Here is a 107,612-nt window from a genome sequence, read left to right as displayed (position 1 = left end):
GGCAGCAGTCGTCAGGACCAGCGCGGCGGCGAGCAGCGGCGCGGCGGCCATGACCGCACGGCGGCGCAGGCGCGACCCGTTGTGTGCTGGACGCATTCTTTCCTCCAACCAGGAAGGGATGGTGGTGTTCAGTGAGGGACGTACGGCGGAACATCATCGGAGAGCGCTCTCCCATGCGAGAGCATCGTCCGGCACCCCCGTCCTGTCAAGCCCCGGTTGCCGCACTGTTACCAGTACACGCATCCTGCCTGCTCACCCGGCCCTCACCGGCCCCGCCGCAGCGTTGTCGATCATGAAGTTGTGGCCATGACACGCCGCCGAGCCGTGCCATAAGTTCATGATCAACGGGAAACGACGGGCCCGGGGGCCGTCAGGCGGAGGCGCGGAGGATGAGTTCGGGGTCGAAGATGACGCTGGTGGTGCGGTTGGCGCGCTGGTCGATGCGGGCCAGGAGGAGGCGGGCCATCTCGGCGGCCATGTCCTCGACGGGCTGGCGGACCGTGGTGAGCTGGGGTCGGCTGGCCAGGGCGGCGCTGCTGTCGTCGAAGCCGACCACGGCGACATCGTCCGGAACGGATTTCCCATGATCGCGTAGCACGGCCAGGGCGCCCTGGGCCATCACGTCGCTGGCGACGAAGACGCCGTCGGTCTCCGGGTGCTCGGCGAGCAGGCGTTCCATGGCGCGCTCGCCGCCCTCGTGGGTGAAGCCGCCGTCGTAGCTGGGCACGTACGCCACGCCCTGCTTGGCCATGGCCTCGCGGAAGCCGTGCAGCCGGTCGGCGCCGGCGGGCATGTCCACCGAGCCGGAGATGGTCGCCACGTGCTGGCAGCCCCGGGCCGCCAGGTGGTCGGCGGCCAGCTTGGCGCCGGTGTAGGTGGCGACGTCGACGTAGCTGATCGGCATCGGCGCGGCGGGGCGGCCGTACAGCACGGCGGGCACGGCGGCGTCGGCGAGCAGGCGCGGCAGCGTGTCGTGCGGGTGCAGCGAGAGCACCACGACGCCGTCGACCTGCCCCTGGCGTACGTCCGCCACGACCTTGGCGCAGGCGTCCTCGTCACCGGCCAGGGTCAGCGCGAGGTGCACGCCGGACGGGCGCAGCACGCTGAGCACGCCGCCGACCACCCGCCCGAAGAACGGGTCGGAGAAGAAGCGGCCCAGGAACGGGTCGTCGGCGGCCCGGTTCTCGGCCTCGGAGACGACCAGGGCGATGCTGCCGGTGCGGCCGGTGACCAGCGAGCGGGCGGCCCGGTTGGGCACGTATCCCGTCGTGCTGACCGCGTCCCAGACGATCTTGTGGAGCTGGGGGTCGACGTTGCGGATGTTGTTGATCACCCGCGAGACGGTGGCCCGGGAGACCCCGGCCACCTGCGCGACGTCCTCGAGCGTCGGCAACCGCTGCGCCGGCGTCTGGTCACTGGTCATGAGCGTCTTTATAGCACAAAGGGAGAGCGCTCTCCGCCCTCCACCAGCGCGAACTTCCGACGCGCGCTGGCACTCGCGCCGCCGTGCGGACATGATCACTCGACTTGCCTGGCACATGGGCGAATGGCGCTTCAAGATACGCCCAGGTGCCTGGCAAGTCGAGTGATCACGCAGGGGAGGCCGGAGTGGTGCGGCGGGCGGCTCGGCGGCTCCACCCGCCGCACCCGGCGAGACGTTCGGGGATCAGTTGGCGTAGACCCCGAACTCCCACAGTGAGTAGCCGTACGTGGTGGCCCGGTCCAGGCCGTTCATACGGACATAGCGGCCGGTCGCGGTGACCGGGATGATGTCGAACCCGCCGTTGCCGGCGGTGGTCGAGTAGACCGTGCTCCAGTTGGTGCCGTCGTTGGAGACCTGCACCTGGTAGGACTTGGCGTAAGCCGCCTCCCAGCCCAGCAGCACGTTGTTGAACGTGCGCACCGAACCCAGGTCCACCTGCAGCCAGGCGGTGGCGACCCACTCGCTCGCCCAGCGGGTGTCGTAGTTCGCGTCGACCGCGTACGACGGCAGCTGCGGCCCGTTGGTGCCGGTCGGCTGGTACGTCGAGGCGGTGGCCGGGCGGCCCTGGGCGATGTTCGTACCCGCGACCGTCGGCGGGATTACCCGGATCGACTTCTGCTCGATGCCCACGTTGCCGTGACCGTCGAAGGCGTACACGTAGATCTTCCAGACGCCCAGCTGCTGCGGCGCGGTCACCTGGAACTCGTTGCCGTTCTGGGTGAACCGGACGTTGTCGAAGCCGCGGTTGCCGTTGATGTGCTTGTTGCTGAGCATCAGGTTGTAGCGGATCAGGTCGCCCTGCGGGTCGCTCGCGCCGACGTACAGCGTGAACGTCTTGCCGGCCTGGATCGCGCCGGGGCTGCCGATCACCATGCTGATGATCTCCGGCGGGGTGTTGGCCGAGGCCGTGCCGGAGTACGCCTGCTTGAGCGCGTGCCAGCCGTGCCGGCGCCAGCCGCCGGTCAGCGTGTTCAGCCAGACGCCGCCGAAGTCGTTCTCCAGGCCGTAGTGGAACTCGGTCGCGCCGAGCGCCACGCCGGGGTGGCTGAGGATCGCGTTCCAGCTCGCCGTGTACTGCGCGCGCTTGGCGAGATCCGTGGGCTCGGTGGGCACGCCGTTGGCGTCGTTGGGGACCTCCCACTCGCCGTCGGGGCCACCTTCGGTGAGCACGTACGGCTTGGTGTAGCCGCCGTCGATCCACGCCTGCTTGAGGCCGCCGACCGCGCCGTAGGAGTTGATGCCGTAGATGTCCAGCGCGGGCGAGTGGTTCTTGTAGTACGGCCACGCGCCGACCCAGGCGTCGGTCGAGGTCACCGGGTGGTTCGGGTCGGCGGCGTGGATCGCCACCGCGACCTCGTTGACGAACGCGGCGTACGCGTTGCGCCGCGCCTCGACCTCGGCGGCCGGCAGGCCGAAGTCCTGCATCGTCAGCAGCACCTCGTTGCCGACGTCCCACATCAGCACGCCCTGGCGGTTCTTGAGCGTGTTGACCCGGGCCACGATCTCGGCCTTGACGCTGTTCTTGTACGCGGTGTCGTTGACGTAGTCGGCGCCCTGGTTGAGCCAGTGCCCGACGATCACCTTGATGCCGTGCCGGGCGGCGGTGTCCAGCAGCACCGGGGTCTGCGTGTCGTCCACGCCCCAGGTGCGGATGGTGTTGACGCCCATGTTCTTCAGGTCGCGCATGTAGCCGTCGGCCGCGCCCTGCGGCGGGCCGTAGGTCAGGCCCTTCACCAGGTACGGCGCGCCGTTGACCTGGAGCTGCCAGTTGCCTTGGCTGCCGGTGACCCGCACGACGCTCGGCCCGGCCGGGACCGCCGGGTCGGTCATCGCGGTGGGCGTGGTGCCGGTCTGCCGGGACACGGTGACCCGGTCCACGGCCATGACGCCGCCGGAGGTGGTCTCCGGCGTCGGCACCGTCTCCCCGGCGATCGCGTTGGCGTAGAGGCCGCCGATCGCGAGGTCGAGCCGCAGGTAGAAGCCGTGGTGCACGGCGGCCTGCCACGCGGCCACGCCGACCTGGCTCTCCCGCACCACCCAGGTCTGCACGCCGTCGAGGTAGAAGCGGATCTCCTCGTCGGTCTTGGTGCGGTCGATGACCTGCGCGTACTCGTGGAACCCGGTCTGGCAGCCGGTGCAGCTGGCCAGGCCCGAGGTGCGCCCGTTGTACTCGCCGCACGGCCCGTCGGGCGCCGTGCCGCAGTGCAGCGTCTGCGAGAGCTGGCTGCGGCCGTTGACGCCGCTCATGATGTCGGTCTCGCCGACACCCGGCCAGTTGTTGTAGTTGCCGCGGTACGCCGCGCCGGTGGACCGGAACGCGGGCCAGTAGCCCAGGCCGTTGGCCACGTTGGGCTGCTGGATGACCGCCGAGAAGCGGGTGAGCTGGCCGGGCTGCGGGGCGAAGTCGGTGCGCTGGGTCTCCAGCTTGCCGGAGGTCCAGTTGCCGGCGCCGTCCCGGATCGCCTTGATGTTGAGCTTGCCGTCGCCGGTCAGGTAGACGTTGGCGGTCGACGCGCTCGCGGTCTCGATCTCACCGGTGCCGAAGTTCGCCGCGCCGCCGGGGTACTGCGTACCCGTGCGCAGCAGCCAGTTCGCGGCGCTCGGCGAGGTGTTCGCCGCGCCGTCGAAGTTGTCCTCCCACACCGTGGTCCAGGGGCCGGACGGGCTGGGCGAGGTGCTCGGCGAGGTGCTCGGCGACGGCGGGGTGCCGCCCACGAAGACCTGCACCTCCCACAGCGAGTAGCCCCAGCCCGTGGCGCGGGCGGTGCCGTACACGCGCAGGTAGCGGCCGCTGCCGCCGACGGTCAGCGTCTGCGTGCCGCCGGTGCCGGTCGTGGTGCCGTAGAGATCCGTCCAGCCGCCGGTGCCGGTGGCCGAGGTCTGCACCTGGAACGCGGTGGCGTACGCGCCCTCCCACTGCAGCACGACCTTGCAGATGCTCTGCGTGCTGCCGAGGTCGATCTGGAGCCACTGCGGGTCGCTGGCCGCGCTGGACCAGCGGGTGCCGGCGTTGCCGTCGACCGCGGCGGAGGCGGGCGTGCCGCCGTTCTCGACCGACGAGGCCGTCGCGGTCTTGCCCTGCGCCACGTTCGTGGTGCCGCAGCTGCCGGGGTTGGTGCTCGGGCTCGGGGTCGGGCCGAACGAGCCGTAGACCTTGAACTCGAACAGCGAGTAGCCGTAGCCGCTGCTGCGCACCGTGCCGTGCATCCGCACGTAGCGGCCGCTGCCGGTGACGGCGAGGGTCTGCGTGCCGCCGGTGCCGGTGGTGGTCGTGTAGACCGGCGTCCAGTTGGCGTCGTCGTTGGAGGTCTGGATCTGGAAGGAGCGGCCGTAGGCGCCCTCCCACTCCAGCACGACCTGGCTGATGGAGGCGGTCGCGCCGAGGTCGACGCGGATCCACTGCGGGTCGCTCCACTGGCTGCCCCAGCGGGTGCCGGAGTTGCCGTCGACCGCGTACGCCGCGGCCAGGTCGGCACCCTGGACCGAGGAGGCGGTGACGGGCTTGCCCTGCGAGATCAGGGTGTCGGCGGCGCTGGCGGTGGTGAACGGGACCACCAGCGCGAGCGCGGAGATCGCGGTGGTGACCGCGACGGGTATCGCTATCCGCCAGCGGCGGGCGATGTGCCGCACGCCCGGGCGGTGTCTGACGGGGGTCATGGGGCTCCTGCCTGTTGTCACGGGGGAGTCCGGCCGGGGGGCCGGGATCGACATATGGAGAGCGCTCTCCGAGTGTTACGCCGTAGTTTCCGCGCTGTCAAGACAGCGACTCTCGGCGATGCCGAACTGTCCGCATGAGACTGGTTCGTCCGCGCGTCGCGCCGTCGGTGGTGGGTGGGTCTTGACATCGCAGGGGTACGCCGGGGAGCCTGAGACTCGTTCGGAGAGCGCTCTCCATTCCGTTTCCCGGACGCCGTCCCGCTTTGCCAGGGACGTTGTAGCCCGCGCCGCGCTCACCGAAGGGGAGCCCATGCCTGCCCAGACCGAGGCACCGACCGCAGCACAGACCGGGGAGCTGCGATTTCCCCCCGACTTCTGGTGGGGTGCGGCGACCGCCGCGTACCAGATCGAGGGCGCCGTGGCGGAGGACGGCCGCACTCCGTCCATCTGGGACACGTTCTGCGCCGAGCCCGGCCGGGTCGTCGACGGGCAGACCGGCGCCGTCGCCGCCGACCACTACCACCGCTACCGCGACGACGTCGCGCTGATGCGGGAGATCGGGCTCTCGGCGTACCGCTTCTCGGTGTCCTGGCCGCGCGTGCAGCCCGGCGGGCGCTCCGGGGCGAACCCGGCCGGCCTCGCCTTCTACGACCGGCTGGTGGACGAGCTGCTCGGGGCGGGCATCAAGCCCGCGGCCACGCTCTACCACTGGGACCTGCCGCAGGAGCTGGAGGACCGCGGGGGCTGGACCGCCCGCGACACCGCGCTGCGCTTCGCCGACTACGCGGCCGCCGTCGCCGACCGGCTCGGCGACCGGGTCAAACTGTGGTGCACCCTCAACGAGCCCTGGTGCACCGCATTCCTCGGGTACGGCCTCGGCGTGCACGCCCCCGGCCGGACCAGCCCCGGCGACGGCCTGCTCGCCACGCACCACCTGCTGCTCGCGCACGGCCTCGCGGCGCAGGCGCTGCGCGCGGCGGTCCCCTCCGCGCAGGTGTCGATCGCGCTCAACCAGGGCGCGGTGCGCCCGCTGACGGACTCCCCCGCCGACCGCGACGCCGCCCGGCGCATCGACGGCCTGCTCAACCGGATCTTCCTCGACCCGATCATGACGGGCGCCTACCCGGCCGACGTCATGGCCGACACCGCACCGGTCTGCGACTGGTCGCACGTGCGCGACGGCGACCTGGCCGTCATCGCCGCGCCGCTCGACGCGCTGGGCGTCAACTACTACGCGCCCGACCTGGTCAGCGCCGCCCCGAGCCCGGTCGAGGAGCCCTCGCCGTACCCGGCGAGCCAGGGCGTCGCGTTCCACCAGACGCCCGGACCGCGCACCGAGATGGGCTGGACCGTGGACCCGACCGGCCTGCGCGAGGTGCTGCTGCGCCTGCACGCGACCTACCCCGAGCTGCCGCTCTACGTCACCGAGAACGGCGCGGCCTACGACGATGCCGTCGACGCCGACGGCCGGGTCCGCGACGGCGACCGGATCGCCTACCTGCGCGACCATATGGCCGCCGCGCACGAGGCCATGCGCGCCGGGGCCGATCTGCGCGGCTACTTCGTGTGGTCGCTGCTGGACAACTTCGAGTGGGCGCTGGGCTACGGCAAGCGGTTCGGCCTGATCCGGGTGGACTACGACACCCAGCGCCGCACCCTCAAGGACAGCGCGCTGTGGTACCGCGACGTGATCAGGAGCGGGGGCGTCGCGGTCTGACACCGTCCACGCAGGATGGTGCCGGCCGGGCGGTGACGCCGGCCCCCTCCGCCGACGTCACCGCCCCTGTGCGAGCCCTATTCGGCCGCCATTCCGCGCGGTACGACACCCGCCGGAATGCGCCTATCCCCCCTTTTCCGCGCTTTCTCACAGCACCGAATGGCCTAGGGGCAATAACGCTTCCGTAACTCTGACCGAAGTCGTCGAGGCTCGCAGAAACGACCTTTAGGCTCTCCCTCATGTCGACTGAGGTGACCAACTGGGCCGGCAACGTCGTGTTCGGCGCGGCGCGGCTGCACCGTCCCACCACGGTGGACGAGCTGCGCGCCGCCGTCGCGGGCGCGCGCCGGGTGCGGGCCCTGGGCACCGGGCACTCCTTCAACCGCATCGCGGACACCCCGTACGACCTGGTCGCCACCACCCGCCTGCCACGCGTCATGGACCTGGACAGCGCCCGCGCGACCGTACGCGTCTCCGCCGGCACCCGCTACGGCGAGCTGGCCCCGCACCTGCACAAGCACGGTTTCGCGCTGCCCAACCTCGGCTCGCTGCCGCACATCTCCATCGCGGGCGCGGTCGCCACCGGGACCCACGGATCCGGTGACCGCAACGGCAACCTGGCCACGGCCGTGTCCGGCATCGAGCTGGTCACCGCCGACGGCGAGCTGACCACCATCGGCGGCGACGTGCTGCCCGGCAGCGTGGTGTCGCTGGGCGCGCTCGGCGTGGTCACCGCGCTGACCCTGGACCTGGTGCCCACCTTCGACATACGCCAGCGCGTCTACGAGGACCTGCCGCGCGCGTCGCTGGAGGAGCACTTCGAGGAGGTGTTCGGTGCGGCGTACAGCGTCAGCCTGTTCACCCGCTGGCGCGGGCCGGACGTCGAGCAGGTCTGGGTCAAGCAGCACGCCGACGAGCCCGCGCCGCCCGCGGAGCTGTTCGGGGCGCGCCCCGCGGACGGCCCGCGCCACCCGATCGTCACCATGTCGCCGGTGAACTGCACCGAGCAGCTGGGCGAGCCGGGGCCGTGGCACGAGCGGCTGCCCCACTTCCGGCTCGACTTCACCCCCAGCGCGGGCGACGAGCTGCAGTCGGAGTACTTCGTGCCGCGCGAGCGGGCGCTGGAGGCGTTCGCCGCGCTCGACGGGATCGCCGCGCGGATCGCGCCGGTGCTGCTGGTCTCCGAGATCCGCAGCATCGCCGCCGACCGGCTGTGGCTGAGCCCCGCCTACGGCCGCGACAGCATCGCGTTCCACTTCACCTGGATCGCCGACGACGCGGCGGTCGCACCGGTGGTCGCCGCGGTGGAGGACCGCCTGGTCCCGCTGGGCGCCCGCCCGCACTGGGGCAAGCTCTTCGGCGTCGACCCGGCCGCGGTACGCGCCCAGTACCCCCGCCTGCCCCACTTCACCGACCTCGCCACCCGCCTCGACCCCGACGGCCGCTTCCGCAACGCCTTCCTCGACCGCTACCTCCCCGCCTAACCCACCCCGCCCCGCCCGGCCCCGCCCCGTCCGCCGGCCCGGCCCGGCCGCTTGATCATCCGACTTGCCCGGCAAGTGGGCGAAAGCGCGCTCAAGATACGCCCGTTTGCCAGGCAAGTCGGACGATCTTGGCGGGGCGGGGCGGGGCCGGGCGGGGTGTCAGGCGAGGGATTCGGTGAGGCGGTGGCCGCCGAGGCGGTGGACGAGGTCGGGGAGGACCTGGCCGAGGGGGGCGTCGAGGGTGAGGGTGGCCTGGTCGTCGGAGCGGGTGACGCCGCGGTTGACGATCGCCACGGGGATGCCGAGCTTGACCGCGCGGATGACGAAGCGGCGGCCGGACATGACGGTCAGCGACGAGCCCAGCACCAGCAGCAGCTGCGAGCGCTCGACCAGGTCGAAGCACTCCTGCACGCGCGGGGCGGGCACGGTCTCGCCGAAGAAGACCACGTCTGGCTTGAGCATGCCGACCTGGCAGCCTGAGCAGTCGACGGTGGCGAACCCGGCCAGCTCGTCGTCGCCGAACTCGACGTCGCCGTCCGGGTGCACGGCGGTGATCCGGGCCGTGAAGTCCGGGTTTGCCGAGTGCAGTCGGCGGTGCAGCTCCTGCCGGCCGGTGACCGAGCCGCAGTCCAGGCAGACCACCCGGTCCAGGCTGCCGTGCAGCTCGACCACGCCGGTGGCGCCCGCGGCCTGGTGCAGGCCGTCGACGTTCTGGGTGATGATGCCGCCGAGCAGGCCCTGGCGCTGCAGCGCGGCGACGGCGGCGTGCCCCGCGTTCGGTGAGGCACGGGCGATGGTGCGCCAGCCGAGGTGGCTGCGCGCCCAGTAGCGCACCCGGGCGGCGGGTTCGCGGGTGAAGGCCTGGTACGTCATCGGGGCGGTGCGCCGCTGCACGCCGTCCGGGCCCCGGTAGTCGGGGATGCCCGATTCGGTGGACAGACCCGCGCCGCTGAGCACGGCGACATGGCCGCGCTCCATCAGGCGGGCGAGCTGTGCGACGCGCTCATTCATGCCATACACCCTGCCACGCGGCCTTCAGCGACTGCATGCCGAAGTTAATCATTGAAAGGTGTCTTTACTGATAGGTTTCTTTAATTTATGTTGGCGATTACATGACGCAGCCTGCTCATCCCCCAAGGTAGGTGGTATCTCATGCAACGCCCAGCTCAAAGCCTTCGCACCCGGATACTGGCGGCTTCGGCCGCCACCGTCGTCGCGATGGGCGTCTCCCTGGCCATTTCGACGTCCGCCTCGGCGGCCAACCTGATCGCCAACCCGGGCCTGGAAAGCGGCAGCCTCTCCCCGTGGAGCTGCAGCAGCGGGCTCGGCAGCGTCGTCACCACGCCGGTCCACGCCGGCACCCGGGCGCTGCAGGGCTCGCCCAACGGCTCGAACCACGCCCAGTGCAGCCAGACCGTCAGCGTCACACCGAACACGGCGTACGTGCTCAGCGCCTGGGTGCGCGGCGGCGGCGGTTACGTGTACCTCGGCTACACCGGAGGCACCGAGACCTGGAACCCGTCCGCCTCCGGCGGCTGGGTCAAGCTCAGCCTCAACCTCACCACCGGCGCGAGCCAGACCTCGCTGACCGTCAACGTGCACGGCTGGTACGGCCAGCCCGCGTACCAGGCGGACGACTTCGCGCTGGACGGGCCCGGCACCCCGCCGAGCAACCCGCCCACGCCGACCGTGGCGCCCAGCTCGCCCCGGCCGTCGCCGTCGGCGTCGAGCAGCCCGCCCCCGCCGCCGCCCAGCTCGCAGCCCCCGCCGCCGCCCGGTGGCAAGAAGCTGCTCGGCTACTTCGTCAACTGGGGCGTCTACCAGCGGGCGTACCACGTGAAGAACATCGTGACCAGCGGCTCGGCGGCGAAGCTGACGCACATCAACTACGCGTTCGGCAACGTCACCAACGGCCAGTGCGTGATCGGTGACGCGTACGCCGACTACGACCGCGCGTACACCGCGGCCGAGAGCGTCGACGGCGTCGCCGACACCTGGGACGCCGGGGCGCTGCGCGGCAGCTTCAACCAGCTGCGCAAGCTCAAGCGGGCGTACCCGAACATCAAGATCCTGTGGTCGTTCGGCGGCTGGACCTGGTCCGGCGGCTTCGGCCAGGCCGCGGCCAACCCGACCGCGTTCGCGAACTCCTGCTACAACCTGGTCGAGGACCCCCGCTGGGCCGACGTGTTCGACGGCATCGACATCGACTGGGAGTACCCGAACGCCTGCGGCCTGTCCTGCGACAGCAGCGGCCCGCTCGCCTTCCGGAACCTGATGCAGGCGCTGCGCACCCGGTTCGGCAGCAGCTACCTGGTCACCGCGGCGATCACGGCCGACGGCAGCAGCGGCGGCAAGATCGACGCCACCGACTACAACGCCGCCGCGCAGCACCTCAACTGGTACAACGTGATGACGTACGACTACTTCGGCGCCTTCAACGCGCAGGGCCCGACGGCGCCGCACTCGCCGCTGACGTCGTACACCGGCATCCCCACCGCCGGGTTCAACTCCGACGCCGCCATCCAGAAGCTCAAGGGCAAGGGTGTCCCGGCGTCGAAGCTGCTGCTCGGCATCGGCTTCTACGGCCGCGGCTGGACCGGGGTCACCCAGGCCACGCCGGGCGGCACGGCCACCGGGGCGGCACCGGGCACGTACGAGGCGGGCATCGAGGACTACAAGGTCCTCAAGAACAGCTGCCCGAGCACCGGCACCATCGCGGGCACCGCGTACGCCAAGTGCGGCAGCAACTGGTGGAGCTACGACACCCCGAGCACCATCGGCGGCAAGATGTCGTACTCCAACACGCAGGGTCTCGGCGGCGCCTTCTTCTGGGAGCTGACCGGCGACACCACCGGCGGCGAGCTGATCACGGCCATGAAGAACGGCCTCGGCTGACCTGACCCCTCACCACCGGCCGAGCGGCGGGCGTCTTTCCCACGGGACGCCCGCCGCTCTCCATCCAACTCGCTCGCCACCGGTGCACCGAGGTGCGAGGATGCGCCGGTGCAGCACTACCTGGAGACGGAGCGGCTGATCCTGCGCCGGTTCACCGCCGACGATCTCGACGCGCTCTACGAGCTCGACGCCGATCCGGAGGTCACCCGTTTCATCAACGGCGGGCGGCCCACTCCGCGCGAGGAGATCCGGGACGAGCTGCTGCCGAGGTTCATCGCGCAGTATGAGCAGTTCCCCGGCTACGGGCGCTGGGCGGCGGTCGAGAAGGCGGGCGGCGCGTTCCTCGGCTGGTTCGCGCTGACCGCCGACCCCGCCGAGCCGGGCACCGCCGAGCTGGGCTACCGCCTGCGCCGGTCCGCGTGGGGGCGGGGGTATGCCACCGAGGGCGCCCGCGCGCTGGTCGACAAGGGCTTCGCCGAGCTGGGCATGCGCCGGGTAACCGCGAACACGATGACCGTCAACACCGGCTCGCGGCGCGTGATGGAGAAGACCGGCCTGCGCTTCCTGCGCACGTTCTTCCTCGACTGGCCCGACCAGATCGAGGGCGGCGAGCACGGCGACGTCGAGTACGAACTCCTCCGTGAGGAGTGGTCCCCCACGTCATGATCGTCCGACTTGCCAGGCAGGTGGGCGTATCTTGCGCTCGCATACCCACAGGTGCCTGGCAAGTCGGACGATCAAGGGACCGGGCGGCGGAAGGTCTGGCGGTAGGTGTGCGGGGAGATGGAGGTGAAGCGGCGGAAGTGCTGGCGCATGTTGACGGCGGTGCCGAAGCCGGTGCGCCAGGCGATGCGCTCGATCGGCTCGTCGGTGGTCTCCAGCAGCTCCTGGGCCAGGCGGATGCGCTGCTCCAGGATCCACTGCAGCGGGCTGACCCCGAGGCCGTCCCGGAAGCGCCGGGCGAAGGTGCGCGGGCTCAGGTGCGCCTGGGCGGCCAGCTGCGCGACCGTCAGCGGCTGGCCGAGCCGCTCCCGGGCCCAGTCCAGCACCGGCGCGATGTCGTCGGCGCGGTGGTCGCCGCGGGCGAGGGGCTGGGCGAACTGGCTCTGCCCGCCCTCGCGGTGCGGCGGCACGACCATCCGCCGGGCGACCTCGTTGGCGACCGCCGCGCCGAAGTCGCAGCGCACCAGGTGCAGGCACAGGTCGATGGCGGAGCCGGTGCCGGCCGAGGTGAGCACGTCGCCCTCGTCGACGTAGAGCACCTCCCGGTCCACTTTCACCTCCGGGTAGCGGTGTGCGAAGTCGACCATGTTCATCCAGTGCGTGGTGGCGCGGCGGCCGTCCAGCAGCCCGGAGGCGGCCAGCACGTACGCCCCGCTGCAGATGGACGCGATACGGGCGCCGCGGGCGTGCGCCGCCCGCACGGCGTCGACCAGCGCGTCCGGCGGCCCGCACTGGGTCATCCGGCTGCAGGCCGGGACGAGCACGGTGTCGGCGTCGGCCAGGCCCTCCAGCCCGTACGGCGGCTGCACGGTCAGGCCGGAGCGCACCGACAGCGGGCCCGGCTCGGCGGCGCACAGGCGCAGCTCGTACCAGGGATCCACCAGATCGGACCGGTCGATGCCGAACACCTCGCAGGGCACGGCCAGCTCGAACACCGGGATGTCGTCGGTGAGGGCCAGTGCGACCACATGCCGCTTCATGGCAGGATCCTATCGCAGCACGGCATTCCTGCCACTGTTCCGCCGCCCAGCCGCAACGCAAGGTAGACCCATGACCGAGACGATCACCAGGCCGCAGGCGACCAGCCCGGCCACCCTCGCCACGGGCGCCCGGGGCCTCACCACGGCCCAGGGCGCGGCGCTCTACGTCGGCGCGGTGCTCGGCACCGGCGTCATCGCGCTGCCCGCGCTGGCCGCGCAGGCCGCCGGTCCCGCCTCGCTGATCGCCTGGCTGGGCCTGGTGCTGCTGTCCGTGCCACTGGCGATGACCTTCGCGGCGCTCGGCGCCCGGCACCCTGACGCGGGCGGCGTGTCCACGTACGTGCGGCTGGCCTTCGGTCCCCGTGCGGCGGCGGCGATCGGCTGGTGCTTCTACTTCGCCGTCCCGGCCGGGGCACCGGCGGCGGGCCTGTTCGCGGGGGCGTACGTCGAAGCCGCGGTCGGCGGCGGGCAGCGCACGGTGCTGCTCACCGCCGCCGCGCTCATGGTGGCGGTGACCGCCGTCAACACCTTCGGCGTCACCGTCTCCGGCCGGGTCCAGCTGGTCCTGGCCGTGGTGCTGGTCACGCTGCTGCTGGCGGCCGTGCTCAGCGCCGCGCCGCACGGGGACACCGCCAACCTGCGCCCGTTCGCGCCGCACGGCTGGCTCGCCATCGCACCGGCCGCCGCGCTGCTGGTCTGGAGCTTCGCCGGCTGGGAGGCGATCACCCACCTGGCCGCCGACTTCCGCCGCCCCGAGCGTGACCTGCCGCGGGCCGCAACCATCGCGGTGGTCGTGGTGGGCGTGCTCTACCTGTCCGTCGCCGCCGCGGGCATCCTGGTGCTCGGGCCGCAGGCCACCTCCGGCGCGCCGCTGGCCCGGCTGCTGGAGATCGGCCTCGGCGGACCGGCGAGCGCGCTGGCCGCGGCGGCGGCGGTGCTGATGACCTTCGGCACCATGAACGCCTACTACAGCAGCGCGGCCAAGCTCGGCGCGGCGCTGGGCCGGGACGGCGCCCTGCCGGGCTGGCTGGCCCGCGGCGCGAGCGCGGGCGACGTGCCGCGGCGCAGCCTCGCCGTGACGTCGGGCCTGGCCACCCTGGCGATGGTCGCGGTGGCCGTCACCGGCACCGGCGCGGAGCCCCTGGTGCTGCTCACCACCGGCATGTTCGTCGCGGTGTACGGGCTGGGCACCGCCGCCGCGCTGCGCCTGCTGCCCAAGGGCACGGCCGCCCGGCGGCACGCCATGGTCGCGCTGGTCGCGGTGGTCGGCCTGCTCGCCGCCACGGGGTGGTACCTGGTGTGGCCGCTGGTGATCACCGCGGGGGCGCTGCTCTACCACCGCCGCAGGCACCGGGCCGGTGCCGTCTGACCCGTCACACAGTCGAAGCTCCGTCCAGCCGGGGAGGCAGCATGGACGGAGCTTCGTCTGGCCGGGCGCACGCGGCCCGGGTCACTTGCCGAGCGACTCGCAGCCGGTCTCGTCGGGCAGCAGCGGGCGGATGCTGACCGTCCAGCTCTTGCCCCCGGACGTCCACGGGGTCAGCGAGGTCGCCTTGGCGGCCGCGCTCATCACCGCGTCGGCGTCCTTGCCCTCGGCCACGACACAGCCGAGGTTCAGGCCCTCGCCCTGCGACGCGCCCGGCAGCGCCGGACCCGGCCAGGCGATCTCGGGCCCGGCCGAGGTGCCGTCGCCCGGCGCCTGCCACGGGGTGGCGATGGCCGCGACCTTGACCGGCTTGTACGGCTCGGACGCGCTGACCGCCTTGGCGCCCAGTGTCGTCGGCAGGTCGGTGACGGCCTTCATCAGGTCGAGCAGCTTCTTACGCGCGTCGATCTGGGCCGGGGTCAGGCCCGCCGCCGGCTCCAGGTTGTCCATCAGCGCGTACACCTCGGTGCGCTGCACGCCGTCGGCGGTGGTCACCATGAAGCGGGCGTTGGGCAGGTCGGCGACCTGCGGGGTGCCGTAGTCGACGCCCTGCTTGCCGACCCCGGCCGCGACCGCGAGCTGCACCAGCTTCTGCACGTCGCCGGTGGAGATGCGCTGCACCTGGAGGTTGGGCAGGGCCGCCGGCGGGTAGATCATGGTCACCGGGCCCTGGGTGATCACCCGCCCGTCGGCGTAGACGCTGACGTCCGGCAACCGGGTGAGGTTGAAAGCCGGGGGGACGAAGCCGCCGGCGTGGTCGATGCGCAGCGCCACCGTGTCGCCACCGGGCAATGTCATCGGACCACCTTCGCCGTCCGCGGCGTCGATCGGACGCGCGCAGCCCGCGGCCACCAGCACGAGCGACGCGAGAGCCGCCCGAAGCACGAGAGTTCTTGCCTTCATGTCCACTGTGACCGCCCCGGTGGCGTTTCGGTTCCACCCCGTACCGAGATTTTCCGCGGCTTCACCCGGCCGGGTCAGCCGATCGCGGCGAACCGGTCCGCGGCCAGGCGTTCCAGCTCGTCCAGCGCCTCGCGGGCCCGCGCCGCCGCCGCCGGGTCGCGCTCGGTCAGGCCGCTGTCGAGGAACTCGTCCTCGTCCAGGCGCAGCGGCGTGCCGCCGTCGGCGGGCACCCACAGGTCGAGGTCCAGGTCCGCCACCTCCAGCGCACCCTCCCGGGCCACCGCCGGCCGCGCCACGTCGCAGTACCAGCCTTTCAGCGCCCCGGCCGCGTCGCGTACCTCCTTGACCGAGTACCACCGGTCGCGCCAGTAGTGCTCGGTGAAGACGTCGCCCTGCTCGAAGCGTACGAAGCCGAAGTCCCGGGCCGTCGTGCCCGCCCACGGCGCCCGGACCACGAGGTGGTCGCCGTCGTCGGCGACCACGTCCGCGAGGTAGCTGATCTTCTCGCGGTCCTCCTTGCGCAGCCGCACCTCGATCCGGTCCCCCGGCGCCCAGCTCATCGGCGTCTCCCCAGCTCCCGTCTCCACGGCCGCAGCCTACCGAGATCACCCGATGCTCCTGTACCCGTTTACGCCCCCGGCGGCCCTCGGGCGATTCCGCCCCGGAACGGCCCCCGTGTGCCTAACCTCAGGACATGAACCCGTTGCCCTTGCCGCGCGCCCTGCTGTGGGACCGGATGGTCGAGGTCGGCACCGACCTCTCCCTCGTCGACCTGCGTGAGGACCTCCTCGTCGCGCGCGGCCAGGTGGTCGCCGCGGAGCCCGTCGCACACGCCTGCCGCTACACCCTGAAGACCTCGGACGGCTTCGCCACCGACACCCTGACCGTCGAGTCCGAGGGCGCCGGCTGGCAGCGCGAGGTGCGGCTGGAGCGGTCCGGCAGCTCCTGGCGGGTGACCACCAGCGAGCAGGGCAAGTTCGGCTCGGTGCAGCTGCCCGGCATCGTGGACCCGGGCCGGCTGTCCGGGGTGCTCGACGTGGACCTGGAGGCGACCGCGCTGACCAACACGCTGCCGATCCGGCGGCTGGGCCTGCTGGGCGCCGCGCCCGGCACCACGCACACCGTCCCGATCGCCTGGGTACGGGTGCCGTCGTTGCAGGTCATCCCGGTGGAGCAGACGTACACCGTGATCGACGAGGACACGATCCGCTACTCCTCGGGCAGCTTCACCGCCGACCTGACCGTCGACAAGGACGGGTTCGTGGTCAACTACCCCGGCTACGCGAGCCTGGTCAGCTGACCCGGTTGCGGGCCTGCGCCATGCCCTGATTCGCCAGCGCGTCGGCACGCTCGTTGCCGGCGTCGCCGGCGTGCCCGCGTACCCACCGCCAGTCGACCTCGTGGCGGGCGCAGGCGGCCGACAGTCGCTGCCACAGGTCGGCGTTCTTCACCGGCTTGCGCTCCGACGTCAGCCACCCGTTGCGCTTCCAGCCGTGCATCCACTTCGTGATGCCGTCCCGCATGTAGGTGCTGTCGGTGTGCAGGTGCACCTTGACCGGCCGCTTGAGCGTCTCCAGCGCCTCGATGGCGGCGGTCAGCTCCATCCGGTTGTTGGTGGTAGGCCCCGGATCCCCGCCGCAGATCTCGCGCACGTGCTCGCCGTAGCGCAGCACCGCGCCCCACCCGCCGGGCCCCGGATTGCCGGAACAGGCCCCGTCGGTGTAGATCTCCACCGCCCCGCCGCTCGCCGTCACCCCCGCAAGCTACCAGCCCGGGGCGGTCACGGAATGTGGTCGGGGCCGCGGTGGTGGTGCGGCTCGCGGGCGCTGCGGGTGAACAGCCAGTGATCGAGGCTGTAGCGGCCGGCGCCGACGGCGGCGATCAGCAGCGCGCCCAGCCCGAGCGCGATGACCAGCTCGGCCCCGCCCTGCTGGATGAACAGGCCCTTGCCGATGTGGACGAACAGGTACGCCCCGAGCATGTCCAGGAACAGCAGCGTGCCCGCGATGGGCGTGAACAGGCCGACGACGAGCAGCATGCCGCCGAGGAACTCGATGAGCGCGGCGGCCCACGCCGCGACGCCGGGCAGCGGCAGGCCCATCTGCTTGAAGCCCGCGGTGGTGGCGGCCATGCCGTCGACGAACAGCTTCTGGCAGCCGTGCGCCGTGAAGACGACGCCGAACCCGATCCTGGCCAGCAGTTTCACCACGTCGGTGGCGTTCGGCGGGAAGGCGTACCTCATGGCGACTCCGGGCGGTTGGCGGTGCCGAATGGCATGAACATCACTTTTCCACAGGATGATGGCGGTCAGTGGTGTTATCAGCGATCACGCGAAGCTGCGACACGCGCGGTGACGTCGAATGAGTCGCCCCGGTGGCCGCGCTCACTCTCGGCATGGTGGGATGCGTGTTGCGCGCGAGTCGTCAGGATCGCGCCCGGTTCGCGGAGCCTGTTGGCATCGCTGCCGTTTCGGCTTACCCTGACGTGGCCGTATGAACATCAACCTGCGGAGAACGGAGGACCGGATGCCGTCCGACCGTCTGATCAACCGGCGATTCGTGTACAACGGCCACCAGTGCACGGTCGTCGACTACGACGGCGACAAGCGCCTCGCCATCGTGATGGACGACCAGCCGCACGAGGTGTACTCGGTGAACATCGACATCGGCGACGATCCGACCGTCGGCAGACAGCTGGACCTGTTCTACCTGCGCGGCGAGTTCTACGCCTGGCCAGCCGTCGGCCGCGGCAAGCCCCCCGCGCTGGCCAAGCACGACATCCCGGTCGAGCCGTCGACCGACCTGTGAACCCCCGCCCGGCCGTCAGACGTCGAGTTCGGCGAGCGCGGCGGGCAGGGCCTCGGTGAGCTTCTCCATGTCGGGCAGCGCGGCACCGTCGGCGTACAGGCCGATGTGGACCGCGTCGCGATAACGCGACAGCCCGATCGCCAGCGCGTGCCCGCTGGCCAGCGGCGCGATCGGGTACAGCTCGGCCAGCCGGCCGCCGCCCAGGTGCAGCGGCACCGGCGGCAGCGGCACGCTGGTCACCACGATGTCGAACAGCAGCGGCGCGGCGTACGCGGCCAGCGGCGCGGCGAACCGGTGCAGCGCGGGCGGGATCAGCCCGGCCAGCACCGGCAGCGCCCCGGCGCCGCGGCGCGGGCCGGCCGTCTTGTTGGCGTCCATGGCCTCGTGGATGAGCGCCAGCCGGCGCACCGGATCCGGCTCGCCGAGCGGCAGATCGCACAGGTACGCCGAGAGCTGGTTGCCGTCCTCGCTGCCCGCCGAGCGGGGACGCTGGCTGGCCGGGATCAGCGCGCGCAGCACGTCCAGCGGCTGCCCGTGGGCGGTCAGCCAGCTCCGCATGGCGCCGGCGACGACAGCCAGCAGCAGGTCGTTGAGGGTGCCGCCGCGCTTGCGGCGGATGCGCTGCAGCTCGCGCAGATCGAGGCTGGCGAACGCCGCCCGGCGGGTGCCGGACGGGGCGGTGAGCAGCGGCGACGGCTGCGGCGCGCGCATCCGGCCGAGCACGGCCGAGGCGATGCCGAGCGCCGTGCCCGCACGGTCGAGCACCGCGCCGACCGCGTGCTCGGGCCGGGCGAGCAGCTCGGCGCCCTGGCGGGCCAGCGACGCGAGCGGCGACTCCGGCTCCACCGGCCCGGCGGCCTCGGACAGGAACGCCTCACCGCCGTCGAGCAGGCCGAGGCCCAGGCCGATGGCGCCCTGGCCGTCGCACATCGCGTGGTGCATCTTGGCGACCAGCGCGTAGCGGCCGCCGTCGAGGCCGCTGACCACGTGTAGCTGCCACAGCGGGCGGTTGCGGTCCAGCGGCGCGGTCATCACCTCGGAGACCAGCGCGGCCAGGTCGTCGCGCCCGCCCGCCTCCAGGCGGTGGTGCAGGATGTGGTTGCGCGGGTTGAACACCGGGTCCTCGACCCAGGCGGCGCCGCCCAGCGCGGTGGTGTTCACCTTGCACCGCATCCGGGGCACCCGCCGCGCCCGCTGCGCCAGCAGCGTGACGACGTCCTCGGGCCGCACCCGCTCGTCGGGGTGGAAGACCGCTACGGCGCCCAGGTGCATGGGCGACGCGGCGTTCTCCATACACAGGAACGACATGTCCAGAGCGCTGAGCCGCCCGTCCTCCATGGCCATCCTCGCGTCGTCGTGGAGCGTGGCCACACCGGGCCGCGCGGCTCCCTTGCCGCGGCCGTGCCGGCCTTTGACCTTGATACAACGTCTGAGACCACGTTAAGGCTGCGGTTTGTCCGGCCGGTTACGAGGATGTTCAAAGGTGTCGGCGGACACCCCCTCAGACATCACTGCACGTTGATTGCTATACCTCGTCGCGGCGCTCCAGCCGGAGCCGCTCGTCGCGGCTGATGTGCCCGGCCGCCTCCTGCGCCTTGGCCACGTCCTTGGCCTTCTCCCGGGCCTCCTCCTCGTGCGCGGCGGTGACCCGCGCCCGGCCCTCCTGCTCCCAGCGCTGGTTGTGGGTGACCCTCCCGGCCATCTCCTCGGCCTTGCCGGCCACGCGCTGGCCCATGTTGTGCAGCTTCGCATCGAAACCCATGGCAGACCGTCCTAGCTATGCCCGCGCGCCCACCAGCGCGGGGATCCCCCGACCCTTCGATTGTCGCGCGGAAACGGCCTCCGGCGTCAGTGTTCGGCGGTACGGCGGGTGCCGGTGTAGTACTCGAACAGCATCGCCGCGGCCGTCACGATCGCCCCGAGCACGCCGAGCGCGATCAGCCACCACATCCAGAACACCAGCCCCAGCGAGGCCAGGGTGGCCGCCACGGCGATGGCGAACGGCCAGTAGCTGCCGGGGCTGAAGAAGCCGATCTCCCCCGCGCCCTCGGCGATCTCGGCGTCGCGGCGGTCCTCCGGGCGCGGCTCCAGGCGGCGTGACACGAACCAGAAGTAGCCGCCGCACATCAGGCAGAGCAGGCCGCTGAGGGTCAGCGTGGTGGTGCCGATCCAGTCGTAGCGCGACAGCGCCGCCCCGGACCAGAACCAGTACACGATCGCCATGACGAACAGGAACGCGGCGACCCCGAGAAAGATCCGGTACTCGGTCTTCATGACGGCCCCCGTTTACGCATGAAGAAGGCGGGTGCGGGGGGCCAGTGCAAAGTAGCACCGACCGCCCCGCACCCGCCTCGGTTTCGGCAGGTCGGCGTGTCAGCCGACGCTCTCCTCCACCTTCTCCCGGGTGTGCCCGAGCTGCCGGCGCAGCGAGGCGACAGCCTCGTCCACCGGATGCCCGCGCAGCAGCTCCGCCACGGCGAAACCGGCCAGCGCGCCGATCCCGGCCGCCGCCACCACCCAGCCCCACCGGATCGGTGCCGGCTTGCCCGCCAGCATGTCCAGTGCCAGCGAGGAACGGCGCCGGGCCTCGACCCCGGTGTCGGACAGCGCGTCGCGGACCAGGCCCGCCCGCTCCTTGGCGCGCTCGGCGGCCACCTCCCTGGTGTTGCCGAGCCCCTTCATGAACTCGTGCCAGGTCGTGGTCGCCAGGTTGTCACGGCTACGGGTGAACATCTCGCCTCCTGACGTCAGACATCGTTCGACAGCGAGTCGATACCCCGGCCTGCCCCCTGGGAAACGGGCATTCGGCTCGCGGACGGCAGTTCGAGCTGGTAAACGCTGTACGCCTGGCGGATCACGGGGTGGGCGACGTTGCGCACCCGCACCCCGCCCGGGGTGATGCCGCGCTCCACGCCCGCGTGCGCGTGCCCGTGCACGGCGAGCGCGGTCGGCGCCGCGTCGATGGCATGGCCCAGCAGGTACGACCCGAGGAACGGGTAGATCTCCAGCGGCTCGCCGCAGAGGGTGTCCGGCACGGGGGCGTAGTGCGTCATCGCCACCAGCACGTCGCAGTCCAGCGACAGCAGGGCCGCCTGGAGCCGGTTCGCGCTGCGCTCGGTCGTACGCACGAAGTCCTTGATCTCGGGCTCGCCGAACATGCTGGCGCAGCGCCCGGCGAAGCCGCCGCCGAAGCCCTTCACCCCGGCCACGCCGAGCTTCGCGTCGCGGCAGCTGATGGTGATGCCGTCGCCCTCCAGCACGGTGATGCCCGCCGAGGCGAGCACCTTGGTCACCTCACGCGGCTGGTCGCTGTGGTGGTCGTGGTTGCCGAGCACGGCGATCACCGGCACGGGCAGGTCACCGAACTCCCGGGCCACGCACTGGGCCTCGTCCACGGTGCCGTGGCGGGTCAGGTCGCCCGCCAGCAGCAGCACGTCGGCGGTGCCGCCGAGCTGCTCCAGGGAGGGCCGGTAGCGGCCGAGGACGTCCACGTCCATGTGCACGTCGCCGACCGCGGCCACGCGTATCACGAGATCACCTCCGGCTCGGGCGGCACCGCGACCGTGGTCACCACGATGTCGTTCTGCACGTGCCGGTCGGGGAACTCGGCGGCCACCCGCGCGGCGATCGCGTCCCGCCGGGCGGCGCTCTCCACCTGCCCGCGCAGCACGATCAGGCTGTCCCGTCGGATGACCTCGATGCCCTGCTCGCAGATCGAGCCGTCCTCGGTCAGCATGCGGTGGACCGCGGCGTCGGCGTACTCGTCGGAGATCCTGGCCTCGCTCACCACGCACCCGTCCCGTTCGCTCCGGCAGGCACTCCCGCCTGCTCCCTCTTCGGCTTCACCGCCTGCTCGCCCGGCTGCGGCGCGTACTCCCGCGGGATGATCTCCAGGAGGCTCAGCAGGTAGAGGCAGGCCTTGGCGTACACCGAGTGCTCGGTGTCGTGGCGCACCTGGTCCCAGTCGATCTGCTCGCGCAGCGAACGGGCCACCGGCAGCGCCCGCGCGAAGTCGCAGTGGTGCTGGGAGAACGCCAGCAGCTTGTGCTCCATCAGCATGGTCGCCGACAGCACGGGGATGTGCAGCGCGCCGACCGGCACGATCGAACTCTCCGCCAGCACCTCCTCGGTGACCTGGCGCTGCACCGGGCGGAAGATCAGATCGACGAGCCGGTCCTCGTCGTACACCTTGACGAGCCAGTCCTCGGGCGGGCGCTCGGTGCGGAAGCCCTCCTGCGCCATCGCCTCGAGCGTCCGCTCCACGTCCTCTTCGCGGATCATGAAGTCCACGTCATGCTCACTGGAGGTGCCACCGCGCGCGTACACGGCGAAACCGCCCGCCAGGGCGAACGGGACCTCGGCGCGGCGTAGCACGCTGGCGGCGCGTTTCATCGTCTCCAGGAGCTCTGCACTGATCTCGCTGAGCATGGGGTCGCTATACCCGAGCCCCCTTCTTCTCACACATCCCCGAAGGAAGGGCACCTTCTTAACGCTATGCGTATAGGAAGGGCACCTTCTTAACTCCCCACCTCCGGTGGCGGGCTCCTGTCGGACCCTCGTGCTTGACTTCCGGGATGGCCGCCGACCTCCCCACCCTGTCCTTCGCTTCGGCCGAGGACTTCGAGCAGTGGCTCGCCGCGCAGCCCGCCGCCAGCCCCGGCGTCTGGCTCAAACTGGCCAGGAAGCGCCCCGGCGTGGTCGCCCTCGACTACCCCCAGGCGCTGGACGTGGCGCTGTGCCACGGCTGGATCGACGGGCAGAAGGCAGCGCTCGACGACACCCACTGGGTGCAGAAGTTCACCCCGCGCCGGGCACGCAGCCGCTGGTCGAAGGTCAACCGGGAGAAGGTCGCGGCACTGATCGAGCAGGGCCGCATGCGCCCCGCCGGACTCGCCGAGATCGAGCGCGCCAAAGCCGACGGGCGCTGGGACGCGGCATACGACAGCCCGCGCACCGCCGAGGTCCCCGCCGACCTGGCCGAGGCGATCGCCGCCGACCCCGCCGCGGCGCGCTCCTTCGCCGAACTGAACCGCACCAACCGGTTCACCATCCTGCACCGCATCCACGATGCCAAGCGCCCCGAGACCCGCGCCCGCCGCATCGCGCAGTTCGTCGCCATGCTCGCCGAGGGCCGGAAGATCTACCCCTGAACACGGACCCGCCCGCGCCGGTAGCATTGCGATCATGGCAAAGGTACGGGTCGAGCGCACCGAGGACGGCTTCCTGGCGACCAACGAGCGGGGCGCCTCGGTCGCCGTGGGCAGCTCCGATCAGGAGGGTGTCTTCTCCCCCGTCGAGCTGCTCCTGGTGGCACTCGGCGGCTGCGAGATCGTCACCATCGAGCCCCTGACCGCCAAACGCGGCCACCGCCTCCTCAAACTCGCCGTCCAGGTGGACGCGGAAAAGGTCGCCCCCACCAAACTAGGCCCCATCACCGCCACCTACGAGATCGAACTACCCCCCGGCGACGACAAGGCCCGCGAGGTCTTCGAAGCCGTAGCCCACCGAGTCCACGAAAACCACTGCACCGTCGGCCGCGCCCTCCGCGAAGGCACCCAAACCCTCCAAATCCTCCCCCACCCCTGACCCCCCTCTCCCGCGTCGATCTTGCGTGTACTGTGCCGACGACACACTCCAAACGGGCAAAAGGGCAACACTTCGCGCAAGATCGACGTGATCTTGGGGCGGGGGTGATGACAGGGGTGGGATCTAGGGTGCGGGGATGAGTGATGAGGAGCTGCTGCGCGCCATTCGGGAGGACGCCGGCATCGCGGAGATGCTGGTGCGGTTCGACTTCGACCTGGAGCGTGCTGTCAACGGGCCTGCCGAGGTGGTCGCGCTGCGCGACGGCGGGGCGCTGGAGATGATCGCGGGGGACGCGTCCGGCGGGGCGTTCCTGCTGGCAGGGCCGCCCGCGGCGAGCAGGCCGGTGGTGTACGCCGGGTCCGAGGGCGAGGGCGGGCTGATCGCGCCGGATCTGCGTACCGCGCTGGCGCTGGTGGTGGGGCTGTCCAGCCTGCACGACGCGACGTCGATGCCGCTCGGTGACGGGGCGGCGCTGCGGGAGTGGCTCGCCTTCGCGGACAGCGAGATCCGGGAGGACTGGCCCGAGCTCGACGACGACCGGGCCCGGCTGCGCGCCGCGCTGAACCTGCCCTCGGCCGAGGAACTGCTGCCGGTCCTGCACGCCTCGGCCGCCGACGACCGCTACCGCCCGGTGTCCGAGGCCGGCGACGTCTACGAGTCCATGCTCGGCTGACGCCACTCCCCCGCCCACCCGGCCCGATGATCGTCCGACTTGCCTGGCACACGGGCGTATCTTGAGCCCGCATTCGCCCATGTGCCAGGCAAGTCGAGCGATGTTGGCGGCGGGTCACCGGCGCGACCGGAGCGGCCACCCCGGGACACGTTAAGAAGGGCACCTTCTTCTACGCATAGCGTTAAGAAGGTGCCCTTCCTTCGTCAGGAGACGACGCAGGGGGTGTTGTTGAGGGTGAAGAGGGTGGGGGTGGAGTTGGTGCCGGAGTAGGTGCCCTGGAAGCCGAACTGGGCGTTGCCGTTCGGGGCGATGGTGCCGTTCCAGCCGACGTCGCGGGCGGTTACGGCCGCGCCGGACTGGGTGACGGTGGCGTTCCAGGCGCTGGTGACCTGCTGATTGCCACTGAAGGTCCAGGTCAGCGTCCAGCCGTTGATCGTCGTGGTGCCGAGGTTGTAGATGGTGACGTTGGCCGTGAAGCCGTTGCCCCAGGTGTTCGGCACCCAGCCGACGCGGCACGTGCCGCCGCTGCCGCCGGTGGTCACCACGACGGTGTTGGAGTTGGCGGAGACGTTGCCGGCCGCGTCGCGGGCCCGGACGTAGAAGCGGTACGTGCCCGACGGCTGCAGGCCGGTGGCCGTATAGGTCGTCCCGGTCGCCGTGCCGACCTGGCTGAACGTGCCCCCGCTGGCGCCCACGGCGCGGAACACGTCGTAGCCGGTGACGCCGGTGTCGTCGGTCGACGCGGTCCAGGTCAGCGTCGCGCCGCTGCTGGTGACGTTCGATGCGGCCAGGTTGGCGGGGACCGTCGGCGGATACCCGTCGGCGCTGGGGGACGTGGCCACGTTGACGGTGCCCGAACGGGTGGACCGGTTGCCGGCGGCGTCCTTGGCGTACACCGCGAAGGTGTACGCGGTCGAGGCTGACAGACCGGTCAGCGTGGCCGTGGCCGTGGCGGACGAGGCGAGCACGGTCTCGCCGGTCCCCTGGACACGGACCACCTCGTACCCGCTGACGCCGACGTTGTCGGTCGAGGCCGCCCAGGACAGGGTGGCCGAGGAGGCGGTCACGTTCGAGGCGGTGGGCGTGCCGGGGGCCGAGGGCGGCGTGGTGTCGGCCGGGGCGCCGTAGGACAGGCCGTAGCCGTATGCGAACAGCGGGGTCTTGCCGTCGCCGTCGTTGATGGGCTGCTGGCTCGCGCTGCTCATCCAGGTCATCGGCAGCTTGCCGGTGGGCTGCACCGCGCCGAACAGCACGTCGGCCACGCCCTGCCCCTCGGTGCCCGGCAGCCAGGCGGCCACGAGGCCGTTCCAGTTGCCCAGCTGCGACGCGATGTCCAGCGGGCGGCCGGAGACGAGTACGACGACGACCGGCACGCCCGCGTTGCGCAGGGTGGTGAGCGTGTTCAGGTCGGTGCTGTCCAGGCCCATGCCGCTGGGGCGGTCGCCCTGGCCCTCGGCGTACGGCTGCTCGCCGACGACCGCGATGGCGACCCGGTACGAACTGTCGATGCCGCTGCCGCTCGCGTTGTAGGTGACGGTGGCGCCGGAGCCGACGGTGTTACGGATGCCCTGCAGGATCGTGGTGCCCGGGGTGGTGTTGCCGGACGCGCCCTGCCAGGAGACGGTCCAGCCGCCGCTCTGCAGGCCGATGTTGTCGGCGTGCCGCCCGGCCACGAAGATCTTGCCGCCGGAGGGCGCGATCGGCAGCACGTTGCCCGCGTTCTTGAGCACGACCTGCGACTTGGCGACGGCCTGGCGGGCCAGGGCGCGGTGCGCCGAGCCGCCGAAGGTGGCCAGGAACGAGCGGTCGGCGAGCGGCCGCTCGAACAGGCCCAGCTCGAACTTCTTGGTCAGGATGCGGCGCACCGCGTCGTCGATGCGGGAGGTGCTGACGCGGCCCGCGTTGACCTCGGCGCGCAGCAGATCGATGAACGACTTCCAGGCGGTGGGCACCATGACCATGTCGATGCCCGCGTTGACCGCGCTGCGTACGTCGGTAGCGCTCATGCCGGTGGCACCGTCGATCTGGTCGATGCCGTTCCAGTCGGAGACGACGATGCCGGAGAAGCCCAGCTCGCCCTTGAGCACCGTGGTGATCAGGTACTGGTTGCCGTGCAGCTTGCTGCCGTTCCAGCTGCTGTAGGAGATCATCACCGAGCCGACGCCGCGCTGGATGGCGGCCTGGAACGGCGGCAGGTGGATCGCGCGCAGCTCGGCCTCGGACAGCTGGGTGTTGCCCTGGTCGGTGCCGTTGGTGGTGCCGCCGTCGCCGAGGTAGTGCTTGGCCGTGGCCAGCACCGACGCGGTGCCGCCGAGCGAGCTGCCCTGCAGGCCGGTGACGATGGTCGCCATCGAGCCGACCAGCTCGGGCTTCTCGCCGAAGGACTCGTAGGTGCGGCCCCAGCGGTCGTTGCGGGCGACGCACAGGCAGGGCGCGAAGTCCCAGTCGACGCCGGTCGCGGTGACCTCCTCGGCGACCGCGCGGCCGATCTGCTGGACGAGGTCGGGGTCGCGGGTCGCGCCGAGTCCGATGTTGTGCGGGAAGATCGTCGCGCCGACCACGTTGTTGTGGCCGTGCACGGCGTCGGCACCGTACAGCAGCGGGATGCCCAGCGGCGTGGCCAGCGCGGCGTTCTGGAAGCCGTCGGTCATGTCGGCCCACCCGGTGGCGTTGTTCGAGCCGGGCGCGGAGCCGCCGCCGGACAGCACCGAGCCGAGCCGGTACTGCGTGATGTCGGAGTTGCTGACGGAGGCGCGTTCGGCCTGGGTCATCTGGCCGAGCTTCTCGTCCAGCGTGAGGCGCGACATCAGGTCGGCGACCCGGGTGGCCACGGGCAGGGCGGGGTCCTGGTACGGCAGCGCGGCGGCGCTCGCGGGCGGCGCCACGGCGAGGGTCGCGAGCAGCGTGCCGGTGAGCACGCTCAGGCGCAGGAGCTTCATGTCCATTCCTGTTCCGGTACGGGGACAGGCGGGACGCCGGAGGACCGGGCCCGCCGCGGTGGGTCGCCCGGCCACGGCCCTGATCGGCGGCCGCGACGGCGGGTGACGGTGCGCTCGGCGGTGCCCGGTGTCGCCAATGGGAGCGCTCCCGAAAGCAGCTTACGGGACATTCACATACTTGAAAAGAAGCCATGACAGGCGCTGCCGCCGTGGCACGATTCCGGTGAGGGAGGCGTGCGGCAGCGCGCCCGCCGGCCCCGCGGGAGGGGACGAGGATGATGCTCTCCGGCAAACGTGCGACGGTCTTCGCGGCGGACGAGAAGCTCGGCGAGATGGTCGCCCGCCACCTGGCACGGCAGGGCGCCGAGGTCTGGGTCAGCGGGCTGGACACCGAGGCGGTGGAGGCCCTCGCCGAGAAGATCCGGGCCGACGGCGGCGAGGCGCATTCGGCCACGGTGGATCCGACCGACCCCTACCACGTACGCGAATACGTCAACGCGGTCGTCTCGAAGGGCCCGCTCGACGCGTCCTTCAACGGCTTCGAGGTGCCCGCCAACAGCGCGGGCATGGGCGTGCCGTATCGCGAGCTGGACCCGGCGGTCTTCACCGACGTGCTGGGCGAGGTGGTCGGCGCGCAGTTCCTGACCTCGCGCGAGGCGGCCCGGGTGATGGTCCCGGCCGGGCGCGGCTCGATCGTCACCATCGCCTCCACCAACGGCAGCAGCGGCCGCCCGCACACCGGCGCGCTGGGCGCCGTCGCGGGCGCGCTGGAGGCCCTGGCCCGCAGCATGGCCAGCGAGTACGGCCCGAACGGCATCCGGGTCAACCACGTGCGCGCCACCCGCCTGTCCACGGGGCCGATGTACCACGCGAACGCGCTGGGCCGGCCGGTGACGGTGGACGAGGTCGCCGCCACCGTGGCGTGGCTGTGCGCGGACGCCTCCAGCGCCGTGACCGGGCAGATCGTCGAGGTCAGCGGCGGCGAGCAGGGGCTCAGCGAGAGCGTCGCGGCGCACCGCGAGCACGGGAAGGAGCGGCATGTCGAACTCGATCTACCATGACGAATACGGCACGATCAGCCACGACGGCGGGGTGGGCGTGCTGGAGCTGACCTGGTCGGCGGCGACCGACCACATCAGCGAGGCCGACTTCAAGGCGCTGATGGCCCGGTTCGCGCAGACCGCCGAGCAGATGCCGACGAAGTACGTCGTGGTCGACGCCCGCGACCTGCACCACCGCCCGGACGCGGACTTCGACGGCTGGTACGACGCCAACGTCACGCCCTGCTTCGACCGGGCGGGCGTGGCGAAGCTGGCCTTCCTGATGCGCCCCGCCGAGGCGGCCGAGGCCGAACCCTCGCCCGAGGGACCGGCGACGTTCCCCACGGCGTACTTCGACTCGATGCAGTCGGTGCGGGACTGGCTGCGCACCGGCTGACCCGGCCCGCCGCCGGGCACGATCAAGGCTCCGTTCGCGCCGCTCACCCGGCATGGACGGAGCCTTGGTCAGGTCCGGTACGAGCCGCACCCTAACAGAGCACGATCACCAGTTCCAGACCTTTCGTTCATACCACCTGGCAGCTAAGAATTAGTGCGAACCGGACATACCGGCGGGAGATCTCCCGCCGGTTCGTACTACCAGAGGTGGGTGATGGTGGTGTCTGTGGATTCCTCCGCGGAAGTCGAGGTTGGACAGGCACAGTCGAGTCTCGCGGTCGCCGCGGCTCGCAACCTGGCGACGACGACGAAGTCGGCGCCGCAGATGCAGGAGATCTCGTCCCGGTGGCTGCTGCGCATGCTGCCGTGGGTGCAGGTCAAGGGCGGCACGTTCCGGGTCAACCGGCGGCTGAGCTACGCCGTCGGCGACGGCCGGGTCAGCTTCACCTCGATCGGAGCCCAGGTGAAGGTGGTGCCGCCGGAGCTGTGCGAGCTGCCGCTGCTGCGCGGCTTCGAGGACCTGCCGGTCCTGGGCACGCTGGCGGACCGGTTCACCCAGGCCGAATACGCCCCCGGCGACGTCATCGTCGAGGCGGGACGCCCCGCCGACCAGGTGCACCTGATCGCCCACGGCAAGGTCAACCGGCTGGGCACCGGCAAGTACGGCGACAAGATCGTGCTCGGCGTGCTGGCCGACGGGGAGTACTTCGGCGACCAGGCGCTCACCCGGCACGGCACCACCTGGGAGGTCACCGTCAAGGCGGTCACCAGCTGCATCGTGCTGTCGCTGAGCCGGGCCGCGTTCGACGAGGTGGTGCAGCAGTCCGACGCGCTGCGCGAGCACGTACGCCGGCTGCAGGCCAACCCGGTGCCCGCGCAGAACAAACACGGCGAGGCGGCGATCGAGATCTCCGCGGGCCACGTCGGCGAGGCCCAGCTGCCCGGCACGTTCGTCGACTACGAGCTGACCCCGCGGGAGTACGAGCTCAGCGTCGCGCAGACCGTGCTCCAGGTGCACACGCGCGTGGCCGACCTCTACAACGAGCCGATGAACCAGATCGAGGAGCAGCTGCGGCTGACCATCGAGGCGCTCAAGGAACGCCAGGAGCACGAGCTGATCAACAACAGGGAGTTCGGCCTGCTCCACAACGCCGACCTCAAACAGCGCATCCACACCCGCACCGGCCCGCCCACGCCCGACGACCTGGACGAGCTGCTCTGCCGGCGGCGCAGCTCGCACGTGTTCCTGGCGCACCCGCAGGCCATCGCCGCGTTCGGGCGGGAGTGCACCCGGCGGGGCATCTACCCGCAGGGCGCCGAGCTCAACGGGCACACCGTGCCCGCGTGGCGGGGCGTGCCGCTGCTGCCCTGCAACAAGATCCCGGTCACCTCGAACCGCACCACGTCGATCATCGTGATGCGGCTCGGCATGGAGGAGCAGGGCGTGATCGGCCTGCACCAGACCGGCCTGCCGGACGAGTACCAGCCCAGCCTGTCCGTGCGGTTCATGGGCATCAACGACAAGGCCGTCATGTCGTACCTGGTCAGCGCCTACTACTCGGCCGCCGTGCTGGTCCCCGACGCCCTCGGTGTGCTGGAGAACGTGGAACTCGGCCACTGATCATGCCCCCAGGGGCACCCTGCCGACGCGTCAACACGTTGGACAGGGTGCCCCGCTTCAACTCAGAGGCTTTCTCGGAAGAGGTGGTACGACGATGAGCACCGTGGAGATGGCACGCGGCCAGTCCGCCCGTGACGTGCTGGCCTGGAGCCGCACGCTGGTCGACCCGGCGATGCGCGCCGCGATCGGCACGCTGAGACCGGCGATGCGGCGGATCGCCGGCTACCACTTCGGCTGGTGGGACGCCGACGGCACGCCCGCCACGGGCGACGGCGGCAAGGCGATCCGGCCCGCCTTGGTGCTGGTCTCCGCCGAGGCGGTGGGCGGCGACGCCGCCGCGGCCGTGCCCGGCGCGGTCGCCGTGGAGCTGGTGCACAACTTCTCGCTGCTGCACGACGACATCATGGACGGCGACGTCACCCGGCGGCACCGCCCCACCGCGTGGACCGTGTTCGGGCAGGCCCCCGCCATCCTCGCCGGGGACGCGCTGCTCTCCCTCGGCTTCGACGTGCTCGCCGCCTGCGGCCACCCCGCCGTGCCCGAGGCCGGGCGCCGGCTCAACGAGGCCGTACAGGAGCTGATCGACGGCCAGAGCGCCGACCTCGAATTCGAGGAGCGCGACGACGTACGCCTCACCGAATGCCTGTCCATGGCCGAGGCGAAGACCGCCGCCCTGCTCGGCGGGGCGTGCGGGCTCGGGGCGCTGCTCGGCGGCGGCACCCCCGGGCAGATCGCGGCGCTCACCGAGTTCGGCCGCCGGACCGGCCTGGCCTTCCAGTTCGTCGACGACCTGCTCGGCATCTGGGGCGACCCGGCCGTCACCGGCAAACCGGTCCACTCCGACCTGGCCAGCCGCAAGAAGTCGCTGCCGGTGATCGCCGCGCTCACCTCGGGCACCCCCGCCGGGATCGAACTGGCCGCCCTCTACCGCAGGCAGGGCCCGCTCAGCCCCGCCGAGCTGGCCCACGCGGCGGACCTGGTGGACGCCGCGGGCGCCCGCACCTGGGCCCGCGCCCGCGCCGACGCCCTGCTCACCCAGGCGCTACGCCGCCTGCACGCCGCCGACCTGTCCCTCGTCCCCGCCGCCCAGCTCCACGCCGTCGCCCGCCTCGCCACCCACCGCCACCACTGACGCTCCCGCTCCCCCGGCCGTTCTTGAACGTCGGTCTGTCTCGTCGACTTAGATCCCGAACCAGTCGACGAGACAGGCCGGCGCCGGCCGCGAGGCGGGTCAGGCGAGCAGGGCGGCGAGCTTGGTGACCGTGTTCCAGTTGCGGGCGGTGGCGACCTGGACGCCGAGGCGCTTCTGGAAGAGCAGGTGGGTCAGCTTGGTGTCGGCGGAGCCGTCGGGGAGCCACATGTGCACCTCGCGCTCCCCCGCCGCGAGCACCTCACCGGCCTTGGCGACGGTCTCGACCTCGGCCAGCTTCGCCGGGTCCACCGCCCCGGACAGGAACACCACGAACTGCCGCGACGGGTTGGACGCGACCGCGCCGAGCGGGTTGTGCGCCGTGATCCGGGCCAGATCGGCGCCGTCGCGCACCAGGCAGCCGACGGACATGCCGAGTTCGGCCTCGATCGCCTTCTCCAACTGCGCGGCGAGCGCCGCCTGGTCGGCGGAGTCGCTGGTGAAGACGACGTTGCCGCTCTGCAGCAGGGTCTTCACGTCGGTGTGGCCCAGGCCCTCGACCAGTTTGCGCAGGTCGGCCATGGCGATCTTCTTGTTGCCGCCCACGTTGATGCCGCGCAGCAGGCCCGCGTAGCGCGTCATGACGCCGCCAGCGGCTGGCAGACCGCGCACCAGTACGAGTTGCGCCCGGCCAGCTCGCCCCGGCTCACCGGGGTGCCGCAGACCAGGCACGGCAGGCCGGGTCGGCGGTACACGTACACCTCGCCGCCGTGCCGGTCCACCCGGGGCGGGCGGCCCATCGCCTCAGGTTCGTGCTCGGGGCGGACCGTGTCGATCCGGCCGCTGAGCACCGCCTTGCCCATCAGGTCGACCAGGTCGGCCCACAGCTCGCGCCACTGCTCCGGGGTCAGCGTGCGGCCGGGCGCGGTCGGCGCGAGACCGGCCCGGTAGAGCGCCTCCAGCACGAAGATCAGCCCGGTGCCCGCCACGACCGACTGGTCGAGCAGCAGCGCGGCCAGCGCGGTGCCGCTGCGGCGGATGCGCTCGTACGCCTGCTCGGGCTTCGCGTCGGCGCGCAGCGGGTCGGCACCGAGCCGGGCCCGCAGCGCGTCCACCTCCGGCGGGTCGAGCACCTCGCACGCGGTCGGGCCGCGCAGGTCGAGCCAGTGCCGGGTGTTGGCCATGCGCAGCCGCACCTCGCCGACCACCGGCGGCACGGGCAGGTCGCCGTCGGCGAACTTGCCGTAGAGGCCCAGGTGCACGTGCAGGCTGACGTCGCCGTAGTGGTGCAGCAGGTGCTTGCCGTACGCCTCGGTGTCCAGCAGGGTCGCGCCGCTCAGCCGCGCGGCGCCCTCGGCGAAGCGGCCCTGCGGGCTGGTGACGGCGACGGGTTCCCCCGCGAACAGCTCACGGTGCCGGTCGGCGAGCCGGCGTACGGTGTGTCCCTCGGGCATCGGTACACAGTAATCCGGGTCAGGGGCGCAGGTGCGCGCGCATCCGGGCGTACCCGTCGCGGATGGCGGCCTGCTCCTCCTTGCTCAGGTGGTCGAACATGTAGGCGCGCACCGCGCTGACGTGCCCGGGAGCCGCCTCGGCGAGCTTGGCCGCGCCGGCCTCCGTGAGTTCGGCGTGCATACCGCGGCGATCGTCGTCACATTCGACGCGGCGCACCCACCCCGCGTCCTCCAGCCGGGTCACCGCGCGGGTCACCCCGCTGCGCGAGGTGAAGCTGGCGTCGGCCAGGTCGCGCATGCGCAGCCGGCGGCCGGGCGCCTCGCTCAGGTGGACCAGCAGCTCGTAATCGGTGAAACTGACCCCGGAGTCCGTTTCCAGCTGCCGGTCCAGCGCCTGGATCAGCAACCGGGTGCCTTCCAGGTACGCCCGCCACGTCTCCTGCTCGCGGTCGTCGAGCCAGCGCGTCTCACCCATGCTCTCAGCATAGCGGGAATAGTTGACGACGCAACAATGTCGTGTAGGCTGTACTCGTTGACAAAGCAACGACCCGATCGAAAGGGACGGCCGTGAAGACCTCCACCGCCAAGCCCCGCCGCGAGCTCATCGACGTCCGGTTCGCCGACGAGCGGGCCAAGACCCGCATCGGCTGGCTCGACTCCAAGCACTCGTTCTCGTTCGGCCGCCACTGGGACCCGCGCAACACCCACCACGGGCTGCTGCTGGTCAACAACGACGACGTCGTGACGCCGGGCTTCGGGTTCGAGACGCACCCGCACCAGGACATGGAGATCGTCACCTGGGTGCTGCGCGGTTCGCTGGTCCACCAGGACTCGACCGGCCACTCCGGCGTCATCTACCCCGGCCTGGCCCAGCGGATGAGCGCCGGCACCGGCATCCTGCACTCGGAGAAGAACGACTCCTGGCGGCTGGAGGGCGACCGGCACAGCGACCCGGTGCACTTCGTGCAGATGTGGGTGGTGCCCGACACCGACGGCATCACGCCGGGGTACGAGCAGCTGGAGATCGACGACGAGCTGCTGCGCGGCGGCCTGGTGACGGTCGCGTCCGGCAGGAAGCAGCACGACGGCGCCTCCGCGATCCGGATCAAGAACCGGCACGCGGCGCTGCACGTCGCGCGGCTGCAGCCCGGGGAGAGCGTCGAGCTGCCGCAGGCGCCGTACCTCCACTTCTTCGTCGCCCGCGGCGACGTGACCCTGGAGCAGGCCGGCGGCCTGAGCCAGGGCGACGCGGTCCGCCTCACCGCCACCGGCGGGCAGCGCATCACCGCCGTCACCGCGGCCGAGGTGCTGGTCTGGGAGATGCACGCCACCATCGTCGGCTGACCCGAGCCCCCGGACCCGCTCGATCATCCGACTTGCCAGGCACATGGGCCTTCGCGGGCTCAAGATTCGCACAAGTGCCAGGCAAGTCGGGCGATCTTGACGCGGGGTCGGCGTCCGGCGGGAACCGGAGCCGGGGGCGATGGAAATGCGCTGGTCGCGTGGCGGGCGACCGGGGCAGGATGGCCGGGTGCCGACGACCGTCTCCATCGCCCTCACCCCGCCCCAGGACGACGCGGCCCGCGCCGCGATCCGGGACTACCTGACCGACATCGTGGGCCGCTACTACGGGCGGTCCGCGACCCCGGCGGAGATCGAGACCGTGCTGGCCGACGCCGCCCCGGACGACGCCTTCCTCGAACCGCCGCACGGGCTGTTCTGGCTGGCCCGCGACGGCGACACGATTCTCGGCTGCGCCGGGCTGCGCTTCACCGGCGACGGCATCGGACTCGTCACGCGCGTGTGGACGGCCCCGGCGGCGCGCCGACGCGGCATCGCCTCATCCCTGCTGACCACGTTGGAGGCCGCTGCCCGCGGCCACGGCCTCACCCTGCTGCGCCTGGACACGCGCAGCGACCTGGTCGAGGCGCGGGCGCTGTACGCCCGGCACGGCTTCACAGAGATCCCGGCCTTCAACGACGACCCCTACGCCGACCACTGGTTCGCCAAGGACCTCACCGAAGGTCCATGGACAGCTCGAACCGCACGTGAGCGGCCGCCCAGCTCCCCACTGACCCGCCCAACACCGGCGCCGGCCGGGGGCGCAAGATCGCCGTCTCGTGGCGAAAGGTGAGGTCTGGCCTCACTTCTTGACACGAGATGGCGATCTTCGCCTGGACACGTCCAGCTTAACCCCGGCAAGCCGGCCTGCGCAGTCGGCTGAGCGGCCGTCGCGGAGGGCCGCTGACCTGCCTAAGCTCGCTCCACGTGACAGCCGACGACAGCATCCTCCGTGGACTCCTCGCCAACCCGTCACTGCCCGCCGACCTGATGCTCCGCCTGATCGAGCACGCCGACCCGTCCGTCGTGGCCCGTGCACTGTCCTCCCGCGTCAACCTCCCCGACGTCGTCGTCGCGGCCATGGCCCGCCATCGAGACGTACGCGTGCGCGGTGCCGTGATCGAGATGCCGAACGTGGCCGACGCCGACGTCGTGCGGCTCCTCCAGGATCCCGAGCCCCGCATCCGCCGTTTCACGATGGAACGGGCGCACATGGGCTACGGCCTGCCGGAGCAGGCATACCTCGTGCTCGCCGCCGACCCGGACCCGGCCGTCCGCGCCTGGCTCGTCACCATGCCGGAGCTCCCCGCCCAGGCCTTGCCACTGCTCGCCGACGACCCCGAACACGGCGACCTCGTCGTGCTGCGGCACGGCGCTCCCGACGCTGCCCACGCCGCCTACCTGCGGCTGCTCGTACACGAAGACCCGCACCGCCGGCGCATCGCCCTCTCTGCGCCGGGTCGCGTGCCCCCACCGCACCTGCTCGTGAGGCTGCTCGACGACCCGGCGACCCGCGCCGCCGCGACCGCCCACGCCGACCTGGACGGCGGCGTCGCGGAACGGCTCGCCGGCGACCCCGACCAGGCTGTCCGGCAGGCCCTCGCCGCGCATCCCGCCCTGCCCCCGGCGCAGCTCGCGCAGCTCGCCGCCGACCCGGAGGCCGCGGTCCGGGCGACGCTCGCCGACCGCGAGAACCTGCCCGACCAACTGCGTGAGCAACTCGCCGCCGACGACGACCGCGCCGTCCGCAGGACGGTCCTCTACAGCGAGCACACTCCGGACGGCCTGCGCGAGCGCATCGAGTATCCGCTCGATCGGCACGAGCGTGCCTGGCCGGTCGAGTGGCTGCACCGCCGCTGCGACGACACGGCACTTCAGGCGCGTTACGCCCGCTCGACTCAGGCGGCGTACCGGCGGACGGTGGCGTGCTGCCCGCACCTGGACACCGGCACGGTCGCGCTGCTCGCCGACGACGAGGACTTCGCCGTACGCCTGCTGCTCGCCGAGAACCATCCGGACGCCCCACCCCGTCTGCTGGCGCGGATGGTGCGCGAGTGGACCGGTTACAGCATCTGGAAGCTGATGCGGCATCCCAACTTCCCGGCAGACGTGATCGACGAGTTCACCCGGTCCGACGACAGCGGCCTGCACTGGTGCGCCGTGTTCTCGGACCGGCTGACCGAGGAGCAGAAGGCCCGGCTGCGCAACGCCCCCGACGCGGAACTCCGCCGGAGCGTGGACCCGGACCTGCCGCCGGTGGCCGACCTGCTGACCATGCTGACCGATGCCGAGCCGACGGTGCGCGCGCAGGCAGCCCGCCACCGCAACCTGCCTGTCGACAGCATGCGGCAGCTCGTAGCGGCACTGACAGCTCACTGAAACGTGCACCTGTCCGCCGGCACTCGCGTGGCGACCAGGTTCGCCGGATCCGGCCGGAGGGTCGCGAGAGACCCTCCGGCCGGGACCGATCGTCTACGCGACCTTCAGCTGCTCGTCACCGAAGTCGGCAATGAGGCGCAAGGTGCCGCCCATCGCGTCGATGTACCGGCTGAGCACCTCCCTCGTGGAGACGTCGCCCTTCTCGATCTGCGATACGCGGGCCACGGAGACACCCATCCGCTCGGCGACCTGCTCCTGGGTGAGGCCTCGACGTTTGCGCATCTCGGCGAGGCGCCAGCCGCGCACCTCGTCGAGCATCGCCCCCATCGCGGCGTCGAAGGCATCCCTGCCGCCGGCCGTCTCGACCGCCCGCTCCAGGTTCCCGGTGTCCCGCCAGCGCTTAATCTCGGCCATCTCGGATCTCCCGTTCACGCTCTTTCAAATACATCGCGTACAGCGACTCGGCCTCGGCTATCGCGGATCGGTACCAGCTCGCCCACTCGCCGGACTTGTCGCCCGCGATCAGCAGGATCGCCGAGCGCCACGGGTCGAAGGCGAACAGGATGCGGATCTCCGTGCGCCCACCGGACGGCGGTCGCAGCTCCTTCATGTTGGCGATACGGCTCGCCGCCACGGTGTCCACCAGCGGACGGCCCTCCGCCGGACCGTTACGCTCCAGGACCAGGATGGCCTGGTTCACGAGCCGATGGCTGTCGCGGTCGGCCGCGTACAACTCATCCAGAAAGTCCTCGACCTGTGAGGTCATCAGTATTTCCCACAGCATGTCGCCCTCCCCAGGGTTAAGCAAATCCTAAACCCTGAAGCGTGTGGGGAGTGGCCCTCTCCAGGGTTGATCGCTGTCTCGGGTCAGAAAGTGGAGCTGGGCCGCACTTTGTGACACCAGATCGCGATCATGACCGCGGCCCCGGCGGGTGGGGTGGTCAGGGTTTGCGGTGGGGGTCGGTGGGGCGGCCGACGAGGGCGGCGAAGTCGGCCTCGTTGCGTTCGGCGAGGCGGGTGTAGACGAGCCCGGCGCCGAAGAGGAACGGGAAGGACAGGATGCCCAGCAGCAGCCAGGGCAGCGGGATGCCGCCGACGTCGACCCGGGTCCCGGCGGGCCAGAGGGTGAAGAGCAGGGGCAGGCCGCCCAGCGCCACCGCGACCACCCCGGCCAGCCGCAGCGCCAGCCCGAGCTGGACCCGGATCAGCTCGCGCACCAGCACGTCCCCGACGGGCGTCTGCTCGACCAGCTCGTCGTGCGCGCCGGTGCGCGGCCTGGCGCGGCGGTGTGCGGCCAGGTCCACCCGCACGCGATCGTTCACCCCGGTCACGCTACGCCCGGGATGTTTCGGGACGTCGCGGAGTTTCGGCGCGCCGGGTGTCGGATCCGTGCACGGCCTCGGGCGCGTGCAGCCGCAGCAGCATGGTGCCGACGGCGGCGGGCACCCGTCGCCGGGTGGCCAGCGACACGGTGACCATGACCACGAACGACAGGGGCACGGTCCACGCGGCGGGCTGGGCCAGCAGGTCCGCCGCCAGTCCCGGCGACGGCGGCAGGAAGATCGTCCACAGTACGGCGACGACGGCGCTCCCGCCCCCGGCGAGGATGCCGGCCGCGGCCCCCATCGCGGTCAGTCCCCGCCACCAGATGCCGAGCACGAGCATCGGGCAGAAGCTGGACGCGGCGACCGCGAACGCCAGCCCGACCACCTGCGACACGTTCAGCCCGTGCACGGCGAGCGCAAGCACGGTCGGCACCGCCCCGGCGAACAGCGCGGCGGCCCGGAACAGCGGCAGCGGCCCCCACCCGGCCAGCCGCCCCCGGGCCAGCACGTCGTTGGCGAGCACCCCGGCGACGCTGGTGAGCAGGCCGTTGGAGGTGGACAGGAACGCGGCGAAGGCCCCGGCGGCGACGAGCGCGCCGAGCAGGTCCGCGGTCAGGCCGGGCCCGAGGGCCGCACCGGGCAGCAGGAGCACGACGGTGTCGTTGCGCCCGGTGGCGAGTTCGGGGGTGTAGACGCGGCCGAGGACCCCGTACACCGTCGGGAACAGGTAGAACAGGCCGACGAGGCCGAGCACGATGGTGGTGGTGCGCCGGGCCGAGCCGCCGTCGGGGTTGGTGTAGAACCGGGCGAGCACGTGCGGCAGCCCCATGGTGCCCAGGAACGTGGCAAGGATCAGGGAGTACGTCGCGACCAGGCCGCCGGTCGGGGCGAGCCACGGCTCGTCGACGGGGATGGCCGGGGCGCCGTCGTCGCGCCAGCGGGCCAGCAGGAAGAAGGCGGGCACCGCGATCGCGGTGAGCTTCAGCCAGTACTGGAACGCCTGCACGTAGGTGGCCGAGCGCATGCCGCCGAACGCGACGTTGCCGGTGACCACCGCGCCGACGAGCACCACGCCGACCCAGCGGGGCGCGCCGGTGACGATGCCGAAGGTCAGGCCCGCGCCCTGGAGCTGCGGCAGCAGGTAGAACCAGCCGATGAACAGCACGAACGCGGTGGCCAGGCGGCGCAGCCGGGGTGAGGCGAGCCGGGCCTCGCAGAAGTCGGGCAGGGTGAACGCGCCCGAGCGGCGCAGCGGGGCGGCCACGAACAGCAGCAGCGCCAGGTAGCCCGCGGCGAAGCCGACCGGATACCAGAGCATCTGGGCGCCGTACGCGAGGATCAGCCCGGCCACGCCCAGGAAGCTCGCCGCCGACAGGTATTCGCCGCCGATGGCGGCGGCGTTCTGGGTGGGGCTGACCATGCGTGAGGCGACGAGCAGGTCGGAGGTGCCGCGCACGAGACGCACCCCCCACGCGCCGATGGCGACCGTCGCCACGGTGACGGTCGCGATCGCGAGCAGTGCATAGGCATCCACGGCCGCTGGATCGTACCGGAGCACGGGGGTGGAGCGGGAGGGTTGGGCGTGGCACGATCGGGGCCATGTACCCAGCGCTGGGCGCCGCCGCCGTGGTGGCCGTGATAGCCGCGGCCGCGGTGGTGATGATGCGCGGCCGGCGCCGGGTGATCACGCCGGAGGAGCGCGCGACGTACCGGGTGCTGCACCTGGCGACGCTGGCCAGCGAGCCGCTGCGGCAGGGGCTGCGCGACGACACCGCCGCCCAGGCGGTCAAGCACCTGCGCACCCTGGTCGGGGCTGAGGGCCTGGCGCTGGCCGACCGGGACGGCTTCCTGGCCCACGACGGCGTGGGCGGCCATCACAGGGAGGCGCTGCTGTCGGCGGCGCAGCGGGCGCTGGCGGGCGGGCGGCCGGTGCTGCTACGGCCCGAGGACCTGACCTGCGTACGCCTGGACTGCCCGGTGCGCGGCGCGGTCGCCGCGCCCGTGTCCAAGCCCGACGGCGGGGCCGGGGCGGCGCTGGTCGCGGTGACCGGCTCGCGCCCCTCGCCCGGCCTGGTGCGGGTGGTGCTGGAGACGGCGCACTGGGTGGGGCTGCAACTGGAGCTGGCCGAGCTGCAGGAGGAGCGGGCCCGCTCGGCGCGCGCGGAGGTGCGCGCGCTGCGGGCGCAGATCAGCCCGCACTTCGTCTACAACGCGCTGACCGCGATCGCGTCGTTCGTGCGCACCGATCCGGAGCGGGCCCGGGAGCTGATCCTGGAGTTCGCCGAGTTCACCAGGTACTCGTTCCGGGCGCACGGGGAGTTCACCACGCTGGCCGAGGAGCTGCGCTCGATCGACCGCTACCTGACCATCGAGCGGGCCCGGTTCGGCGAGCGGCTGCAGGTGCGGCTGCGGGTGGCGCCGGAGGTGCTGCCGGTGGAGGTGCCCTTCCTGTGCCTGCAGCCGCTGGTGGAGAACGCGGTGCGGCACGGGCTGCACCCGAAGCCGGGGGTGGGCACGATCCGGATCATCGCCGCGGACGCGGGCGCGGACTGCGAGATCATCGTGGAGGACGACGGGGTGGGCATGGATCCGGCGGTGCTGCTGGACGGCGACGGGTCGGCCGACGGCGACGGCGGGCAGCACGTGGGCCTGGGCAACGTCGACGACCGGCTGCGGGCGGTGTTCGGCGACGCGTACGGCCTGGTGGTGGAGACCGCCCCGCAGGCCGGAACGCGGGTCAGCCTGCGCATCCCCAAGTTCCGGGCGGTCCGCGCATGACCGGGCGGCTGCGCGTGCTGGCCGTGGACGACGAGCCGCCGGCCCTCGACGAGCTGCTGTATCTGCTGCGCAACGACCCCCGGGTGGAGTACGTGCACAGCGCCGCCGACGCCGCGGAGGCGCTGCGGGTGCTGCACGAGTCCGAGGTGGACGTGGCGTTCCTGGACATCCGGATGCCGGGGCTGGACGGCATGGACCTGGCCCGGGTGCTGCAGCGCTTCGCCCGCTCCCCCGCGATCGTGTTCGTCACCGCGTACGACGACCGCGCCGCGGACGCGTTCGACCTGGGTGTCGTCGACTACGTACGCAAGCCGGTGCGCGCCGAGCGGATCGCCGAGTCGCTGCGCCGGGTGCTGTCGGAGCGCGCCGCGGTCGGCGAGCGCAACACGGCGGCGCCGGAGGCGGCGCCCGCCGGCGACCCGATGATCCCGGTGGAGCTGGGCGGTGTGGTGCGGCTGCTGCCCCGCTCGACGGTGTGCTGGGTGGAGGCGCAGGGCGACTACGCCCGGCTGCACACCACCGAGGGCTCGCACCTGGTCCGGGTGTCGCTGACCCAGCTGGAGGAGCGCTGGACCGACGCCGGTTTCCTGCGCATCCACCGCTCCTACCTGGTGCGCCTGGACCTGGTCACCGAGCTGCGGCTGACCGGCTCGGGATACGTGGTGACCGTCGAGGGGCGGCAGCTGCCGGTGGCCCGGCGGCACACCCGCGCGCTCAAGGACCGGCTGATCCGCCCCGCCAAGCAGCACTGGCACTGATCCTCGGACGCCCCTCGCCCGCGTGCCGCCTGGCGGCGCGCGGGCGCCGTTCGTCGTGCGTCGATCCGCCGCTGGGCGCGCGGGGGCGACCGCTCGGCGCGTTCCTCGCTCAGGACGCTCCAGGCCCGTTCCGTGGTGAACATCACGGTCCTAGCCTGCGCTGAACCGCACCCTCCCTCCCCCAACCGAGGCTGGTGATTCACATGAGCGACGATGCACCGGACCAGTACGAGCGCATCCAGGCGAGCCCCGAGTTCGCCGGGCTGCGGCGCGCGCTGCGCCGTTTCGTGTTCCCGATGACGATCGCGTTCTTCAGCTGGTACGCGCTGTACGTGATCCTGTCGGCGTACGCCCGCGACTTCATGGGCACGGTCCTGTTCGGGCACATCAACGTGGCGCTGGTCTTCGGCCTGCTGCAGTTCGTGACCACGTTCCTGATCGCCTGGCTGTACGCCCGTTACGCCGACCGCAAGCTCGACCCGGTGGCCGAGGAGATCCACGCCCGGCTCACCGACGGTGAGGCCGACGCCGCGCAGCCCGTTGAGGAGGTCAGCCGATGAGCGCCCGTACCCTGACCATCGTCCTGTTCGTCGTCTTCGTGCTGTTCACGCTGGCGATCACGATCTGGGCGAGCCGGCAGACCAAGACCGCGGCCGACTTCTACGCCGGCGGCCGGTCGTTCTCCGGGTTCTCCAACGGCATGGCCATCGGCGGCGACTACATGTCGGCGGCGAGCTTCCTGGGCATCGCCGGCATCATCGCGCTGTCCGGCTACGACGGCTTCCTGTACTCGATCGGCTTCCTGGTCGCCTGGCTCGTCGCGCTCCTGCTGGTGGCGGAGCTGCTGCGGAACTCGGGCAAGTACACGATGGCCGACGTGCTGGCGTTCCGGATGCGGCAGACGCCGGTGCGGGTGGCCGCCTCGATCTCCACCATCGTGGTGTCGATCTTCTACCTGCTGGCGCAGATGGTCGGCGCGGGCGCGCTGGTGGCGCTGCTGCTGGGCATCAAGCCGGGCGCGCACTTCCTGGGCATGGACGCGGGCACCGCCAAGATCGCCACGATCATCTTCATCGGCATCCTGATGATCGTGTACGTGACGGTCGGCGGCATGAAGGGCACCACCTACGTCCAGATCGTCAAGGCGTTCCTGCTGATGGTCGGCGCCGCGGTGATGACCCTGCTGGTGCTCGCGGCGTTCAAGTTCAACCTGTCCGGCCTGCTCGGCGAGGCCGCGGCCAAGTCGGGCAAGGGCGCGGCGTTCCTCGAACCGGGCCTTCGCTACGGCAAGGAGGTGGCGGGCGACGCGGCGCAGACCTTCTACAACAAGATGGACCTGCTGTCACTGGGCATCGCGCTGGTGCTCGGCACGGCCGGCCTGCCGCACATCCTGATCCGCTTCTACACCGTGCCCAACGCCAAAGCCGCCCGCAAGAGCGTGCTCTGGGCGATCGGCATCATCGGCACCTTCTACCTGATGACGCTGGCGCTGGGCTTCGGCGCGGCGGCGATGGTGGGCAGCGAGGCGATCACCGCGCAGGACAAGGGCGGCAACACCGCCGCCCCGCAGCTGGCGCAGGCGCTGGGCGAGAAGTTCCTCGGCGGCTCCACGGGCGGCGCGGCCATGCTGGCGATCATCGCGGCGGTGGCCTTCGCCACCATCCTCGCCGTGGTCGCCGGGCTCACCCTGGCCTCGTCCAGCTCGCTGGCGCACGACATCTACGCCAGCGTCATCCGCAAGGGTCAGGTCAGCGAGGGCGGCGAGGTGCGCGTGGCGCGGATCTCGGCGTTCGCCATCGGCGCGGTCGCGATCGTGCTGGCCATCTTCGCGCAGAGCCTGAACGTGGCGTTCCTCGTCGCGCTGGCCTTCGCGGTGGCGGCCTCGGGCAACCTGCCCGCGATCCTGTACTCGCTGTTCTGGAAGCGGTTCACCACGGCCGGGGCGACCGCCGCCATCTACGGCGGCCTGATCACCGCCGTGGTGCTGGTGTTCTTCTCCCCGGTGGTGTCCGGCAGCCCGACCGCGATGTTCCCGGACTCCGACTGGCACTTCTTCCCGCTGTCGAACCCGGGCATCATCTCGATCCCGGTCGGCTTCCTCTGCGGCTGGCTGGGCACGGTGCTGTCCCGCGAGCCCGCCGACGCGACCAAGTACGCCGAGCTGGAGGTCCGGGCGCTGACCGGACACGGGGCGCACTGACGCTCCGCACCTCATGATCAAGCTCCCGTCGTGCTGCCTGCGCAGTACGGCGGGAGCTTGATCGTCGGCTGCTACGAGCGCGTCGGCGGCGCCGCGGTGATCGTGGAGACGAAGTGCGCCAGCTTGTCGTGCGACAGGTGCTGGGCCAGGTCGGCCTCGCTGATCATGCCGATGATCTGGTGATCCTCGATCACCGGCACCCGGCGGATCTTGTGCTGCTCCATGAGCCGGATGACCTCGTCCTCGTCGGCCTTCGAGTCCACCCAGATCGGCGTACCCTGCGCCATCTCCTTACACGTCATCGTGTTCGGATCGCCGCCGGACGCGATGCACTTCACCACGATGTCCCGGTCGGTGATGATGCCGCGCAGCTTGTCGTCGTTGCCGCAGATCGGCAGCGAGCCGACGCCCATGTCGCGCATCAGCTGCGCCGCGCGGGCGAGGGTCTCGTTCTCGGGCACGCACTGCGCCCCGAGGTGCATCATCTGCTTTGCGGTGGTCATGACATACCCCCTTAGCCAGTCCCTGGGGACATCCTTCCCCCGGACGGGCGGGCGGCGCAGGTCAATCGACAGACATGATCGCCGGGTGGCGCGCGTCGTTGACCGTCACCACCAGGTCCGCGAAGGTCTCCGGGGCCACCTCCGCCGCGTAGCGCTCGTACGCGGGCAGCGTCCAGGCCAGCTCCGGGGGTGTCCGCCGGGCCAGCGCGGCCGGGGACAGCACCAGGTGCACGGCCAGCTCGAACGGCAGCCCCGAGCCGAGCAGCAGGTCGCCGCTGACCAGCACCACGCCGCCCGGCGGCAGGTTCTGGTAGGCCGCCCGGGTGGCCCGGTCGCGCCGCGCGTCCCACAGGCTCGGCAGCACCCGGCCGGTGCCGCCGGGCCCCGCCGGGTCGAGCACCTCGCGGCGCAGGCCCGCCTCGTCGACCCAGCCCTCGTAGTAGGCGTCGGGGTTCGTACGCCCGAACTCCAGCCGCACCGACGCGGGCCGCAGGAAGTCGGCGGTGCGGACGTGCAGCGTGGCATGACCTCGGGCGCGCAGCGGACCGACCAGCGCCTCGGCCAGCCGGTCCGGCTCGGCCGCGGGCGGCCCGTCGATCGCCGCCCGGAACCACCCGTCCGGCGGCGCCGCCCCCGCTATCAGCTCGGTCAGCTCCCCGACCAGTCCCTCCGGCGTCACAGGTCGCACTCGCACCCGCCCATCCTCCGCCAACCGTCCGCCAGCCCACCCCGGGACCCCCGGAGGGCCACTGTGGAGCGTGGGAGGATCCGGGGATGGCGACGGCGGAAGTGATCACGGTTTACGCGGGTGAGCAGCCGCCGGAGTGGTGGGACGCGGCGCTGTTCCTGGCCGGGCCGACGCCGCGCGCCCCGGAGGTGGCCTCGTGGCGGCCCGCCGCGCTCGCGGAGCTGGCCCGGCAGTGGGCCGGGCCGGGGCGGCTGGCGGTGTTCGTGCCCGAGCGGCCCGAGGGCGGCATGCCGCACGGCTGGACGGCCCAGGTCGAGTGGGAGGACACCTGTCTGCACCTGTCCGACGTGGTCGCCTTCTGGGTGCCCCGCGACCTGGCCACACTGCCCGGGTTCACCACGAACGTGGAGTGGGGCCGCTGGGAGTCCAGCGGCCGGGTGGTGCTGGGCGCACCCGACGGCGCGCCGGGCATGCGCTACCTCGCCCACTACGCGGCCGAGCACGGCGCGCCCGTCGCCGGCACGCTGGAGGACACCCTCGCCGCCGCGCTCGCGCTGCTCGCGGGCGGTGCGCGGCGCGAGGGCGTACACCGCGGGCTGCCGCTGCCGCTGTGGCGGGACGCGGGCGTACGCACCTGGCTGGCCGCGCAGGAGTCGGCCGGGCACCGGCTGCGCGCGGCCCGGGTGGCGTGGACCTGGCCCGGCCCGGACGGACGGCCGTTCTGGTGGGCCGCGCACGTCGCCGTCGAGGTCCGCGGCGAGGGCCGGGTGAAGGACAATGAGGTGGTGATCGGCCGCCCCGACGTGAGCGCCGTGGTCGCCTACCTGCCTGCGGAGACGCTCCCGGACACGCTGGTGGTGCTCGTACGCGAGTACCGCAGCGGCGCGGTGACCGGCGACGGGCGGGTGCACGAGCTGCCCGGCGGCTCGCAGCCCGGCGCCGCCGACCCGCGCCAGACGGCGGTGGAGGAGCTGGCCGAGGAGACGGGGCTGCGGGTCGAGGCGGCCCGGCTGCGCGCGCACGGGGTACGCCAGCCCTCCGCGACCGTGTCCGCGCACCGGGCGCACCTGTTCAGCCTGGAGCTGACCGAGGCCGAGGCGGACGCGCTGGCCGACGGCCCGCAGGAGCACGGGGTGGCCGCCGACGGCGAGCGCATCACGCTGGAGCTTCGCACGTACGGCAGCCTGCTGGCCGACCCCGACGTGGACTGGAGCACGCTCGGCATGGTCACCGCGGTGCTCGCGGGCTAGCCCTCGATCGCGGACAGCACCAGCCGCGCGGTCTCGGCGTCCGGCGCGACCAGGAACGGCAGCCGGTTGCCGCCGCCGATGCGCACCTCGCCGCCGTCGGCGGTCATGGCGACCCCGCCCGCCTCGGCGTGCAGCAGCAGCCCGGCCGCGTGGTCCCAGGGCAGCTCCCAGGTGATCACCATGGCGGTGCGGCGGCCGCTGGCGAGCTGGATGTACTCCAGCCCCGAGGTGTCGAAGAAGGACAGCGCGACGCCGTGCCGCCCGAGGCGGTGGAAGCCGTCGCGCTCGGCGGGCCGCCACCAGATCGGCGGGGACACGGAGACGTCGAGGTGGCGCAGGGACGGCGGCACGGGACGGACCCGGACGCGCTCGCCGTCGACGTAGGCGCCCCCGCCCGCGACGGCCACCGCCATCAGGTCCATGACCGGCGCGAACGTCCACGACGCGAGCAGCCTGCCCCGGTGCGCGAGCGCGACCAGGGTGGTGAAGCGGGGGCTGCCGCTGACGAAGTTGTGCGTGCCGTCGATCGGGTCGACGATCCAGGCCGGGGCGTCGCCGTCGATCGCGGCGAGCAGCCCCGGGTCGGCGGCGACCCCTTCCTCGCCGACCATCACCGAACCGGGCACCAGCGCGGTCAGGTGCCGGGCCAGCTCCTCCTCGGCCGCCCGGTCCGCGACGGTGACCAGGTCGGTCTCGGAGGACTTGTACGCGATGTCGGCGGCGGCGAGCCGCCCGAACCGGGGCAGGATCTGCTCCGCGGCCACCCGGCGCACCGCCGCCTCGACCTCGGCCACCTCACGCGCGCTCAACACGCCGCCCAGCCTGCCACCTCTCAGGGGATTGGCAGGGAGTGGGGTGTCGCCTTTCGGGGGTGAGGATCGTTATTACGGCGTGATCTTCCGGGTGCCTCCGCGGTCCGCTCTGCTGGCCGGTCTGTCCCGCAGGTCGGTGGACCTGCTGCTGCCACGTGTCAAAGGTCGGGACGGGGCGGGTGAGCGGTGGGCGCGGTCCGCGATCCGATGGCACCTGACCAGGAGGTACGGCCTGGACGGGCTGCACCTGACGCCGACCGTGAACGGGCCCGTGCTGGCTCGGCCGGTGCCCGGGATCACCCCGCTGGAGGCGCGGCGGCGCTGCCTGGAGACGGTGCTGACGGTGCTCGCCGACGCCGGGGTGGACCACTTCTGCGTACGCGGCTACGACGACCGGGCCGCCGCCGTGGCGATCAGCTCGGGACCGCGCCGCGAGGCCTGGGCCGCGCTGCGGCGCGAGGCGCTGCGCCGGCCGCTGTTCGTGGCGCCGGTGACCGAGAGCGGAGTCGGCACACCGCTGCCCGCGACCTCGAACCACGCGTGGCGGCTGCTGTCCGGGCAGCGCGTGATCCGCCTGATCCAGTACTTCTGCGACCCCTCGGGCAATCTGCTGTTCGGCCCGGAGCACGGCTGCGATCTGGAGGTGTGGTCGCGCACCCCGCAGGGGCCGCTGCACGCCCCGCGGCCCAACCGGTGCGCCGACTTCGTGCCTGCCGACAGCCCGCGGGTGACCCTGGACGAGGCGAAGTTCACCCGGCTGGCGTCGGCGCACGCCGGGCCGCAGCCGCAGCGGCCGACCCGGACCGAGTTCGAGGGCACCCTGCTGGACGACGTCACGTTCCCGGTGGACGTGGTCTACACCTGGGTCGACGACGCCGACCCGGCCTGGCGGTCGCGGCGCGACACGGCCCTGGGCGAGCAGCGCGCACCGCTGATGACGCAGGCCGCCGGGGCCGCGCGCTTCGCCAACCACGACGAGCTGCGCTACTCGATGCGCTCGCTGCACCTCTACGCGCCGTGGGTGCGCCGGATCTGGCTGGTCACCGACGACCAGGTGCCGTCCTGGCTGGACGGCTGCCACGAGCGGGTGACCGTGGTGAGCCACAAGGAGGTGTTCGGCGGGGCGGGGCGGCTGCCGACGTTCAACTCGCACGCGATCGAGACCCGGCTGCACCACATCGACGGGCTGGCCGAGCACTTCGTCTACTTCAACGACGACGTGTTCGTCGGCCGGCCGCTCACCCCGCTGAAGTTCTTCCAGCCCAACGGCCTGTCGAAGTCGTTCCCGTCCAAGGGCAAGGTCGATCCGGGGCCGGTGGACGGGCACGATCTGGCCTCCACGGCCGCGGGCAAGAACAACCGGGAGCTGATCGCGCGGGACTTCGGCCGGCACCTGACCTACAAGATGAAGCACGTGCCGCACCCGCTGCGCCGCGACGTGCTGGCCGAGATGGGCGAGCGGTACGCCGCCGAGCTGGAGCGCACCGCGGGCAACCGGTTCCGCGACCCGTCCGACCTGTCGCTGGTGTCCTCGGCGTACCACTACTACGCGCTGGCCACCGGACGGGCCGTCATCGACCGCATCAGCAGCACCTACGTCAGCCTGGCCGCCCCGGAGGCGAAGGCCGCGCTGACCCGGATCCGCACCCGGCGTGACCATGACGTGTTCTGCGTCAATGACGAGGAGGGAACACCGGAGCAGCGCGCCGAGCGCCACCGCCTGCTGCACGGCTTCCTGACCGCGTACTTTCCCGTGGCCGCGCCGTGGGAGCTGCCACCGCCCGCCGTACCACGACAGGACAGGTGACCTTTGCACCGTCGTACCGCGCTGAGCGCCCTGCTGCTGGCCGGCGGCGGCGCGATCGCCCTGGGGCTGGGCCGCCCCTGGGAACGCGTCTGGTCCGCCGAGGCGGCGCGGCAGGCCGCGTTCCTGAACGTCTGCGCCCACCCCGACGACGACCTGTACTTCCTCAACCCGGACGTGCTGCAGGCGCTGGCCGAGGGATGCCCGGTGACCAGCGTCTACCTCACCGCGGGCGAGGCCAACGGGGTCAACGCCCCGCAGGACGAGAAGCCCGACTTCGAGGGGTACGCCGCCGCGCGCCAGTACGGCATCCGGGCAGCGTACGCGGCGATGACGACCGGCGACCGCGACGCCGCGTGGCGGCGCGAGGTGCGCAGGCTGCCCGGCGACGTCGTCTTCGAGACGGCCACGCTGGTCGCGAAGCCGCACGTCACCCTGGCGTTCCTCAACCTGCGGGCGCCGCTGGACGCCGCGGACGGCGGCTCGAACCGCCTGGCCTGGCTGTGGGACGGGCGCCGCGACGCGCAGCCCTACCTGCGGCCCACCGACAGCCCGCTGCCCGCGCCGGGCCGGCTGCGCCGCGACGACGTGCTCGCCGTGCTGGCGTCGCTGCTGAGCACGTCCGCGCCGACGGTGGTGCGCACCCTCGACCCGGCCCCGGAGCACCTGAGGTACGACTCCGACGACGGCGCGGACTACTCCGACCACCAGGACCACCTGTACGCGGCGTACTTCGCCTACGAGGCGGTGCGCCGGCACCGGGCCGCGGGCGGGGCGGCCGTGCAGGTGCAGAGCTATCGCGGCTACTTCAACAAGTACTGGCCGCGCAATCTCAGCCCGGCCGTGTACGAGCGAAAGTTCTCCTATCTGGACATCTACGGGTGGGCCGACGGGCACGCCTGCGCGGTGCCGTACGGCTGCGGCGACCTGCAGGTGGGCGCCGGAGCCCGGAACAAGCGCTACGGCCGCAGCCAGACCTACCGCCACCCGGGCGGCACCGCCTGGCTGGTCGCGTACGCGGGCGGGCTGTCGGCGTTCGCGGTGTTCGCGGGCACCGTGGTGATGTGGCGGCGCGGCGAGGGCGAGGCGGACTGGGCCGCGCCGGTGCCGGTCGGCGGGCAGAACCTGGTGCCCCACCTGGACACCGTGGTCACCCCCGACGGCCGGCTGCACCTGTTCGGGGTACGCCAGGACCTGGACGTGACCGGTCCGCGGCTGGTGGTCGTGCACGGGGTGCAGGAGCGGCCCGGGGCCGGGTTCACCTGGACCGACGTGGGCAACCCGGACGCGGACGGCGATCCGGTGCGAGCCCGCGAGCTGGGCATGCCGTACGCCGTGGCGGACGCGGGCGGCGGGCTGACCGTGTTCGTGCGCGACTTCTCGCGGGAGGTCAGCGTGCGGACCGCCGGCCCCGGCGGCGACTGGGGCCCGTGGACCGGCCTGGACGGCGGCGGCATCCGGGACGCGCTGGTCGCGGTCGCCGCGGGCGCCCGCACCGACCTCTACGCGGTGACCGACGACGAGCTGGTGTGCTGGGCACGGGAGAGCCCCGGCGGCCGCTTCGGCAAGCGGCGGACGCTGCTGCACGGCTCCATGGACGGCACCCTGGCGGTGGTCCGCGCCGTGTCCGGCGGAGACGGACCCGTGATCGCCGGGCAGGCCGACGGGGCCACGCTGACCATCGCGCAGGACACCGGCACCGCGACGGTGAAGGCCAACGGCGGCACCGGCGCGGTCGCCGGGCTGCTGCGTGACGGGCTGCTGCGGCTGGTGCGCCGCAACGACGAGGGCCGCGTCGACGTGACCGAGCCGCACCCGCCCGGCGAGCCCCCGGTCTGGCACGGATCGGGAGTGCTGTTCACCGGCGCGCCCGCGGTCGCCGTGGACGCCGCCGGAGTCGCCTACGCCGCGGTCGTGGGCGTCGACGGGCGTCTCTGGACCTGCCGCCTCGACGGCCTCGTCACGAAGCTCGCCTGGCGCGCCGCGCCCGCCCCACCCGCCCTGTCCCAGGTGTGAGCGAGGTTTCCCTTCGTTACCAACCGGTACGCCAAGAATGTCCATTCTGCCGCCTTGACCACCGCCGCTCTCTTAGCGTGATCGTGGGCCTCAGCAGGGAGCTGAGCCCAGCCCGAGGAGGCTCGCAGCAATGGCGAAGAACAGCAACCGACCCGACCGCAACCCCCGCGCCGACCGCGCCGAGAACGCCCCGCACACGGGCGCCTCGCAGCAGCACCAGGCGGCCGCCGGCATGAGCGCGCACACCACCAACCACGACGGCGCCGACCATGAACAGGCGGCCACCGCCACCATGCAGCGCAAACAGCAGCACGAGGGCGCCTCGCCCACCACCATGAAGTCCAAGAAGTCCAACCAGCCCAAGCACAACCAGCCCAAGCGCTGACCCTGGGCTCCCGGGGCGGGCCGCGACTCCGTCGCGACCCGCCCTCTCCCGTGTCGATCTTGCGTGAACTGTGGGGACGACACGCCCCTTCCGGGCATATCCCTAACACTTCGTGCAAGATCGACGCGATCTTCACGCGAGCAGGGACGCGGTGAAGGGTTCGACGGCGGCGCGCCAGCCGGTGGGGTCCTCGCGGTGGAGCACGTGGCCGGAGCCGGGGAGCAGGGCGAAGTGGGCGCCGGGGATGAGGGCCGCGCCTTCGCGTTGGGCGGCGGGGGGCTCGTCGCTGCGGCCGCCCGCGACGACCAGTGCGGGGCAGCGCACCAGGGCCAGCTCCGGGCGGTGGTCGCGGGCCTGCCAGTGCTCGGCCGCCGCCAGCACGTGCGCCCGCTGGGCCAGCGGCCGCCAGCCGTCAGGGCTCCGCCACATCACCTCGGCGAAGGCGTCGCCGAGCGCGGGCCGGTCCGCGCCGAAGTAGGCGCGCACCTCGTCCAGCGACGCGAACGGCACCGGCCAGCCGTCCAGCCAGTCGCGCCAGCGGCGCAGCCCGTCGGCGGGGGTGACCGGGCTCATGTCGCCGATCACGATGCCGCGCACCAGCTCCGGGCGCCGCCCGGCCAGCTGCCAGGCGGTCAGCCCGCCCATGCTGTGCCCGATGACCAGGGCCGGTCCCAGCCCGAGCCGCTCGATCACCGCGGCCGCGTCCCCGACGAAGGCATCCCGGTGGTATGGCCCGTCGGGGCGCCCGCTGCGGCCGTGCCCCCGGGCGTCGTAGCCGACCACCCGGCCGTACGCGGTCAGCCAGGCCGCGGTCGACGCCCACGTCCCGGCGTGATCGGTCAGTCCGTGCAGCAGCAGGATGCCTGGTCCGTCGCCGCCGAACTCGGTCACGTGCAGCGGCGTCCCGTACGCGCCCTCGATCTCCATCGCGCCCTCCCACCATACCTCGATCCGAGGCATGAAGTTAGCGGGATACCTCGAATCGAGGCAAGGCAGAATGCAGGATGTGATCGAACTCGCGATCCTGGGTTTCCTGGCCGAGCAGCCGCTGCACGGCTACGAGCTGCGCACCCGCATCGCGCAGCTGGCCGGGCACGCCAGGCCGATCAGCGACGGCAGCCTCTACCCCGCGATCAACCGGATGGAGAAGGCCGGGCTGCTCGAACGCCGCCGCGAGGCCGGCGCGGCCGCGGCGCAGCGGCACACCCTGGAGCTGACCCCCGCCGGGCGCGCGGAACTCCAGCGCCGCCTGCGGAATCCCGCCGAACTCGACATCACCGACGGCACCCGGTTCAACGTGCTACTGGCCTTCCTCGGCCGGCTCGGCGACCGCACCGCGCAGGCCGCCGTGCTGCGCCGGAGGCTGGACTTCCTGGAGGCGCCCGCGAGCTTCTTCTACGCCGGCGAGCGCCCGCAGCGCGCCGACGAGCAGACCGACCTGTTCCGCCGCGGCATGCTCACCGTGGCGCGCGCCACCAGCCGCGCCGAGCGGGCATGGCTACGGGAGGCGCTGGTCGAGCTGGCCACGTGAGACTATTTACGGACCATGGCGCTCACTGACCACCTCCCCCGCGACATCGACCCCGACTCGCTGTTCGACGCCTTCTCCACCTGGGTGTCCGAGCAGGGCATCTCGCTCTACCCCGCCCAGCAGGAGGCGCTGATCGAGATCGTCTCCGGGGCGAACCTGATCCTGAGCACCCCCACCGGCTCCGGCAAGAGCATGGTGGCGCTCGGCGCGCACTTCGCGGCCATGGCCCAGGGCAAGCGCACCTTCTACACCGCGCCGATCAAGGCGCTGGTCTCGGAGAAGTTCTTCGCGCTGTGCGCGGCGCTCGGCCCGGAGAACGTCGGCATGATGACCGGCGACGCGGCGGTCAACCCCGACGCCCCGGTGATCTGCTGCACCGCCGAGATCCTGGCCAACCTCGCCCTGCGCGACGGCCCGGACGCCGACGTGGGCCAGGTCGTGATGGACGAGTTCCACTTCTACAGCGAGCCCGACCGGGGCTGGGCGTGGCAGGTGCCGCTGCTGGAGCTGGAGGACGCGCAGTTCGTGCTGATGTCGGCCACGCTGGGCGACGTCAGCCGGTTCGTGGAGGACCTCACCCGGCGCACCGGGCGGCCCACCGCCGTGGTCAGCTCCGGCGAGCGGCCGGTCCCGCTGATCCACTCGTACGTCACCACGCCGCTGCACGAGACCATCGAGGAGCTGCTGTCCACCAAGCAGGCCCCGGTGTACATCGTGCACTTCACCCAGGCCGCGGCCCTGGAGCAGGCCAGCGCGCTGATGAGCATCAACATGAGCACCCGCGCGGAGAAGGACGCCATCGCCGAGCTGATCGGCAGCTTCCGGTTCACCGCCGGCTTCGGCAAGACGCTGTCCCGCCTGGTCCGCCACGGCATCGGCGTGCACCACGCGGGCATGCTGCCCAAGTACCGCCGCCTGGTGGAGCAGCTGGCCCAGGCCGGGCTGCTCAAGGTCATCTGCGGCACGGACACCCTCGGCGTGGGCATCAACCTGCCCATCCGCACCGTGCTGTTCACCGGCCTGAACAAGTTCGACGGCCAGCGCATGCGGCTGCTCAAGGCGCGCGAGTTCCACCAGATCGCCGGGCGCGCCGGGCGGGCCGGCTACGACACCCTCGGCACCGTCATCGTGCAGGCCCCCGAGCACGTGGTCGAGAACGAGAAGGCCGTGGCCAAGGCCGCGGGCGATGCGAAGAAGCTGAAGAAGCTGGTCAAGAAGAAGCCGCCGGAGGGCTTCGTCGGCTGGGCGCAGCCCACCTTCGAGCGCCTGGTCAACGCCGAGCCCGAGCCGCTCACCTCCAGCTTCCACGTCAGCCACGCGATGGTGCTCAACGTCATCGAGCGCGGCGGCGACGCCTTCGACAACATGCGCCACCTGCTCACCGACAACCACGAGACCCCCGCCGCGCGCCGTAAGCACATCCGCCGCGCGATCTCGATCTACCGGGCGCTGCGCACCGCGGGCATCGTCGAGCAGGGCGCGGACGGCCGCATCCGGGTCACCGACGTGCTCCAGCTCGGCTTCGCGCTCAACCAGCCGCTGTCGCCGTTCGCGGTGGCGGCCATCGAGCTGCTGGACAGGAACTCCCCCGGGTACGCGCTCGACGTCGTGTCGATCATCGAGGCGGTGCTGGAGGACCCCCGGCAGATCCTCTACGCCCAGCAGGACAAGGCCAAGGGCGAGGCCGTCGCCCAGATGAAGGCCGACGGCATCGAGTACGAGGAGCGTATGGCGCTGCTCGAGGGCGTGACCTGGCCCAAGCCGCTCGAGGAGCTGCTGGAGGTCGCCTTCGAGTCCTACCGCAAGGGCCACCCCTGGGTCGACGACCACCGGCTGTCGCCCAAGGCCGTGGTACGCGACATGTTCGAGCAGGGCATGACCTTCACCGAGTACGTCAGCTTCTACGGCCTGGCCCGCTCCGAGGGCCTCGTCCTGCGCTACCTCGCCGACGCGTACCGGGCGCTGCGCCAGACCGTCCCCGAGGACGCCAAGACCGAGGAGCTGCACGACGTCATCGAGTGGCTCGGCGAGCTGGTCCGCCAGGTCGACTCCAGCCTGCTCGACGAGTGGGAGCAGCTCACCAACCCCGGCGCCCCGCCGGTCGAGGCCGCCCCGCCCGCCGTCACCCGCAACGTCCGCGCCTTCCGCGTCCAGGTCCGCAACGCCCTGTTCCGCCGCGTCGAGCTCGCCGCCCGCCGCCGCTGGGACCTGCTCGGCGAGCTGGACGCCGAAGCCGGCTGGGACAGCGACGCCTGGCGCGACGCCCTCGACCCGTACTTCGACCTCTACGACGAGATCGGCATCGGCCCCGACGCCCGCGGCCCCGCCCGCATCATCATCGAGCAGGGCAAGGACGTCTGGAAGGTCCGCCAGATCCTCGACGACCCCGACGGCCACCACGACTGGGGCATCACCGCCGAGGTCGACCTCGCCGCCTCCGACGAGGCCGGCCAGGCCGTCCTCACCATCACCGACGTAGGCCAACTAGGCGCCTGACCACCCCGCGCCGCGCCGCCCCGCGCCGCCCCGCGCGGCGCGCGGCGACCAAGATCGCTGTCTCGTGTCGAAACCTGTGCTCCTACCCCACCTTTCGACACGAGACACCGATCTCCACCCCACCCACCCCACCCCGGCCAGCCGAAGATCGCCGTTTCGTGTCGAAACCTATGGCCACACCACAGCTTCTGACACGAAACGCCGATCTTGGACGTGCGCCCGCCGAGGCGCGGCACCGACCGCCGAGCCCCACCCACCCCACTCCTCGCCAGCCCGCCTTCAACGGCAGGCCCGCACGAAGTCAGGCGGACCGCGAGGTATACAGCCGCGAACTCGCCGTCACATTGGACAGCAGACTCGACCCGACCAGCACACCCAAGGACACCGCCACCACGGTCAAGAACGCCGTGATCAGATTCGACCGCCCGGTAGCCGACAACTCCACCAGCCCCGTCAGCCCACTGACCCCCACCAGGCTCAACGCCCCCGGCACCAGCAGCCAGAACGACGGCAGGAACACCACCTGCGCAGGCGGCCCACCCATCCGCTGCACCGCATTGGCCAGCGGCACGATCAGCAGCCCACCCACGAACGCCGCGAACACACCCCCCGTCCACGACCCCACCAGGAACTGCGCCCCGTACGCCACAAACAGCGTCACGATCAGCCAAGGCAGCGACCGCGACGGCGCCGCACTGTTCAGATAGATCCCGACCCCGAACACCAGCACCCCCACCCAGGGCGCCCAGGACCCGAGCTGCTCCGGCACCGGCACCTCCTGCACCGGCCCCGCAAGCTGCATCCCCGCATAGATCCCGAACGTGAGCAGCAGCAACACGTACACGCTCGACACCAGCCGACTCGCCCCACTGATGATCGACCGCGTGACCATCTCCTGCGCCCCCAACGTCAGCGCCGCCCCCGGCAGGAACGTCGCCAGCGGCGGAATCAGCAGACTTGCCGGATCCGCCCCCAGCTCAGGGCTGTACCGATACGCCAGAAACGTCACCAGCATCGCCGCAGCCACCGGCAGCGCGAGCGAGAGCACCTGCACCCGCTCGGCCACCAGCCGCAGCACCCCCACCAGCAGCCCGAGCAGCGCCAAACTGACCAGCGCCCGCCCGTCCCGCACGAACAGCAGCCCGATCCCGACGGTGAGCACCCCGTGCCCGAGCACCGGCACGAGGTTCCCGTGCCGGGGCGGCGCGTCGAGGATCTCCCGCACCTTCACGATCCCCTCGGCGGGCGGGATCGGCGCGGCCTTGACCTGCTCGAACAGTTTGTACAGCTGATCGATCTGGTCCAGCCGCAGCGGCGGCCCGTCGGCGTTCGCGAAGTCCACGACCACCCCGCCGCCGCCCCGCGACCGGACGAACACCCCCGTCGGCACGACGAGGAACTCCACGTCGTCCACCCCGTACGCATCGGCCAGCGCGACCAGCTCGTCGGGGATCCGGTTGGCCGACTCCCCGGCCAGGCAGAGGGCCACGCCGCACTGGCGGAGGAACTCAAGCAGATTCTCGGGCGGCACGCTCACCGCGGAAGTATGAAGCACCCCACCCCGCCCGCACATCCCCCGCCGTCCACCATGCGGGAACCCGTCAGCGGGCGGATTGGGGCGCGGCGGGTGGGGCGAAAGCGGACAATGGACGCATGAGTGGTGAGCATGCGATGGAGCGGGAGCTGCAGCAGGTCGACTCGATGATCGCGGAGCTGCGCAGCCAGGCACAGCAGATCCGGGAGGAGGTCGGCAACCGGGAGGACGGCCCCGGCGACCCGGGCGACACCAGCCTGCTGATCAGCAGCGCCGAGGAGCAGGAGGCGCTCATCGCGGTGCTGGAGGACCGCCGGGGCAAGCTGCGCGAGCGCCTCGGCCTGGGCGCCGAGTAGCCCGCGGTCAGGCGACGCCGGCCGGGCGGAACTGGACGCTGACCCGGGGCCCCGCGTGGCGGGTGGTCTTCGGGATGCAGTGCTCCCAGGTGCGCTGGCAGGAGCCGCCCATCACCACGAGATCACCGTGGCCGAGCGGGAACCGGATGCTGTGCTCGCCGCCGCCGCGGGGGCGCAGCAGGAGCGGCCGCGGCTCGCCGAACGACACGATGGCGACCATGGTGTCGCTGTGCGAGCCGCGCCCGATGGTGTCGCCGTGCCAGGCCACGCTGTCGCGCCCGTCCCGGTAGAGGCACATGCCGGCGGTGGTGAACGGCTCCCCCAGCTCCGGCGCGTAGTACGCGCTGAGCGCGGCGCGGGCCTGCGCGAGCAGCGGATGCGGCAGCGGCTCGTCCGCGCCGTACCAGCGCAGCAGGCGGGGGACGTCGACCTCGCGCTCGTACATCTCGCGCCGCTCGGCCCGCCAGTCGACCTGGTCCAGCAGGACCTCCAGCACCTGCTCGGAGCCGCCGACCCAGCCGGGCAGGTGGTCGACCCAGGCGCCCCGGGTGAGCGGGTGCCGGGTCACCGCTCCGGCCAGCGGCCCGAGCGTGGCCCGCTCGGCGAGATCGAACATCGACGGCTGGTGTGCGTGCCCCATGAACAGGCATTCTACGCCTACTTCGAACAGCCGTACCAATCCACGGAACTCACTGGGGGTGGGTGTGCGGCGAACCGGACGGCAGGGCATGATGGCTGCCTAAGCGCTCCCAGACGGTGATTCCAATCCCGACGGTGTCATGTGGTGTCAACCGGCCGCCAGGGATAGATGGGGATAGTATCCGCGCGGAAGTCGCAACCTGGGAGCCGACTGAGGGTGTCGCATGAGGCCGCTGGAAACCACCGACCCGCACTCCATCGCGTCGTACCGGCTGGTGGGCGTGCTCGGCGGGGGCGGCATGGGCCGCGTCTACCTGGGCCAGTCCCCCAGCGGCCGGTACGTGGCGATCAAGGTGATCCGGCCGGAGCTGGCCGCCGACCCGGTGTTCCGCCGCCGGTTCAGCCGTGAGGTCGCCGCTGCGCGCCTGGTGAACCCGCTGTTCACGGCCGCGGTGGTGGACGCCGACACCGAGGCGGTGTCGCCCTGGCTGGCGACCACCTACATCGAGGGGCCGAGCCTGGAGCAGCGCGTGCTGTCGGGCGGCCCGCTGGACGTGTCCGCGGTGAAGACCCTGGCCACCGGCCTGGCCGAGGCGCTGTCCTCGATCCACCGGGCCGGGCTCACCCACCGCGACCTCAAGCCCGCCAACGTGCTGCTGGACGACGCGGGCCCGCACATCATCGACTTCGGCATCGCGCTGGCCTCCGACGCGGAGCGGATGACCACCGGCGTCAACGTGGGCACCCCGTCGTACATGGCGCCGGAGCGCATCCAGGGCGAGGACTCCGGGCCGCCGGGCGACGTGTTCTCCCTCGGCGCGACGCTGTACTTCGCCGCCACCGGCCGGACGCTGATCTCCGGCGGCAGCATGTTCGAGCAGATCAACCAGGTCACCCAGGGCCGGTTCGACCTGAGCCCGGTGCCCGCCGAGGTGCGCCCGTTCATCGTGCGCTGCATCAGCCTGCGCCCGTTCGACCGGCCCACCGCCCGGGAGCTGTCCCGCATCCTCATCGGCACCGGCGTCTCCACGCCCGTGCCCGGCTGGTTCCAGCCCCGGATCGCGCAGCTGCCCGGCGTGCCGGCGGTGCCCGTGCCCCCGGCGCCCACCTGGGGCACGCCGAAGCTGTGGCAGCGCCGCCCGATCCTCGTCGGCGGGGCGGTCGGCCTGCTCGGCCTGGGCGCCGGCGGGGCGTGGGCGCTGTCGCGGGACGGCGCCGAGACGCCCCAGACCGCTCCGGCCGCCGCCCTGCCCGGCCTCTCACCGAGCGCCGCGGTGTCGGCCGGGTCGGTGCTGTGGACGTACGCCTCGCGGACCCGCAACGCGCCGCACCGGCTGGTGATCGGGGAGTCGGGCCGGATCGCCGGCACCGACGGGCCGCGCGTGTTCGCCGTCGACCCGCCCACCGGCGGGCAGGCGTGGAGCATCCCGCTGGACGTCGAGCCGCTGGACGTGCACGACTGGGGGTCGGCGGTGATCGTCGTCTCCGGGCGGCAGGCCTGGCGCATCGAGACCGCGTCCGGCGTCAAGAGCTTCGGCATCGACACCGGCGGCACCGTACGCGGGCTCGCCACCGCTCCGGACCGCGTGTTCTTCGACGTCAGCCTTCCGCAGGGCCCGCAGCTGCGGGCGTTCAACCGGGCCGGCGCCCAGCTCTGGCAGGAGCCCGTGCAGGAGACGCCGCTCGTGGCGAACACGGAGTGGCTGGTCACCCGCCGCGAGCTGAACGGCATCGGGTGGCTCACGCTGCGCGAGGCGGCGACCGGCCAGCAGCGCTGGAGCGTGCGGTACACGCTGCCGCCCGAGCAGCAGGGCCAGGGGCCGGGCGGCCCCGGCGCCCCCGGCGGGCCGGGGGGACCTGGTGACGGCGGCCCACCCGGCGGCCCGCCCCCGGACGAGGGCTGGCGCCGGGCCGAGGCGCGGCTGGGCCGCACCGACGTGATCTTCCGCGACGCCAACGACATCCGCGTGCTGCGGCTGTCCGACGGCGGCGAGCGGTGGCGCAAGACCTGGGAGCGGCCCGTGGTGAGCCTGACCGTGATCGGCGACACGGTGGTGCTGGGCGCGGACCGGATCGTCGGGCTGCGGCTCGGCACCGGCGTCGAGATCTGGGACACCAACCTGCGCGGCGCCCGGCTCACCCCGGCGCCCGACGGCAGCCTGGTGTACGCGATCGCCGCGAACACCGTCGCGGCGTTCGACGCCGAGGGCCGCGCGCCGTGGCACGGCACGCTGCCGGGGCTCCAGGAGGGCGACGTGCAGCGCATCGTGGTACGCCATCCGGTGGGCTACGCCGTGCTGGTGCCGCCGCCGTTCCCGGAGCGCGCCGACGTCATCGCCTTCGCGCTGGAGCCCCGTCGCTGATCAGCCGCTGGTCAGCGGTCGTTGGCGTGGTCGTTCTCCTTGTGCACCGCCTGCGCGGGCACCCGGGCCGCGACCAGCGCGTCACGGATCTCGGTGAGCAGCCGGATGTCCTCGGTCACCGGGGCCGGCTCCGGCTCCTTCCCCTTGTTACGCCGCTCGGCCAGCTTGTTCATCGGCAGCACGACCAGGAAGTACAGCACCGCCGCGGTGAGCACGAAGGTGATCAGCGCGTTGACGAACGCGCCCCAGGCGACCGCGTTGCCCTTGTGCACGAGATCGAACGCGCCACCGGCCCCGTCGGGCTTCGCGCCGACCAGATTGATCAAGGGTTCCAGGAACGACTTCGTGAACTGGGTGACCAGCGAGGTGAAGGCGGCACCGATGACCACACCGACCGCGAGGTCCACGACGTTGCCGCGCATGACGAAGTTCTTGAAACCGTTCAGCATGCCGAACACCGTATCCGAGAACGCCCGGTTCCTAACGGGTGCGACACCGTGATCTCCAGCCCTATCCACCGGCCAGCGTGTTGACGGCGCCGCGGAACAGCGGCGGCACCGCGGCGCACAGCGGCACCACCGCCGCGCGCACCGGACGGGCCGCGGTCAGCAGCACCAGGCCCCGGGTGAGCAGCCGGTAGGTGCGGGTGCGCCGCCGCCACTGGGCCTCGTACCCGGCGAGGTCGCCGCCGGTCAGCGCGGCCACGGCGGCTTCGGCCTGGTCCAGAGCGAGGCTGACGCCCTCCCCGGTGAGCGCGTCCTCGTACCCGGCCGCGTCGCCCACCAGCAGCACCCGTCCCGCCACCCGGGCACCGACGGTGCGCCGCAGCGGGCCCGCGCCGCGCACCGGCCCGGCCACCGCGCCGCCGAGCCGTTCCCGCAGCTCGGGGAAGCCGTCGAGCAGCCGGTCGTACCCGTGCCCGGCGCGCCGGTGCAGCACCGCGACGCCGACCAGGTCCGGGGCGACCGGGGTCACGTACGCCTCCGCGTGCGCCGACCACCACACCTCGACCAGGTCCGACCAGGGCGCGACGGTGTAGTGGCGGCGCTGCCCGAACCGCGCCGGGCGGCCGGCCGCCGAGGCGATGCCGGACTCGCGGCGCACCCGCGAGTGCAGGCCGTCGGCGCCGACCAGCCAGCGTGCGCGTACCCCCGCCGCGGTGACCCCGTGCGCGTCCTGCCGCACCTGCCCGACCCGCTCGGCCACCCAGGAGACCCCGGCCTGCCCGGCGCGGTCGCGCAGCGCCGCGTGCAGGGTGGTGCGGCGCACCCCGCGACCCGGCCCGGCCGCGAAGCGGGCCTGGGCCGAGCGTGACCCGGCGCGGTAGGCGATGCCGTGGAACGGCACCCCGGCGGGGTCGACGCCGAGCGCGAGCAGCCGGGTCAGGCCGCCCGGCATCAGGCCCTCGCCGCACGCCTTGTCGACCGGGCCCGTGCGCGGCTCGGCGACCACGACGCTCAGCCCGGCCCGCCGGGCCAGCAGCGCGGTCGCCAGCCCGGCCGGTCCCCCGCCCGCGACGAGCACGTCGGCGTCAAAGTTCACGCCGTGCCCTGTGGCCCGGGGCGGGCGCTCATGCGACGGCCTCGGCCAGCGCGCGGTCCTCGACGCGGATCCGCACCGCGAGGACCGCGAAGTTGAGCAGCGTGAAGATCAGCGCGGTCAGCCAGGCGGTGTGCACCAGCGGCAGCGCGATGCCCTCGACCACCACGGCCAGGTAGTTCGGGTGACGCAGCCAGCGGTAGGGCCCGCGGTCGACCAGCGGCAGGCCGGGCACCACGATGACCAGGGTGTTCCAGCGGGGGCCCAGGGTGGTCACGCACCACCAGCGCAGCGCCTGGCTCGCCAGCACCAGCGCCAGCATGGGCCAGCCCAGCCAGGGCAGGAACGGCCGGTCCAGCAGCCACACCTCGGCCAGGCACCCGGCCAGCAGCGCGGTGTGCAGCGCCACCATGTAGGGGTAGTGGCCCCGGCCGTACTCGCGGCCGCCGCGGGCCAGCGCCCAGCGCGCGTGGCGCTTGGACACCACCAGCTCCACCAGGCGCTCACCGGCCACGGCGAGGATCAGCAGGGTGTACGGGAGCAACGCCTCACCACCTCAGCAGGACGAGTTCGGAACAGAACCCCGGCCCCATGGCGATCATGAGACCGGGCTCGCCGGACGGCGGCGCGGCGGCCATCGCCTCGTGCAGCACGTCCAGCACCGACACCGACGACAGGTTGCCCTTGTCGGCCAGCGAGCGCCGCGTCGGCAGCAGCGCGTCGGCGGGCAGGTCCAGCACCCGCTCGATGGTGTCGATGACCTTCGGCCCGCCGGGATGGCACACCCAGGTCGCCACCTGCGCCGGGTCCAGCTCGTGCTCGCCGAGGAAGCCGCGCACGTCGCCGCCGAGGAAACGCTCGGCGATCGGGGCGACCTCGGTGGACAGCACGATGCGGAAGCCGCTGGAGCCGATGCGCCAGCCCATCACCTGCTCGGTGTCGGGGTAGAGGCGGCTGCGGGTGGACAGCACCCGGGGGCGGCCGGGCGTGTCTGCGGCGCGTCCGGCGCCGACCATCACCACCGCCGCCGCGCCGTCGCCGAACAGGCTGGAGGCGACGAGGTTGGCGTGCGTGGTGTCCTCCTGCTGCACGGTCAGCGAGCACAGCTCCACCGCCAGCAGCACCGCCACCTGGTCCGGCCAGGCGCGCAGGTAATCGTGCAGCCGGGCCACCCCGGCCGCCCCGGCCACGCAGCCCAGCCCGAACAGCGGCAGCCGTTTCACGTCGGGGCGCAGCCCCGCCTTCAGGGCCAGCCGCGCCTCCAGCGACGGCACGGCCAGGCCGGTGACGCTGGTGGTCGCGATCAGATCGACCTCGTCGGGGCGGATCCCGGCCGCGTCCAGCGCCGCGAGCAGCGCGGCCTCGCCCAGCTCCAGCGCCACCTCGATGAACGCGTCGTTGGCCTGGGTGAACCCGGTCAGCCCGGCGTACTGCTCCAGCGGCAGGGCCAGGTGCCGGGTCTGCACGCCGGTGGTGCGGCCGAAGCGGGTGAACACCTCCCGCCCCGGATGCTCGCCGGGCAGGCACATCGCGGTGAACTCGGCGACGATGTCCTCCTGGCGGTAACGGTGCGCCGGGAACGCCAGGCGCACCGCCGACACCTGCGGCGCCGATGACACATCGATGTGAATCATGCACTGACAGTACCGCCCGCGCGTGCCCTTACACACGATCTGCCGTTAGGCATCGCGTAGGCCGTCACCAGATCGGGGAGATCGAGCATGAGCAAGCACGCGTTCGCCGTGTCCGGAATGCACTGCGGGTCCTGCGCGCAGCTCATCGACGAGACGGTGGCCAAGCTGCCCGGGGTGACCCGCAGCTGGACCACGGTCCACGGCGGACGCACCGAGGTCGAGTTCGACCCGGCCCGCCTGACCACCGGGGACGTCGCCCGCGCGATCGAGGCCCACGGCTACCGCACGGTGCTGCTGTAGCGCCTGCGAAAACTCCCGCCACGCTGTGCGGACAGCGTGACGGGAGCTTCGCGTTACAGGACGATCAGCCGTGGGTACGGCCGCGGCCGCCGGGGCCCTTCTCCTTGCGCGGCTTGACCGAGATGTCGATCGGGCTGCCCTCGAAGCCGAACTCCTCGCGCAGCTTGCGCTCGACGAACCGGACGTAACCCGGGTCCAGCGGCTGCGTCGTGAACAGCACGAACTTCGGCGGCGCCACGCTGGGCTGGGTGGCGAACAGGATGCGCGGGGCCCGGCCGCCGCGCACCGGGTGCGGCGTCGCCTGCACCAGCGCGGTCAGCCACTGGTTGAGCTGGCCGGTCGGGATGCGCTTCTCCCAGCTCGCCAGCGCGGTACGCAGCATCGGCGCGAGCTTCTCGACGGCCCGCCCGGTCAGCGCGGAGATGTTGACGCGCAGCGCCCACGGGATGCGCTTGAGCTCCCGCTCGATCTCCTTGTCCAGGTAGTGCCGCCGGTCGCCGTCGACGAGGTCCCACTTGTTGAAGGCGAGCACGACGCCCCGCCCGGCTTCGGTGACCATCGACAGCAGGCGCTGGTCCTGCTCGCTGATGACCTCGCTGGCGTCGAGGAGCACCACGGTGACCTCGGACGCCTCGATCGCGGCGGCGGTGCGCAGCGAGGCGAAGTACTCCGTGCCGCTGGCCTTGCCGACGCGCTTGCGCAGCCCGGCCGTGTCGACGAACTGCCAGGTCTCGCCGCCGATCTGGACCAGCGAGTCGACCGGGTCGACGGTGGTGCCGGCGACCGCGTCGACGACCGAGCGCTCCTCGCGGGCCAGCCGGTTCAGCAGGCTGGACTTGCCCACGTTGGGGCGGCCCACCAGCGCCACGCGGCGCGGGCCGCGCGGGCCCGGCACGTGGTCCTCCAGCGGGGCCTGCTCCGGGAACGCGGCCAGCACCGCGTCGAGCAGGTCGCCGGAGCCGCGGCCGTGCAGCGCCGACACGGGCATCGGCTGGCCCAGGCCCAGCGACCACAGGCCGTGCGCCTCGAACTCGATGTTCTGGTTGTCGGCCTTGTTCGCCACCAGCAGCACCGGCTTGGAGCTGCGGCGCAGCATCCTCACCGCGGCCGCGTCGTCGTCGGTGGCGCCCACGGCCGCGTCGACCACGAACAGCACCACGTCGGCGGCGGCGATGGCGGCCTCGGCCTGCGCCGCGATGGCGGCGGCCCGGTCCTTGGCGTCGGGCTCCCAGCCGCCGGTGTCCACCACGGTGAACTTGCGGCCGGACCACACGGCGTCGTACGCGACCCGGTCGCGCGTCACGCCGGGGATGTCCTCGACGACCGCCTGGCGGCGGCCGAGGATCCGGTTGACGAGGGTGGACTTGCCCACGTTGGGGCGGCCCACCACCGCCAGGACCGGCTGCGGGGTCACGGTCGCCGTGGCGGAGGGCTGCTCCGGCACCGGCTGCTCGACGACCTCCAGCTCGGTCCACTGCTCGCTTGTCATACTGCCTTCCCTGTCGTCACGAGGCGATACATCTCGCTGACGACCTCATCGATGCCCAGCTCGGTCGAGTCGAGCACCACCGCGCCGGCGGCCTGCTGCAACGGGTCGACCTTGCGGGTGGAGTCCAGGTGGTCGCGGCGGGCCAGGTCGGCCTCGGTCGCGGCGTGGTCGGCGGCGTTCTCGGCGCTGCGGCGCCGGGCCCGCTCGGCGGAGGAGGCGGTCAGGTAGACCTTGAGGTCGGCGTCGGGGGCGACCACCGCGCCGATGTCACGCCCCTCGACCACGATGCGGGCGGACTCCTCGATGATCGCGCGCTGGCGGGAGACCAGCACCTGCCGTACAAACGGCACGGCGGCCACCGCGGAAACGGCCGAGGTGACCTCGGCGCCGCGGATCGGGGCGTCCACGTTCTCGCCGTTCACGCTGATCGAGGGCTGCGCCGGGTCGGTCGTGATGATCAGCTCGCAGTCGACGACCACCTTGGCGATGCCGTCGGCGTCGGCCAGGTCGACCCCCGACTGGAGCACGGCCCAGGTCACGGCCCGGTACATCGCGCCCGTGTCGAGGTAGCGGGCGTCCAGCCGCTGCGCCAGCCGACGCGACACCGTCGACTTGCCCGAGCCCGAGGGCCCGTCCACCGCCACCACACACCGCAGCTCAGCCACGACCGATCCTCCGACCCTCGATTTGATGCTCCTATTCTGCCCGGTGCGCCCGGAGCCCGATCAGGCAGAGGCCCCGAAGGCGGCGCAGAACACGTCCCTCAGAGCACACCATTCCCACGCGTCACAGCGAAACCGTGCGCTCGGCCGAGCGCAGCCGGGCCTCGCTCTGCTGGTCCACGCCCTGCACCCGGTCCACCGCGGTGGCCACGTCCACCGCGAGGCCGGCCGTACGGTGAGCCGCGTCACCCCACAGCCGCAGCAGCAGCGCCGCGCCGTCCTCGTACTCCTTGGCGAACGCCCGGCCCAGCTCGTCGCCGCCCCACGGCCGACGGGCGCCGCCCTGCTCGATACGGGCGCCGCTGAGCCCGCGCTCGCGCGCCATCGCGTCGCCGGCCGCGTGCAGCCGCCGGGCCGCGTCGCGCGCGGCCGGGGCGTCGAGATCGATCTGCGGTCCGGGTGCCGTCATCACGCCTCCTGGTAGCCCATGGTGTCGTCGTGGCGGCGCAGCAGCGCGCCCAGGTCGCCGCCGCGCAGCAGCTCGGGCACGCCGGTCTCGCCGGGCACCGCGCGGGCCACCAGCTCCGCCGTCGCCTCGGCCGCGGCCTGCTCCGCCTTGCGCGTGGTCTGGGTGATCAGCTCGGCGAGGCGGTCCGGCCGGTGCGCCCCGTACGCCCGCTCGTGCAGTTTCAGCCGCAGCAGCTGCCCCCGCGCGCCGACCACCACGGTGACCGTGCCGTCCGGCGAGGCCAGCGACACCTCCAGGCCCGCGAGCTGCCGCTGCAGCTCCCCCACGTTCTCGCGCAGGTGGGTGTAGCGGGCGTGCACCTCGTCGAAGCGGGCCCGCAGCGCGGCGTTGGCGTCACGGTCGACGGTGGGCGGCATCCAGACCTCCGAGCAGGCGGCGTGAAAGCTGGTCGGCCTGCCGGGTCGTCTCCGGCAGGCGGTAACGCGGGGCGAGCGCGAGCGTCAGCGCGGTCGCGGTGTCCAGGTCGACGCGATGGCCGACGGACACGAAGACCGGCTTGACCCCCGGCTGGGTGCGCAGCACGCGGCCCAGCGTCTCGGTCCCGTCGGTGAGCGGGGCCCAGTCACCACGGCGCGGGCCGGGCTCCTGGTGTGCACCGCCGGCGGTCTGCTCCGCCGCCGGACCCGGCGCGGAGGGCTCACGGACCACGAAAGCCGTCTTGGCCACGCCGAAGGTGGGCAGCCCTGTCAGCACGCCGACGTGGCAGGCCAGGCCGAAGCGGCGTGGGTGGGCCACCCCGTAGCCGTCGCAGACCAGCACGTCCGGGGTCACGGTGAGCCGCTCCAGCGCCTCGGTGAGCACCGGCAGCTCCCGGAACGCGAGCAGCCCCGGCACGTACGGGAAGGTGACCGGGCCGGACGCGACGGCCGTCTCGACCACCTCCAGCGTGGCCACGTCCAGCACCACCACGGCGGCCACGGCCCGGCCGGTGTCGCCGTCGTCCTCGTACGACACGTCCAGCCCGGCGGCGGTGCGCGCGCTCAGCGGCGGGCCGGTCGGCTCCACCCGCGCACGGAGCGCCTCCTGCTGGGCGAGCGCCTCGGCCTCGCCGGCCGGCCACGGGTCGTGCGGCACCAGCATCGCTCAGCCCAGCCTGGCCATGGCGCTGCGCACCACCCGCTCGGTGTCGGTGCCCAGCGGGTGCGGCAGCTCCGCCGGGGCGAACCAGCCGAGCGCGTGCGACTCCTCGCTGACCTGCTCCACGGCGCCCTCCGGCGCGTACACCAGGAAGATCACGTCGTGGTGCAGGCTGGGCCGTCCCGCGCAGGTCACGTGGTGCACGTCCACGTCGGCCGGGACCGGGTCGACGACCAGCCCGGCGATGCCGCTCTCCTCGGTGGCCTCGCGCAGCGCGGCGGCGGCCAGCGTGCCGTCCTCCGGCTCGCAGTGGCCGCCGACCTGGCACCACACGTTGTGCTTGCCGTGCAGGCAGAGCAGCACCCGGGACCGGTCGGCCGAGACGATCACCGCGCTCGCGGTCACGTGCGCGCCCGGGTGCGGCTTGCCCATCACCTGGGGACCCTGCGCCAGCAGGGCGGTCGTCCGCGACCAGTCGTCCTGCGCGCCGGGCGGCGGCGTCCATCCCGCCAGCAGGCGTACGGCGTCGGCGTGCAGGGCGGCGGTGTCGGCCGCCGGAGGTTCGAGGTCGGTCCGCAGGGTCTCGCTCACCCGGCCGATGCTAGTGCGCCGGAGCCGCATGCGGGCGCAGCCCTGTGGACAACCGCGCCGATCAGCCCTTGACCAGGACCTCGTCCCGGATGCGGCGCAGCAGCGCGGCACTGTCGTCCATGGACCGCCTGCCGTAGAACAGTCCGATGCCGAGGCTGCCGTGGTCGGTCCAGGCGCAGGCCACCACCGGCTCGCCGCTGCCGGTGTCCTTGGTGTTGCCGCAGCGTACGTGCCCGCCGCGAGCGCCTGCCGCATAAGCGCGCCGGTCGGTGAGCGCGGTCCGGCCCACCCCGTCGAGCGCCTTGTCCAGCTCGCCGCCCGGGTCGAGGATGAACCTGGTCGCCACGATCAGCACGACCGGCCGCGCGCCGCCCTTCGGCTCGTCGAGCTTGGCCACGGCGGCGTCGCGTACATCCTGGTCCTTGTGAATCTTGGCGATCAGCTCGTTGGCCGCGGCGCGCACCTCGGCGCTGTCGTCGCGCACCAGCCCGGCGACCTTGCCGCCGATCTCGGCGCGCACCGGCCACTGCTCCCGCATCGGGGCGGTGACCGCGGTCAGCACCCCGCAGCAGGCCAGGCTCAGCGCCGTCAGCACGCCGAGCACCCAGGGCCAGCGGCGGCGGCGCGGCCGCTCGACGTACACGACCTGCGGCCCGGGGTCCGGCGCCGCGGGTGTGGTCCGCGCCGGGATCGAGGCCATGCCCATGGTGAAGGTGTGCCCGTCCCGGCCCGCCCAGGGATCGACCGGCGGGGGCAGCGGCGCGCCAGGGGTGTCGCTCACTCGCGGCACTGTACCGAGCAGGCCCCACCCCCGCATCCGTCCCCGAAAGTGGGCCACGAATGCCCAGCTCAGAAACAATCTTGGGAACAAGTTCCAATAATTCGGGCCAAATCGCTCCAAGGCCGGGAGAAATCTGGTAACTACCCCTTCTACCTGCGCTTATGCCTTCTTAATATCGGCGAATGCCCCCGCACGACCCCCAGCACCAGCCCCACCTCCACACCGCCGGCTCCCCCACCTCCGGCCGGCACCGCCTGGACGGGACGCGGCAGTACCGGCACCGCCGGGCGCCCTCCCGGGCCCAGCGGCTCGTCGCGCCGCTGCTCACCACCGCCGCGCTGGCCGGCGTCGGCGCCTTCGCCCTGCTGTCCGGCGCGGGCCGCCCCGACGTCGTCGAGCCGCCGACCGCGGCCGGGCTGCTGCCGCCCGTCGCCGCCTCCCCCGCGCTCGCCTCGGTCACCGACACCATCAGCAGCTCGCTGCTGCACCGCGTGCCCGGCCTGCGCGCCGAGAAGCCCGCTCCGAAGCCCGTTCCCGTCAAGCCGAAGCCCAAACCGAAGCCGAAGCCGAAGCCCAAGCCGACGGTGAAGATCGTCAAGCCGGTGGCCGGGCTGGACCAGCGGCAGATGAACAACGCCGCGGCCATCGCCAAGAAGGCCCAGTCGATGGGCCTGGGCAAGTGGGCGATGATCGTCGGCGTGGCCACCGCCATGCAGGAGAGCCGCCTCTACAACCTGGCCAGCCACGTCGTCCCCGACTCGCTGGACTACCCGCACCAGGGCACCGGCGCCGACCACGACTCCATCGGCCTGTTCCAGCAGCGCGCCAGCGGCAGCTGGGGCAGCGTCGAGGAGATCATGCAGCCGTCGTACGCCGCGGGCGCGTTCTACCGCCGGCTGATCGAGATCGAGGGGTGGCAGGACATGCCGCTCACCCGGGCCGCCCAGGCCGTGCAGATCTCGGCCTTCCCCGACGCGTACGCCAAGCACGAGGACAACGCGACCAAGGTCGTCGAGGCCCTGCTCAGCTGAGCCCCGCCCGCCTTCGGTGACCGGAGGGCCCGCCGCGCCGCACTGGCAGCACGGGCGGGACCTCCGGTCAGGCACGGCCTCAGCCGGCGTCCGCCGGCGACCCGTCCTCCCGCAGCCGTCGCGGCATCCGGCCCTCGACCAGGAGCACCAGCGCCTCGTCGATGTCGTCGCCCAGGTACCAGTCACCGGCCTGGTCGATCAGGAAGAGCCTGCCGTCGGCGGCCACCGCGATGGTCCCGCCACCGCAGTCGTGTGCCTGGCCCACCGGGAACACCGGCACGCCCAGGCGGCGCCCGAACGCCTCCATCATGGGCACCAGCCCTTTGTCGGTCATCCCGATGAAGAACGCGTTCCGCCGGCATCGCAGGCCCGGTCCCGTGTTGGCCACCGCGAGGAACCCGGAACGGGCGAGCACGGCAGTCGCCGCCTCGGTCGCCGCGGCGTCCAGCGGACCGCCGATGTCCTCGATCATGTAGCGGAGCGCCCGGGGCACCCGGACCGCGGGAGGCGCGGCCCTGCCGTCCCATCCCGCCCGCACGATGACGTCCTCGACGTGCGGCGGGAACCGTCCCGGCTCGGGCGGCGGGACCAGCGGGCCCTCCCGCGGCGTGAGGCCCTGCCAGGCGTGCAGGCTGCTGCCGAAGAAGCGCCACGCGTCCGTGCAGGTCGGGCAGCATGCCTGGTGCAGCGTGTGGCCGCGCGGCGTCCGCGTCGTCAGGACGTAGCTCATCGGCCGCGGGTCGAACAGCCAGTCCCACACCTGCCCGGTCTCGGTCAGCCCGGCCCGCTCGGCGTGCCGGAACACCTCCGACAGCAGGATCAGGTCGGCGTGCCGGTGCGCGCCGCGCACCAGCTCCCCGGCGGGCTGGGCGGCCAGCCAGCCGCTCACCAGCGGATGGTGCACCGGCTCGGCGTCGCCGCGCGCCGACGCGGCGGCGATCGTCACGTTGTCCATGGTCAGCGCCATCGCGATCCGGGCCGGTCCGGGCAGCAGCGCCAGCACGTCCGCGCGCCGGGCCACCGGCGGCCAGCTGCGGTAGGTGGCCGAGCGCGGCTCGTACTGCGCCATGATCTGCTCGTTGGACCACGCTGGGAAGAACGCCAGCAGGCCCGTCTCCCGGTCCAGCACAGTCGCCGCGCCGGCGCCCAGCGGCGGCGGCCCGTCGCCGCGTCGCAGCGGCGCCGCCCATACGCACCAGCCGTGCGCGAACTCCTCCACGAGCCCCTGATACGGCGCGCCCGCCTGTATCGCCGCGTCCGCCGCATAGCGTTCGGCCAGCGCGAACGCGTCCTCGATCGTAGCCATTTCCCTCCCCAGGGTCGGTTATCCACAGTATGCGATCCCTGACTGGTGCGTGTGGACGGTGATGGCTAGGGTTTCGCCTGTCACCTGGGGAGGGACCGCCACATGCCGCTGCTGCCGTCACCGATCCCGCATCCGCTGAGCTACTTCGACGCGCCCGACTGGATGCGCACCGCCTTAGAGTGGGTCGTCGGCATCGACTGGCCCGAGGGCGACGAGGCCGCGATGCGTGAGCTCGCCGACGACTGGTATGCCGCGTCCCGGCAGATGACGCCGCTGCTCGACGAGGCCGACGACGCGGTGCTCGCCGCGGTCGCCGCGATGGGCGGCCCCGACGGCCGGGTCGCCGCCGCGATCCTGGCGCTGTGGGCGCAGATCGGCAGCGGGCACGACACGGCCGGGCAGGAGGCCGTGCTGGCCATGGTCGTCGATCTGCTGGACGACTTCGGCACGCAGGTCGACGCCGGGGCCAACCAGATCGAGGGCGTGAAGATCGAGTTCTACGTCGAGCTCGGGCTGCTGCTCATCGAGCTGATCGCGCTCGCCGCGGCGGCCGCCGTCACGCTGGGCGCGTCGATGGCCGGGGCCGCGCCCGCCATGTACGCCACCCGCTTCGCCATCCAGCAGGCGCTCCGCCGCGCCGCCAAGGAGCTGCTGGAACGCGCCGCCAAGAAGGGCCTCAAGGACCGGATCAAAGACAAGATCAATGACGCGGTCAAGGACCGGATCAAGAACCGGGTGGTACGCGAACTCGGCGAGGAGGCGCTGGAGGAGGGACTCCAGGAGGGCGCCACCGCCCTGGGCACACAGCTCTACCAGGTGTCCGAGGGCAACCGCGGCGGTCTGGACGGCGCCGATCTGGCCAAGTCCGCCGGGCTCGGCGCGCTGGGCGGCGGGATCGGCGGGCTCACCGGACTCGGCCGGCGCTTCTCCAACACCACCCTGGGCAACTTCGGCGAGCATGCGCTGCGCGGAGCGAGCGGCGAGGTCCTCGCCGAGCTGAGCATCGGCCTCGTTACCGGGCAGGACGTCAGCCCGCAGTCGCTGGGCATGGCGGCCACCTCCGCGACCGTCGGCTCGGTCACCGGCGACACCAGGACGGTAGTCGACGGCCGCCTGCACGGCGCCGAGCTGAAGCTGACCGGCTCGCCGGACGTCCTCGGCGGCGTGGGCCCGTTCCCGGACGCCGGTCCCCCGTCCGTGACCGCCGGGCTCACCGCCGAGACGGCGGCAGGCTCGGCCACGGGCCTGTCCGGCGTGTCCGGCCTCGTCGCAGAGCCGAGTCTGGGAGCGACCCGGCCGGACGCGCCCGCCGACCCCGGCGGCTGGGGGTATCACGCTCCCCAGCCCGAGCCGCCGCAGCGGCCGGCTGACCTGCCTCCGTTCGTGCCGGACACGACGTCGGTGGACGTCTTCACCCCGAGCTGGCAGGACGCGACACACCCCGCCGCCTTCACTCCGTTCGACCCCACGCAGCCCGCTTTCCAGCTCGACTCCTCCACGGCGGGTGCCGTGCTCGACCGCCCGGACACAGCCGAAGCGCCGCACCTGCCCGCACCCGCGAGCGACGACGGCCCGGCGCATCCGGCACCGGCCACGGGCACCCCGCCCGCGACGAGTACGCCGGTCCACGGCCTGCCGCACGGGATTCCCGGGCCGGGTGTGCCCACGGCGGGCTCGGCCGCCACCGCGCCACGTCCGGCGACGCCGGCACACCCCGACGTGGACGACGACCGGGCGTCCTGGCTGCCGTACTCGGCGACGCACGCCTCTCCCGCCCCGGCGGTGCCGACGCAACCCGCCGACGACGCCGACCAGCGCGACGGCGTGGCAGTCCTCGCCGTCGGGCCTGCTCGGGGGCAGCTGTCCCGGGAGGCCGCCACGGCGGCGTGGTCAGCGCATCCGGCGGGCCCGTTCCGGCCGCGCAAGGCTGAGAATCCGGACGAGCGCCTGCGTTATCAGCGGTACACGGAGGTCGACCGCGTCCGGCAGCTGCGCGAACTGTTCGATCCGCTGTCCAGCGCCGTGCAGCTCCGGTACGTCAACGGGTCGGCGGACTGCGGCGCGCTACTGCTGCGCGACGACCTCACCGCCGCGCAGCACGAGATCTACACACGCGGAAAGCACCTGTTCGACAGGCGCCTCGCCGAGCTGAACGCAGGCCCCATCAAGGATCCGCTGCGCAGCGAGATCACCGACGAGGACTTCGCGGCTTTCCAGGAGCTGCGCTACGGCAGGCGCGAGCAGGTCGAATTCGACCTGACCGAGGGCCCGGTCAACGACCGCGACCCGCGCTCGCGGGCCACCGGCGGCGGCTGGCCCCCGCCCGTCGAGCACACCCGCCGGTACGGCGTGCCCGGCGGCTACCGCATGCCCCTGAGCCTGCACCAGCAGGACGTCGAGCTGGCCGTCGAGCGCGACGAGAACGGCCGGCCGCGCCGGTTCAGCGACCTGTTCGGCCGCTGGCCGCGCGTGGCCAACGACGGCGGCCCCAAGGCCGACCCGGCGCGTGCGATCAACTGCACCGACGTGGTGCTGTCCGTCATCGACACCTGGCTGCACGGCCGCCCGCGCGTCGCCGCGCCGCGCGTCACCGACGCGTTCAGCCCGCACCTGCAGCCGCTCGGCGGCGAGCCGGGCGGCGCCCAGCGCATCGAGCGGGCGACCGGCGGCAGGTTCGGCCAGCTGATGGGCGACCACCGCTACAGCGGACCGGAAGACCTCCGGATCGCCCAGTGGGAGGCGACGCGCGCCCTGGAGCAGGCGCTGCGCGTGCGGGGCCACGGCGCGGTCGCGGTGGTCCTGGTGGAGCACCCGCTCGGCCGCTCCCACGCCGTCACCGTGCACAACCAGCATGGCGAGATCGTGTACGTCGACGCGCAGAACAACGAGTCGCCGGTGGGGCGGGTCCTGCCGGCCGCGCCGGTCCGCATGGACATGCTGCTGATCGGATCCGACGGCATCCCGGTCGACCTCGGCCTGCCCCCGGGCCACTGGTCACGGCCGGCCACCGCCCCGGACGATCCCGGCGTCAGCCAGGTCGAGGCCACCGGGCGGCAGCGCCCTTCCGAGGTGTACGCCACCCCCGCGCAGCTCGCGACCTGGGACGAACTGTCGGGCGGCCGGCTGGACGAGTTGGTCGCCGAGCTGAAGGACCGCGCGGGCCTGACCGTCGACGAGAAGCTGCGTGAGCTGCGTGAGGGGCTGTTCCGCGCGGTCGCGCCCGCGCCGTCCCACGTCGGCGGCGACCTCGACACCAAGAACCTGCGCTGTTACGAGTGGCAGAGCGGCGAGCTGTTCGTGCACGCGACGGCGCTGATGCTGGACCCGGCGGCGACGCTGGAGATCGCGTATGAGCCGGACCAGTTCTTCACCCAGTACCGGGACGACCCGTCCGATCCGTTCCTGGCCCACGCCGGGCCGGTGCCCACGGGCATGACCCGGGAGCTGGCCGACCAGGTCGTGCTGTGGCGCGCGCTGCGGGGCCCCGGCGACACGGTCGACGTGGACCCGGCGGAGCTGGCCGCCGATGCCATCGACATGCAGGTGCGCCCGCTGCGCGGTGCGCTCGAGATGCGCCGGAGGCTGATCGGCGAGTTCGGCGTCGAGCCGGGCCGGATCCGGCTGTGCTACGACGACCAGCCGCGCGAGGTCCACTACGCCACCAGCAAGTTCCGCCGCGCCCACCTGGTCGCGCTGCCCCACGTCCGCGACAGCGGCACGGCCGCGCGGGCGGCCATGGTCGCGGCCATACGCGGCGGGGGCGAGCGCGGCGCGCGGCGGGACGCCCGTGCCCGCGCACTGGCCGACCAGGTCATCGCCCGGCACGAGCCGGACGGCCGCCCGGCGCGCTACGCGCTGCTGTGGGTGCGCCGCACCCGGGTGCCGATGGGCGCGTTCATGGACACCAAGCCCGAGCTGCTGCGGCAGACCATCGCGCTGCTCCGCGGGACCGACCCGGAGCGGCGCATCCTGCTCGTCGGCGACGACCTGTTCGACCGGCGGCCGGAGCTGCGCGCCGCGTACGAGGCCGAGGGCGTGCTCGACGGCGTCGACACCGAGACGCTGCGGGACTTCTGGGCCGCCGAGCGACACGGCGGCACCAAGCTGGGCCAGGGCGAGCAGGCGCTGTTCCTGCACCACCTGGACAGCAGGCGGGACATCGTGCAGATCGGCATGGAGAGCGGCGCGCTGGAGACCGCGATCGCCCTCGGCGTGCCCACCGTCTACTTCCAGGGCCGCGAGCACGTCGGCGACAAGGGCGTGCGCTGGCAGCTCTACTGGGACACCTGGGAGTACGGGCAGCGTGACGCGGTGCTCGGCGACGACGGGCGGCCGCAGCTGTTCGCCTCCGGGCGGCCGCGCACCGAGTTCACCCCGCACACCGGGCCGCTGCGCGCACCGCTGGCCACCATCCACCGGGTCGAGTTCGGGCCGGACCTGCCCGATCCCGAGGACCGGCTCACGCCGCCGGTCGCGGTCTACCACCCGGCGACGGTCTCGGCGGTGTCCGACCGGGTCGCGCAGCTCGCCGCCGGGGAACTCGGCACCTGGCCGCTGCGGCTGGGCCGGGACTGGTCGCTGCTCGACACCGCCTGGAGCCCGTGGACCCCGGCCCAGTGGGCCGACAGCCGGTACTGCGCCGAGCAGGCCGAGCGGTGGCTGCGTACCGTCCCGGCCGACATCGAGGCGGCGGCGCGCAAGTGGACCGCGATCGAGCAGGCGCTGGCCGGGGTGCTGCGACCGGATCGGGCCGCCGCCTACCGCGAGGCCGGGCACCACACCGAGGCGCCCGGCACCCCGTTGAGCGCGACGCGGCTGGCGGCGGCGTACGAGGCCGCGCCCGCCGACCGCCCGCAGGCCGTCGCCGCACACCTCGGGCAGCTGCTGGCCGAGACCGAGCCCCGGCGTCAGGCCGCCGCCGAACTGCGCCTGCTGCAGCTCGACGAGCAGGAACTCGGCGCGCTGCGCGTCGCGATCGAGCGGGCCGTCACCGCCCGCGACACCATCCGTCGCATCGAGCACGGCCAGACGATCCCGGGCGACGGGCAGCCGGGCGACGGACCGCCAAGCGGTACGGGAGCCGACGGCGTGCGGGACGCAAGCCGTCACGGCACGATCCAAAGCGGAACGGCAGCAGCAGTGCTCGAACGGGCGACCGCAGTCCGCGACAGCACGGGTGGGGTACCGGACGGAGCGGTCGACGTGCTGCTCGGTGCGACACCGCCCGTCGCCGTGGACCCCGACGGGCAGCCGGCGGTCGGCGACTTCGCCGCCGCCGTGTTCGGGCAGCCGGTGCGGCTCGCCGAGATCACCGGCTCGACCGGCGCCAAGGGGCTCTCCGGGGCGCCGGTCATGCTGGCGCACGACGCGGACGGCAACCGGATCGGCGTGGTCAAGGCGTTCCCCGACGCCGAGGAGTTCGCCCGTGAGCTGTCCGGGCTACAACGGCTGCGCACCGGGGAGTTCACCCGGTTCGGCACACCGGCGCCGCTCGGCGTCGCCGTCACGCCCCAGCGCCACGGGGTGATCGTCTCCGCGCTCGCGCCCGGCAAACCCGTCGACGACCTGCTCGGCGAGGTCGGCGTCTCGTCGGGTGCGTCGTGGGCGCAGGCATACCGCCACCTGGAGCGATCGGTCGCGGGAGTGGGCGCGGCGCTCGCGGACCTGCACACCGCCGCCGCGGGCTCCGGCGGCCCGGTCGCCCGCGCCTTCCTCGACCGCCACGTCGCCGTGGTCCGCAAGTGGACCGGCCAGCTCGTCGACACCCTCGACAACCTGCCCAGGCACACCGTGGACCTGGACGGGCTGACCGCGCGGGTCGAGGAGGTGATCACGGCCGCCGTCGGCGCCGCCGGACGTGCGACGCTCGCCCACGGTGACGCGCACCCCGGCAACTTCTTCTGGCATCCGCAGCAGGGCCTGACCGTCATCGACCTGCCGATGCTCCACTACTCCATGGACGACAACGGCGGCCCGATCGGCGCGGCCGAACGCGACGTGGCCTACTTCGACATCAAACTGCACGACTTCGGGGCCGACCTGGGCTTGAAGCCGGAGGAGCTGGCCCACCTGCGCAAGACCTTCCGCGATGCGTACCGGATCGCCGGCGGCCCGGATCCGGATCCGGCATTGATGGCGCTGTTCGGAGTGCGCGGCGCGGTGCATGTCCTCAAGGAGGTGCCGTATCGGGCGCTGCGGGACGGCAAGCGGGACGACTCGACGCTGATGGCGATGATGGAGCCGAAGCTGGCGCTGCTGTGGGAGGTGCTGGGGTGGAACAGGTGATCGTCACATCGGACACCGCTGCGATCTGGTCGGTGGAGCTGCCGTACGAGGACGGCTCGCTCTACCTGGACGGAGCGGACGGGTGCCTCATCGCGACCCAGCGGGAACTCGCGGCCGTCACCGCGGACGGGCAGGTGCGCTGGTCGCACGAGGTTCCGTTCTACCGCAGCAGGGAGCCGCTGGCCCGGGACGGGCGCATCTACCGCATCGAGGACGGGCACATCGTCGCCCGGGATCTCGCGACCGGACTGCCTGTCGCTTCGATTGACGTGGGAGCCGACGCGTTCTCGCTCGATTTCGACCCTTGGGGCGGCTTCGTGTTCCGCGAGGAGCCGCATCAGGGCGAAGGGCGGCTGCGCAGCGTGACCGCGGACGGTACGCCCCGCTGGGCCGTGCCCATGCCGCATGTCGCGGACGCGCTGCACCTGCGGCTGCTCGGAGATCTGATCGTGGTCGACATGGACAACCGGCTGCGCGCCTACGACCGGGACGGGCGGCTGCGCTGGGTGAGCTGGCCGCACCTGTGGCTCACCGATCCCGACCCGGCCGAGATCCCTCCGGCCGAGAAACACGACGACGTCGCCGACCTGCTCGACTACGACGGCGCGCGGCTGCTGACCCGCTGGGAGTGGCGCAACGGCGGCGGCTACTACCTCGTAGACGAGTTCGGCCGGTCGACGCCGTACATCACCACGCGGCAGGTGCGCCCCGCGCTGGCCGTGCTGCCGAGCGCCGACGGCCCTCCGCGCCTGGCCGTGCAGGGCCCGCACCGGCAGGAGGAGTCCGGCTTCACGTATACCGTCTGGATGGTCGACGGCGACAGGGTGACCTGGACGCACGAGCTGGGCGTGGCGCCGACCCGGCTCCGGCCGGGCGCGGGCGGCACCCTGCTGGTGTCGAGCACGCCGACGCAGCGCCGCTGGGACACGTACCACTGGCTCAAGACGCTGTGGCACGAGACGTTCGTGCGCTGTCTCGCCCCGGACGGCAGCACCCGCTGGACCTGGTATGCGCCGGGCGTCATCACCCTCGGACCGCTGGCCCGCCCGGACGGCGTCGTGCTGGTCGCGGCGGGCGGCCGCCTGTACGGCCTGCCCGCCTGAAAACGGTGTCGGTATCGGGTGCCAGGATGCCCGGCATGGAACCGAAGCAGGTCGTGCTCGCCCTCTGGGACCGTATGCAGGCACGCGACTGGACCGGCCTCGCCGAACTGCTCGCGGCGGACGTGGTCGTCGAGTGGCCGGTCAGCGCCGAGCGGATCGTGGGCCGGGCGAACTACGTGGCCGTCAACGCGGAGTACCCGGAGGGCTGGTCGATCCGGGTACTGCGGGTCGTGACCGACGGCGCGTCGGTGGTGTCCGAGGTGGAGGTGCCGCACGAGTCGATGGGCGTGCACCGCGCGGTGTCGTTCTGGACCGTGCTGGACGGCCGCATCGTCGCCGCCCGCGAGTACTGGACGCAGCCCGGTGCCGACCCGTCCCCGCAGTGGCGGGCCGCCTACGTCGAGGCGCTGTAGCGGCGCGCGGTCAGCCGGACTGCCTGGCCGCGTCGTAGCGGGCGCGGGCCTGCCGTACGTCGTCCATGCGCTCGTGTGTCCACGCGCCGAGCGCCCGCACCTGCACCGCCGCCTCCCGGCCCAGGTCGGTCAGGGAGTAGTCCACACGGGGCGGGATCACCGGCTTGGCGTCGCGGTGCACCATGCCGTCGCGTTCGAGGGTCTGCAGCGTCTGGGTGAGCATCTTCTCGCTGACCCGGCCGACGGCGCGCCGCAACTCGCCGAACCGGCGCGGGCCCTCCAGCAGCTCGATCAGCACGAGCACGCCCCAGCGGCTGGTGATGTGCTCCAGCACGAGCCGGTAGGGGCACAGCGCCTCGGCGGAGTGATTGCTGCTCACGACACTTACCGTCATACCAGTACCTTACTTCGAAGTGGGTACTGATCAAACGGTTAGCTACGGCCTAGGGTGGAGAGCGTAACCGTTTGACAGGGAGATTTCCGTTATGAGTATCTTCGTCACCGGGGCGTCCGGCCAGCTGGGCCGCCTCGTCGTCGAGGGCCTGCTGGCCCGGGTACCCGCTGACCAGGTCACCGCCGTGGTGCGAGACCGGGCGAAGGCCGCACCGCTGGCCGAGCGGGGCGTACGGGTGCACGTCGCCGACTACGACGTCCCTGAGACGTTCGCCGGACTGTTCGGCCCCGGCGACCGGGTGCTGCTCGTGTCCGGCAGCGAGCTGGGCAAGGACCGGGTGGCCCAGCACCGGGCCGTGATCGACGCGGCCGCCGTGGCGGGGGTGGCGCTGCTGGCGTACACGAGCGCGCCGGGCAGCCTCACCGCCGCGCTGGCCGACGACCACCGGGCCACTGAGCGCGTGGTCCTGGACTCGGGGCTGCCGTACACGCTGCTGCGCAACAACTGGTACCACGAGGTGATCACCGGCGGACTGGGTCCGGTGCTGGCGCACGGCGCCGTGGTGCAGGCGGCCGGGGACGGGCGGACCGCCTCCGCGTCGCGCGCCGACTACGCGGCGGCGGCCGTCGCCGTGCTGACCGGCGACGGCCACCAGAACAGGACCTACGAGCTCAACGGCGACACCGCGTGGAGCTACGCGGAGTACGCCGCAGAGCTGAGCCGGCAGACCGGCCGGGAGATCGCGTACAACGACGTGACGCCCGAGATCTACGAGGCCATCCTCGTCCGCGCGGGCCTGCCCGAGCCGCTCGCGGTGGTTCTCGCCGAGGTCGACGTGTCGGTGTCCAAGGGCGAGCTGGCCGGGGCCGGGGACGACCTGTCCCGGCTGATCGGCCGCCCGACCACCCCGCTGGCCGACGCCGTGGCGGCGGCCCTGCGGGGCTGAGCGCGGTCAGTCCTCGTACGCCTCGGTCTCCTCGACCTCCGCCTGGCCGCGGCCCTTCCGCTCAGTGATCTTGAACAGGGCCGCCACCTCGCCGGCGTTCAGCCGGCGGTGGCGGCCCGCCTTCAGGTCGCCCAGCTTGATCGGGCCGATGGCGGTACGCACCAGCCGCTGCACCGGGAAGCCGACGTGGTCGAACATGCGCCGCACGATCCGGTTGCGCCCCTCGTGCAGCACCACCTCGATCAGCGCCTGCTTGTCGATCGCCTGCTTGAGCCGGTAGTCGTCGAGCCGGGCGAGGCCGTCCTCCAGCTGCACCCCGGCCATCAGCTCGCGGCCGACCACGCGCGGCAGCGGCCCGACGACCTCCACCAGGTACGTCTTCGGCACCTCGTAGGACGGGTGCATCAGCTTGTGGGCGAGCCCGCCGTCGTTGGTCAGCAGCAGCAGGCCCTCGGAGTCGGCGTCGAGCCGGCCCACGTGGTAGACGCGGGTGCTCAGGTTGCCGAGGTAGTCGGCGACCGCCTCGCGGCCCTTGTCGTCCGCCATCGTCGACACCACGCCGCGCGGCTTGTTCATGGCCAGGTAGACCAGGTTCGCGTCGGTGACGACGCGCTGCCCGTCCACGTGGATCACGTCGCTGACCGGGTCGGCCTTGTCGCCGAGCTTGGCGACCTTCCCGTTGACGGTGACCCGCCGCGCCGCGATCAGCTCCTCGCTGGCCCGGCGCGAGGCCACCCCGGCTTGAGCGAGGATCTTCTGCAGCCGCTCGGCGCCCTCGGTCATGGCATCAGCGCTGCTCATCGGCGATCTCCTCGACATTGTCTGGCAGGAACGGGGCTAGCGGGGGAAGCTGCTCGACCGAGTCCAGGCCGAGCTTCTCCAGGAACAGGCTGGTCGTGCGGTAGAGGTGCGCGCCGGACTCGGGCTCGGTGCCGCACTCCTCGATCATGCCGCGGGTGACCAGGGTGCGGATCACGCCGTCGCAGTTGACCCCGCGGATGGCGGAGATCCGCGAGCGGGTGACCGGCTGCTTGTACGCGACCACGGCCAGCGTCTCCAGCGACGCCTGGGTGAGCCGCAGCTGCTGCCCGTCCAGCACGAAGCGCTCGACGTACGGCGCGTACGCGGCCCGGGTGTACAGGCGCCAGCCGCCGGCGGCCCGGCGCAGGTCGAAGCCCCGGTTCTGGCGGGTGTAGGTCGCCGACAGGTCGATCAGCGTGCCCGCGACCAGCTCGGCGGGCACCTCCAGCACCTCGGCCAGGGTGATCTCGCTGACCGGCTCGTCGACGACCAGCAGGATCGCCTCCAGCGCGGGGATCAGCTCGGCCTCGTCCAGTCCGGGCGGCGGCGCGGCGAGCTGCGACGCGGCGACGGCCACGGCCGCCTCCCCGCTGTCGTCCAGCCCGTCCACGTCGAAGCGCTCGGTGTCGGCGGCTCCCAGCGCCTCGGCCAGCTCCTCGACCGCCGCCTCCTGCACCGCCGCGTCGCCGCTCTCCGCACCGGCGGCGTCCTCGACGGTCACGAACTCCGCGACCTCGGCGGGCGCCTGCTCGGACGGCTCGTCGCCCGTCGTCACCGCCGTGTCCGCAGGCTCGGTCAGCTCATCCTCCGGAGCCGCCGCCGTGTCCGCAGCGGGCTCAGGAAGTTCCTCCGTCGCCGGCGTGTCCGCGGCAGACTCCGGATCCGCCGCCGTGTCGGCCACGGGCTCGTCACGTTCGCCGGACGTCAGCACCACACCAGTGGGCGGCTCGGCGATCAGCCCGGCGGGCGCAGCGGACTCGGCCGCGGCCACGGCAGGCTCGTCCACCGGCTCGTCGGCTACCGGCGCGAAGGATTCGTCCGCGGCGTCGGACGCCACCACCGGCTCAGCCGCTTCGGCCTGGGTCGGCCGGGCCGCATACCCGTGCTCCTCGACGGCCTCGGGCTCGTCGTGCACGGCGGTCTCGGCCGGGTCCAGCGGACCGGCAAGGTCCTCCGGCCCGCACTCGACGGAGTCAGCCGCGTCGTCCTCGACGTCAGCCTCGGCGTCCGGGGCAGCCGCAGCTGCCTGCGGCTCTTCCTGCTCCCCGTTAAGAAGGTGCCCTTCCTCTACGTTTTCCGTTAAGAAGGTGCCCTTGCTTTCTTCGGTGGGGGTGCGGGCCCATGGGGGGACCCAGGCCGCGGCCTGTTGTTCCAGCGACTCGTGGTCAGTCATCTTCGTTCTCCCCCAACTCGCCAGGCTCCCCCGCGTCGTCCCCGTCCGCGTCGTCGGAGTCCGTGTCGTCCTCGTCCGTACCGTCGCCGTCTGTGTCGTCGGCGTCCGGCGAGTCGGCGTCGCGGGCCTGTTCGGCGGCCATCGCGCGCTTGGCGTCGTCGTCGCCGTCGTAGTCGTCGACCGCCAGCTCGCCGCCGGCCGCGTCGCCGCCGGTCCAGGACACGATCAGCTCGCCGAGCGCCTGCTCCTGGTCGAAAGCGACCAGGCCCTCCCGGTACAGCTCCAGCAGGGCCAGGAAGCGGGCCACCACTTCCAGGGTGTTCTCGCAGTCCTCGGTGAGCTCACGGAACGTGGCGCGGCCCAGCTCGAACAGGCGGGCGCGCAGCATCTCGGCGTGCTCGCGCACGCTGACGCGAATCTGGTGGATGTGCGCGACGGAGACGGTCGGCGGGGCGGCCTTGGGCAGGAACGCCTTGAGCGCGAGCTTGGCCAGCCGGTCCGGCCCGATGCCGAGCACCAGGTCCGGCAGCGCCTCGGCGTACTGCGCCTCCAGCGCCACCGACCGGGGCCAGCGCTTGGCGCCGTTGACCTCCAGGTCGGCGATGAACGCGGCGGCCTGCTTGAACGCGCGGTACTGCAGGAGCCGGGCGAAGAGCAGGTCGCGGGCCTCCAGCAGGGCGAGGTCCTCCTCGCTCTCCACCTGGGCGGCGGGCAGCAGCCGGGCGGCCTTCAGGTCGAGCAGGGTGGCGGCGATGACCAGGAACTCGCTGGCCTCGTCGAGGTCCCAGTCCTTGCCCATGGCGCGGATGTGCGCGATGAAGTCGTCGGTGACCCGGTGCAGCGCCACCTCGGTGACGTCGAGCTTGTGCTTGCCGATGAGCTGCAGGAGCAGGTCGAACGGGCCCTCGAAGTTGGTGAGCCGCACGGTGAAGCGGCCTGAACCGGACGGTTCAGCCGACTGCTCGCCGGCCTGCTCGGCCGTCACCACGGGATCGCTCACGTCGCACAGTATCCCAGCAGCTCAGTTCGCGACCGCAGGCCGGTCGGCCACTGATCAGCGACGGGCGGCCTCAGCCGCGATCACTTCGCGCGCGAGCTGCCGGTAGTTGCGGGCGCCCGAGGAGGCGGGATCCAGGGACGTGATCGGCGCCCCGGCCACGGTCGACTCCGGGAACTTGACCGTTTTGGTGATCACGGTCTGGTACACCTTGTCGCCGAACGCCTCGACGACGCGCTGCAGCACCTGGCGGCAGTGCGTGGTGCGGCTGTCGTACATCGTGGCGAGGATGCCCTCGAGTTCCAGGTCGAAGTTGAGCCGCTCGCGGACCTTGTCGATGGTGTCCAGCAGCAGGGCCACACCGCGCAGGCTGAAGAACTCGCACTCCAGCGGGATGAGCACGCCGTGCGCGACGGTCAGCGCGTTGATGGCGAGCAGGCCCAGCGAAGGCTGGCAGTCGATCAGGATGTAGTCGTACTCCTTGCGCACCGTCTTCAGCACGCGGGCCAGCGCCATCTCGCGGGCGACCTCGTTGACGAGCTGGATCTCGGCGGCCGACAGGTCGATGTTGGCGGGCATCAGGTGCAGCCCGGCGACGTCGGTCTTGATGATGACGTCCTCGGCGGTCACGTCGTCCTGCATGAGCAGGTTGTAGACGGACAGGTCGAGGTTGTGGGGGTTGACGCCCAGGCCCACCGACAGCGCGCCCTGTGGGTCGAAGTCGACCAGGAGCACCTTGCGGCCGTACTCCGCGAGCGCCGCGCCCAGGTTGATCGTGGTGGTCGTCTTGCCGACGCCGCCCTTCTGGTTCGCCATGGCGATGATCCGGGCGGGCCCGTGCCGGTCGGTCGGCATCGGCTCCGGGATCTCCTTGCGCGCGGTGTAGGCAGACGGATCCGCCGGACCCAGGTCAGCCCCGAGGTCCATCGCGGACTGTTGTGCCCGCAGCGTCGAGGTCCATGCCTCTGCGCGCCCGTTGCCTGCCATCTCCGCTACGCCCTTCCCGACGACATCCGTCCGGCCGGATGAGGCGCCGTCGTGAGTGGGCCATCAGCTCCCCGACCGGCCGCATGCGTGTCGTCGTCGTCCGACTGTACGTCACCGACGTGGTCGGCGTACCGCCACGCCTCGGCGTGTCTTCACGATCCAGCACGGGCCCGGTCATCGCAAGCGGGCGCCCGGCTCGTGATACACCGATGCCGACGGTGCGCGGGCACCGTCGGCATCGGGAAACAGCAGGTCAGAGCAGCGAGTCGACGTCCACGGCGGTGAGGCCGTGCGCCTCGGCCACCGGGCCGTAGGTGATCTCGCCGGCGTGCGTGTTCAGGCCCAGCTTCAGGGCCGGGTCGCGGCGCAGCGCCTCGCGCCAGCCGTGGTTGGCCAGCTCCACCGCGTACGGCAGGGTCACGTTGGTCAGCGCGTAGGTGCTGGTGTGCGGGACCGCGCCGGGCATGTTGGCGACGCAGTAGAAGACCGACTCGTGCACCTTGTAGACCGGGTTGGCGTGGGTGGTCGGGTGCGAGTCCTCGAAGCAGCCGCCCTGGTCGATCGAGATGTCGACGAGCACGCTGCCCGGCTTCATCCGGGACACCAGCTCGTTGCTGACCAGGGTCGGGGCCTTGGCGCCCGGCACCAGCACGGCACCGACGACCAGGTCGGCCTCCAGCACGGCGCGCTCCAGCTCGAAGGCGTTGGACATCACGGTGCGCACCTGGCCGTGGAACAGCTGGTCCACCTCGCGCAGCTTCTTGATGTTCTTGTCCAGCACGGTGACCTCGAAGGCCAGGCCGTGGGCGATGGTGGCGGCGTTGAGGCCGGAGACGCCCGCGCCGATGACGACGGCCTTGGCCGGGCGCACGCCGGGCACGCCGCCGGGCAGCACGCCCCGGCCGCCCGCGAAGCGCATCAGGTGGTACGCGCCGACCTGCGGGGCAAGCCGGCCCGCGACCTCGCTCATCGGGGCGAGCAGCGGCAGGTGGTGGTCCGCGGTCTCGACGGTCTCGTACGCGATGCCGGTGACCTTCTGGGTCATCAGCGCGTCGGTGCACTCCTTGGACGCGGCCAGGTGCAGGTAGGTGAAGAGCACCTGCCCCTCGCGCATGCGGTGGTACTCCTCGGCGATGGGCTCCTTGACCTTCAGGATCAGCTCCGCGTCGGCCCAAACCTCGTCGGCGGTGGCCAGGATCTGCGCGCCCGCCGCCGTGTACTCCTCGTCCGTGATGGACGAGCCGAGCCCGGCGCCGGTCTCGATGACGACGTCGTGGCCGTTGCGGACGAACTCGTGCACGCCCGCCGGGGTGATCGCCACCCGATACTCGTGGTTCTTGACCTCGCGGGGGATACCGACCTTCACGACTGCACCTTCCTCGATCCTGCGCTGCGGGAGCGCCCACGGCGCCGTTGCCGCAGGTCTACCCCCCGCGGCGGCAGTCTAGGCCCGGCAAACGGACCAAAGCCCCGACAGGATGCAAGCTGATGGTTCACCGGCTTGACACAGTGTCAGGCGCCCCTACTGCCGCCCTGCGGTACCCCCAAGGATAGTGCCGAATCGGAAATTTGCCGCTTACCGGTCAGGCCGAGGCCGGCAGCGGGGCGTCGGCGGGGCGCAGGTGCTTGAAGCCGGTGTCCCGGGCGCGCGCGGCGGCGAGCAGCCCGCCCACGGCGGGGCCGTTGGCGATCCGGCCGTCGAACACCATGTCCAGCGCCTCGTCCAGCGGGACCAGCTCGACCCGCATGTCCGCCTCCTCCTCGGTGCGCACGTGGCGCTCGTGCTCGGGCACCGCGGTCAGCTCCCGGGCCAAGAAGATCCGGATCAGCTCGTCAGAGCAGCCGGGCGTGGTGAACATGTCCACCAGCAGGTCGATCCGGCCCGCGACCAGGTCGGCCTCCTCGGCCAGCTCGCGCTGCGCCGCCGCGGCCAGGCCCTCGCCCTGCACGTCGATCAGGCCCGCGGGCAGCTCCCACAGGTAACGCGCCACCGGGTGCCGGTACTGCCGGACCAGCACCACCCGGTCCTGGTCGTCCAGGGCGACCACGCCCACCGCGCCGACGTGGCGCACCACGTCGCGCGGCGCGACCTCGCCGCCGGGCATGCGGACCCGGTCGGTGGCGACCCGGAAGATCCGCCCGGCGTAGCGCTCGGTGCTGTCGACGACCTCGTAATCAAACGTCACTCGCGGAGGATACGTCAGCCGAGAGCGGCGAAGGCGTTCTGCAGATCGTCGACGAATGTGCGCCAGGACGGCAGATGCTGGACGGCACCGTTGTGGTCGAGCCGCTCCAGTAGCTGCCGCCGCTGGTGGGAGAAGCCTCGCTGGAAGATCGTGCGCTTGCGGCCGGTCAGACCCGAAGCCGCCACCAAGGCCTCGCGCAGGACAGCCTTGGGATCCGCGATGCGCTCTGCCTCCCGCGGGCCAGGCAGCCCCAGCGACATCCGACCGCCTGGGTTTCCCGCAACTGACCGGATAGCGACCTCGTCCAGGACCAGCCACGCCTCGGTCATCTTCACCGGCACCACCGCGACGTGCGGACATTCCGGTACGGCGATCTCGACCGCCTCTCGAATCTCCTGTTCGCGCTCACGCCGGTCGACGTTGTCACTGTCGCGGTGGACGACCACGAGATCGAAGGTGGCCCCCAGGGTCATGACGGCTTCGAGCTTGCCCCGGACGGTGCGATCCTTGAGCGGGAGGAGGCCGAGATCCGGGACGGTGAGGGCCACGTCGAGTCCACAACCCTCGGCGATCCGCTCGACGTGAACGGCGATGCCCTCATCACTGGTCCCCTCGCCGAGAAAGAGGATCCGGTGCATCAGAAGCCGTCCAACGTCAGCTGAGCACCGACCGGCGCAGCGAGGTAGGGAAGAATGTCCGCCTTCGAGATGGCGAGCTCAGGTGTCGTCTTGGCTCGCCACGTGTCACGCATGGGCCGTAGAACCAGCCCTCGTGCACGGCTGCCGTCGGGCGCTGTTCTACGCATCGACGTCGCGAACAAGAGGTCGTCCGGCGAGGTCAGCTGAACCACCCAAGGCGAATGGGTATTGATGATCACTTGCCGGAAGGGGTTGTCCTTCCCCGGTGCCATCGACGTGTCGACTGCCAGGTCTTGGACGACTCGGACCATCGAGCCGATGTTCGCGGGGTGAATTCCGTTCTCCGGCTCCTCCATACAGAGCAGGCCCTGCACAGACGAGTCTTCGAGCAGTACGCACAGGGCTAGGAACCGCAGCGTGCCCTCGGACAGGCTCCGAGCAGGCAGTCGGAACCCGTCCCGCTCCTGCAGGTAGACCGTCAGCAACTCCCTGACGTCGTCCGCGACCACCTCAAGGCCCTGCACCGACACGCCCGAGAGCTCGGCGAGCCTGGTGGCGACGCTGGCATAGATCTTTCGAGGATCGGCGTCCGCAGCCAGCGCGGCGACCCGGTAAAGCGCCCCCGCGAGATGCCGCCCGTCGGCACCCATCTCTCGCGGATCGACATAGCGATCCGACGTCCTCAGCGCGGACGGCTCCAGGGCAAGCCGCCGCCACGACTGCATTTCCCGACGAGCCGCCAGGATCGTCTGGTCGTCGCTGCTCGTGATCGTGCTCACCACGGTCGCCGGAGCGCGCGACGCGGCTGCCGGCCGAGGACGTCCTCGACTACCGGCATCCTGATGGATGCTGATGACCGGCTCGCCATCCTCGACCGTCGTGGAGATGAACGCCTTCCCGGCCCGCCTTCCAAACACGACGCTGGACCGGAAGTCCTTGGCGCTGTGCGGGAATGCCAGGCGTCCGGCCGCGTCGCCCTGGTTGATGTGCCGCAGCTCCTCATGCAGAAGCCTGAGCCGTCCCAGCTTTTCAGCCCCCTTGGGAGGCTGGTATCCGATGGCGAGTTCGTACCTCAGGAATGAGATCGTGGGTGCCGCCAGGCGACCGAAGTCGTCCTCCACCTCAGCCGGAACAATCATCTCGGCCGCGAACGACATCCTGTGTTCGGCAGCCCCGTAGCCGTTCCAGAACAGATCCCGCGGGTCGCCCAGCCGTTCTCCGTGAACGCCGCGGACCTGCTGAGCGGCTTCCATCATCGACATGTCGGCGAGCATGCTGAGGAACTGCAGGGCGTCGAAGATGTTGGACTTGCCGGTGCCGTTCTCGCCCGCGATACAGGTGAATGCGCCGAAGTCAGCGCTGAAGTTCAACAGATTCTTGAATCCGTCGACCTCAAGCCGCGTGAGCATGGCCGCTCCCCCGCCTCAAACAGACATTCGCCAGTACTGACGTAGCTTAATCACATAAGGGCTGCTGCCGGAGGTCGGGACCTCCGGCAGCAGCCCTTATGCAGACTGGACTCAGCTGGTCGCCGCCGCCGCAGGAGCGCCCACCGGCAGCTGGTCCGCTTGAGCATAGGCGATCGCCGCACCGACCAGCCCCGAGAAGAGCGGGTGCGGGTGCGTCGGGCGGCTCTTCAACTCCGGGTGCGCCTGGGTGGCCACGAAGTACGGGTGCAGCTCGCGGTCCAGCTCCACGAACTCGACCAGCCTGCCGTCCGGCGAGGTGCCGGAGACCTGCAGCCCGGCCTTGGCCAGCGCGGCGCGGTACGCGTTGTTGACCTCGTACCGGTGCCGGTGCCGCTCGCTGACCTCGGTGCCGCCGTACACCTCGGCCACGATCGAGCCGGGCGTGAGCTTCGCCGGGTACGCGCCCAGGCGCATGGTGCCGCCTAGGTCGCCCTTGCCCGCGACGATGTCCTCCTGGTCGGCCATCGTCGAGATGATCGGGTCCGGGGTGCGCTCGTCGAACTCCAGCGAGCTGGCCTTGGCGATGCCGGCCGCGTGCCGGGCCACCTCGATGGCCATCGTCTGCAGGCCCAGGCACAGGCCCAGGGTCGGGATGCGGTTCTCGCGGGCGTACTTGACCGCGCCGATCTTGCCCTCGATGCCGCGCACGCCGAAGCCGCCCGGGATGACCACGCCGTCGACGTGCGCGAGCGCCTTGGCCGCGCCCTCGGCGCTCTGGCAGTCGTCGCTGGGCACCCACTTCAGCTTGATCTTGGCGCGGTGGCCGAAGCCGGCCGCACGGATCGCCTCGGACACCGACAGGTACGCGTCGGGCAGGTCGATGTACTTGCCGACCAGCGCGATGGTGACCTCGTGCACCGGGTGGTGCACCCGCTCCAGCAGGTCGTCCCACGCGGTCCAGTCCACGTCCCGGAACGACAGGCCCAGGCGGCGCACCACGTACGCGTCCAGGCCCTCGCGGTGCAGCACCTTCGGGATGTCGTAGATGCTCGGCGCGTCCGGGGCGGACACGACCGCCTCGGCGTCGACGTCGCAGTACAGGGCGAGCTTGCTCTTCATGCTCGCCGGGATCTCCCGGTCGGAGCGGCACACCAGCGCGTCGGGCTGGATGCCGATGTTGCGCAGGGCCGCCACCGAGTGCTGGGTGGGCTTGGTCTTCAGCTCACCCGACGGCGCCAGGTACGGCACCAGCGACACGTGCAGGTAGAAGCAGTTGTCCCGGCCCACGTCGTGCCGGATCTGCCGGATCGACTCCAGGAACGGCAGCGACTCGATGTCGCCGACCGTGCCGCCGACCTCGGTGATCACCACGTCCGGCGTGCGGCCCTGCTCGTCCGGCTCGGCCATGGCCCGGATCCGGGCCTTGATCTCGTTGGTGATGTGCGGGATGACCTGGACGGTGTCGCCCAGGTACTCGCCGCGCCGCTCCTTGGCGATGACCGCGGAGTAGATCTGCCCCGTGGTCACGTTGGCCTTGGCCGACAGGTCCCGGTTGAGGAATCGCTCGTAGTGCCCGACGTCGAGGTCGGTCTCGGCACCGTCTTCGGTGACGAACACCTCGCCGTGCTGGAACGGGTTCATGGTGCCCGGATCCACGTTGAGGTACGGATCGAGCTTCTGCATGACCACCCGCAGACCACGAGCGGTGAGAAGATTGCCGAGGCTGGAGGCGGTGAGTCCCTTGCCCAGCGAGGAGGCCACGCCTCCGGTGACGAAAATATGTTTGGTCGTCCGCGCTGCTACCACGGGGTTTCACCCTAACACGGCCGTCGCGTTCATCCGGGGGCTACGTCGCCGAAACCGTCTTCGGGGTGTCGGCGCTCACCGCGGCGGGCTCCTCGGCCACCCGGACCGGTGCGGGTGAGGGCTCCTCGACGACCCGGGCGCGCTCGGCGGCGGGCTCCTCGACCACGCGGGTACGGTCCGCGGCGTGTCCGAGGACCCGCATCGCACCCAGCGTGAGCACGGGCACCGCGATCGCGGCGGCGGCGCCGGCCACGTTCAGCGCCGCGCCGCCCAGCAGGCCGCCGACGATCGAGGCCAGGATGGTCCCGGCCACCGCGGCCCGGATCGGCGGGTAGATGCCGTACAGCCGCTTCAGGCCGCCCCACGGGCGCATCAGCACCACCCACAGGAACACCGCCGACACCAGCGCCAGCACGGTCAGCGGGCTGGTCACCAGCGCGACGCGGTTGGCGCCGCCGAGCCGGCTCAGGGTCGGCCCCGACGTGCCGTCCGACAGCTGGGTGAGGAAGCGGCCCAGGCTGCCCTGCTGCTCCACCGGCTGGCGTACGTCGACCAGCGCGAACACCACGGTGACCACGGCGCCCGCGGCCACCGCCCAGGCCAGCCGCCGGAACTTCAGGAAGCCGCCGGGGCACAGCGCCGCGGTGAGGCACACCCCGGCGGTGAGCGCCACCGCGCCGCCCGCGTCCGCGCCGAGCGCGGGAGTGCCCACCAGCAGCACGCCCGCCGCGCCGATCGCCGACACCAGCAGCGGCCGGTTGCGGTGCGGCACGAGGTAGCACAGCGTGCCCGCGGTGAGCAGCACGCCCGCGAAGAACACCCCCATGCCGACCATACCGATGCCCGAGTAGCGGGTGCCCTCCAGCGCCGAGTAGCCCGCGACGCCGTTGAGCTGGAGCCGGGCACCGGTGATCAGGTCCGCGCCGACCACCGTGGCAGCGATCGCGGCGACCATGCCGACTGGGCCGAGGGTACGCGTACGGAACAGCGGCAGCCGCACCGTGACGAAGGTGAGCAGCAACGTGATACCGGCCGTGACCAGTCCGAAGATCAGCCCGCGGCGGCCGAAGCGCCACCACGGCACGATGCCCGCGATGAGGGCGGCGGGCAGCGCCAGCGAGGCCCCGGTCAGCAGCACCTCCAGCAGGCTCACCAGCCGCTGCGGGGGCGGGGTGGGTCCCGTCGGCCCGGCGTGGCGGTAGCTGCGCCGCAGCAGCGGCACGACGGCCGCGAACAGGGCGATCTGCACCAGCGCGAGCAGCCAGAAGAACCAGGCGGAGACGTTGCGGGCGGCGGCGGCGCGCCGGTCGGCGTCCGCGCCCGCCGCGGTGGCCTGGCCCAGGTCGGCCGGGCGGCCGTCGGCCAGCGCCGCCGGGTGCCCCGCCATGATCTTCTTCGGCTGCTCGCGGCCCAGCAGGTCCAGCGCCGTCGGCGCCAGGTCGACCAGCTGCAGGTAGCCGGCGCGGCTGGTGGTGGCCGAGGTCAGGTAGCCGCCCTGCCAGCCCGGCCCGTCGGCGATCACGGCGTGCAGCCGCGAGCTGCGATCGGTGTCGGCGACGCCCGCCACCAGCAGCGTGGAGTTCTTCGGCCGGGCCGCCAGCACCTGCCCGAGCAGCCTGTCCACCGCGGCGGCCTGCTTGAGCCGCGCGGACGGGGTGCGCCCGTCGATCGCGCCCAGGTCCACGATGCTGAGCAGGCACTCGCTGAGCGCCTTGCGCGCGTCGGCGGCCGCGGGCAGCTTCGGGTGGTAGCGGTCGACCCGGCCGAACGAGCGGGCGGCGGCCACCGCCGCGCCCTCGCCCACCGCGGCCGTGCAGCGCACCGACTCGGCCAGCGCCCCGGGCACGGTGCCGTACGGCAGCTCGCGCTGGCGCTCCACCACCGCCTCCTGGTCGGGCAGGAACGCGCCGAACGCGTCCGGCTGCTCGATCGGCACGTTCAGCTTCGGGCACTGCTCGGCGAGGTCCGGGTCCTGCTGGCGGGCCTCGTCGGCGGGCTCGTCGCCGACACCGGTGCGGTCGGCGTAGTTGCCCGCGCCCAGCGTGAGCCAGCCGTCGCCCGGGCAGGTGGGCACGTGCGCGGAGCGCGTCGACAGGGAGCCGATGGAACCGCGCTCGGCCAAGCGCCACAGGTTCGGCGTGCGGTCCGCGTCGATGTCGTCCCAGCGCAGGCCGGCGGCCCCGGCAATGACGACGTAGTCGGCCTCGTCGTCCTCGGTGGGGGCGGCGGCGGCCGGGCCGGACAGGCCGGGCAGGGCCAGCCCGAGCAGCGCGAGCAGGGTCAGCCCGAGCGCCATGCCGAACACCCGGCGGGGAGCGGGACGGCGGGCGCTGCGGCGGAGGGGTGGCCGGGGCAGCATCAGGCGCGCCCCGTACGGGCCTGCGCGGTCAGCTCGGCGTACACGGCGCGCACCCCGGCGATGGTGGCCGGCTCGTCGGGCCAGGTCGCGGCCTGCGCGGTGCCGCGCTCGGCCAGGCGGGCGCGGGCCTGCTCGTCGCCGAGCAGCTTGCGCACCGCCGCGTCCAGGCCGTCGGGGTCGTTGGGCTCGATCAGCTGCGCGCCGTCGCCGACCAGCTCCGGTATGCCGCCGACGGCCGTCGCCACCAGCGGCAGGCCGCCGTTGAGCGCCTCCTGGGCGAACAGCTGCCGGGCCTCCCAGACGCTGGTGACCACGGCGAGGTCCGCGGCGGCGATCAGGTCGCCGACGTCGTTGCGGTGGCCGAGCAGGGTCACCGGGGCGCGCAGCTGCGAGATCTGCGCGGCGAGGTCGAGGTAGGACGGGCCTTCGCCCGCGATCAGCACGCGCGGCATCGGGGACATGTCCCGCCAGCGCGCGGCGACGCTGACCAGCATGTCGTACGCCTTCTGCGGGTGCAGGCGGCCCACCGACAGCACCACCGGCACGCCGTCGGCGAGGCCCAGGCCGGAGCGGACCGCGGCCCGGGAGCGCCGGGTGCGCCGAAGCCGGGGCGCGGCGACCGGGGCCAGCCGGGCGTCGGCGGCGCCCACCGCGTTCGCGCGGGTGACCAGGTCGGCGGAGGCGCCGAGGGTGACCGCGGAGGCGCGCGCCACGATGCGCTCGACGATCGTGTGCACCCGGCCGCGCAGTCCCGCCCGCAGCGGGGCGTTGTGCCAGGTGGTCACCAGCGGGCAGGCGGGCCGGGCGAGCGCCGCGGCCAGACCGGCGCGCAGGCCGTGCGCATGCAGCACGTCCGGCCGGGCCCCGGCCAGGAACTGGCGCAGCGCGCGTACCGCACGCATGTCACTGGGGTGCAGCTCGGCGGGGATCTCCACCGGGTGGAACCGGGCGCCGCGGTCGGTGAACCGGAAGTGCTCCTCGGTGGCGGCGGGGCCGCACACCGTCACGTCGCACCCGGCCTGCGACAGGCCCTCGGCCAGGCCGGCCACGTGCTGGCCGATGCCTCCCGTGCTGGAGGCGAGCAGCAGCACGACACTGCCGGTCCATTCGGTCCCCGTGGTCAACGGTCCTCCCGCCTCTCGCCCCGTGTGTGCCGCGCCCGTCATCCGCGCCGGCGCCGCACCCGGTCGAGCAGTGGCCGCAGGTCCGGCAGGTCGAGCAGGGCGCAGACGATCAGAAAGACTACAAGCGACACGCCACCGGACAGCATGCCCTGTCCGGCCAGACCCATGATGCCGGGGGTCCCGGACACCACCGCGCGCCCCGCCTCGATGCCCGCGACCGCACCCGCCAGCGCCGCGACGGAGGCCGCCAGCGCCGCGCGGAACAGCCCGGACAGGGCCGGACCGCCCACCCGGGCACGGACCGCCACGGCGAGCAGCACCGCCATCACCAGCATGCCGATCGAGTTGGCCGCGCCCAGCGCCGCGGCACGCGCGCCGTCGGGCAGGGTGTGCGAGAACACCAGCGCCGCGACCAGCGCGACCGCCCAGCCGCCGGACACGCCCAGCGCGGCGAGCCGGTTCGCACCGACCGCGTACAGCGTGCGCTGGTGCAGCGCGGACAGGCCGTAGCCGAGCAGGCCCGGCGTGAAAGCGATCACAGCGGTGGCCAGCGCGCGGCTGCGGGCCGGGTCGCCGTCGGTGTACGTCAGCAGGGCCGCCGCCGGAGCCGCCACCGCCGCCAGGCCCGCCGCGCCGAGACCGCTGAGCAGCAGCACCGCCCGGCCGGTGCGGGCCGTGGTGAGCCGCAGGGTGCCCGTGTCGGCGGTGGCGTGCGCGGTCGCGATCGCCGGGTAGGCCGCCGTCGCCGCGGGCACCGCCAGCACCGCCCAGGGCAGCAGGTAGACCGTCTGGGCGAGGTTGTAGACCGCGTTGGTGGCCGGGCCGGTGTCCGACGCCAGCCGGATCGTCACCAGCAGCGCGACCTGCTGCGCGACGACCGTGGCCATACCCGCCGCGGCCAGCCCGCCGATGCGCCGCCGCTGCCCCGGGTCGACCGAGAACGTCGGCCGCAGCCCCAGCCGCAGCCGGCTCACCGGAATCACCAGGCACAGCGAGAGCACCACCACTCCCAGCGTGGTGCCGACGGACAGGATCGCCAGCTCGCCAACGGACACCGTCTCCGCCGCGGGCCACTTGCCCGCTCGCGAGGCGAAGAGCACATACGCGCCGATCACGGTGAGGCTGGACAGCAGCGGGGCGAGCACCGGCCAGGCGAAGCGGCGGTGCGCGTGCAGCACGCCGGTGAGCACGATGCCGATCCCGTAGAGCGGCAACTGCGGCGCGAACACCCGCAGCATCGACTCCCCCGCCTCGTGCAGGACCGGGGAGTTTCCCGGCTGGAGCAGCGACATCACCGTGCCCGCGCCGAACCACAGCAGCACCGCCAGCGGCACCAGCGCGGCCAGGGTCCAGGTGAGCAGCGCCGAGACGGTGCGGCGCACCTGGTCGCGGTCCCCGGCGGCCAGCGGCCCGGCCAGCAGCGGCACCACCAGCCCGGCCAGCGCGCCGCCTGCGACGATCTCGAAGATGATGTTCGGGATGGTGTTAGCGGCCAGGTAGACGCCGCCGAGGTCGTCGACGCCGACGGTCTGCGAGAAGACCAGGGTGCGGGCGAAGCCCGCGAGCCGGCTGAGCACCGTCAGCCCGGCGATCAGCGTCGCGGCACCGGCGATCCGCGCCGCAGCGGGGCCGCGCGGCGCGACCCTGTCGTCAGCGGTCACGGTCATTTCTGGGTACGGCGCGGGGCCCGTGCTCGCGGCTGCGGCTTGGCAGCGGCCTCCTCGGCCGGTGTGGCGGCCTCGGCGTCGGTGGCGTGGTCGACCTCAGCAGCGCGTGGCCCATGGCCGCCACCAGCGTCAGCGGCCTGCCGGGATGCCTTGCGTGCGGCAGCGCGCCGCGGCGTCGCGGCCTGCTCCCCCGTCACCGGCACCTGCGGAGCGCTCGCCCCGTCGCCCGCTGTCGGATCGGCAGCCTGCGCCGAAGTGCTCGCCTGGACCGTCGAGGGCCCGGCAGCCTGCGGCGGATTGCTCGTCTGGCCTGTCACGGACGCGGCAGCCTGCTGCGGCGGAGTGCCCGGCTGGCCCGTCGTGGGTGCGGCAGCCTGCGGCTGCTGAGTGCCTCCTGCGCGGCCCGTCAGCGCCGCCAGCGGGGTTCCGGCTGCCGGGCCTGGCTGCGGCGTCGTCGTGGCCACTGCCTGCGGCGCGGGATCGTCGGCGGCCTGGCGCGCCTGCGGAAGCTGCTGCTTCGGGGCCGGGAGGCGGCCCCAGGCGTCGATCTCGCGGAGCACGGGGGTGCGCTCGATGACCTTGGTGAAGCTGACCTTCTCGCTGGCGAGGGTGAGCGCACCGATGCCGGTGAGCAGCGCGGCCCGGCCGAACAGCCCGGTGCGCGCGGTGGCGGCGACGCCGAGCAGCGCGCCGAGCGCGTTCGCGCCGGAGTCGCCGAGCATGATCTCCTCGCCGAGGTCGTCGGGCAGCAGCCCGGCGCTCGCGCCGACGGGCCCGGCGGCCAGGCCGCCCGCGCGAGTGGCGGTCAGCGGCGCGCCGACCAGCAGACCCGCCTTGAGCGCCCGGCCGGGGCGCAGGTCGAGCAGGTTGTACAGGTTCGCGCTGCCCGCGATGACCCCGGCGCCCAGCGCCACCTCGGCGGCCCGCCCGAGCCTGCCGCGGCCGCGCCGGTCCGGCAGCAGCGCCGCCGCCGCGAGAGCGCCCGCGCCCACTCCGGCGATCTTCACGAGTCCGCTGGTGACCCGGCCCTCGCGCAGCGCCCGCAGGTGCCCGCGGAAGCCCTTGTCGCCCTTCTGGTCGGGGCGCGCGCCGACGATGTCGTCGTACAGGCCGACCGCCCCGCCGGAGAGCCCGGCGGCGAGCGCGGCCGTGGCGGTGCGCGCGTCACCGGCGCCGAGGGCGCTGCTCACGCTCGCCGAGACGGCCAGCGCGGGACCCCCGGCGAGGGTGACCGTGCGGCCGCGGAAGTTCGTGCGCTCCAGCCGCGCCGCCTCGGGGCGGGTGCGTGCCGTACGCAGTGCGGCCCGGGCGCCGTAAGCGCCCAGGCCGATCAGTGCTACTCGGGCGAGTAAGCCCACCTCAGCTCACTTCTGCTGCTGCGGGAGCAGCGCGCTGGCGTTGGTGCCGACGCCGTAGTGGCCGGCCTTGTTGTCGGAGAACTGTTCGTGCAGCGCGAGCGCCGAGGCGACCTGGCCCTGCACCGTCTCGGCGTTGTCCACGGTCGAGATGGTCTTGGCGAGCGTGGCGTCGTCGCGTACCTCGATCATGAGGTTGCCCTCGCCGCCCAGCACGCCGCCGACGACCGCGACCCCGGCGTGGTCGAACTGCACCGCGGTGGTCTTGACCGCGGCGTTCTTGCCCGCGGCCTGGCTGTCGGTGTACGGCGAGCCGGAGACGATGACCACGGCCTCGGCCGGGCCGGACACGCTGCCGACGACCGTCAGGTAACCGAGCTTGCTGTACGCCGCGAGCACCGCCGCGCGGTCCGCGGCCGGCACCGCCGGGGTCCGGTCGAGCAGCACCGCGGCCAGCAGCGCGCTGGACGACTCGACGCCCTCGCTGTTGAGCGGGATCGCGGTGGTGGGCACGCTGGCCGGCTCGGCCTTGTTCTCCAGGTCCAGCAGTTCGACGCTGTTGTCCGGGTTGAAGAACTTGTCGGTCAGCTCGACGGTGCCGACGGTCTTGGCACCCGCGGTCTTCAGCATGGCCTCCAGTCCGTCCACCTGGTCGCGGCCCGACGGCATCACCAGCAGCAGCACGCGGCGGTTGGTGAGCTTGCCGTTCAGCATGATCGGCGCGGCCTCGGTGACGAACTGCTCCTCGCGGTTGGCCTGGTCACGCAGGCCGGTCACCTGGTCGCGCAGCTGCGAATTGTTCTTGCGCAGCGCGTTGACGTTGTCCTCGAGCGCGTCGGCCGCCGGGCCGTTGAGCGCCGCGGTTCCGACGACCAGCCCGATGGCCAGGGCCAGGAACACCGCCGTCATGGACACCACGTGGTACCTAAAGTTGATCACGTCAGAGCCTCTTGATCGTCCGGGGTCCCTAGAACAGCCGCTGCAGGTGGAACATCACGTCGTCCCACCACTCCGCGGCCAGCGACAGGTAAGCCTTGCCCACGGTGGACACGGCGACGGCCGCCGCCATCGCCGCGATGGCGGACAATACCAGCAAAAGCAGCGAGGAACCTGAAATGCTCTGCCGGTACAGCCGGCTGACGCCCTTGGCGTCGACCAGCTTTCCGCCCACCCGCAGCCGGGTGAGGAACGTCGACGCCATGCCCCCGCGGCCCTTGTCCAGGAACTCCACCAGCGTGGCGTGGGTGCCGACGGCCACGATCAGGGTCGCGCCCTTCTCGTCGGCCAGCAGCATCGCGATGTCCTCGCTGGTCGCCGCGGCCGGGAAGGTGATCCCGGAGACACCGAGCTGGTGCACCCGGTCCAGGCCGGGCGCGCGGCCGTCGGGGTAGGCGTGCACGACCACCTCGGCGCCGCAGCGCAGCACGTCGTCGGTGACCGAGTCCATGTCCCCGATGATCATGTCGGGGGTGTATCCGGCCTCGACCAGCGCGTCCGCGCCGCCGTCCACACCGATCAGGACCGGCTTGAACTCGCGGATGTACGGCCGCAGCACGTCCAGGTCCGCCTTGTAGTCGTAGCCGCGCACCACGATCAGGCAGTGCCGCCCGGCGATCTGCGTCTTGATCTCGGGCACGCCGACGCCGTCGAGCAGCAGCTCGCGCTCCTGCTTCAGATACTCCATGGTGTTCGCCGCGAACGCCTCCAGCTGCACCGACAGGCCCTCGCGGGCGTCGAGCATGGCCTTGGCGATGCTGTCGGCGTCCTGGCGCACCCCGTGCCCGACCGGCTCGCCGCGCACGTACACGGTGTTGCCCTCGACCCGGACGGTGTCGCCCTCCCGGATCTGCTGGAAGACGCCCTCGCCCAGGTCGTCGAGCAGGGTGATGCCCGCCTCGACCAGCACCTGGGGGCCCAGGTTCGGGTAGCGGCCGGAGATGGACGGCTTGGCGTTCAGCACCGCCGCCACGCCCACGGCGACCAGCGAGTCGGCGGCCACCCGGTCGATGTCGACGTGGTCGATCACGGCGATCTCGCCGGGACGCAGCCGACCGACCAGCCGCTTGGTGCGGCGATCGAGCCGAGCGGTGCCGGTCAGGATCCCGGGTTCGGCGGGCCGGGTCCGGCGCAAGGTGGGAAGACGCATCGCAGCCATCCTGGCATGTCAGTCCGGTGTTGGCGCGCACCGACACCCATGATCGACCCATCCGGGCCGAATTGTGATGTCCGAAACCTCGCCGACCCCATCGTGACATCCGTCCGCCTCTGCCGCCGACCGGCACGCCCGTCCCAGCTGCTCATATCGGGCAAACCATGCCGATTCTGCACCCTCCAGCAGGGGTCGGTGACCTACCTCATGCCCGCCCCCACCACCGCCGGGATCCCGCGCCTGCGCCGGATGTTGCGACGCGAACCCGCGATCTTCCGCAGGTAGTCCGACCACCGCAGGGGGCATGATCGCTAGTTCGTGTCGCGATGTGCGGTCCCACCACAGGTTTCGACACGAACCCGCGATCTTCCCGGAGGCAACCCGACCGCTGCGAGGGCATGATCGCGATCTCGTGTCGGAAGGTGTGGCTCAGCCGCACTTTGTGACACGAGATCGCGATCATCGCGGGTCGCGAGTCGCGGGTGGCGGGTGGCCGGTGCCCGTGGCTGGATGTCGGCAGATTCGGGCGTGGCGGGGAGCGGCGGCTGCGGCCCCTAAGGTTCCGGAACGCGAAGGGCACCCGGCCGCCGGGTGGCGGTGGGTGCCCCTCGCGGTTTGGACGGTCAGGCGGCGTTGGCGCGTTCGCGGGCGGCGACCGCCAGCAGCTCCTCCGCGTGGGCGATGCCGAGGTCGGAGTCGGGCAGGCCGGCGAGCATGCGGGCCAGCTCACGGGAGCGCTCGGTCTCCTCGACGACGCGCACCCCGCTGGTCGTGATCGCGCCGCCGGTGTCCTTCGCCACCACCAGGTGCCGGTCGGCGAACGCGGCCACCTGCGGCAGGTGCGTGACGACCAGGACCTGGTGGTTGCGGGCCAGCCGGGCCAGGCGCCGGCCGATCTCGACCGCGGCGGTGCCGCCGACGCCCGAGTCGACCTCGTCGAAGACGAGCGTGGGCGGGCCGCCCGCACCAGCGAAGACGACCTCGATGGCGAGCATCACCCGGGACAGCTCACCGCCGGAGGCGCCCTTCTGCAGCGGCAGGGCGGGCGCGCCGGGGTGGGCCAGCAGGCGCAGCTCGATGTCGTCGGCGCCGTCGGCGGTCACCCCGGACTCGACGCCGCCGACCGGCAGGCTGATGTCACCGGCCGGGCGCGGCACGACCAGCACCTGGATGCGGGCGTGCGGCATGGCCAGACCGGCCAGCTCCACGGTGACCTTGTCGGCGAACCGGCCGGCCGCCTCCAGGCGCGCGTCACGCAGCTTCGCGGCCAGCTCGGCGACCTCCCCGGCGAGCCGGTGCATCTCCCGCTCCAGCTCCTCCAGCAGCTCGTCCGAGCTGTCCAGGGCGCCGAGGCGGGCGCGGGCGTTGTCGGCCCAGGCGATCACGCCGTCGATGTCGTCGGCGTACTTGCGGGTCAGCGAGCGCAGCGCGGCACGCCGCTCGTAGATGAACTGCAGCCGGGCCGGGTCGGCGTCGAGGCTGGCCAGGTACGTCGAGAGTTCGACGGAGACGTCGCCGAGCAGCGACGCTGCCTCCTCCAGCCGCGCGGCGAACTCGCCGAGCTTCGGGTCCACGCCGGACTGCGACTCCAGGGTGCGCCGCGCGGTGCCGACGAGGCTGGTCGCGTCCTCGCTGTCGGTCTCGCCGCCACCGGCCACGGCCTGGTGCGCGATGTGCGCCGCCGTACGCAGACCCTCGGCGTGCTCCAGCCGCTGGGCCTCGGTGCGCAGCTCGTCGTCCTCGCCGGGCTGCGGGTCGACCCGGGTGATCTCGTCGAGGCCCAGCCGCAGCAGGTCGGCCTCCTGGGCCCGGGTGCGCGCGTTGCGGCGCCGGTCGGCCAGGTCGTCGGCGACCCCGCGCCAGCGGGTGAACAGCTCCCGGAACTCGACGAGCAGCTTCTCGTGCTCGGGACCGGCGAAGCGGTCCAGCGAGCCGCGCTGCTCGGCGGGGCGCAGCAGCCGCAGCTGGTCGGACTGGCCGTGCACGGCGAGCACCAGCTCGCCGACCTCGCCCAGCAGCGACACCGGCACGGTCCGCCCGCCCACGTGGGCCTTGGAGCGGCCTTCGATGGTGACGGTGCGGCTCATCAGCAGGCTGCCGTCGACGTCGGACTCGGCGCCCGCGTCGGCGACCCGGGTGGCCACCGCGCTGGCGGCGTTGCCCGTCAGGCGCAGCCTGCCTTCGACCGTGGCCCGGCCCGGTTCGGCCCGGACCCGCCCGGCATCGGCCCGGCCGCCGAACAGCAGGCCGAGACCGGTGACGACCATGGTCTTGCCGGCACCGGTCTCACCGGTGATGACGTTCATGCCGCGGGTCAGCGGGAGGGTGGTGTCCTCGATCACGCCGAGGCCGGTGATGCGCAACTCTTCCAGCACAACAGGTGACAGTAGCCCGCCCCTCCGACAGTGTCACGCCGGGCCGTGCGTTTGTACCGCTCAGTGACCAGGGTGGCGCGGTCCGTGCCCCCGCCAGCCCTCCACCGGCAGCCCGAACTTCGCCACCAGCCGGTCGGTGAACGGCCGCGGCCGCAGCCGCGCCACGCGCACCGCCAGCTCGCCGCGCCGCATGGTGACCTGCGCCCCGGGCGCCAGGCTGTACACGCGCCGGCCGTCGCAGCTCATCACCGCGTGCTCGGTGTACGGGTCGATGGTCACCTGGATGACGGAGTCCGGCGCGGTCACCAGCGGCCGGCTGAACAGCGCGTGCGCGCTGATCGGCACCAGCAGCAGCGCCTCCACCCGCGGCCACACCACGGGCCCGCCCGCCGAGAAGGCGTACGCCGTCGAGCCGGTCGGGGTGGCGCACACCACGCCGTCGCAGCCGTAGCGCGACAGCGGGCGCCCGTCGACGTCGACCAGCAGCTCGAGCATGCGCTCGCGGTTGCCCTTCTCGACGGTGACCTCGTTGAGCGCCCACGACTCCGCGATCACCTCACCGGCCAGCTCGGCCGTGACGTCGATGGTGAGCCGCTCCTCGACGCTGTAGTCGCGGGCGACCACGTCGCGTACCGCCTGGTCGAGGTCGGCGATCTCGGCCTCGGCCAGGAACCCGACCCGGCCCAGGTTGATGCCGAGCAGCGGCGCGCCCTCGGGGCGGGCCAGCTCGGCGGCGCGCAGCAGGGTGCCGTCGCCGCCGAGGGCGAACACGATCTCGGCCCCCTGCGCGGCGCAGGCGCCCGAGATCGGGGTGACCCCGGACAGGTCCAGGTCCTCGGCCTCCTCGGCGACCACGCGCACGGTGAAGCCCGCGGCGATCAGGTCCCGCGCCACGGTGCGGGCGTGGTCGGTGGAGTCCTTCCGGCCGGTATGGGTGACGAGCAGCGCCACGCGCTCCAATTCAGTCCTCCGCGTCAGGTGCGTTCGGCACCCCAGCCTCCACCACGGCGCGGATGTCCGCCACCGCGGGGGCGGGTGCGTCACGCCGGAACCACACGAAGAACTCCACATTGCCCGACGGCCCTGGTAGCGGGCTTGCCGTCACCCCGGCCGTGCCCAGGCCGAGCGCGGTCGCCGCGGTGGCGACGTCGAGCACGGCCTCGGCCCGCAGCGCCGGATCACGCACCACGCCGCCCGCGCCGACCCGCTCCTTGCCGACCTCGAACTGCGGCTTCACCATCAGCACCAGGTCACCGTCGGTGCACGCGGCCAGCGCGGGCAGCACCAGCCGCAGCGAGATGAACGACAGGTCGGCCACGGTGAGTTCCACCACGCCGCCGATGACCTCGGGGGTGAGCGTGCGCACGTTGGTGCGCTCGTGCACCTTCACCCGCTCGTCGGTGCGCAGCGACCAGGCGAGCTGCCCATAGCCGACGTCCACGGCGACCACCTCGGCCGCCCCGCTGCGCAGCAGCACGTCGGTGAAGCCGCCGGTGGACGCGCCCGCGTCCAGGCAGCGCCGCCCGGCCACGGCCAGCCCGCGCGGCGTGAACGCGGCCAGCGCCCCGGCGAGCTTGTGCCCGCCCCGGGACACGTAGTCGTCGCCGGTGGACTCGCCGGTGACGCGTAGCGCGTCGGCCGGGTCGACCATGGCCGCGGCCTTGTGCGCCACGGTGCCCCTGACCTCGACCCGGCCTGCGGCGATCAGCTCACCGGCCTGCTCCCGCGACCGGGCCAGCCCGCGCCGGACCAGCTCCGCGTCCAGCCGGACACGTCGTGCCATGGGTGTTACGCCTCGATCGCGGCGAGGACTTCCCGCAGCGTCCGGTGCGCCGCCTCGTACGCCGCGAGCTGCTCGGCCAGCGGCAGGTCGGCGGCGTTGGCCACCCCCCGCACGGCGGCGTCCACGGCGTGATGGCCGGTGGGGCCGGGCATCAGGGTCGCCGGGGTCGGCATCGGACGCGGCGCGGGCACCGCCGGGGAGAACGACAGCGGCAGCTGCGGAGAGCTCATGCCCGGGCCGCCTTGCCGGCCGGAGCCTTCTTGACGGCCTTCTTCGCCACGGCCTTCTTCGCGGCCACCGGCACGTCCTCGGACGCGGCCTGCGGCTCGGCGGCCGGCGCGGCCTTCTTGGCGACGGCCTTCACGGCTTTCTTCGGCGGGGCGGGCTTCGGCGCCGGCTTCGCGGCCTCCGCCTTCTTCGCCGGCCTGGGCAGCTCACGGGGGCGCTCGATGACCTCGGGCCGCTCGGCGACCCCACCCCGCGGTGGCACCCGCACGGCGGGCGGCGCGACCTTGCCCGCGACGGCCTTCTTCGCCACCGGGCTCGCGGTGTCCTCCTCGGCGGCCTCCGCCGACGGCGCGGCGGCCGTGGCACTGCCGTTGGCGGAACCGCCGCCGTTGGCCGAGGCCGCACGCGCCGCCGCGACCGCGGCGTCGATCCTCGCCTCGCGGAGCTCGCCCTCAAGGTCCTCGATCCGGGCGGTCAGGGTGGCGACCTCCTCGGCGGTGGCCAGGCCGACCCGGCCCAGGGCACGGTCCAGCTCCAGCCGCACGATCCGCGCGACCGCCTCCCGGTTCTGCAGGCCGGTGCTGACCAGATCCTCGGCCATGGCCTGCAGCTGCGTCGCGGTCGCGCCGCTCTTGCCCAGCAGCCCCTTGGCCGCCTTCTTGACGGTCTTCTCCGCCTTCTTCTTCGACGCCTCGGTCAGCCCGAGGGCCAGCTCGAGGTACGCCTTCACCACGTCCTGCTTCGGCTCGCCCGACTTCTGCGCCACGGCGGTCACCACCTCTCCCGACGACTGCTGCCCAGCACGGGCCGCGTCCACGCGGCCATACCGTTCCGCCGACCAACGCTACAGGGCCGGGACCGCCGGAGCAGCGAAGAGCCCCCCGAGATCCGCCGAGACATACGTCGGGCGCAGCTGCCCGCCCGCCGCGGCGGCCTCGACCGCCGTCGACACGCCGGTCAGCACCAGCAGACTGTCCATTCCAGCGCGGTGCGCGCCGGCGATGTCGGTGTCCAGCCGGTCGCCGACGACCAGCACCCGCCGCGCCGACGCCTGCCCCGCCGCGGTGGCGAACAGGCCCGGCTCAGGCTTGCCGACCACCACGTCCGGCTCCCGCTCCAGCGCGGTGGCCAGCAGCGCCACCAGGGACCCGTTGCCGGGCAACGGCCCGCGCAGGGTCGGCAGGGTCTTGTCGGTGTTCGTCGCGACCCACCAGGCGCCCGCGCGGATCGCCACGCACGCCTCGGCCAGCTGCTTCCAGCCCAGGTCCGGCCCGAACCCCTGCACCACGGCGCGCGGGTTGTCGTCGGCGCTGTCGACCGGCCGCAGGCCCACATCGGCGACCTCGCTGCGCAGCGCGGGCGCGCCCAGCACCAGCACCGGCGCGCCCGGCTCCAGCCGCTGCGCCAGCAGCGCCGCGGCCGCCCCCGCCGAGGTGAGCACCTCGTGCGGCTGGGCCGCGATGCCCATACCGCGCAGCAGGGCGGCGACCTCGGCGGCGCGGCGCGACGCGTTGTTGGTCGCGAAGCGCACCGGTTTGCCCTCTTCCCTCAGGCGGGCCAACGCATCGACCGCCCCGGGAATGGGGCGGTCGATGAGGTACAGCACGCCGTCGAGATCGAAGATGACCAGGTCATAGTTCTCGACGAGCTCGGTCACTTGTCCGTGTCGGCCTTCCGCTCGGCGTCGGCCGCCGGAGCGCCCGGCTTCTCGTCGAAGTCCTCGAGGTCGTCCTCGTCGTCGTCGGTGGCGTCGCCGTCGTAGCCCTCGCCGCCGTCGAGATCGTCGTCGTCCTCGTCGTCCTCGTCGTCGTAGTCCTCGTCATCGTCGTCGAGGTCGTCTTCGTCGTCCTTGTCGCGGTCGTCGGCCTCGTCGTCATCGGACCGGCCCTCGGCACGGCGGGCGGCCGGAGCACGGTCGTCGTCCTCGTCGGACTCGTCCTCGATCTCGACGCCGTCCATCTCCAGCAGGCGCTCGGCCGCGTCGGTCACCGCGTCGGTGTCGGCCGCGGCGGCCTTGGCGAACCACTCCCGCGCCTCCTCGGTCCGGCCGGACTTCAGCAGCGCGTCGGCGTACGCGTAACGCAGCCGCGGCGACCAGTCCTCGGTGGACTCGACGGTCAGCTCGCGCACCTGCAGCATCGCCGCGGCGGCCTCGTGCTGGCCCAGGTCACCGCGCGCGCCGGCGGCGACGATGAGCAGCTCCAGCGCCTCGGGCTGGCTGAGCTTCTCGCGCTCGGCACCGCGGAACAGGTCGATCGCCTTCTCCGGCCGGCCCAGCGCCCGCTCGCAGTCCGCCAGCACGGCCAGGTGCGTCTGCCGCCCGGTCATCCGGTGGTACGTGCGGATCTCCGCGATCGCGCTCGCCCAGTCGCCCGCCTGGTAGGAGGCAAGGCCGACCGCTTCGCGTACCACCGCGATGCGGGAGGCCAGCCGGCGCGCCGCCAGGGCGTGCTCCAGCGCCTTCTCCGGGTCCTCGTCGATCAGCTGCCCGGTCGCGACCAGGTGCCGGGCGACGGTGTCGGCCACCGGCTTGGCCAGCGACAGCAGCTCCGCACGGACCTCGCTGTCGAGGTCGGACGCGCTGATCTCATCGGACAGCTCCGGACCGGGACGGCCCGCGCTCTCGGCGGCCTCGCCACCGGCGCGCTCCTCGCGGTCACCGCGGAAGCCGCCTTCACGACGCTCGCCACCCCGGAAACCGGCACGGTCACCGCGCTCGTCGCCGCCACGGAAACCACCCTCACGGCGGTCGCCGTAGCCAGGACGGTCACCGCCGGAACGGAACCCGCCCTCACGACGCTCGCCGCCGCCGAAGCGCTCACGGTCACCACCGGAACGGAACCCGCCTTCACGGCGCTCGCCGTAGCCGGGACGGTCGCCGCCGGAGCGGTACCCGCCCTCACGACGGTCCCCGCCGCCGAAGCGCTCACGGTCACCGCCAGGGCGGAAGCCGCCCTCACGGCGGTCGCCGTAGCCAGGACGGTCGCCACCGGAACGGAACCCGCCCTCACGGCGGTCACCACCGCTGGAGCGGTCACGGTCACCACCGGAACGGAAGCCACCCTCGCGCCGCTCGCCGTACGACGGCCGGTCGCCACCGGAACGGAAGCCACCCTCACGGCGGTCGCCGTAGCCGGGACGGTCACCACCCGAGCGGAACCCGCCCTCACGGCGGTCACCACCGCTGGAGCGGTCACGGTCACCACCGGAACGGAAACCACCCTCACGACGCTCGCCGTACGACGGCCGGTCACCACCCGAGCGGAAGCCACCCTCACGACGCTCGCCGCCGCCGTACCCAGGGCGGTCGCCGCCGGAGCGGAAGCCGCCCTCACGACGGTCGCCGTAGCCGGGACGGTCACCACCGGAACGGAAACCGCCCTCACGACGGTCACCACCGCTGGAACGGTCACGGTCACCACCAGAACGGAAGCCGCCCTCACGGCGCTCGCCGCCGCTGGAACGGTCACGGTCACCACCGGAACGGAAGCCGCCCTCACGGCGGTCGCCGTACGACGGCCGGTCACCACCCGAACGGAAGCCACCCTCACGACGCTCGCCGCCGCCGTACCCAGGGCGGTCGCCGCCGGAACGGAAGCCGCCCTCACGACGGTCGCCGTAGCCGGGACGGTCACCACCCGAGCGGAAGCCGCCCTCACGACGGTCACCACCGCTCGAACGGTCACGGTCACCACCGGAACGGAAGCCGCCTTCGCGACGGTCGCCGTAAGCCGGCCGGTCGCCGCGGGAACCGCTGTCACGGCCGCCGTATCCGGGGCGGTCGCCGCCCCGCGAGTAGCCGCCCTCGCGGCGCTCGCCGTAGGAGGGCCGGTCGCCGCCGGAGCGGAAGCCGCCCTCGCGACGGTCGCCGCCCTCACGATTGCCGCGGAATCCACCGCGGTCGCCTTCGTCGCGGCGGAACCCGCCGCGCTCGCCCGTGCCGCGCGGACGGTCGTACCCGCCGTCGTAGCCCCTGGCCCGGTCGCCGTCACGGCGGAAACCTTCACGCTTGCCGTGGGAGCGGTCGTAGCCGCCCTTATCGGAGCGCGGTCCGCCACCGCCCCGGCCGGCTTCGCCGGACGAGTCGCGTCCGGGCTTGTCGTTCGAACTCGCGTTCACGGGTACATCCTTCCTGATGCCGCGGAAAATGGCGGCACAACGCACACGAGGGCCTACCCCTGGCGGGGAGGCCCTCGTGTGGAAC

98 protein-coding genes and 2 pseudogenes are annotated in these 107,612 nt (G+C 72.7%); 36 read left to right on the top strand and 64 right to left on the bottom strand.

The window, feature by feature from the left end:
- Window positions 1-370: 370 nt before the first annotated feature.
- Together Cba03nite_RS32695 and Cba03nite_RS32690 are read right to left on the bottom strand one after the other, a co-directional pair.
- Window positions 371-1,423, bottom strand: a complete 1,053-nt coding sequence (locus Cba03nite_RS32695; protein ID WP_203754718.1) for a LacI family DNA-binding transcriptional regulator — start codon at window positions 1,421-1,423, stop codon at window positions 371-373.
- A 243-nt stretch (window positions 1,424-1,666) separates the two neighbouring features.
- Window positions 1,667-5,140 carry a discoidin domain-containing protein gene (locus Cba03nite_RS32690; protein ID WP_203754715.1) on the bottom strand — a complete coding sequence of 1,158 codons (3,474 nt, stop codon included), beginning with the start codon at window positions 5,138-5,140 and terminating at the stop codon, window positions 1,667-1,669.
- A 310-nt stretch (window positions 5,141-5,450) separates the two neighbouring features.
- Between Cba03nite_RS32690 and Cba03nite_RS32685 the strand changes: the two genes are divergently transcribed.
- Window positions 5,451-6,857, top strand: a complete 1,407-nt coding sequence (locus Cba03nite_RS32685; RefSeq protein WP_203754712.1) for a GH1 family beta-glucosidase — start codon at window positions 5,451-5,453, stop codon at window positions 6,855-6,857.
- A 239-nt stretch (window positions 6,858-7,096) separates the two neighbouring features.
- The gene (locus tag Cba03nite_RS32680; protein WP_203754709.1) at window positions 7,097-8,341 is read left to right on the top strand and encodes an FAD-binding protein; all 1,245 of its coding nucleotides are present in this window, start codon (window positions 7,097-7,099) and stop codon (window positions 8,339-8,341) included.
- Between the two features lie 159 nt (window positions 8,342-8,500).
- Here Cba03nite_RS32680 and Cba03nite_RS32675 read toward each other — a convergent pair whose 3' ends face one another.
- The gene (locus Cba03nite_RS32675) at window positions 8,501-9,352 is read right to left on the bottom strand and encodes an NAD-dependent protein deacetylase (protein WP_346113427.1); all 852 of its coding nucleotides are present in this window, start codon (window positions 9,350-9,352) and stop codon (window positions 8,501-8,503) included.
- A gap of 207 nt (window positions 9,353-9,559) precedes the next feature.
- On the opposite strand from Cba03nite_RS32675, the gene Cba03nite_RS32670 reads away from it, so the two are divergent.
- Together Cba03nite_RS32670 and Cba03nite_RS32665 are read left to right on the top strand one after the other, a co-directional pair.
- Window positions 9,560-11,236, top strand: a complete 1,677-nt coding sequence (locus Cba03nite_RS32670; protein WP_203754703.1) for a glycosyl hydrolase family 18 protein — start codon at window positions 9,560-9,562, stop codon at window positions 11,234-11,236.
- A gap of 108 nt (window positions 11,237-11,344) precedes the next feature.
- Window positions 11,345-11,902, top strand: coding sequence for a GNAT family N-acetyltransferase (locus Cba03nite_RS32665; protein WP_203754700.1), 558 nt, complete (start codon window positions 11,345-11,347; stop codon window positions 11,900-11,902).
- Between the two features lie 71 nt (window positions 11,903-11,973).
- On the opposite strand, the gene Cba03nite_RS32660 is transcribed toward Cba03nite_RS32665, so the two are convergent.
- Entirely contained in the window at window positions 11,974-12,939 is a 966-nt protein-coding gene (locus Cba03nite_RS32660; protein ID WP_203754697.1) for a GlxA family transcriptional regulator, read from the bottom strand.
- Window positions 12,940-13,009: 70 nt separating this feature from the next.
- Between Cba03nite_RS32660 and Cba03nite_RS32655 the strand changes: the two genes are divergently transcribed.
- Window positions 13,010-14,308, top strand: coding sequence for an APC family permease (locus tag Cba03nite_RS32655; protein ID WP_203754694.1), 1,299 nt, complete (start codon window positions 13,010-13,012; stop codon window positions 14,306-14,308).
- 81 nt (window positions 14,309-14,389) lie between these two features.
- Here Cba03nite_RS32655 and Cba03nite_RS32650 read toward each other — a convergent pair whose 3' ends face one another.
- Both Cba03nite_RS32650 and Cba03nite_RS32645 read right to left on the bottom strand, forming a co-directional pair.
- Window positions 14,390-15,163, bottom strand: coding sequence for a hypothetical protein (locus Cba03nite_RS32650; protein ID WP_239126182.1), 774 nt, complete (start codon window positions 15,161-15,163; stop codon window positions 14,390-14,392).
- 179 nt (window positions 15,164-15,342) lie between these two features.
- Window positions 15,343-15,855 carry a ribonuclease FAU-1 family protein gene (locus Cba03nite_RS32645; RefSeq protein WP_239126181.1) on the bottom strand — a complete coding sequence of 171 codons (513 nt, stop codon included), beginning with the start codon at window positions 15,853-15,855 and terminating at the stop codon, window positions 15,343-15,345.
- A gap of 107 nt (window positions 15,856-15,962) precedes the next feature.
- Here Cba03nite_RS32645 and Cba03nite_RS32640 point away from each other — a divergent pair, with 107 nt between their 5' ends.
- On the top strand, window positions 15,963-16,568 hold the full coding sequence (locus tag Cba03nite_RS32640) for a putative glycolipid-binding domain-containing protein (protein WP_239126180.1): 606 nt from the start codon (window positions 15,963-15,965) through the stop codon (window positions 16,566-16,568).
- On the opposite strand, the gene rnhA is transcribed toward Cba03nite_RS32640, so the two are convergent.
- Together rnhA and Cba03nite_RS32630 are read right to left on the bottom strand one after the other, a co-directional pair.
- Entirely contained in the window at window positions 16,561-17,022 is a 462-nt protein-coding gene (gene rnhA, locus Cba03nite_RS32635) for a ribonuclease HI (protein ID WP_203754690.1), read from the bottom strand. The genes Cba03nite_RS32640 and rnhA overlap by 8 nt on opposite strands.
- A 26-nt stretch (window positions 17,023-17,048) precedes the next feature.
- Entirely contained in the window at window positions 17,049-17,510 is a 462-nt protein-coding gene (locus tag Cba03nite_RS32630) for a DoxX family protein (RefSeq protein ID WP_203754688.1), read from the bottom strand.
- A gap of 283 nt (window positions 17,511-17,793) precedes the next feature.
- Between Cba03nite_RS32630 and Cba03nite_RS32625 the strand changes: the two genes are divergently transcribed.
- Window positions 17,794-18,075 (top strand): hypothetical protein, encoded by a 282-nt coding sequence (locus tag Cba03nite_RS32625; RefSeq protein WP_203754686.1) that lies wholly within the window; start codon window positions 17,794-17,796, stop codon window positions 18,073-18,075.
- A 15-nt stretch (window positions 18,076-18,090) separates the two neighbouring features.
- Here the strand turns inward: Cba03nite_RS32625 and Cba03nite_RS32620 are convergent, their stop codons facing one another.
- The 7 genes from Cba03nite_RS32620 to Cba03nite_RS32590 all read right to left on the bottom strand — a co-directional run bounded on the left by Cba03nite_RS32620 (window position 18,091) and on the right by Cba03nite_RS32590 (window position 22,503).
- A complete protein-coding gene (locus Cba03nite_RS32620) occupies window positions 18,091-19,446 on the bottom strand; it encodes a wax ester/triacylglycerol synthase family O-acyltransferase (protein WP_203754684.1) in 1,356 nt (451 codons plus the stop codon).
- 154 nt (window positions 19,447-19,600) lie between these two features.
- Window positions 19,601-19,837: a CsbD family protein gene (locus Cba03nite_RS32615; RefSeq protein WP_203754681.1), complete on the bottom strand. Its 237-nt coding sequence runs from the start codon at window positions 19,835-19,837 to the stop codon at window positions 19,601-19,603.
- A gap of 86 nt (window positions 19,838-19,923) precedes the next feature.
- A complete protein-coding gene (locus Cba03nite_RS32610) occupies window positions 19,924-20,349 on the bottom strand; it encodes a cytochrome c oxidase subunit 4 (protein ID WP_203754679.1) in 426 nt (141 codons plus the stop codon).
- Window positions 20,350-20,448: 99 nt separating this feature from the next.
- Window positions 20,449-20,808 (bottom strand): hypothetical protein, encoded by a 360-nt coding sequence (locus Cba03nite_RS32605; protein WP_203754677.1) that lies wholly within the window; start codon window positions 20,806-20,808, stop codon window positions 20,449-20,451.
- Between the two features lie 14 nt (window positions 20,809-20,822).
- Complete coding sequence (locus Cba03nite_RS32600; RefSeq protein ID WP_203754675.1) at window positions 20,823-21,605, bottom strand: metallophosphoesterase family protein; 783 nt, start codon at window positions 21,603-21,605, stop codon at window positions 20,823-20,825.
- Complete coding sequence (locus tag Cba03nite_RS32595) at window positions 21,602-21,862, bottom strand: hypothetical protein (RefSeq protein ID WP_346113434.1); 261 nt, start codon at window positions 21,860-21,862, stop codon at window positions 21,602-21,604. The genes Cba03nite_RS32600 and Cba03nite_RS32595 overlap by 4 nt, the downstream gene beginning before the upstream one ends.
- Window positions 21,859-22,503, bottom strand: a complete 645-nt coding sequence (locus Cba03nite_RS32590; RefSeq protein WP_203754671.1) for a nucleotidyltransferase family protein — start codon at window positions 22,501-22,503, stop codon at window positions 21,859-21,861. Before Cba03nite_RS32590 ends, Cba03nite_RS32595 begins: the two co-directional genes overlap by 4 nt.
- Before the next feature lie 146 nt (window positions 22,504-22,649).
- Between Cba03nite_RS32590 and Cba03nite_RS32585 the strand changes: the two genes are divergently transcribed.
- From Cba03nite_RS32585 to Cba03nite_RS32575, 3 genes are all read left to right on the top strand, one after another.
- Entirely contained in the window at window positions 22,650-23,225 is a 576-nt protein-coding gene (locus Cba03nite_RS32585) for a YdeI/OmpD-associated family protein (RefSeq protein WP_203754669.1), read from the top strand.
- 34 nt (window positions 23,226-23,259) lie between these two features.
- Window positions 23,260-23,661, top strand: coding sequence for an OsmC family protein (locus tag Cba03nite_RS32580; RefSeq protein WP_203754667.1), 402 nt, complete (start codon window positions 23,260-23,262; stop codon window positions 23,659-23,661).
- Window positions 23,662-23,797: 136 nt separating this feature from the next.
- The gene (locus Cba03nite_RS32575) at window positions 23,798-24,334 is read left to right on the top strand and encodes a hypothetical protein (protein ID WP_203754664.1); all 537 of its coding nucleotides are present in this window, start codon (window positions 23,798-23,800) and stop codon (window positions 24,332-24,334) included.
- A gap of 203 nt (window positions 24,335-24,537) precedes the next feature.
- Here the strand turns inward: Cba03nite_RS32575 and Cba03nite_RS32570 are convergent, their stop codons facing one another.
- Window positions 24,538-27,273, bottom strand: a complete 2,736-nt coding sequence (locus tag Cba03nite_RS32570; RefSeq protein ID WP_203754662.1) for a glycoside hydrolase family 3 N-terminal domain-containing protein — start codon at window positions 27,271-27,273, stop codon at window positions 24,538-24,540.
- Between the two features lie 275 nt (window positions 27,274-27,548).
- Between Cba03nite_RS32570 and Cba03nite_RS32565 the strand changes: the two genes are divergently transcribed.
- The 4 genes from Cba03nite_RS32565 to Cba03nite_RS32550 all read left to right on the top strand — a co-directional run bounded on the left by Cba03nite_RS32565 (window position 27,549) and on the right by Cba03nite_RS32550 (window position 31,462).
- The gene (locus tag Cba03nite_RS32565) at window positions 27,549-28,334 is read left to right on the top strand and encodes an SDR family NAD(P)-dependent oxidoreductase (RefSeq protein ID WP_203754660.1); all 786 of its coding nucleotides are present in this window, start codon (window positions 27,549-27,551) and stop codon (window positions 28,332-28,334) included.
- On the top strand, window positions 28,312-28,710 hold the full coding sequence (locus Cba03nite_RS32560) for a hypothetical protein (protein ID WP_203754657.1): 399 nt from the start codon (window positions 28,312-28,314) through the stop codon (window positions 28,708-28,710). The genes Cba03nite_RS32565 and Cba03nite_RS32560 overlap by 23 nt, the downstream gene beginning before the upstream one ends.
- Before the next feature lie 225 nt (window positions 28,711-28,935).
- Window positions 28,936-30,330 (top strand): family 2B encapsulin nanocompartment shell protein, encoded by a 1,395-nt coding sequence (locus Cba03nite_RS32555; protein ID WP_308442773.1) that lies wholly within the window; start codon window positions 28,936-28,938, stop codon window positions 30,328-30,330.
- Window positions 30,331-30,424: 94 nt separating this feature from the next.
- A complete protein-coding gene (locus Cba03nite_RS32550; RefSeq protein ID WP_203754653.1) occupies window positions 30,425-31,462 on the top strand; it encodes a family 2 encapsulin nanocompartment cargo protein polyprenyl transferase in 1,038 nt (345 codons plus the stop codon).
- A 99-nt stretch (window positions 31,463-31,561) separates the two neighbouring features.
- Here the strand turns inward: Cba03nite_RS32550 and Cba03nite_RS32545 are convergent, their stop codons facing one another.
- From Cba03nite_RS32545 to Cba03nite_RS32535, 3 genes are read right to left on the bottom strand one after another with little or no spacing between them, the layout of a single operon-like run.
- Window positions 31,562-32,101 carry a DUF1697 domain-containing protein gene (locus Cba03nite_RS32545; RefSeq protein WP_203754650.1) on the bottom strand — a complete coding sequence of 180 codons (540 nt, stop codon included), beginning with the start codon at window positions 32,099-32,101 and terminating at the stop codon, window positions 31,562-31,564.
- Entirely contained in the window at window positions 32,098-32,913 is an 816-nt protein-coding gene (locus tag Cba03nite_RS32540) for an Fpg/Nei family DNA glycosylase (RefSeq protein ID WP_203754647.1), read from the bottom strand. The genes Cba03nite_RS32545 and Cba03nite_RS32540 overlap by 4 nt, the downstream gene beginning before the upstream one ends.
- Before the next feature lie 19 nt (window positions 32,914-32,932).
- Window positions 32,933-33,388: a MarR family winged helix-turn-helix transcriptional regulator gene (locus Cba03nite_RS32535; RefSeq protein WP_203754644.1), complete on the bottom strand. Its 456-nt coding sequence runs from the start codon at window positions 33,386-33,388 to the stop codon at window positions 32,933-32,935.
- A gap of 92 nt (window positions 33,389-33,480) precedes the next feature.
- Here Cba03nite_RS32535 and Cba03nite_RS32530 point away from each other — a divergent pair, with 92 nt between their 5' ends.
- The 3 genes from Cba03nite_RS32530 (at window position 33,481) to Cba03nite_RS32520 (ending at window position 36,633) form a co-directional block, all read left to right on the top strand.
- Window positions 33,481-34,257, top strand: coding sequence for a pirin family protein (locus Cba03nite_RS32530; RefSeq protein WP_239126179.1), 777 nt, complete (start codon window positions 33,481-33,483; stop codon window positions 34,255-34,257).
- Window positions 34,258-34,444: 187 nt separating this feature from the next.
- Complete coding sequence (locus Cba03nite_RS32525; protein ID WP_239126178.1) at window positions 34,445-35,047, top strand: GNAT family N-acetyltransferase; 603 nt, start codon at window positions 34,445-34,447, stop codon at window positions 35,045-35,047.
- A gap of 134 nt (window positions 35,048-35,181) precedes the next feature.
- A complete protein-coding gene (locus Cba03nite_RS32520) occupies window positions 35,182-36,633 on the top strand; it encodes a hypothetical protein (RefSeq protein WP_203754638.1) in 1,452 nt (483 codons plus the stop codon).
- A gap of 93 nt (window positions 36,634-36,726) precedes the next feature.
- Here the strand turns inward: Cba03nite_RS32520 and Cba03nite_RS32515 are convergent, their stop codons facing one another.
- The 4 genes from Cba03nite_RS32515 to Cba03nite_RS32500 all read right to left on the bottom strand — a co-directional run bounded on the left by Cba03nite_RS32515 (window position 36,727) and on the right by Cba03nite_RS32500 (window position 39,492).
- On the bottom strand, window positions 36,727-37,047 hold the full coding sequence (locus Cba03nite_RS32515; protein WP_203754635.1) for a helix-turn-helix domain-containing protein: 321 nt from the start codon (window positions 37,045-37,047) through the stop codon (window positions 36,727-36,729).
- Entirely contained in the window at window positions 37,034-37,417 is a 384-nt protein-coding gene (locus Cba03nite_RS32510; protein ID WP_203754632.1) for a type II toxin-antitoxin system RelE/ParE family toxin, read from the bottom strand. Before Cba03nite_RS32510 ends, Cba03nite_RS32515 begins: the two co-directional genes overlap by 14 nt.
- 157 nt (window positions 37,418-37,574) lie before the next feature.
- Window positions 37,575-37,955: a DUF485 domain-containing protein gene (locus tag Cba03nite_RS32505; RefSeq protein ID WP_346113444.1), complete on the bottom strand. Its 381-nt coding sequence runs from the start codon at window positions 37,953-37,955 to the stop codon at window positions 37,575-37,577.
- A gap of 10 nt (window positions 37,956-37,965) precedes the next feature.
- Window positions 37,966-39,492 (bottom strand): sodium/solute symporter, encoded by a 1,527-nt coding sequence (locus tag Cba03nite_RS32500; protein WP_203754623.1) that lies wholly within the window; start codon window positions 39,490-39,492, stop codon window positions 37,966-37,968.
- Window positions 39,493-39,557: 65 nt separating this feature from the next.
- On the opposite strand from Cba03nite_RS32500, the gene Cba03nite_RS32495 reads away from it, so the two are divergent.
- From Cba03nite_RS32495 to Cba03nite_RS32480, 4 genes are all read left to right on the top strand, one after another.
- On the top strand, window positions 39,558-40,736 hold the full coding sequence (locus tag Cba03nite_RS32495; RefSeq protein ID WP_203754621.1) for a sensor histidine kinase: 1,179 nt from the start codon (window positions 39,558-39,560) through the stop codon (window positions 40,734-40,736).
- Window positions 40,733-41,494 carry a LytR/AlgR family response regulator transcription factor gene (locus Cba03nite_RS32490; protein WP_203754619.1) on the top strand — a complete coding sequence of 254 codons (762 nt, stop codon included), beginning with the start codon at window positions 40,733-40,735 and terminating at the stop codon, window positions 41,492-41,494. Before Cba03nite_RS32495 ends, Cba03nite_RS32490 begins: the two co-directional genes overlap by 4 nt.
- Before the next feature lie 203 nt (window positions 41,495-41,697).
- Window positions 41,698-42,054, top strand: a complete 357-nt coding sequence (locus Cba03nite_RS32485; protein ID WP_203754617.1) for a DUF485 domain-containing protein — start codon at window positions 41,698-41,700, stop codon at window positions 42,052-42,054.
- Window positions 42,051-43,694: a monocarboxylic acid transporter gene (locus Cba03nite_RS32480; RefSeq protein WP_203754616.1), complete on the top strand. Its 1,644-nt coding sequence runs from the start codon at window positions 42,051-42,053 to the stop codon at window positions 43,692-43,694. The genes Cba03nite_RS32485 and Cba03nite_RS32480 overlap by 4 nt, the downstream gene beginning before the upstream one ends.
- Window positions 43,695-43,765: 71 nt before the next feature.
- Here Cba03nite_RS32480 and Cba03nite_RS32475 read toward each other — a convergent pair whose 3' ends face one another.
- Together Cba03nite_RS32475 and Cba03nite_RS32470 are read right to left on the bottom strand one after the other, a co-directional pair.
- A complete protein-coding gene (locus tag Cba03nite_RS32475) occupies window positions 43,766-44,197 on the bottom strand; it encodes a CBS domain-containing protein (RefSeq protein WP_203754614.1) in 432 nt (143 codons plus the stop codon).
- 61 nt (window positions 44,198-44,258) lie between these two features.
- Window positions 44,259-44,891 (bottom strand): nucleoside/nucleotide kinase family protein, encoded by a 633-nt coding sequence (locus Cba03nite_RS32470; protein WP_203754612.1) that lies wholly within the window; start codon window positions 44,889-44,891, stop codon window positions 44,259-44,261.
- Between the two features lie 80 nt (window positions 44,892-44,971).
- Between Cba03nite_RS32470 and Cba03nite_RS32465 the strand changes: the two genes are divergently transcribed.
- Window positions 44,972-46,135, top strand: coding sequence for a nucleoside 2-deoxyribosyltransferase domain-containing protein (locus Cba03nite_RS32465; RefSeq protein ID WP_203754610.1), 1,164 nt, complete (start codon window positions 44,972-44,974; stop codon window positions 46,133-46,135).
- Here the strand turns inward: Cba03nite_RS32465 and Cba03nite_RS32460 are convergent.
- Complete coding sequence (locus Cba03nite_RS32460; RefSeq protein WP_239126177.1) at window positions 46,132-46,947, bottom strand: inositol monophosphatase family protein; 816 nt, start codon at window positions 46,945-46,947, stop codon at window positions 46,132-46,134. The genes Cba03nite_RS32465 and Cba03nite_RS32460 overlap by 4 nt on opposite strands.
- 91 nt (window positions 46,948-47,038) lie before the next feature.
- Between Cba03nite_RS32460 and Cba03nite_RS32455 the strand changes: the two genes are divergently transcribed.
- The 3 genes from Cba03nite_RS32455 (at window position 47,039) to Cba03nite_RS32445 (ending at window position 51,152) form a co-directional block, all read left to right on the top strand.
- Window positions 47,039-48,754: a stealth family protein gene (locus Cba03nite_RS32455; protein WP_203754607.1), complete on the top strand. Its 1,716-nt coding sequence runs from the start codon at window positions 47,039-47,041 to the stop codon at window positions 48,752-48,754.
- A gap of 3 nt (window positions 48,755-48,757) precedes the next feature.
- Complete coding sequence (locus Cba03nite_RS32450; protein ID WP_203754604.1) at window positions 48,758-50,767, top strand: PIG-L family deacetylase; 2,010 nt, start codon at window positions 48,758-48,760, stop codon at window positions 50,765-50,767.
- Window positions 50,768-50,897: 130 nt separating this feature from the next.
- Window positions 50,898-51,152, top strand: coding sequence for a hypothetical protein (locus tag Cba03nite_RS32445; protein WP_203754601.1), 255 nt, complete (start codon window positions 50,898-50,900; stop codon window positions 51,150-51,152).
- A 132-nt stretch (window positions 51,153-51,284) separates the two neighbouring features.
- On the opposite strand, the gene Cba03nite_RS32440 is transcribed toward Cba03nite_RS32445, so the two are convergent.
- Window positions 51,285-52,112: an alpha/beta fold hydrolase gene (locus Cba03nite_RS32440; RefSeq protein ID WP_203754598.1), complete on the bottom strand. Its 828-nt coding sequence runs from the start codon at window positions 52,110-52,112 to the stop codon at window positions 51,285-51,287.
- 46 nt (window positions 52,113-52,158) lie between these two features.
- Between Cba03nite_RS32440 and Cba03nite_RS32435 the strand changes: the two genes are divergently transcribed.
- A complete protein-coding gene (locus Cba03nite_RS32435; RefSeq protein ID WP_203754595.1) occupies window positions 52,159-52,683 on the top strand; it encodes a PadR family transcriptional regulator in 525 nt (174 codons plus the stop codon).
- Window positions 52,684-52,698: 15 nt separating this feature from the next.
- Window positions 52,699-55,179: a DEAD/DEAH box helicase gene (locus tag Cba03nite_RS32430; protein WP_203754592.1), complete on the top strand. Its 2,481-nt coding sequence runs from the start codon at window positions 52,699-52,701 to the stop codon at window positions 55,177-55,179.
- 301 nt (window positions 55,180-55,480) lie between these two features.
- Here the strand turns inward: Cba03nite_RS32430 and Cba03nite_RS32425 are convergent, their stop codons facing one another.
- Window positions 55,481-56,716 (bottom strand): threonine/serine exporter family protein, encoded by a 1,236-nt coding sequence (locus Cba03nite_RS32425; RefSeq protein WP_203754589.1) that lies wholly within the window; start codon window positions 56,714-56,716, stop codon window positions 55,481-55,483.
- A 116-nt stretch (window positions 56,717-56,832) separates the two neighbouring features.
- On the opposite strand from Cba03nite_RS32425, the gene Cba03nite_RS32420 reads away from it, so the two are divergent.
- The gene (locus tag Cba03nite_RS32420; protein ID WP_203754586.1) at window positions 56,833-57,069 is read left to right on the top strand and encodes a hypothetical protein; all 237 of its coding nucleotides are present in this window, start codon (window positions 56,833-56,835) and stop codon (window positions 57,067-57,069) included.
- Window positions 57,070-57,076: 7 nt separating this feature from the next.
- On the opposite strand, the gene Cba03nite_RS32415 is transcribed toward Cba03nite_RS32420, so the two are convergent.
- Entirely contained in the window at window positions 57,077-57,709 is a 633-nt protein-coding gene (locus Cba03nite_RS32415; protein WP_203754583.1) for an alpha-ketoglutarate-dependent dioxygenase AlkB, read from the bottom strand.
- A 223-nt stretch (window positions 57,710-57,932) separates the two neighbouring features.
- On the opposite strand from Cba03nite_RS32415, the gene Cba03nite_RS32410 reads away from it, so the two are divergent.
- Window positions 57,933-60,071 carry a serine/threonine-protein kinase gene (locus Cba03nite_RS32410; protein ID WP_203754580.1) on the top strand — a complete coding sequence of 713 codons (2,139 nt, stop codon included), beginning with the start codon at window positions 57,933-57,935 and terminating at the stop codon, window positions 60,069-60,071.
- Window positions 60,072-60,082: 11 nt separating this feature from the next.
- Here Cba03nite_RS32410 and mscL read toward each other — a convergent pair whose 3' ends face one another.
- From mscL to Cba03nite_RS32390, 4 genes are all read right to left on the bottom strand, one after another.
- Window positions 60,083-60,520, bottom strand: a complete 438-nt coding sequence (mscL, locus tag Cba03nite_RS32405) for a large conductance mechanosensitive channel protein MscL (protein ID WP_203754577.1) — start codon at window positions 60,518-60,520, stop codon at window positions 60,083-60,085.
- Between the two features lie 61 nt (window positions 60,521-60,581).
- Window positions 60,582-61,613, bottom strand: coding sequence for an NAD(P)/FAD-dependent oxidoreductase (locus tag Cba03nite_RS32400; RefSeq protein WP_203754575.1), 1,032 nt, complete (start codon window positions 61,611-61,613; stop codon window positions 60,582-60,584).
- A gap of 28 nt (window positions 61,614-61,641) precedes the next feature.
- Window positions 61,642-62,154 carry an isoprenylcysteine carboxyl methyltransferase family protein gene (locus tag Cba03nite_RS32395; RefSeq protein ID WP_203754573.1) on the bottom strand — a complete coding sequence of 171 codons (513 nt, stop codon included), beginning with the start codon at window positions 62,152-62,154 and terminating at the stop codon, window positions 61,642-61,644.
- Window positions 62,155-62,158: 4 nt separating this feature from the next.
- Complete coding sequence (locus Cba03nite_RS32390; protein WP_203754571.1) at window positions 62,159-63,244, bottom strand: type III polyketide synthase; 1,086 nt, start codon at window positions 63,242-63,244, stop codon at window positions 62,159-62,161.
- An 87-nt stretch (window positions 63,245-63,331) separates the two neighbouring features.
- Between Cba03nite_RS32390 and Cba03nite_RS32385 the strand changes: the two genes are divergently transcribed.
- Window positions 63,332-63,544 (top strand): heavy-metal-associated domain-containing protein, encoded by a 213-nt coding sequence (locus Cba03nite_RS32385; RefSeq protein WP_203754569.1) that lies wholly within the window; start codon window positions 63,332-63,334, stop codon window positions 63,542-63,544.
- A 64-nt stretch (window positions 63,545-63,608) separates the two neighbouring features.
- Here Cba03nite_RS32385 and der read toward each other — a convergent pair whose 3' ends face one another.
- The 7 genes from der to Cba03nite_RS32350 all read right to left on the bottom strand — a co-directional run bounded on the left by der (window position 63,609) and on the right by Cba03nite_RS32350 (window position 68,673).
- Window positions 63,609-65,033, bottom strand: coding sequence for a ribosome biogenesis GTPase Der (der, locus tag Cba03nite_RS32380; protein ID WP_203754567.1), 1,425 nt, complete (start codon window positions 65,031-65,033; stop codon window positions 63,609-63,611).
- Window positions 65,030-65,698: a (d)CMP kinase gene (gene cmk / locus Cba03nite_RS32375; RefSeq protein ID WP_239126176.1), complete on the bottom strand. Its 669-nt coding sequence runs from the start codon at window positions 65,696-65,698 to the stop codon at window positions 65,030-65,032. The genes der and cmk overlap by 4 nt, the downstream gene beginning before the upstream one ends.
- Window positions 65,699-65,819: 121 nt before the next feature.
- A complete protein-coding gene (locus tag Cba03nite_RS32370) occupies window positions 65,820-66,164 on the bottom strand; it encodes a hypothetical protein (protein ID WP_203754565.1) in 345 nt (114 codons plus the stop codon).
- Window positions 66,164-66,580: a YbaB/EbfC family nucleoid-associated protein gene (locus tag Cba03nite_RS32365; protein WP_203754563.1), complete on the bottom strand. Its 417-nt coding sequence runs from the start codon at window positions 66,578-66,580 to the stop codon at window positions 66,164-66,166. The genes Cba03nite_RS32370 and Cba03nite_RS32365 overlap by 1 nt, the downstream gene beginning before the upstream one ends.
- Window positions 66,558-67,304, bottom strand: a complete 747-nt coding sequence (locus tag Cba03nite_RS32360; protein WP_203754560.1) for an endonuclease V — start codon at window positions 67,302-67,304, stop codon at window positions 66,558-66,560. The genes Cba03nite_RS32365 and Cba03nite_RS32360 overlap by 23 nt, the downstream gene beginning before the upstream one ends.
- Window positions 67,305-67,307: 3 nt before the next feature.
- On the bottom strand, window positions 67,308-67,892 hold the full coding sequence (locus tag Cba03nite_RS32355; RefSeq protein WP_239126175.1) for an NUDIX hydrolase: 585 nt from the start codon (window positions 67,890-67,892) through the stop codon (window positions 67,308-67,310).
- A gap of 61 nt (window positions 67,893-67,953) precedes the next feature.
- Entirely contained in the window at window positions 67,954-68,673 is a 720-nt protein-coding gene (locus tag Cba03nite_RS32350; protein ID WP_203754555.1) for a hypothetical protein, read from the bottom strand.
- Window positions 68,674-68,855: 182 nt separating this feature from the next.
- Here Cba03nite_RS32350 and Cba03nite_RS32345 point away from each other — a divergent pair, with 182 nt between their 5' ends.
- Complete coding sequence (locus Cba03nite_RS32345) at window positions 68,856-69,704, top strand: hypothetical protein (protein ID WP_203754552.1); 849 nt, start codon at window positions 68,856-68,858, stop codon at window positions 69,702-69,704.
- A 79-nt stretch (window positions 69,705-69,783) separates the two neighbouring features.
- Here Cba03nite_RS32345 and Cba03nite_RS32340 read toward each other — a convergent pair whose 3' ends face one another.
- Window positions 69,784-71,010 (bottom strand): SUKH-3 domain-containing protein, encoded by a 1,227-nt coding sequence (locus Cba03nite_RS32340; protein WP_203754549.1) that lies wholly within the window; start codon window positions 71,008-71,010, stop codon window positions 69,784-69,786.
- A 102-nt stretch (window positions 71,011-71,112) separates the two neighbouring features.
- Between Cba03nite_RS32340 and Cba03nite_RS32335 the strand changes: the two genes are divergently transcribed.
- Genes Cba03nite_RS32335 through Cba03nite_RS32325 form a run of 3 tightly spaced genes read left to right on the top strand, consistent with a single transcriptional unit; the run spans window position 71,113 to window position 78,811 of the window.
- Entirely contained in the window at window positions 71,113-77,295 is a 6,183-nt protein-coding gene (locus Cba03nite_RS32335) for a toxin glutamine deamidase domain-containing protein (RefSeq protein ID WP_203754545.1), read from the top strand.
- A complete protein-coding gene (locus tag Cba03nite_RS32330; RefSeq protein WP_203754542.1) occupies window positions 77,292-78,398 on the top strand; it encodes a PQQ-like beta-propeller repeat protein in 1,107 nt (368 codons plus the stop codon). The genes Cba03nite_RS32335 and Cba03nite_RS32330 overlap by 4 nt, the downstream gene beginning before the upstream one ends.
- A gap of 35 nt (window positions 78,399-78,433) precedes the next feature.
- Entirely contained in the window at window positions 78,434-78,811 is a 378-nt protein-coding gene (locus tag Cba03nite_RS32325; RefSeq protein ID WP_203754539.1) for a nuclear transport factor 2 family protein, read from the top strand.
- A 10-nt stretch (window positions 78,812-78,821) separates the two neighbouring features.
- On the opposite strand, the gene Cba03nite_RS32320 is transcribed toward Cba03nite_RS32325, so the two are convergent.
- Window positions 78,822-79,190: a winged helix-turn-helix transcriptional regulator gene (locus Cba03nite_RS32320; protein ID WP_239126174.1), complete on the bottom strand. Its 369-nt coding sequence runs from the start codon at window positions 79,188-79,190 to the stop codon at window positions 78,822-78,824.
- A 106-nt stretch (window positions 79,191-79,296) separates the two neighbouring features.
- On the opposite strand from Cba03nite_RS32320, the gene Cba03nite_RS32315 reads away from it, so the two are divergent.
- Complete coding sequence (locus tag Cba03nite_RS32315; protein WP_203754533.1) at window positions 79,297-80,151, top strand: NAD(P)H-binding protein; 855 nt, start codon at window positions 79,297-79,299, stop codon at window positions 80,149-80,151.
- Between the two features lie 6 nt (window positions 80,152-80,157).
- On the opposite strand, the gene Cba03nite_RS32310 is transcribed toward Cba03nite_RS32315, so the two are convergent.
- The 22 genes and pseudogenes from Cba03nite_RS32310 to Cba03nite_RS32205 form a co-directional block, all read right to left on the bottom strand.
- Complete coding sequence (locus tag Cba03nite_RS32310) at window positions 80,158-80,952, bottom strand: pseudouridine synthase (RefSeq protein ID WP_346113461.1); 795 nt, start codon at window positions 80,950-80,952, stop codon at window positions 80,158-80,160.
- Window positions 80,939-82,345, bottom strand: a complete 1,407-nt coding sequence (scpB, locus tag Cba03nite_RS32305) for an SMC-Scp complex subunit ScpB (RefSeq protein WP_346113463.1) — start codon at window positions 82,343-82,345, stop codon at window positions 80,939-80,941. Before scpB ends, Cba03nite_RS32310 begins: the two co-directional genes overlap by 14 nt.
- Entirely contained in the window at window positions 82,338-83,333 is a 996-nt protein-coding gene (locus tag Cba03nite_RS32300; protein WP_203754737.1) for a segregation and condensation protein A, read from the bottom strand. The genes scpB and Cba03nite_RS32300 overlap by 8 nt, the downstream gene beginning before the upstream one ends.
- 66 nt (window positions 83,334-83,399) lie before the next feature.
- Window positions 83,400-84,329, bottom strand: a complete 930-nt coding sequence (locus Cba03nite_RS32295) for a ParA family protein (protein ID WP_203754527.1) — start codon at window positions 84,327-84,329, stop codon at window positions 83,400-83,402.
- A gap of 253 nt (window positions 84,330-84,582) precedes the next feature.
- Window positions 84,583-85,695, bottom strand: a complete 1,113-nt coding sequence (ald, locus tag Cba03nite_RS32290; protein WP_203754524.1) for an alanine dehydrogenase — start codon at window positions 85,693-85,695, stop codon at window positions 84,583-84,585.
- 217 nt (window positions 85,696-85,912) lie between these two features.
- The gene (locus Cba03nite_RS32285) at window positions 85,913-86,515 is read right to left on the bottom strand and encodes an NUDIX domain-containing protein (protein WP_239126173.1); all 603 of its coding nucleotides are present in this window, start codon (window positions 86,513-86,515) and stop codon (window positions 85,913-85,915) included.
- Between the two features lie 14 nt (window positions 86,516-86,529).
- Window positions 86,530-87,153, bottom strand: a complete 624-nt coding sequence (locus Cba03nite_RS32280) for a hypothetical protein (RefSeq protein WP_203754521.1) — start codon at window positions 87,151-87,153, stop codon at window positions 86,530-86,532.
- Window positions 87,153-88,562 (bottom strand): AAA family ATPase, encoded by a 1,410-nt coding sequence (locus Cba03nite_RS32275; RefSeq protein WP_203754518.1) that lies wholly within the window; start codon window positions 88,560-88,562, stop codon window positions 87,153-87,155. Before Cba03nite_RS32275 ends, Cba03nite_RS32280 begins: the two co-directional genes overlap by 1 nt.
- Before the next feature lie 111 nt (window positions 88,563-88,673).
- Window positions 88,674-90,368: a CTP synthase gene (gene pyrG / locus Cba03nite_RS32270; protein ID WP_203754515.1), complete on the bottom strand. Its 1,695-nt coding sequence runs from the start codon at window positions 90,366-90,368 to the stop codon at window positions 88,674-88,676.
- 40 nt (window positions 90,369-90,408) lie between these two features.
- The gene (locus Cba03nite_RS32265) at window positions 90,409-92,664 is read right to left on the bottom strand and encodes a hypothetical protein (protein WP_203754512.1); all 2,256 of its coding nucleotides are present in this window, start codon (window positions 92,662-92,664) and stop codon (window positions 90,409-90,411) included.
- A gap of 62 nt (window positions 92,665-92,726) precedes the next feature.
- The gene (locus tag Cba03nite_RS32260; RefSeq protein ID WP_239126172.1) at window positions 92,727-93,851 is read right to left on the bottom strand and encodes a glycosyltransferase family 4 protein; all 1,125 of its coding nucleotides are present in this window, start codon (window positions 93,849-93,851) and stop codon (window positions 92,727-92,729) included.
- A gap of 38 nt (window positions 93,852-93,889) precedes the next feature.
- Entirely contained in the window at window positions 93,890-95,512 is a 1,623-nt protein-coding gene (murJ, locus tag Cba03nite_RS32255; protein ID WP_239126171.1) for a murein biosynthesis integral membrane protein MurJ, read from the bottom strand.
- A gap of 536 nt (window positions 95,513-96,048) precedes the next feature.
- Window positions 96,049-96,876, bottom strand: a pseudogene (locus Cba03nite_RS32250) (hypothetical protein); the annotation flags it as partial.
- A gap of 6 nt (window positions 96,877-96,882) precedes the next feature.
- Window positions 96,883-97,812 (bottom strand): copper transporter, encoded by a 930-nt coding sequence (locus tag Cba03nite_RS32245; protein ID WP_203754505.1) that lies wholly within the window; start codon window positions 97,810-97,812, stop codon window positions 96,883-96,885.
- Window positions 97,813-97,840: 28 nt separating this feature from the next.
- On the bottom strand, window positions 97,841-99,019 hold the full coding sequence (steA, locus tag Cba03nite_RS32240; RefSeq protein WP_203754503.1) for a putative cytokinetic ring protein SteA: 1,179 nt from the start codon (window positions 99,017-99,019) through the stop codon (window positions 97,841-97,843).
- A 626-nt stretch (window positions 99,020-99,645) separates the two neighbouring features.
- Window positions 99,646-101,397: a DNA repair protein RecN gene (gene recN / locus Cba03nite_RS32235; protein ID WP_203754501.1), complete on the bottom strand. Its 1,752-nt coding sequence runs from the start codon at window positions 101,395-101,397 to the stop codon at window positions 99,646-99,648.
- A 60-nt stretch (window positions 101,398-101,457) separates the two neighbouring features.
- On the bottom strand, window positions 101,458-102,357 hold the full coding sequence (locus Cba03nite_RS32230; protein ID WP_239126170.1) for an NAD kinase: 900 nt from the start codon (window positions 102,355-102,357) through the stop codon (window positions 101,458-101,460).
- 1 nt (window position 102,358) lies between these two features.
- A complete protein-coding gene (locus tag Cba03nite_RS32225) occupies window positions 102,359-103,180 on the bottom strand; it encodes a TlyA family RNA methyltransferase (protein ID WP_203754497.1) in 822 nt (273 codons plus the stop codon).
- A gap of 5 nt (window positions 103,181-103,185) precedes the next feature.
- Window positions 103,186-103,410: a hypothetical protein gene (locus Cba03nite_RS32220; protein WP_203754775.1), complete on the bottom strand. Its 225-nt coding sequence runs from the start codon at window positions 103,408-103,410 to the stop codon at window positions 103,186-103,188.
- On the bottom strand, window positions 103,407-104,183 hold the full coding sequence (locus tag Cba03nite_RS32215) for a hypothetical protein (protein ID WP_239126169.1): 777 nt from the start codon (window positions 104,181-104,183) through the stop codon (window positions 103,407-103,409). The genes Cba03nite_RS32220 and Cba03nite_RS32215 overlap by 4 nt, the downstream gene beginning before the upstream one ends.
- An 81-nt stretch (window positions 104,184-104,264) precedes the next feature.
- A pseudogene (locus tag Cba03nite_RS32210) lies at window positions 104,265-105,065 on the bottom strand (HAD-IIA family hydrolase); the annotation flags it as partial.
- The gene (locus Cba03nite_RS32205; protein ID WP_203754486.1) at window positions 105,062-105,934 is read right to left on the bottom strand and encodes a tetratricopeptide repeat protein; all 873 of its coding nucleotides are present in this window, start codon (window positions 105,932-105,934) and stop codon (window positions 105,062-105,064) included. The gene Cba03nite_RS32205 and the pseudogene Cba03nite_RS32210, both read right to left, overlap by 4 nt.
- Here Cba03nite_RS32205 and Cba03nite_RS32200 point away from each other — a divergent pair.
- The coding region (locus Cba03nite_RS32200) for a hypothetical protein (protein ID WP_203754483.1) at window positions 105,911-107,612 on the top strand (1,702 nt) is incomplete at its 3' end. The genes Cba03nite_RS32205 and Cba03nite_RS32200 overlap by 24 nt on opposite strands.

Origin of the sequence: Catellatospora bangladeshensis, from assembly GCF_016862575.1 — a bacterium.
Taxonomy (GTDB): Bacteria; Actinomycetota; Actinomycetes; order Mycobacteriales; family Micromonosporaceae; genus Catellatospora; species Catellatospora bangladeshensis.
The sequence above is the reverse complement of the archived record's forward strand: the minus strand, read 5'-3'. Positions and strand labels throughout refer to the sequence as shown.

Bases quoted from the DNA above. Each gene is read 5' to 3' on its own strand.
- Cba03nite_RS32695 (WP_203754718.1), bottom strand. From the start codon at position 1,423: ATGACCAGTGACCAGACGCCGGCGCAGCGGTTGCCGACGCTCGAGGAC.
- Cba03nite_RS32690 (WP_203754715.1), bottom strand. From the start codon at position 5,140: ATGACCCCCGTCAGACACCGCCCGGGCGTGCGGCACATCGCCCGCCGC.
- Cba03nite_RS32685 (WP_203754712.1), top strand. From the start codon at position 5,451: ATGCCTGCCCAGACCGAGGCACCGACCGCAGCACAGACCGGGGAGCTG.
- Cba03nite_RS32680 (WP_203754709.1), top strand. From the start codon at position 7,097: ATGTCGACTGAGGTGACCAACTGGGCCGGCAACGTCGTGTTCGGCGCG.
- Cba03nite_RS32675 (WP_346113427.1), bottom strand. From the start codon at position 9,352: ATGAATGAGCGCGTCGCACAGCTCGCCCGCCTGATGGAGCGCGGCCAT.
- Cba03nite_RS32670 (WP_203754703.1), top strand. From the start codon at position 9,560: ATGGGCGTCTCCCTGGCCATTTCGACGTCCGCCTCGGCGGCCAACCTG.
- Cba03nite_RS32660 (WP_203754697.1), bottom strand. From the start codon at position 12,939: ATGAAGCGGCATGTGGTCGCACTGGCCCTCACCGACGACATCCCGGTG.
- Cba03nite_RS32655 (WP_203754694.1), top strand. From the start codon at position 13,010: ATGACCGAGACGATCACCAGGCCGCAGGCGACCAGCCCGGCCACCCTC.
- Cba03nite_RS32650 (WP_239126182.1), bottom strand. From the start codon at position 15,163: ATGACATTGCCCGGTGGCGACACGGTGGCGCTGCGCATCGACCACGCC.
- Cba03nite_RS32640 (WP_239126180.1), top strand. From the start codon at position 15,963: ATGAACCCGTTGCCCTTGCCGCGCGCCCTGCTGTGGGACCGGATGGTC.
- Cba03nite_RS32630 (WP_203754688.1), bottom strand. From the start codon at position 17,510: ATGAGGTACGCCTTCCCGCCGAACGCCACCGACGTGGTGAAACTGCTG.
- Cba03nite_RS32625 (WP_203754686.1), top strand. From the start codon at position 17,794: ATGCCGTCCGACCGTCTGATCAACCGGCGATTCGTGTACAACGGCCAC.
- Cba03nite_RS32615 (WP_203754681.1), bottom strand. From the start codon at position 19,837: ATGGGTTTCGATGCGAAGCTGCACAACATGGGCCAGCGCGTGGCCGGC.
- Cba03nite_RS32610 (WP_203754679.1), bottom strand. From the start codon at position 20,349: ATGAAGACCGAGTACCGGATCTTTCTCGGGGTCGCCGCGTTCCTGTTC.
- Cba03nite_RS32605 (WP_203754677.1), bottom strand. From the start codon at position 20,808: ATGTTCACCCGTAGCCGTGACAACCTGGCGACCACGACCTGGCACGAG.
- Cba03nite_RS32590 (WP_203754671.1), bottom strand. From the start codon at position 22,503: ATGCTCAGCGAGATCAGTGCAGAGCTCCTGGAGACGATGAAACGCGCC.
- Cba03nite_RS32585 (WP_203754669.1), top strand. From the start codon at position 22,650: ATGGCCGCCGACCTCCCCACCCTGTCCTTCGCTTCGGCCGAGGACTTC.
- Cba03nite_RS32580 (WP_203754667.1), top strand. From the start codon at position 23,260: ATGGCAAAGGTACGGGTCGAGCGCACCGAGGACGGCTTCCTGGCGACC.
- Cba03nite_RS32575 (WP_203754664.1), top strand. From the start codon at position 23,798: ATGAGTGATGAGGAGCTGCTGCGCGCCATTCGGGAGGACGCCGGCATC.
- Cba03nite_RS32570 (WP_203754662.1), bottom strand. From the start codon at position 27,273: ATGAAGCTCCTGCGCCTGAGCGTGCTCACCGGCACGCTGCTCGCGACC.
- Cba03nite_RS32565 (WP_203754660.1), top strand. From the start codon at position 27,549: ATGATGCTCTCCGGCAAACGTGCGACGGTCTTCGCGGCGGACGAGAAG.
- Cba03nite_RS32560 (WP_203754657.1), top strand. From the start codon at position 28,312: ATGTCGAACTCGATCTACCATGACGAATACGGCACGATCAGCCACGAC.
- Cba03nite_RS32550 (WP_203754653.1), top strand. From the start codon at position 30,425: ATGAGCACCGTGGAGATGGCACGCGGCCAGTCCGCCCGTGACGTGCTG.
- Cba03nite_RS32545 (WP_203754650.1), bottom strand. From the start codon at position 32,101: ATGACGCGCTACGCGGGCCTGCTGCGCGGCATCAACGTGGGCGGCAAC.
- Cba03nite_RS32540 (WP_203754647.1), bottom strand. From the start codon at position 32,913: ATGCCCGAGGGACACACCGTACGCCGGCTCGCCGACCGGCACCGTGAG.
- Cba03nite_RS32535 (WP_203754644.1), bottom strand. From the start codon at position 33,388: ATGGGTGAGACGCGCTGGCTCGACGACCGCGAGCAGGAGACGTGGCGG.
- Cba03nite_RS32515 (WP_203754635.1), bottom strand. From the start codon at position 37,047: ATGGCCGAGATTAAGCGCTGGCGGGACACCGGGAACCTGGAGCGGGCG.
- Cba03nite_RS32510 (WP_203754632.1), bottom strand. From the start codon at position 37,417: ATGCTGTGGGAAATACTGATGACCTCACAGGTCGAGGACTTTCTGGAT.
- Cba03nite_RS32495 (WP_203754621.1), top strand. From the start codon at position 39,558: ATGTACCCAGCGCTGGGCGCCGCCGCCGTGGTGGCCGTGATAGCCGCG.
- Cba03nite_RS32490 (WP_203754619.1), top strand. From the start codon at position 40,733: ATGACCGGGCGGCTGCGCGTGCTGGCCGTGGACGACGAGCCGCCGGCC.
- Cba03nite_RS32485 (WP_203754617.1), top strand. From the start codon at position 41,698: ATGAGCGACGATGCACCGGACCAGTACGAGCGCATCCAGGCGAGCCCC.
- Cba03nite_RS32480 (WP_203754616.1), top strand. From the start codon at position 42,051: ATGAGCGCCCGTACCCTGACCATCGTCCTGTTCGTCGTCTTCGTGCTG.
- Cba03nite_RS32475 (WP_203754614.1), bottom strand. From the start codon at position 44,197: ATGACCACCGCAAAGCAGATGATGCACCTCGGGGCGCAGTGCGTGCCC.
- Cba03nite_RS32465 (WP_203754610.1), top strand. From the start codon at position 44,972: ATGGCGACGGCGGAAGTGATCACGGTTTACGCGGGTGAGCAGCCGCCG.
- Cba03nite_RS32445 (WP_203754601.1), top strand. From the start codon at position 50,898: ATGGCGAAGAACAGCAACCGACCCGACCGCAACCCCCGCGCCGACCGC.
- Cba03nite_RS32440 (WP_203754598.1), bottom strand. From the start codon at position 52,112: ATGCCTCGGATCGAGGTATGGTGGGAGGGCGCGATGGAGATCGAGGGC.
- Cba03nite_RS32430 (WP_203754592.1), top strand. From the start codon at position 52,699: ATGGCGCTCACTGACCACCTCCCCCGCGACATCGACCCCGACTCGCTG.
- Cba03nite_RS32420 (WP_203754586.1), top strand. From the start codon at position 56,833: ATGAGTGGTGAGCATGCGATGGAGCGGGAGCTGCAGCAGGTCGACTCG.
- Cba03nite_RS32415 (WP_203754583.1), bottom strand. From the start codon at position 57,709: ATGGGGCACGCACACCAGCCGTCGATGTTCGATCTCGCCGAGCGGGCC.
- Cba03nite_RS32410 (WP_203754580.1), top strand. From the start codon at position 57,933: ATGAGGCCGCTGGAAACCACCGACCCGCACTCCATCGCGTCGTACCGG.
- mscL (WP_203754577.1), bottom strand. From the start codon at position 60,520: ATGCTGAACGGTTTCAAGAACTTCGTCATGCGCGGCAACGTCGTGGAC.
- Cba03nite_RS32390 (WP_203754571.1), bottom strand. From the start codon at position 63,244: ATGATTCACATCGATGTGTCATCGGCGCCGCAGGTGTCGGCGGTGCGC.
- Cba03nite_RS32385 (WP_203754569.1), top strand. From the start codon at position 63,332: ATGAGCAAGCACGCGTTCGCCGTGTCCGGAATGCACTGCGGGTCCTGC.
- der (WP_203754567.1), bottom strand. From the start codon at position 65,033: ATGACAAGCGAGCAGTGGACCGAGCTGGAGGTCGTCGAGCAGCCGGTG.
- Cba03nite_RS32370 (WP_203754565.1), bottom strand. From the start codon at position 66,164: ATGACGGCACCCGGACCGCAGATCGATCTCGACGCCCCGGCCGCGCGC.
- Cba03nite_RS32365 (WP_203754563.1), bottom strand. From the start codon at position 66,580: ATGCCGCCCACCGTCGACCGTGACGCCAACGCCGCGCTGCGGGCCCGC.
- Cba03nite_RS32360 (WP_203754560.1), bottom strand. From the start codon at position 67,304: ATGCTGGTGCCGCACGACCCGTGGCCGGCCGGCGAGGCCGAGGCGCTC.
- Cba03nite_RS32345 (WP_203754552.1), top strand. From the start codon at position 68,856: ATGCCCCCGCACGACCCCCAGCACCAGCCCCACCTCCACACCGCCGGC.
- Cba03nite_RS32340 (WP_203754549.1), bottom strand. From the start codon at position 71,010: ATGGCTACGATCGAGGACGCGTTCGCGCTGGCCGAACGCTATGCGGCG.
- Cba03nite_RS32335 (WP_203754545.1), top strand. From the start codon at position 71,113: ATGCCGCTGCTGCCGTCACCGATCCCGCATCCGCTGAGCTACTTCGAC.
- Cba03nite_RS32325 (WP_203754539.1), top strand. From the start codon at position 78,434: ATGGAACCGAAGCAGGTCGTGCTCGCCCTCTGGGACCGTATGCAGGCA.
- Cba03nite_RS32315 (WP_203754533.1), top strand. From the start codon at position 79,297: ATGAGTATCTTCGTCACCGGGGCGTCCGGCCAGCTGGGCCGCCTCGTC.
- Cba03nite_RS32310 (WP_346113461.1), bottom strand. From the start codon at position 80,952: ATGAGCAGCGCTGATGCCATGACCGAGGGCGCCGAGCGGCTGCAGAAG.
- scpB (WP_346113463.1), bottom strand. From the start codon at position 82,345: ATGACTGACCACGAGTCGCTGGAACAACAGGCCGCGGCCTGGGTCCCC.
- Cba03nite_RS32295 (WP_203754527.1), bottom strand. From the start codon at position 84,329: ATGGCAGGCAACGGGCGCGCAGAGGCATGGACCTCGACGCTGCGGGCA.
- Cba03nite_RS32280 (WP_203754521.1), bottom strand. From the start codon at position 87,153: ATGCACCGGATCCTCTTTCTCGGCGAGGGGACCAGTGATGAGGGCATC.
- Cba03nite_RS32275 (WP_203754518.1), bottom strand. From the start codon at position 88,562: ATGCTCACGCGGCTTGAGGTCGACGGATTCAAGAATCTGTTGAACTTC.
- Cba03nite_RS32265 (WP_203754512.1), bottom strand. From the start codon at position 92,664: ATGGCGCTCGGGCTGACCCTGCTCGCGCTGCTCGGGCTGGCCCTGCCC.
- steA (WP_203754503.1), bottom strand. From the start codon at position 99,019: ATGCGTCTTCCCACCTTGCGCCGGACCCGGCCCGCCGAACCCGGGATC.
- Cba03nite_RS32225 (WP_203754497.1), bottom strand. From the start codon at position 103,180: ATGGCACGACGTGTCCGGCTGGACGCGGAGCTGGTCCGGCGCGGGCTG.
- Cba03nite_RS32220 (WP_203754775.1), bottom strand. From the start codon at position 103,410: ATGAGCTCTCCGCAGCTGCCGCTGTCGTTCTCCCCGGCGGTGCCCGCG.